We start from the raw sequence: 110,120 nt of genomic DNA on the forward strand, positions 1-110,120 counted from the left end.
TCACGATGACATTCTCGCGGCCATAGCTTTGCAGGCTGCGTTCAGTCATCATCCGGGCGAAGCGCCGCGCCTCGTCATAATATTTCGACAGCTCCGCCAGAACCGGGGTTTTCGCAGTCTCCTTCTGCGCGGGTTCCGGGATGCGGGCGCCGCCAAACAGCACGATGGTCGATTTGATGCCACGCTCATCCAGCACCATCTGCGCCTTCAGCAGCTCCAGTTGCAGGCGCACCGGCCGCAACTCCTCGCGCATCAGGAAATCGGTATCGGTGAAGGCCAGCCGATAGGCGGGGGCACGGGTCTGCGGCGTGTCGGGGATGCGATGGGTCGCCGCCACGTCCTGATGGCTGTCACGGAACGGGTGCTGGCGGGCGTCGTCGGTCATGCGGTCTTCCTTGGTTTTGGTCGCGGTACAGGCGGCACGGGTCGGGAACGGCGATTGCGCGGGCCGGGGCCTGCGTCTATAGGCTATGGCGCAATCGCCGGATAGGGAAGGGAGCGCCATGAGCACCGCCGCACTGGAAGCCGCCATCGAAACCGCATGGGAGGCGCGCGACGCCATCACCCCGGCGACCAAGGGCGAGGCCCGCGATGCCGTCGAGGCGACGCTGGAGGCTTTGGGCGCGGGCACTCTGCGCGTGGCGGAAAAGCGCGGCGCCGACTGGCATGTCAACCAGTGGGCCAAGAAGGCAGTGCTGCTGGGCTTCCGCCTGAAGGATATGGAACTGCAATCCGGCGGCCCGCAGGGCAGCAGCTGGTGGGACAAGGTGGACAGCAAGTTCCACGGCTGGGGCGAGGCGGAATTCAGGGCTGCGGGTTTCCGCGCCGTGCCGAACTGCATCGTCCGCAAATCCGCACATATCGCCAAAGGCGTGGTCCTGATGCCCAGCTTCGTAAACCTCGGCGCCTTCGTGGATGAGGGCACCATGGTCGATACATGGGCCACCGTCGGCTCCTGCGCGCAGATCGGCAAGAACGTCCACCTGTCAGGGGGCGTCGGCATTGGCGGCGTGCTGGAACCGATGCAGGCCGGCCCGACCATCATCGAGGACAATTGCTTCATCGGTGCCCGCTCCGAGGTGGTCGAGGGCTGCATCGTGCGTGAGGGTTCGGTCCTCGGCATGGGCGTGTTCATCGGCAAATCGACCAAGATCGTCGACCGGGAAACCGGCGAGGTGATGTATGGCGAGGTTCCGGCCGGTTCGGTCGTCGTCGCAGGCTCCATGCCGTCGAAGAACGGCATCAACCTTTACTGCGCAGTGATCGTGAAGAAGGTGGATGCACAGACCCGCTCCAAAACCTCGATCAACGAGCTGCTGCGCGACTGATCTCTGCCCGAGGCATTCCTGAAACGCGCGCGCCCTGGGCGCGCGTTTTGTATTCCGGCGTCAACCCTCGAAACAAGCGGCGCGCCCGTCGGCCCGGATGGTCTGCGCCCCGTCGAGGATTTGCGAGGCACGGCGCCGCAGGCTTGCCGTGGGCTTTGCCGGATTGCGCGCCTTGGGATCGGGCAGGATCGCCGCCAGACGCGCGGCCTGCACCGGGGTCAGATCCCTGGCAGACACCCCGAACCAGTGCTGTGCCGCGGCCTCGACCCCAAAGACACCTTCGCCAAATTCCGCAATGTTCAAATAGACATGCAGAATACGTCGCTTGGTCCAGATCAGTTCGACCGGCGGTGTCAGCAGCGCCTCGGCTGCCTTGCGCGCCCAGTTCCGGCCCTGCCACAGAAAGACATTCTTGACGACCTGCTGGCTGATGGTCGAAGCGCCCCGCCCGCTGCCTTCGGCCAGCGCGGCGCGGATCGCCTTCATGTCGAACCCCCAGTGCAGGCAGAAATTGGCATCCTCGGCCGCCACGACCGAGCGGGCCATGACCGGCGCAATATCATCCCAACCCACCCAGTCGCGCTCGATGCCGCCCAGCCGCCAGCTTTCCTGCATCTGATACAGATTCGGCGGCACCGGCACGACGGCGAAAACAAGGATCAGCGCGGCGAAAAGGCCGATCACCCCGGCAATACCGCGCAAAATCCAAAGCCGCAGGCGCCCCCACAGGGGTGGCCGCAACGGCGCGACGATTTCGGGCGCCGGTTCGGCGGCGGGTTTCTTCTTGCGGGTGGTCTTGGCCATGCCCCCCACAGATCACGAAGCCCGCCTGCCGGTCAAGGCAGACGGGGCCATCCCGCCGCGTCGCGGATCAAAGCGACGACGACGTTCCGTGACGGGCCAGCGCCTCGGCCAGCTTTGCTTCCTGATCTGTGCTGAGCGAGGTGCGCAGCACCCTGCCCTTGCCCGCAAAGCTGTCGAGCCCGGCCAGCACCTTGTCGGCGGTCATCTTGCGGATCAGGATACCCAGCGCGGCGCCGCCCGGCGGCAGGCTTTGCCCGGTCTGTTTCAGGAAATCGTCATTGATGCCGACATCGGTCATCCAGCCTGACAGCGCCCCTGCCCCTGCCCCAACCGCCGCACCCAGCAGCGGATTGAGGAACAGAAGGCCGATCAGGCCGCCCCAGACGCCACCACCAGCGGCGCCCATCGCGGTCATGTTGACCGCCTGATGCAGTTGCACCGTGCCGTCATCCTTGCGGGTGACAACCACGGCATCCTCCATTTCGATCAGATATTCCTGCTGCATCTTCACCAGTGCCGCGCGCGCCTCAAAGGCGGTGGCCTCGGTATCGAATGCAATGATGACAAGATCGGACATGGCAGACTCCGGTTACAGGATACGCGTTCCCCTTGAACGTGCGCCTTTCCCGCAGGTTCCACCAGCCCTGTCACGAAAAGATGACGCCCGCGGGGTGACCGCGGGCGTCCGGAACGGCAAGGGCTGTGCCCCACTTATTCCGCCGGCACCTTCGCCGCCTCGTCCGACAGCGGACAGGGCAGATGGACCAGCATCTCTTTCGGACAGACCTGAAGGAAATTGGCCCGCTCGGCTTCCCAGTCCGCAAGGATCTGCGCGGCTTTCAGGCTGCCGGTCTCGGCGGCATGACGCTCGACCAGACCTTTCACCTGCGCCTCCCAATGCGGGTGGCTGACCGCGCAGGTCACGAGGCTTTCAAGGTTCATGAAATCCTCTGCCACCCCCTCGGGGTCGTAGAGATAGGCCATGCCCCCGGTCATGCCCGCGCCGAAGTTGGCCCCGATCCTGCCAAGGATCACCGCAACACCGCCGGTCATGTATTCACAGCCGTTGGTGCCGCAGCCCTCGATCACCACAGTCGCGCCCGAGTTCCGCACGGCGAACCGCTCGCCCGCCTTGCCCGCCGCGAACAGGTAACCATCGGTCGCACCATAAAGCACGGTATTGCCGATGATGGTGTTCTGATCCGCAACCAGCGGGCTGGACATCTGTGGGCGCACCACGATCAGACCGCCGCTGAGGCCCTTGCCGACGTAATCGTTGGCATCGCCCTGCACCTCGATCTTCAGCCCGTTGACCGCGAACGCGCCCAGCGACTGCCCGGCGTTGCCGGTCAGCTTCACCGTCAGATGGTCCGGTTGCAGGTTGTTGCGCATCCCGAACTTCTTGACGATGTGGCTCGACGACCGCGTGCCGATGGTCCGCAGCGTGTTGCGCACAGCATAGGAGAGCTGCATCTTCTCGCCATCCTCGAAGAAGCGCGCGCCATCCTTGACGATTTCCGCATCCAGCGTATCCGGCACCGCATTGCGCGGTTTCGAACGGTCGTAGGTCACCTTCTGCGAGCCGTCGACCGTGATCAGCAGCGGGTTCAGGTCCAGATCGTCCAGCGCCTCGGACCCGCGGCTGACCTGGCTCAGCAGATCGGGGCGACCGATGATCTCGTCCAGCGAACGTGCGCCGATGGAGGCGAGGATTTCGCGCACTTCCTGCGCATAGAAGGTGATCAGGTTCACCACCTTGTCGGCGGAGCCCGTGAACTTCTTGCGCAGATCGACGTTCTGGGTGCAGACGCCCACCGGACAGGTGTTCGACTGGCACTGCCGCACCATGATACAGCCCATGGCGATCAGGGCGGCGGTGCCGATGCCGTATTCCTCGGCCCCCAGCATCGCGGCAATCACCACGTCGCGGCCCGTGCGCAGACCACCGTCGGTGCGCAGCGTCACCCGCTCGCGCAGGTTGTTCATGGTCAGCACCTGATGCGCCTCGGTCAGGCCCATTTCCCACGGCAGGCCCGCGTATTTGATCGAGGTGCCGGGGCTGGCGCCCGTGCCGCCGTTATGACCGGAAATCAGAATGATATCCGCCTTGGCCTTGGCCACACCCGCTGCGATGGTGCCGACGCCGCTGGCCGAAACCAGCTTCACCGTCACCTTGCAGCGCGGGTTGATCTGCTTCAGGTCGTAGATGAGCTGTGCCAGATCCTCGATCGAATAGATGTCGTGGTGCGGCGGGGGCGAGATCAGCGTCACGCCCTTGGTGCTGTGGCGCAGCCGCGCGATCAGTTCGGTCACCTTCATGCCCGGAAGCTGGCCGCCCTCGCCGGGCTTGGCGCCCTGGGCAACCTTGATTTCCAGTTCCTCGCAGGCGTTCAGGTATTCCGCCGTCACACCGAAACGACCACTCGCCACCTGCTTGATCTTGGCGCAGGGGTTATCGCCGTTCGGGAACGGATGCTGGTGCGCCGGATCTTCGCCTCCCTCGCCCGAGTCGGATTTGGCGCCGATCCGGTTCATGGCGATGTTCAGCGTCATGTGCGCCTCGGGCGACAGCGCCCCCAGCGACATGCCCGGCGTCACGAACCGCTTGCGGATCGAGGTGATCGACTCGACCTCTTCAATCGGCACCGGCTTGCCCAGCGGCTTGATGTCCAGCAGATCACGGATGTGGATCGGCGGATTGGCCCGCATCGAGGCGCTGTACTGCTTCCAGATGTCATAGGATGCCCGGTCGCAGGCCGCTTGCAGCATATGCATGGTCTGGGCTTCCCAGGCGTGTTTCTCGCCCGAGCGCCGCGCCTTGTAGAAACCGCCGATGGGCAGAACGTCGCTGCCGCCGCGCCAGCCCTTCGCATGGGCCTCTTGCAGCTTCTGCTGGATGCCGTGCAGCCCGATCCCCGAGATGCGGCTGTGCATGCCGGGGAAGTATTCGGCCACCATGGCACGCGACAGGCCCACCGCCTCGAAATTCAGACCGCCACGATAGGACGAGATGACGGAAATCCCCATCTTCGCCATGATCTTCAGAAGGCCCGCGTCGATGGCGTCGCGGTAGCGGCGCATCGCCTCGGTCAGGCTGCCTTCCAGCAGACCGCGCGCGATGCGGTCCGCAATGCTGTCCTGCGCCAGATAAGGGTTCACCGTGGTTGCGCCGCAGCCGATCAGCACCGCAAAGTAATGCGGGTCGATGCATTCCGCCGCACGCACGTTCAGCGAGGTGAAGGTCCGCAGGCCCTTCCGCGTCAGCCAGCTGTGCACCGCGCTGGTAGCGAGGATCATCGGCATCGCCACCTTGCCCTCGCCCTGATGCTCGTCCGTCAGCACCAGATGCGCGGCGCCCGACCGCACGGCATCCTCAGCCTCGGCGCGGATACGCTCCAGCCCCAGACGCAGCGCCTCCTGATCGCTGTCCGCCGGGAAGGTGCAGTCGATGACCGCAACCTGCGCGCCGAACTGCTTCAGCATCACCTGATATTCGATATTGGCAATGAACGGGCTTTCCAGAACCAGAATCTCGGTCTGGGCGCTCGATTCATCCAAGACGTTCTTCAGGTTGCCGAACCGGGTCTTGAGGCTCATCACCCGCGTTTCGCGCAATGAGTCGATCGGCGGGTTGGTGACCTGGCTGAAGTTCTGGCGGAAGAAATGGCTCAGCGGCCGATATTGCTTCGACAGCACCGCGACCGGCGTATCATCACCCATCGAGGCGATCATTTCCTTGCCGTCCTCGGCCATCGGAGCCAGAACCTGCTCCAGCTCCTCGACCGTATAGCCCGCCGCGATCTGGCGCTTGCGCAGCGCCGCGCCCGTGAAGGTCTGTTCTTCCGGGATGTCGCGCAGCATCGAGTTCAGGTCGACGACCTTCTCGATCCATTCGCTGTAGGGCTGGCTGCGGGCCAGACGGTCCTTCATCTCGGCGTCGTGGTAAAGCTTGCCCTCCTTGGTATCGACGGCAATCATCTGCCCCGGACCGAGCGCGCCTTTTTCACGGATCGTGCCTTCGTCCACCGGCACCATACCCGCTTCGGACCCCGCGATCAGCAGGCCATCGCCGGTGACGACATAGCGCATCGGGCGCAGGCCGTTGCGGTCCAGCCCGCCGCAGACCCAGCGGCCATCGGTCATCGCCAGCGCGGCCGGGCCGTCCCACGGCTCCATCACCGCGTTGCAATATGCATACATATCCGCCCAGGCCTGCGGCATGTCGGCGGTCGTCTTGCTCCAGGCTTCGGGGACCAGCATGGTCTTGGCCATCGGTGCCGACCGGCCCGAGCGCACCAGAACCTCGAACACCGCGTCCAGCGCGCCGCTGTCCGACGTGCCCGAGGGGATGATCGGCTTGATGTCCTCGGCCATTTCCCCGAAGGCCGACGAGGCCATGCGGATCTCATGGCTGCGCATCCAGTTGACGTTGCCCTTCAGCGTGTTGATCTCGCCGTTATGGGCGAGCATGCGGAAGGGCTGCGCCAGCCACCATTGCGGGAAGGTGTTGGTGGAATAGCGCTGGTGATAGATGGCGAAGGTGGATTCGAACCGCTCGTCCTGAAGATCCGGGTAGAAGACCGAAACCTGCTCGGCCAGCATCATGCCCTTGTAGATGATGCTGCGGCAGGACAGGCTGCACAGGTAGCAGCCCGCGATCCCGGCAGCCGTCACCGCCTTCTCGATCCGGCGACGGATGATGTAAAGCTCACGCTCGAACTGTTCGTGGTCGATGTCCTTTTCACAACGGATCAGGATCTGCTCGATCTCGGGCCGCGTCGCATTGGCCTTTTCGCCCAGCACCGACGTATCCACCGGAACGTGACGCCAGCCATAGATATAATGGCCCATGCGCAGCACTTCGGTTTCGACGATCGTGCGGCAGCGTTCCTGCGCGGCGAAATCGGTGCGCGGCAGGAAGACCTGCCCCACCGCGATCAGCTTCTTCGGGTCGGCCTCATGGCCCGTGCGGCGGACCTGATCGTAGAAGAATTTCACCGGGATCTGCACATGGATGCCCGCGCCGTCGCCCGTCTTGCCATCGGCATCGACCGCGCCGCGGTGCCAGATCGCGCGCAGTGCATCCAGACCCGCATCCACCACCTTGCGCGAAGGTTTGCCACTGATCGAGGCGACCAGACCCACGCCGCAGGAGGAATGTTCGTCATCCTCGCGCCACAGGCCATGTTCGCCCATGAAGCGGCGCTTTTCCTCTTCGGCCTTCACCCAGGCTTCATCATAGATCGTCATGGCTTACTCCTCGGGATTGGCTTGCAACGTGGCCAGAAACTCGGCCTCGGTCATCTGCTGGGTCGGACCGGCGAAGGCAAAGGCTCCGGGCTTCCGGTCGATATAGATTTCGCGTTCCAGCCGCTGCCCGGACAGATCGTCCAGAAGGCCCGCAGCCATGTAATAATCGGTCGGCCCCACACCCGGCTTCAGCCGATACCACAGCGCGGACCCGCAGGTGCCACAGAAGCTGCGCTCAGCCCAGTCCGAGGAGGCGTAGGAGCGGATGTGTTCACTGCCCGTCACGGTCAGATCGGCCTCGGGTACATCCAGTGTGACAAAGGCAACCCCGGTCCAACGGCGGCACATGGCGCAATGGCAGGCCCCAAGCTCGTGCGCGGGGTTGCGCACGGTCACCTGCACCGCTCCGCACAGGCAATGTCCGGTCAGATCATGGCTCATGGCGCACCTTTTGCAGCAACGGGTTCCCCGGCGCCTGAGACATCAGCGCACCGCATTCAAAAATCGGCTGGGTGGCGGCAAAGCCCGGCTCGCCCGGCTGGATGAACTGCACCGGGCTGCCATCCGAAGGAAACCACTCGCCGTTTTCATCCCATTCCGACGGACCGGCAAAGAACATCCGCCATTCGGGATGGATGTATTCGTTACCGCGCGCGTGGCGCATGACATTGCCGTCGAGATCGGTTTCAGTGAACTCGAATTCGGTCTGCTGCAGTGTCACGCCGTCAATCACAAAGCTTTTGCCGGTCAGTGCGTCATAGCCGGTGACATGGCTGCGCGAGCCATCGTCTTTGGACAGCCGGAAATCGAAATCGTCACGTCCGCCCAGCAGCGCATCGAAACTGGCGGGGTCGGCGGGGTTGGCATCCAGCGTCTGCCGCACACGCGGGTTCATCTCGAAGCTTTCAACCCATTGGGTTTCCCGGTCGATCCGGCTCAGGAAGAAGATCCCCTCCTGATCGAAGTCGGCACGCCATTTGTCGCCGGGCTGATCGGCCGTGCAGGTATAGTGGTTCGAGACGCGGCAGCCGCGCGATTGCACTGTCAGATAGGTTTCGCAGCCCGCCGGGGGCGTGAAACTTCCTGCCAGCGCCGGAGACGCCGCCAGTGCCAGAAACAAGACGATCCCGTATTTCATGCCGCGTCCTCCTCGACAGGAACTGCAAGCTGCACGCCATCCAGCGCGTCAGACAGCATTTTCCGTAACCGGCGGGTGCGCCGCCCGAAGGCCAGTTGCACCGCATCATCCAGAATACCCGCATGAAACATGCGCATGACGGTATCGTGCCGCACACCGGGCAGCGTGAAGCAATGCGTATTCGTTGCCGGGCGCAGCAGCCGCAGTTGCGCGCGCTCCGAACGGTGGGTGCCATAGATGATGTAATGCTGGGTGGCCCGTGCCATCACACTGCGCACATCGGAAATGCGATAAGTCTCGATCCGGTCGCGAAAGGATTTCCAGCGCGTTTCGTCCGGCACCACCGCCGGATCGACCGAAAGCTGTGGCGACAGCGCCAGCGCGCTGTCCACACGCGTGAAGCCGCCCAGGGCCAGAGCCGAAAAGCCGCCCAGTGAATGCCCCATGCTGACCACCTGGGTCGCGCCAACCTCGACCGCCTCGGCCTCGACCAGGGCGACGACCTCCTCGATCAACCCCGGGGCGTTCAGCCAGCTGCGGCGGACATCGGCGATGTAAAGCACATGATCGCGCCCCGAGGCGCTGGCCGTTTTGGCAAATTCAAGCCGTGGCGGGCGGCGCTGATAGCGACCCACCCCCGAAAAGCAGACGACAAGACGGCGCCCGCGCCCGCGATGACGCCAGACGCGCAGCGCACGGTCATCCCGCAGCGTCGAAATTTCCACATCCGGGCGGGCAGCACGCGACGAAGGCGCCGCTGCGCTGCCTTCCGCCGATGCTGGTGCCGTCTCGCCCATGATCGGGCCCTCTCTTTTCAGGTCAGAAAGACTGCCGCATCACACGGCAGACAAGGGATTCCCGGCGCCAGCCCTTATTCGGCGGCGACGCTGGCGGGTTGCGCCAGATAGGCCTCGATCGCATCGGCCGCCTCGCGTCCGTCGCGGATCGCCCAGACCACGAGGCTGGCGCCGCGCACGATATCTCCCGCCGCGAACACACCCGGAAGCGCGGTCTGATGGGTCTGGAAATCTGCCTTGACGGTGCCCCAGCGGGTCACGGCCAGTTCCGGCACGCCCCAGAGCACCGGCAGATCCTCCGGCTCGAACCCAAGTGCCGTGATCACCAGATCGGCGGGTTCGACGTAATCCGCGCCCTCGATCACCTCGGGGGTCTGGCGGCCGGTCGCATCAGGAGCGCCAAGGCGCATCTTCTGCACCATCACGCCTTCAACCGCCCCATTCCCGGCAAAGCCCTTGGGCGCCGCCAGCCAGACGAATTCGACGCCCTCTTCCTCGGCATTCTGCGTTTCACGGCGCGAGCCCGGCATATTGGCCTTGTCGCGGCGATAGAGGCACTTGACCGAGGTCGCGCCCTGACGGATCGCGGTGCGCACGCAGTCCATCGCCGTATCGCCGCCGCCGATCACCACCACGCGCTTACCGCTGGCATCCAGATCGCCGTTGTCAAAGGCCTCGACCTCATCGCCAAAGCTCTTGCGGTTCGAGGCGGTCAGGTAATCCAGTGCCTGTACAATGCCCTTCTGGCCGACACCCGGCCCGCCGACGTCGCGCATCTTGTAGACGCCGGTCGCAATCAGCACCGCGTCATGCTGGCCCCGGATGGCATCGAAGCTCAGATCCTCGCCGACCTTGCAGTTCATCACGAAGTTCACGCCCGAGGCTTCCAGCTGGTCAATGCGCTGCATGACCACCGGCTTTTCCAGCTTGAAGCCGGGGATGCCATAGGTCAGCAGGCCACCCGCGCGGTCATAGCGATCATAGACCGTGACCTGAAAGCCCTTGCGGCGCAGCATGTCGGCCGCAGCAAGCCCGCCCGGACCCGCGCCGATGATACCCACGCTTTCAGCGCGTTCCACGGCCGGTTTCACCGGCTTCACCCAGCCGTTTTCCCAGGCCGTATCGGTGATGTACTTCTCGACCGAGCCGATGGTCACGGTGCCATGGCCCGATTGCTCGATCACGCAATTGCCTTCGCACAGCCGGTCCTGCGGGCAGATGCGGCCGCAAATCTCGGGGAAGGTATTGGTCGCCTGGCTCAGCGCATAGGCTTCTTCCAGACGGCCCGAGGCCGTCATGCGCAGCCAGTCGGGGATATTGTTGTGCAGCGGGCAATGCGACTGGCAATAGGGCACGCCGCACTGGCTGCACCGGCTGGCCTGTTCCGCCGCCTTCTGTGCGGCAAATTCCCGATAGATTTCATGGAAATCCTGCGCACGCAGATCGGCCGGACGCTTCTCGGGCATTTCCCGTTCGACGGTCACAAACTGAAGCATCCGTTCCTTGGCCATGAGCCACGCCTCCCTCGGCAAATCGGTGGGTGCGCATTGATACTCCGGGCCGGATTCGAATAAAAGTCAGCAAAACTGACCTAAATACAGCTTTTTGCTGAAAAACGTCTGATGTGCTGACTTAAATTCCAGAATTTAGGTCAGCACAATTTACCTATCAAATCAAAACCCCAATGAAAGCGCCGTCAAAGCCACTGCGCCGACCATGATTCGCCACCAGCCGAACAGCGCATAGCCATGGCGCGAGACGTAGCCGAGCAGCCATTTCACCACCAGAATCGCCGAGATCAGCGCCAGCACGAAACCCACCGCGATTTCGGTCATGGCACTGCTGTCCAGCATGTGCCGGCTTTTCCACAGGTCATAGGCGAAGGCCGCCCCCATGGTCGGCATCGACAGGAAGAACGAAAACTCCGCCGCACCGCGCTTGCCCACGCCCATCAGCAGCCCACCGACGATGGTCGACCCGGACCGCGAGACGCCGGGGATCATCGCAAGGCACTGGAACAGGCCGATTTTCAGCGCCACGCCCAGCGGCACATCCATGGCGTCCTCATAGCGGGGCTCCAGCTTCATGCGGTCGACCCACAGCAGCACCGCCCCGCCCCAGATCAGGTTGATCGCCACCAGCATCGGGGTTTCGAACAGCACGCGTTTGATGAAATCATGCGCCAGCACGCCCACCACAACGGCGGGCAGAAAGGCAAGCGCCACCGCGATGATAAAGCGGAATGCTTTGGGGTCGGTGCGGGCGGTGGAAAAGACCTGCCACAGCTTCGCCGAATAGACCGACAGCACAGCCAGCACCGCGCCCAGCTGGATCACCACCTCGAAGGTCTTGCCCGCGCTTTCGAAGCCGATGAAATGCCCCAGAAGCAGCAGATGCCCGGTCGAGGAGACCGGAATGAACTCGGTCAGGCCCTCGACAATGCCGAGGACCGCGGCGCTCAGCAGCGACTGGTCAGCCATGGATCAGGCCTTGCGCAGGTTCTTCGCCGAAGCCTTGATCGCGTCGTACTGGCCGGACGGACGATAGGGCCACAGGTAATCGGGCAGCACCGCCCCCATGGCGGCGGGCTGGATGCCCAGATCGGCGAAGCCCCTGGCGCCCGGCGCCACCACATTGTCGCGGTAAAGGTTCTTCAGCTGGTCGCCGGTCAGAACCTTGTTCTCGATCAGGCCCAGCGTGACCGCCTGCACCACATCGAAACCGAAGGCAATCAGCCGGCCGACGAAACGCGGCAGCGGCAGCAACAGGCGACGGCGATTGATGACATGCAGCATGCCCTTCATCAGGTCATGGAAGCTTTCGGCATCCGGCCCGCCCAGTTCATAGATGCCCGGCGCGGCCTGACCCAGGGCGCCTTTCACGGCGGCCGCGGCCACATCCTCGACATGCACGGGCTGGAACCGGGTCGCGGCGCCGAACATCGGAATCACCGGGGTCATCCGCGCCATGGCGGCGAAGCGGTTGAAGAAGCCATCCTCGTTCCCGAAGATGATCGAGGGCCGCAGGATCACCGCAGATGGGAAGGCAGCCAGAACGGCGACCTCGCCCTCGGCCTTGGTGCGCGTGTAATCGCTGTCGCTGTCCTTCTCGGCACCCAGCGCCGAGATATGCACCAGACGGGTCACACCCGCCCCGGCCGCCAGCCGGGCCACCCGGCCCGCACCCTCGGCCTGCACGGCATCAAAGCTGTTCTTGCCGACGGCATTCAGGATGCCCACGCAGTTCACCACGGCATCGGCACCGGCCAGCGCCGCACGCACGCTTGCATCGTCACGGATGTTGCACAGCACAGGCTCCACCTGGCCCACAACGCCATAGGGGCGCACGAACAGCGCCTCATTCGGGCGACGGACGGCCACGCGCACGCGCCAGCCTTCTTTCGCCATGCGCCGCGCCACATAGCGCCCCACGAAGCCCGAACCCCCGAAGATCGTGACCAGCTTGCTCATGCTACGAGCCCTTCCCGGATGCTGCATTTTCGCCTGTCTCCATAACTTTAAGGGGATTTCCAAACAAGTCGCAAATCCTGTGAAGATTTTGCGATTCCCCCTGTTGACACCCCCGCGCGGCATCCGTAGATACCGGCTCACGACATCGCCCAGATGGCGGAATTGGTAGACGCGCTGGTTTCAGGTACCAGTGCCGCAAGGCGTGGAGGTTCGAGTCCTCTTCTGGGCACCAAGACCAAAAGGTCCGGCTCCTGCAAAGGCGCCGGGCCTTTTGGTTTTCCGGCGCCGCATTTCATCTGTTGATTTCGTCTGTTGACAGCCCTCCGGCGCCCGCATAGAAGCCGCGTCACGACATCGCCCAGATGGCGGAATTGGTAGACGCGCTGGTTTCAGGTACCAGTGCCGCAAGGCGTGGAGGTTCGAGTCCTCTTCTGGGCACCAAGACTTGCGAAAAGCCGTGCAACCCGATCAGGTTGCGCGGCTTTCGTCTTTTCGGGCCTCTTTGTTACCGGACTGCGGCATGGCTTCGCGCCCTGCCCTGCGACATTCCGCCACTTACCGCGCCCCCCCCCCGCCAAACGGGAATTAGGTGTCCCGGCGGGCGACCATGGTCGCATGGGGTAACGGCCGATTCGGCGTTATGCTGTCCTACCGGGATGAGGAAACTGCCATGATCAATCGCGCCGTGCTTTGCCTGGCCCTGTCCACGCTGCCCGCCTTTGCCGAGGCACCGGAGCAGGGCACGCTGAACCCCGAGGAGTTGTCGCTGAATCGCGCACTGACCGACGCGATGGAAGGCGAAACCTCGATGACCACCTGCGCCTCCGGCTATCTGATGACCAAATCGGGCCAGCACGAAATGGCGCGGCGGCTGTTCGAAGCCTGCGTTGCCGACGGCTACACCGGCGCGATGACATGGATGTCCTATCTTGAGGACAATGGCTTTGGCGCGCCGGAGGACCCCGATGCGGCAGCGGATTATGACCGCATGGCCGCCGAGGCGGGCGATCCGGTCGGCATGTTCAACTACGGGCTGGACCAGATGCGCGGCCGGGGCACGCGGCGGGACGAGGAAGCGGGGCGCGCACTGGTGGATCGGGCGGCGGATATGGGCCTTTCCGTGGCCCAGCGGCTGCGCGCGGCGGATTACGACCTTGATGAGGTCACGCCGGATGCCGACAACTGGAAATACGCGCCAATGTTCTAGACTAGGCGCGCGGGGCTGCCCTCCAGGCGCAGCAGGCGGTCGGCCAGCCGCGCCGCCTCTGCCGGGGCATGGGTCACGAGGATTGTGGCCATGGGGCGCCGTGCACGTTCCGCTTCCAGCAGGGCCATCATCTCGTCGGTCAGCGCCGGGTCCAGCGACACGAAAGGTTCATCCATCAGCAGCACATCGGGCTGCGCGGCAAAGGCACGCGCCAGCGCCAGTCGCCGTTGCTGGCCCAGCGACAGCGCGCCGGGCAGTGCCCTGGCCTTGTCAGCCAGACCCACACGCGCCAGCGCTGCCCGCGCCACCCCGACATCGCAGCCGGTGGCAAGAGTGAGATTGTCCTGCGCATTGCGCCAGGGCAACAGAACGGGTTCCTGAAACACCATCGCCAGCCGACCGGGAAGCGTCAGCCTACCCTGCCAGTCACGATGCAGCCCCGCGAGGATGCGCAAAAGCGTGGTCTTTCCCACCCCTGATGGTCCACAGATCGCCACGGTTTCCCCAGCGGCCAGCCGAAGATCCAGCGGCCCCAGCACCTGCACCATCCCGTGCCCGGCACGGGCAAGCCGCAGCGCCAGCGCTTCGGCCACCGGAGCCTCAGCCGCCGGGAGCAAGGAACACACCGCCCGGCAGGCTGTCCATCTTGCCGACCAGATCAGCGCCGCCGAGGTCCGCCATGATCGCCAGCAGCCGCCCTGCCGCCGCCTCGTCCACCGGGCCGGGCGCGGGAATGCCTGCGCGGAAGCCCGCCTTCAGCGCCTCGAACTGAGCATCGGTTTTCGCATTCATCAGCGGCCGCAGCGCCTGCCATGCCGCATCATCAGTTGCCAGAACCTCCTTGGTGGCGCGGCTGGCCGCGGCAAATCCCTGCACCAGCGCGGGCTTGTCCCGCAGAAGATCGCCGCGCACCACATAGCCCAGCAGCGGCGTATCCGGGTCCAGCCCCAGCGCCGCACCCGCCTCGGCCACGGTGATCAGCGGGCGCATTCCCGCCGCCTCCATCTTGGCGCCGAAATGCCAGAAGTTCACCGCGCCATCCAACTCGCCCGCAAGCGCGGTTTCAAAGATCAGCGGCGGCGCACCGAACACCTGTTCTGTCGCCTCCTGAAGCTCGAAACCCAGCTCCTTGCGGCTGTAAGCGCGCAGGATCAGCCAGCTTTTGTCGACCGGCCCACCCGCTATGCCGATCTTGCCGCCCTTCAGATCGGCAAGCCCCTGCGCCTTGCTGTCCTTTGGCACATGCAGCGCCCCCACCGCGCGACTGTAGGGGATGAAGACATAATCCTCGCCCTCCGCCCGCTTGCGCGCGACCCAGAGCCAGTCCGACACGATGGCATCCACCTCGCCTGCCTGAAACGCCACCTGCGCGGCGGGGCCTGCGGCGACATCCTGCACCTCCAGCCGGAAGCCGTTGGCGGTGTCGAAGCCGCGTTCATGCAGCGTGGTCAGTTCCCAGTTCACCGTACCCGAAAGTTGTGTCGCGATGCGCAACATCATGTCCCCGGCCCATGCGGTCGTGGAGGACAGCGCCAGAACGGTGGCGGCGATCATGTGGCGCGTGAAACTCATCGGCTCCTCCCAAAGCTTGCCGTACAGGATAGCAGGCAATGACCGGATGCCTATTCGACCAAAGCGTCGGGGCGGGTCCGCGCGAACTACGACCAAAGCACGAGGCGGGGCTTGACCTGCATCAACGCCCCCACCCTGACGCGGCGCGATACCGGGACCAGGAAACGCGCTTCCCGAAAGACAGGAGACGGGCATGACCCTCCGCATCTCTCTCATCACGCTGTTGCTGGCCGCGGCACCGGCACTGGCCGAAAGCCCCAATGTCGGCGCCATCAAGGCCGAGGCCGGGCAAAAGTTCTTTGACGCCGAATGCCGCCGCTGCCATGCCATTGACAGTAAAGACAAAAGCTATGGCCCGCCGCTGGAGGGTATCATTGGCCGCAAGGCCGGATCGGTGGAAGGATACCCCTATTCCGCGGCGCTGAAAGCGGCGGGCATCACCTGGACCGAAGGCGCGATCCGGGCCTGGATGGAGGATAATCAGGGCCTGATCCCCGGCACCCGGATGCGTCATGTCGGGATCACCGACCCGGTGGAGCAGGAATTCATCCTGACCTGGCTGCGCCAGAGCGCGGCGCATTAAACGCCCCCGGCGCAAGCCCGGAACGGCCCGGCGCAGGAGGGTGCGCCGGGCCGTTTTGCTGCCTGCCCTGCCCCCTTACGACCATGGTGCAATTTTCACGCCCCCGTGACCGGGACGATGATACCCCCCGAGAACCGTGTCTCCGCAGGAGGGAGCGAGGCGCTGAGGTCTCCGACGGATCATCCAAGGGAGGAAACAGATGAACCGCTTTATCGTGGCCGTGACGGCCGCAGTGCTGGCCGCCGCCCCGGCGTTTTCGGGCGTGACGGAGGAAGATCTCGCCAAGGACGCCGAATCGACGGGTGACGTGCTGACCAACGGCATGGGCCGCGACCTCCAGCGCTTCAGCCCGCTGACGACGCTGAACAAGGACAATGTGAAGAACCTTGTGCCAGCCTGGGCCTTCTCGTTCGGGGGGGAAAAACAGCGCGGGCAGGAAACGCAGCCGCTCGTCTATGACGGGATGATGTATGTGACCGCCTCCTATTCGCGGATTTATGCCGTGGATCTGGCGACCGGCAAGGAAGTCTGGCAATACGACGCCCGCCTGCCCGAGGGCATCCTGCCCTGCTGCGACGTCATCAACCGTGGCGCCGCCATCTATGGCGACAATATCTATTTCGGCACGCTGGATGCACGGATCGTCGCACTGAACGCCAAGACCGGCGACGTGGTCTGGAACAAGAAGATCGCCGACTACAAGGAAGGCTACAGCTACACCGCCGCGCCGCTGGTGGTGAACGGGCTGGTCATCACCGGCAACTCGGGTGGCGAATTCGGGATCATTGGCGAGGTGCAGGCCCGGGATGCCAATACCGGCGAGCTGGTCTGGACCCGTCCGACCATCGAAGGCAACATGGGCACCTACATGGGCAAGGAAAGCACCATGACCGGGACGCTCAACGCGACCTGGCCGGGCGACATGTGGAAAACCGGCGGCGGTGCGACCTGGCTTGGCGGCTCGTATGATATCGAAACCGACACGCTGATCTTCGGGGCAGGCAACCCCGCCCCCTGGAACAGCCACCTGCGCAACGCGGGCACCCCGGTCGAGGGTAACAAGGGCGACAATCTCTATGCCGCCTCGCGCATCGGGATGGACCCGAAGACCGGCGAGATCAAATGGCACTTCCAGACCACCCCGCGCGAAGGCTGGGATTATGACGGCGTGAACGAGGTCGTGGCCTTCACCGACAAGGACGGCGCGAAGAAATTCGCCACCGCCGACCGGAACGGCTTCTTCTACGTCCTGAACCGCGAGGACGGGAAGTTCCTGAACGCCTGGCCTTTCGTGAAGGACATCACCTGGGCCAAGGGCATCGACGAGACCGGCCGCCCGATCTTCAACGAAGAGAACCGCCCCGGCGATCCGTCCAAGGCCGCCGATGGCGCCAAAGGTGAAATGGTCTTTGCCTCGCCTTCGTTCCTTGGCGGCAAGAACTGGATGCCGATGGCCTACAGCCAGCATACCGGCCTGTTCTACGTTCCCTCGAACGAATGGGGCATGGATATCTGGAACGAGCCGGTCAGCTACAAGAAGGGCGCCGCCTATCTGGGATCGGGCTTCACCATCAAGCCGAACTACGAAGATCATATCGGCAGCCTGAAGGCCATCGACCCGGCCACCGGCGAATGGAAGTGGGAATACAAGAACGAGGCCCCGCTGTGGGGTGGCGTGATGACCACGGCCGGCGGTCTGGTGTTCTTCGGGACACCTGAAGGCGAGTTCATCGCGCTGGATGACACCACCGGCGAAAAGCTGTGGTCGTTCCAGACCGGCTCGGGCATCGTCGGCCAGCCGGTCACCTGGGAAGCCGACGGCGAGCAATATGTCTCGGTCGTGTCGGGCTGGGGTGGCGCCGTTCCGCTGTGGGGTGGTGAGGTCGCCAAGAAGGTGAACTACCTTAATCAGGGCGGCACGGTCTGGACCTTCCGCCTGCCGAAACAGCTTGCCATGGCGAACTGACCCCCTCCGGTCGATCGCTGAAAGGCAAGGCGCGCCGCCCCCGTGGGCGGCGCGTTTTGCATTACTGCGACGCTTGACCGAATCCGTAACTTAAATTACGGATTATCCGAAATACCAATTACGGTTATTTCGGAACCGCCATGCGCAACCTTCCCCTTCTCTGCCTCACCCTCCTTAGCCTTCTGGGCTGCGGCGCGATCTTCGGCTTCTTCTATGCCTGGAGCGTATCGACCCTGCGCGGGCTGGACCGGATCGAGCCGGAAACCGCCATCGCCGCAATGCAGGCCATGAATGCCTCGGTACGCAATATGGCCTTCGGCCTTGGCTATTTCGGCACGCCTGTGGCGCTGCTGATCACCCTCGCCACAGCCATGCTGACGCAGGTAAGGGGCGCGGCCATGGCACTGGCCATCGCGCTGGCCTGCTACGGTCTGGGCGTGACGCTGTTCACCGCACAGGTGAATATCCCGATGAATCAGGCTCTGGCGCAGGTCAGCCTGCCACTCACCCCGGACCAGGCCGCGCGGATCTGGGCTGATTATTCCGGCCCATGGCAACAGGCCAACCTGCTGCGCTGCATCGCCTCAGGACTTGCGCTTTTCGCCACGGCGGTATCGCTTGTGCTGGTTACCCGCCGAAGCTGAACCGGAGACACCCATGCGCGAAGAGGCCCGCCTGCGCCGCCAGACCCAGATCGAGGATGCCGCCTATGCCTTGCTGGAGGAGAAGGGCTACGCCGGGGCCACGATGCAGGCGCTGGCCCGGCGCGCGGGCGCGTCGATGGAAACGCTCTACAGCTGGTACGGCGACAAGCCCGGCCTGTTCCGGGCACTGATCGCCCGGAATGCGGAAACGGTGCAGCAGGTGCTGGACGGACAGGCAGGCACCGCCGGAGCCGCGACGCTGATTGCCGTAGGCGAAAGCCTGCTGGCGCTGCTGACCGGGCCGCGGGCGGTCGCGCTCAATCGCGCAGCGGCAGCCGATGCCACTGGCGCGCTGGGGGCCGAACTTGCCGCAGGCGGCCGCGCCACGGTCATGCCGCGCATCGCCGATCTGATCGCCCGCATGGCGGCTGCGTGCCAGATCGCCCCCGGCGACGAAACACCCGAGGCGCTCGCCGACCTCTGGCTGGCCCTGCTGGCAGGGGATCTTCAACTGCGCCGCGTTATCGGCGCCATTCCGGCGCTGAACGATACTGAGTGCAAGGTCCGCGCAGAACGGGCCACCCGGCATCTGCTGCGGCTGTTTCCCCCGGCCCCGTAAAGCTCAGGGCTTGAAGAAGTTTCCGGCACCGCCGCCCGACAGCACCCGCACCTTCCCCGGTCGCCCTTCGGCAGAGATCGCCTGCCGCAGATCCTCCAGCGGCTTGGCCAGCGATGTGCCCAGCGCAACCTTGCGCCCCTCAACTTCAGCCTTGGCCGAAACGACCGAAACAACACGCGCGATACCGCCCAGCATCGAAAACACCGGCGCGCCGGACGAGCCGAAATCGACATCGCAGCTCAGCACCAGCATTTCAGGCTTCTGGCCCAGCACCTCGCAGGCATCCTGCATCGACGGCGCTTCAGCCCGGTCCTTCGCATAGGATACGACACCGACAGTATCCCCCCGCAGCGGTTGATCCCCGATCCCAAACGGCTCGATCGAAGGCATGCGGATCGGGCGGTCCAGCTGGATCAACGCAAGATCGTGACTGACGCGGTCCAGCCGCTCGTCCCCGCCATAGACGAAATCGGGATGCGCAATCGCACGGCGCACACCACGATAGGCTTCGGCCCGGCCATTGCGCCAGCCCGCGAGAAATTCAATGGTGGTCGGGTCGATGCGGGCGCCAGTCTCCTTGTCGAACAGGCAATGCCCGGCAGTCAGCACCAGATCCGGCGCGATCAGCGCCCCGGTGCAGAAGCCCCGCCGGCCAAGGTTCAGCCGCCCCACCGCATTCCAGCCCCTGCTGTCATCGCCCGTCTGCAAGCTGCGCAAATGGCTGTCCTGCGCCCCGGCAGGCAAGGCGCACAGCAGCAATAACAGAAGGGCGCGTCGGATCATCATTCCCCCGGCCTAGCGGCCCCGCAGGGCAATCCTGTGGCCGTATCGCGGCACACCCCTCAGGATTGTGACAAAAGCCCGCCGCTGGCAAGGGCGCGCGGCACCGGACCGCCGGTCGCCCAATCCAGCAATTCGACCGTATGAACCACCGGCACCCCGGTTCCCGACCCGATCTGCATCATGCAGCCGATATTGCCCGCCGCGATGATCTGCGGCGCCTTCGCCTCCAGCGTTGCCACCTTGCGGCGCTTCAACTCAGCCGAAAGTTCGGGCTGCAACAGGTTGTAGGTGCCGGCCGAACCGCAGCACAGATGACTGTCGGCAGGTTCCACCACCTCGAACCCCACGCGTTTCAGCAGGTCTTTTGGCGCGGTCTTCACCTGTTGCCCGTGTTGCAGCGAACAGGCAGCATGATAGGCCACACGCAGCCCCTTCGGCGCACCCTCGGGCAGTCCAAGCCTTGCGAGAAGTTCGCTGATGTCCAGCGCCATGGCAGACACCGCCGCCGCATCCCCCGCCAAGGGATCGTTGCGGAACATATGGCCGTAATCCTTGACCGTGGTGCCGCAGCCCGAGGTATTGATGACCACCGCATCCAGCCCCGCACCACGCTTTTCCACCATCCAGGCCGCGATATTGGCTCCGGCCTGCGCATGGCTTTCGCCGCTGCGCCCCATGTGATGCGTCAGCGCCCCGCAGCAACCCATGCCTTTGGCCACAACCACCTCGCACCCCAGCCGGCGCAACAGCCGGATGGTGGCCTCGTTGATGTCGGTGTTCAGCGCCTTTTGCGCACAGCCCGTCAGCAGCGCCACCCGCATCCGCGCCGCGCCCTGCGCCGCAAACACCTGCGGATCGTCATTGCGACTGACCGGAGGCACCTGCTTCGGTGCCATGGCGATCATGGCCCGCAATCGCCGGTCCGGCAGCAGCCGCGCGAAGGGCCGCGCCATCTTGGCGCCCAGCAGCGCCAGCCGGAACCGCCCCGGATAGGGGATGATCCGGGACAGGAGCCAGCGCAGCGCCCGGTCGTGCCAGGGACGGCGATAGGTCTGCTCGATATACTCCCGCGCGTGATCCACCAGATGCATGTAATGCACCCCGCTCGGGCAGGTGGTCATGCAGGCCAGGCAGCTCAGGCAACGGTCGATATGCTTCACCGTCTGCGCATCGGCAGGCCGCCCGCTTTCCAGCATATCCTTGATCAGGTAGATGCGCCCGCGCGGGCTGTCCAGCTCGTCCCCCAACACCTGATAGGTCGGGCAGGTCGCGGTGCAGAAGCCGCAATGCACACAGGTCCGCAGGATCTGGTTCGCCCGTGCAATGCCGGGATCTTTCAGTTGCTCGGGGGTAAAGCTCGTCTGCATTTCAGATCAGTCCCGTCAGATAAAGCCCGGCGCCGGGGATGGCCAGCAGCCCGATCACCACCAGCGGATAAAACCGGGCAGGCAGAACCTGCCGCAGCGTCTGTGCCAGCCCGGCCAGCGCGATGGCTACACCAAGCGCCATGGCCTGAACCTGCCCCGGCAGGTTTTCCGCCCCAAGAGCCCGCAGATACAGCACGCCCATTGCCAGCAACGCCAGAAAGCAGCCACCCCAGAAGGGCCAGCCGCGCGGCAGAAGGCACAACAACAGATACACCACGACCGGCGGCCCGGCCTGCATTGCCCAGAATGGCAGCGTCATGCGAAAACCCCGCGCGGATCGAACTGCAGACGCAGGCCATTGGTCAATGTGGCAATCGTCGGCGGCTCCTCCGGGCCTGCCACTCCCCCCCGCAGACAGGTCGCATGGCCGGAAAAGGCGCCGAGCCGCCCGACAACATCGCTGCCCGGCGCCATCAGCGCCCAGACCAGCCCGCCGCCCCAGTCATAGACGACCGCCTCGGCCCCCAGACGCGCCACCACGCCCGGCGCCTCGGAGGGGCGCAGGGACAGCCGCCAAAGATCTCCGGGGCGCCCTGCAAGCGCCGTGACATCGCGGATCGCCGCCCAGGGCGAGGCCACCTCCACCCCCGCACCGTAAGATGCCAGCACCGCGCGCAGCCGCTCCAGCCTGTAGCGCACCGATCCCTCGAACCCTTCGATCCGCAGGTAAGTCCCCTGCCCCGGCAGATGCGCCGTCCCCGTGACCTCATAGGGCGATCCCAGCGCGGCAGACAGCGCCTCCACAGCCTGCGCATCCGACAGCCCGGACAGGCACAGCGTCGCCTCCGTCTCGGGGCGGGGCAGCACCTTCAGGGCCACTTCGGTCAAGACCCCCAGCCGCCCCCGGCTGCCCGCCAGCAGCTTCACCAGATCATATCCGGTTACGTTCTTCATCACCCGGCCGCCATTGCGGATCACCTCGCCGCGCCCGTCGACAAAACGCACGCCGAGGCAGAAGTCGCGACAGGCCCCCACCGAAACCCGGCGCGGACCCGAGGCATTTTCGGCCACGACACCCCCCAGGGTCGAAGTCCCCTCGCGCCCCAGCAGTCCGCGCAGATCCGGCACCTCGAAGGCCAGCCGCTGCCCCTCGGTGGCCAGCAGCGCCTCCAGTTCCGCGACCGGCGTCCCCGCCCCGGCCACCAGCGTCAGCGCGCCCGGCTCGTACAGCGTGACCCCGTTCAGCCCGCCGGTTTCCAGGACCGCTCCCGCAGGCAAAGCCCCACGCGTGCCGCCGCCACGCACGACCAGCGGCCCCGAGGCCGCCCGGATGATCTCGCAAAGTTCCGCTTCGCTTGCTGGCCGCATCTCGTTCATCTGTTCAAAAATATCCTCGGGGGGGGGGGCCGAAGGCCGTGGGGGGCAGACAGCCCCCGCCAAGCTTTCAACCCGCGCGACGACTGGCCGTCACCTGCAACGGAAAAACCTTGGCGGGATTGAGCAGCCATTTCGGGTCAAACACGTCTTTCACCCGCAACTGCGCCTCCAGATCGGTGGGGCCATACTGCACCGCCATCAGGTCGCGCTTCTCTATCCCCACGCCATGCTCGCCGGTCAGGCAGCCGCCCACCTCAACACAGAGCTTCAGAATCTCAGCGCCAAGCGCCTCGCATTTCTCCTGATCGCCCGGCAGATTGGCATTATAGAGGATCAGCGGATGCATGTTGCCGTCCCCGGCATGGAAGACATTGGCCACATCCAGCCCGAAATCACGGCTCAGCTCGCCAATGCGTTTCAGCACGAAAGGCAGGCTCGACACCGGGATCGTGCCATCAAGGCACATGTAATCATTGATCTGCCCCATGGCGCCAAAAGCCGATTTGCGGCCAAGCCAGATGCGTTTCGCCTGATCGGCGTCCGCCGCTTCGCGCAGTTCCACCGGGTTGTGCCGCCGGGCGATCTGCATGATCAGGTCAAGCTGGTGCCGGATCTCGGCCTCCGATCCCTCCACCTCGACGATCAGCAGTGCCTCGCACATCGGATAGCCCGCCCTGGCGAAAGCCTCGCAGGCCTCGATGCAGGGCCGGTCCATGAATTCGATGGCGACAGGCAGCACGCCCGCCTTGATGATGTCCGACACGCAGGCACCAGCCACTTCGGACGAATCGAATCCCATCAGCACCGGCAGCGCGCCCTCGGGCTTGGGCAGGATGCGCAGCGTGGCCTCTGTCACCACACCCAGCTGCCCTTCCGAGCCACAGACAACGCCCAGCAAATCCAGCCCCGGCGCATCCATCCACGGCCCGCCGATCTCGACCACCGTGCCATCCATCAACACCATGGTCACACCCAGCAGATTATTGGTCGTCACGCCGTATTTCAGGCAATGCGCCCCGCCCGAGTTCATGGCGATATTGCCCGCAATGGCACAGGCGAGCTGGCTGGAGGGATCGGGGGCGTAGAAGAACCCCGCTTCCTCCACCGCGCCCGAAACGCTCAGGTTGGTGCGGCCCGACTGCACGCGGATGAAACGGTCCGTGTAGCTGACCTCCAGCACCGCATTCATCCGCGCGACGCCCAGAATCACGCTGTCCGCAGTGGGCAGCGCCCCGCCCGCCAGCGAGGTGCCCGCACCACGCGGCACCACCGGCACACCTTCGTCATGGCAGATTTTCAGCGCGGCGGCGACTTCAGTGGTACTGCGCGGCAGGATGGCCGCCAGCGGCGGGCAGCGATAGGCCGACAGCGCATCGCATTCGTAGGCGCGCAGTTCATGCAGGTCATCCACCACCGCATCGGCGGGCAGAACCTCGCGCAGACGCGCGACAATCCGCGCCTTGCGCGACAGGATCGCGGCATCGGGCCTTGGCATATCCATGGCAGACCTCCCTGATTGGTAAAAAAGTATAACCAATTTTTGCTTTTGGCAAGCCAAGGCTTTGGTCTATCAACGCCTGATGGACCTGCCGACACTTCTTCTTCAGTTCTCGACCGCCGACATGCTTGCCGTGGCCTATACGCTGGCCGGGGTGATTGTGCTGCAACTGACCATAGAACGCCCGAATGGGCGGCACCCTTCGGTCTCGGTCATCATGGCATATTACCGGCGCGACTGGATGCGGGAATTCGTGACCCGGCAGCCGCGCATGTATGATGCCTCGGTGCTGGATGGCTTGCGGCAGGGCATCACCTTTTACGCCTCGACCTGCATGCTGGCGCTCGGCGGTGGCCTGGCATTGCTGGGCGATACCGCCCCGCTGGAGGGGCTGGCCGTTGCGTTTTCCCTGCATGATGATCCGGCGCTGGTGATGAAGGTGAAGATCGTCTTCATCCTGTCCTTCGTGGTGAACGGTTTCCTGAAATTCGTCTGGTCGCACCGGCTGTTCGGCTATTGCTCGCTTCTGATGGCGTCGGTTCCGAATGATCCGGAGCATCCCGCCGCCTATGACCGCGCCGCCCGCGCCGCCGAGGTGAACATCACCGCTGCCAAGAACTACAACCGGGGCCTGCGCTCGGTCTATTTCGCGATCGGCGCTCTGGGCTGGCTGGTCGGGCCCTGGGGGCTGTTCCTGACCATGACGGCAACATTCGCCACGCTGATCCGGCGCGAATTCGCCTCGCAGTCGCGTGCAGCCATGCTGCCGCGCCTGTCGGAAGACCCCTCAGACCACCACTGACAAACGGGCCGCGACCGCCTGCGCGACGGCCTCCCCCGACAGACGGGCACCGCCGGCGGTCTGCACGAGGCCAGCCCCCGCCAGCGCCTCGCCCGCGAACCAGATGCGGTCGCCCACAGACTTTCGCAGCACATCCCGTGCCCCTGCCTTGCCGGGCCGCGCCGCCGCATAGGCCCCGCGCACCCAGCGCTCGCCGCCCCAGCGTGTCATTGCGCCCCGCCCGATATGGCGCTGCACATCCGAGCCGAACATGTCGGCCAGCCGGTCGCAGACGAAGTCCACCCCGGCCTCGGCCCCTGCCGCCTCGATCTCCCATGCGAAATCGCCGCCGACGAATCCGACCATCAGGTCGAGGTCGAAAGGAAAGCACAGAAAGTACAGATCATGCCGCGCATGGCGCTCCATCAGCAGATCGTCGAAGGGCGCAAGGCCCAGCCGCGTGCCACTGACCGCGACGGGGATCTTGGTCAGCAGCCCCATCGGCAGATCGAAAATCGCCTCCTGCTGTGCTTCGGGCAGCGCAGGGGCAAAGGTGATGCCATCGAATTGCAGCACCCCGGTCGAGACGGTCACGATCACAGCCCGTGCGCGCTGCGTACCCCGATCGGTTTCCACCTCGACCCCCGGCCCGTCCCAGCGGATCTGCCGCACCGGCGTGCGCAGCCACACCGGCACATCGGCCCCCCAATGGTGGATCAGCGCACCAAATCCTTCCCGTGTGAAGTAATTGGGGTCCAGATCCGCCGCTGCCCGGAAATCGGCGATGGAGATTTCGTCATCATCGGCGCCGAAATCCATCGGCCCCGCAAAGGTCGACGAGGCGCGCAGATAATGGCAATCCGCCAGCACCGCGGACAGCCGGTCCTCCGCCCCTTGGTGCGCGGCAATGCAATCTGCCATCGCCCGCTCTGCCGCCCGCATCCGCGCCAGATCGTCATCAGAGGCCCGGCGCGATCCGAAATACAGGTGATCCAACCCCATGTCGTGATGATAAAGCGTCCAGCCCGCCGCCTGTGCTTCGGGAAAGAAGGGATTGCGATCGGCGGCATGCAGCCAGGCGCAGCCGACGTCGAAAGGCACGCCGAAATCGGCGGTCGTGGTCCAGGCCCGCCCCCCGATCCGGCCCATCGCCTCCATCACCGTGAAACTCAGCCCCGCCGTGCGCAAGGCGCGCGCCGCAGCCAGACCTGCAACTCCGGCACCGACAATAACAACATCGACGTCCCCGCCCATGAATCCCTCCGCCGAAAATTTCCGTGAAAAAATCAAAGAACGGCAAAGCCGCAGACGCAGCATGCACCCGGCAGGGGATTCGGGGAAGCGTTCAGCGGCGGGCGGGCAGACGCCCCTCGCGCAGCCAGGCGGCAAGGATCAGGACGCTGGCCAGCAACAGCCATGCCCAGCCTGGCAGCAGGGCGGCAACCCGTACATCCTGCGTGAGGTAGGCCCCCCGCGGAGTGATGCCCAGCCAGCCGCGCCCGGCAGCCACCCGGCCCGGAGCAACCTGCCGCAGGTCGAAGGCGCCGTCCTCCAGCCGCAGCACGCCGCCGCCGGATTGCGCCAGAACCGGCTCCAGCACATCGGGCGCAGCGATGGTGCGTTCAAACTCTTTCGGCGCCGGGGGGCCAAGCGCCACGACCGTCTGCAACTCGCCCTGCTTCAGGCGGTAAAGCCCGACCTGTGGCGCGGCGATATCGGCCTCGTAATGCCCCGGCTCCACCTCGGGCAGCACCAGTTCGGTTTCTTTGCCATCCGGTGCGGTCAGCGTCACCGGACCAGGCGGCACTTCGGCCAGCGTGCGCCGGGTGACGATCAGACGCCCCGCGGCGCCCGCATGGGCCGACAGGGTTTCCTCTTCCAGCTCGGGCTCTTTCAGCATCCAGTGGGCCAGGCGGCGCAGCAGCTCCAGCTGCGGCCCGCCCCCCTCGTAGCCGCGTCCCCAGAGCCAGGCCTGATCCGAGGCCAGCACCGCGATGCGCCCCTGCCCTTCGCGCGCCAGAACCAGCAGCGGCTTGCCCTCGGCGCCTTCCATCACGACCTGACCGGCGCCACGCGCCGCAATCTCGATCTGGCGGAACCAGCGGCCCCACCCGGATTCGGGCGCCCCGGTCTCCAGCCCCTGCGTCACCGGATGGCGATGCCCCAGCGCAGTGATCTTCGGGCGAAAGCCCCCCTCCAGCACGCGGCTGGTGGTCGTGACCGGCAGGATATCGGCAAGGGGCGAGCGCCACAGACTGTCGGCCGTGCCGAACTCCGGCCCCGCCGCCACCAGAACCGTACCGCCACGCGTGACGTAATCGCGCACGTTTTCAAGGTATTGCAGCGGCAGGATACCGCGCAGGCGGTAACGGTCGAAGATGATCAGATCGAATTCCTCGATCTTCTCCACGAACAGTTCGCGCGTCGGAAAGGCGATCAGCGACAGTTCGTCCACCGGAATGCCATCCTGCTTTTCCGGCGGCCGCAGGATGGTGAAATGCACCAGATCCACCGACGGGTCGGATTTCAGCAGGTTGCGCCAGACCCGTTCGCCCGCATGCGGCTCGCCCGAAACCAGCAGCACCCGCAGCCGGTCACGCACCCCGTTGATCGCGGTGACCGAGCTGTTGTTGCGGGTGGTCAGTTCACCCACCGAGGTCTGCACCTCGAATTGCAGGATGTTCTGGCCGCCATGCGGAAGGGTGACCGGCAGTTCCAGATCCTCTCCGACCGGCACGGAATACCAGCGCGGCTCGCCGCCATCTATGGCGATGGACAGCTGCGCCTCGCCCTGCAATGCCTCTGGCACGGCGCCGTCATCCTCGATCCGCAGCGTCAGCGTCAGTTCTTCGCCCAGAATGGCGAAGGCGGGCGCGTTCTTGACAATCAGGCGGCGGTCCCAGTCGGCGCGTTTGCCGGTCAGCAGCAGGTGCAGCGGTGCGGGCATCTGTGGCGCAAGTTCGGTGTCATGCACCTGCCCGTCCGAGACGATCACCGCTCCGGCGACCCGTGCGCGGGGTTCCTCGGCCAGCGCCTCGGCCAGGGCGGTCATCACGCGCGAGCCACCATCCCCCGGCGCATCGCGCACCGTGACCTCGCGCAATTCGGTGCCGGGCATCGCCGCCACTTCGGCCCGCAGGCGGGCCAGCGCCGCCTCTGTCTGCGCCTCGCGCCCGCCGATGCCCTGACTTGCGGTGCGGTCCACCACAGCGATCACGATGTCCGACAGCGGCGCGCGGTCTTCTTCTTGCAGCGAGGGATTGGCCAGCGCCACCAGCGCCACAATGGCAGCCAGCCCGCGCAGCCACCACCCAGGCAGCCTGCGCCAGAAGGCCAGCGCCACCAGCACCACGGCCACCACACCCAGCGCAGCAATCACTGCAAGCGGCAATTGCGGGTCCAGCACGATACCGCCAGCCAGAACGGGTTTCATTGGCCCAGCCTTTCCAGCAGCGCGGGCACATGCACCTGATCGGATTTGTAGTTGCCGGTCAGCACATGCATGATGAGATTGATCCCGAAGCGATAGGCGATCTCGCGTTGCCGGTCCCCGCCCGAACCGCGCCCGACCGGATGCGAGGGGATGCCGATTTCATCCACCGCCCAGGCCGCCGCCCAGTCATTCCCGCCGATCACAACCGGCGTCACCCCGTCATTGAGATTGCGAAACGGCATGCCCTCGGCCTGGGCCGCATCGGGGGGTGCCGCCTCGACCCAGACCGGCCCGGAATAACGGCCCGGAAAATCCTGCAACAGATAGAAGGTGCGGGTCAGGACGTGATCTTCGGGCACAGGCTCCAGCGGCGGGATGTCCAGGCCCGAGGCGATGAGTTGCAGCCGCTTCGATTCCGGCGTGGTGCCGCCGCTGACGCCCGCATCCCGCGTATCGAACAGGATCATGCCGCCGGTGCGCAGAAAATCGTTCAGCTTGCGATAGGCATTGACCGAAGGCAGCGGCTGGTCGGCGGTGACCGGCCAGTAAAGGAAGGGAAAGAACGCCAGTTCGTCGCGTTCGATATCGACGGCCATAGGGGCGCCCGGTTCGACGGTGGTGCGTTCGAACAATCGCATCGACAGGCCGCGCAGCCCCGCCTGCGCCAGATCATCCACCCGCTTGTCGCCAGTCAGGATATGGGCGAGACGCACCTCGCCCGTCGCCTCGATGGCAAAGGCATCCTCTGCCGCATCGGCCCGCGCGGCGGGCGCCGGGAAGGTGAGCATCAGCGCCAGCATCAGCCGCGCCGCCAGCCCGCCTGACAAACGGCCCGAAATGCCCAGCGCCGCCAGAATATCAACCAGCATCAGGGCCAGCGCAGCCCCGAGGAGCGGCCCTTTAAGGGGACGTTCCGTGTCGCGCGCGGCGCCCTCGACCGGGGTGCCCGCAGGCCAGATCGCCGCTTGCAGCGTGGTGTCCGCTGCGGTCACATTCAGCGCCACGCGGCGGTCTTCCTCCTCGTAAAGACCGGGCAGCAGGTCGGGGCCGGGGCGCCCCACCGCCAGAGCCTCTCCCGTCACACCCGGCAGATTGCCCGCATCCTGCGCCACGCCGAAGGCATCCAGCACCTGCACCGGCGCAAAGCTGTGCCCGGCCAGCGCGCGATCTTCGGTCATCCCGATGCGGGCAGCCGTAACCAGCCGGTCCAGCATCTGCACGAACAACCCCGACAGCGGCAGCGAGGACCATTCGGCATTGGCCGTGACATGGAACAGCACCACCTGCCCCGCGCCCGTCTCCTTGCGCGTCACCAGCGGCGTGCCATCGGCCAGCGCGGCAATGGTCCGCGCGGCCAGTTCCGGCCCCGGTTCAGCCAGCACCTGCCGGGTCACCGAAACCTCGTCAGGCACCGCCAGACCGAAAAACGGGCTGCCCTCGGCAAAGGGCGCCAATGTGCGGGGGTCGCCCCAACTCATCGCGCCGCCGAGATTACGGCCCCCCGCGCGCAAACGCACTGGCAGCAACGGGTCATCCTCGCCCGGCGCCCATTCGGCGGCGGCCAGACGCGGCCCGGCGAAGCGCAGGAGCGTGCCCCCCTCGGCCACCCATTTCAGCAGCGCCTCGGCCTCGGCGTTGCCCAGCCGCGCAACATCGGTCAGCACCACCACATCGGGGCTGGCCAGCAGCACATCCGACAGGCCGCCCTCGATCAGATCAGCCTCGGGCGCCATCGCCTGCCGCAGATAATGCGCAGGCGACAGCAGGATCAGCCCCTCGGCATCCGCCTCGCTGCCTACCAGCGCCACTTTGCGCCGCTTGAGGCTGTCATCGGTCAGCGAGACCGCCCCCGCCGTCGGCTGACCAGCGATTTCAAACCGCGTCAGCCGGTTGCGCAACTCGGGCGGCAGGTCGAGCGTCCCCTCAGCGACACCCTGCCCGGTGGCGAACACCAGCGTGGTGCGGGCCAGTTCGCGTTCGATCCCGGCAGGGTCCGGGCCACGGGCCGAAATCTCGATCTCCTGCTGCGCGCCGGCAGGCAGGCGCAGCGCGGCAAGCTGCACTGCCCCATCACGGAACACCGGCGGCTTCAGCGCGATCACCGGACGCGGTGTTTCAAACACGGTCAGCGGGCCATGTGTGGCCATGGCGACTGCCAGATCGGCACGCCCCGGATGGTCCAGCCCGTCGGACAGCCAATAGGTTTCAAACCGCCCCTCGCCCAGCGCAGCGGCCCAGGCCGACAGATCGGCAGGCGCGAAAGGTTGCGGTACCAGCCCGGCCAGACGGTCGCGGATGGCAGCAGCGCTGTGGAACACCGGAGCCTCGGGCCGGTCGGTCAGACGGATCAGCCCGACCGTGCGCCCGGCACGGCCGGCCGCCTCGGCCTTGGTCATCGCGCGGTCGATGCGGCGCGGCCAGTCACGGGCATCGGCCCAGGTGCCATCCACCACGATCAGCAGCGGGTCATCCGTCGCAGCCGCAGGCGGCGCGGGGTTCAGCACCGGCCCGGCAAAGGCGATGATCGCCGCCGCCAGCGCCGCCATGCGCAGCAGCAGCAGCCAGAGCGGCGTGCGCTCCGTCTCGGCATCCTCGTCGGTCAGGCCCAGCAGAAGGGCCACACCCGGAAAACGGCGACGCAGGGGCGCGGGGGGCACCGCACGCAGCAAAAGCCACAGCAGCGGCAGTGCAGGCAAAGCCAGCAGCAAAAGCGGCGCGGTGAAACCGACAGGGCCCAGCATCCACATCAGAGCGCGGCCTCCAGCGCCCGGTAAAGCCACAGCAGAGCCGGTTGCGGCGCGGTGCCGGTGTGATGCGTGGTCACATGCCAGCCCGAGGCGGCGGCAAGTTCAGCCAGCCGCGCCTTGCGTTCGGCCAGCCGCGCCAGATAGCGGTCGCGCAGGTCACCCGCACGGCGGGTTTCATGGCGCAAGGTGCCGCCCATGGATTCAAAGATCGTGCGGCCGTCGAAGGGAAAATCCTCCTCCGCCGGGTCCAGCACCTGAAGCAGCACGCCCCGCGCGGCGCGCGCTGTAGCCGCCTCCAGCGCGGCCTCGACCCCTGCCAGATCGCCAAGGAAATCAGAGATCAGCACGACGCGGCCATGGTGCGGCAAGCCGCCAACCTCGGGGCGGCCGTAATCCTCGGCGCTGTCCTCGGCAAGCGCCAGCGCCAGCCGTTCAGCCTGTGCCCGCCCCGAACGCGGTGCGATGTCACCACCCGCCAGACCGACCCGCTCGCCCCCGCGCAGCAAAAGCACTGCCAGCGCCAGCGCCAGAAGCCGCGCACGGTCCGCCTTGGTCGGGCGGTCTTTCGCGCCGGAAAACCGCATCGAAGCCGCCGGATCAACCCACAGCGCCACACTCTGCGCCGCCTGCCATTCGCGTTCGCGCACGAAATGCGCATCCGACCGGGCAGAACGGCGCCAGTCGATACCGCGCGCGCCATCCCCGGCATGGGCCGGGCGGTATTGCCAGAATTCATCCCCCAGACCGGCGCGGCGACGACCGTGGTCGCCCAGAACCACCGCCTGCGCCAGATGATCCGCCGCCGCCAGCAGCGGCGGCAGCGTGGCGCCGAGCGTTTCGGCCCTTGCACGCAGGTCGGGGGAAGCGGTCACGCGGCGGCCTCAAGCCCGAGGCTGCGGGCCGTGGCGGCGGCAATGACATCGGCAAGGCTTTCGCCCCGCGCCCGCGCGGCAAAGGTCAACGCCATGCGGTGCACCAGCACCGGCTGCGCCAGCGCCGCCACATCGGCAACCGACGGGGCCAGACGCCCCTCCAAAAGAGCGCGCGCGCGCACTGCCAGCATCAGCGCCTGCGCCGCACGCGGCCCCGGCCCCCAGGCCAGCGTACCGGCCAGCGCGGCCCCCTCGGGTTCACCCGGACGGCAGCCGCGCACCAGATCGAGGATCGCCTCGACCACGCTGTCGCCCACCGGCATGCGGCGGATGACCTCTTGCGCGGACAGCAGTTCTTCGGCGGTGAACACCGCATGCACCACCGCCTCGGTCGCGCCGGTGGTGGCCAGCAGGATGTCACGTTCCGCCTGACGCACCGGATAGGCGACGTCGATCTGCAACAGGAACCGGTCAAGCTGCGCCTCGGGCAGCGGATAGGTGCCCTCCTGTTCAATCGGGTTCTGCGTTGCAAGCACATGGAACGGGCGGCCCAGCGGGCGGTGCTGCCCGGCGATGGTCACCTCGCGTTCCTGCATCGCCTGCAACAGTGCCGATTGCGTGCGCGGGCTGGCGCGGTTGATCTCATCCGCCATCAGAAGCTGGCAGAACACCGGCCCCTCGATGAAACGGAAGGCGCGGCTGCCATCGGCGGCAGTTTCCAGCACTTCGGAGCCGAGGATATCGGCGGGCATCAGATCGGGCGTGAACTGGATGCGGTTGCCATGCAGGCCCAGCACGGTGGACAGCGTATCGACCAGCCGCGTCTTGCCCAGACCGGGCAGTCCCACCAGCAGCGCATGCCCGCCACACAGGATCGAGGCAAGCACCAGATCGACCACTTTTTCCTGCCCGATGAACCGCTTGTCGATCATGGCCTTAGCCACCGCCAGCCGGTCGCCCAGCGCCTCGATCCGCGTCACCAGTTCATCGGTCATGACATCTGCCCTTCGTAGACTATATTCGTATTAGAACGGATCACGGGCGCAGGCACAAATGACAAAAGCGAAATCAGAGCCAAAGGTCGAAACTTCGGGTCTGCTGGAGCAGGCGCAGCGCGCGGCGAAGAAAGGCCCGCCGCCGGTGCATCTGTGGAACCCCGATTATTGCGGCGAGATGGACATGCGCATCGCCCGCGACGGCACATGGTTTCACGAGGGCACCCCCATCGGCCGCGCACCGCTGGTGAAACTGTTCGCCTCGATCCTGAAGCTGGAGGAAGGGCGCTATTACCTCGTCACCCCGGTCGAGAAACTGGGCATCGTGGTCGAGGACGCGCCCTTCATCGCCGTGGATTTCACCCGCGAAGGTGCGGGCGAGGCCCAGCGCCTGACCTTCACCACCAATGTCGGCGACGAGGTGACGGCCGGCCCCGAACACCCGATCCGCGTCGAACGCCACGGGCCGGAGGGCGAACCCGCGCCTTACGTCATGGTGCGGCGCGGGCTGGAGGCGCGGATCGACCGCAAGAGTTTCTACCGCCTCGTCGAAATCGGTGTCACGCGGCCCCATGAAGGGGCGGACTGGTTCGGGCTGATGTCGGATGGTGCCTTCTTTCCGGTCATTCCCGCCGCAGAACTGGGCAGCTGACGCGCAGGAGCCTCCGCACAAGGCAGCCTGCGCGGGCGCACAGGACAATGGCAGTGCCCTTGCGCTAACAGAAGCGCATTCCTGACCGAGGTTGCCATGATCCCCGCCCGTTTCTCCCCTGTCCTGTTCGGCCTGATCCTGTCGGGGCTGATGTCCTGGATCGTCAGCGGCATCGCCACCCTGCGCGCCCTTGGCCCTGCACCGGGCTTTTTGGGCGAATGGATGGGAAGCTGGCTCACCGCATGGGCCGTGGCTTTCCCGGTCGTGCTGCTGGTGGCGCCGGTTGCCCGCCGCATCGTGGCCCGGCTGACGGTCTGACGCCGCAGCGCGGCGCTTCGCCCTTGCCGCCCTCGCCGCCTGCTTTTATCATGCGTCAAAGGCCCTCAGGGCCAAGCCATGATCCATGAGGACAGCCATGACCATCGAAGCCCCGGAAACCCAGGTCGTCACCACTTGGAAAGTGGCCTGCGACGGAGGCGAAGGCGCGCTTGGCCACCCGCGCGTCTGGCTGACCATTCCGCAGGATACCGGCTTCGTCGAATGCGGCTATTGCGACAAGCGCTATGTGATCGACCGCGATCACGCCCACGACGACCACTGATCCCCGCACGATACCGCCGCTGACTGACCGGCAATTTGCTGACTCGTCGATGCCGGGCAGGGTCGTGGCTTTTGACGACAGGGCGAATCGCCTGCCGCTGGCCGCAGGGCCGCGATGCGGGGCCAGTCCCCGGCACCACGGCGCTGCGCCCGTCCCTTTCGCCTTCAGACGATCAGGCCAGCGCCACAGCAAATCGCGGCCCGCTCACCGGAAGCTCCGCCAGTCCCATCGCCCGATAGGCGGCCTGTGCGTCGGTATTCGCCGGATGGGTCGAGATGGTCAGCCCGCTGCGCCCTTCTTCCAGCGTCAGTTCCCGCGCCGCTGCGATCAGCGCCCGGCCAACGCCCGCCCGCCGGAAGGGCTGCTGCACGAACAGGTGGTCCATCACATATCCCACCTGCCCCGTCACCAGGTTCTGCCGCGCCACAAGCAGGGCATAACCCACCGGATGCGGCGCCGGGCTGTCAGCCAGACAGGCGACCAGGAGCCGCGTTGCCGGGCTTTGGAATACCAGCCGCGACAGATCGGCGGGGGTGATGGTCGCCGCGTCGCCATGATGCGCGGCCAGCGCAATCAGCATGCGATGCACCTCGGGCAGATGCACGGGTTCGGCGGTTCGGACGTTGACGACAGACATATGGAAGGTTCCTTTGCGTTTCGCCCGCTTGGGAACCCCGATCCTCATGGCCTGCCCCTCGCGGGCGGCCTGTGGGTCATGTGGAAATGCTGACCGGCCGCCTATGTAGCGTCGGACCAATAAAACGAGACGAGGGCGATCAGGTTCAGCATGGCGCGCACCATGGCGCCGCGCCGCGCGCGCGTCAAGCCCCGCGTTTGGCGCTGATCGCCCCGAGGATGGCGCCCAGCACCGCCCCTGCGGGCATCCAGAAGAACGCCACGCTCATCGCATAGGCGCCTTCGGCCTGCGAGACCGGCATCACATAGGTCAACCCGACCGCGATCCCCAGTGCGACCAGCGCCCCCAGCACGAAACCGGCCAATGCACGTCCCAGAACCCGCATCCATGCCTCCGATGGGTGGCAGACAGCCCCCGTTCGTGCCAATACTGCCATGAAACCGCGCGGAGAACGACCATGACTTTCGGCAAGGGCTGCCATCTTCACCTCATCGACGGCTCGGCCTTCATCTTCCGCGCCTATCACGCGCTGCCGCCGCTGACGCGCAAGACCGACGGCCTGCCCATCGGCGCGGTCGCCGGGTTCTGCAACATGCTCTACCGCTATATCGAGGGCAACAAATCCGGCGACGCCCCGACCCATGTGGCGGTGATCTTCGACCATTCGTCGAAAACCTTCCGCAACGAGATCTTTCCGGCCTACAAGGCCAACCGCCCCGAACTGCCCGAAGACCTGCGCCCGCAATTCCCCCTGACGCGGGAGGCCACGCGGGCCTTCAACATCGCCTGTATCGAGACCGAGGGCTACGAGGCCGATGACATCATCGCCACCCTGTCCTGCAAGGCCCGCGATGCCGGGGGCCGGGTGACCATCATCTCTTCCGACAAGGATCTGATGCAGCTCATCGGCGATGGCGTCGTGATGTTCGACGCGATGAAGAACAAGACCATCGACCGCGACGAGGTGTTCGAGAAATTCGGCGTGGGACCGGAACGGGTGGTGGATGTGCAGTCGCTGGCCGGGGACAGCGTGGATAACGTGCCGGGTGCGCCCGGCATCGGTATCAAGACGGCGGCACTTCTGATCACCGAATATGGCGATCTGGAAAGCCTTCTGGCGCGAGCGGGTGAGATCAAGCAACCCAAGCGACGGGAAACGCTGGTGAATTTCGCCGACCAAATCCGGGTTTCCAAGGAACTGGTCACGCTGAAGTGCGACACGCCGCTGGATTTCTCACTGGAAAGCCTTGAAGTGAAGGAGCCGGAACCCGAGGCGCTGATGGCCTTCCTCAACGCGATGGAATTCCGCACCCTGACCAAGCGCGTCGCCGACAAGCTGGACATCACGCCCCCCGCGATGCCCACCGCCGCCCCCGTTGCGGGCGAAGAGGTGGCAGAGCCGGTCGCCCTGCCCTTCGATCACAGCGCCTATGAGGGCGTCACCACCCCCGAGGCGCTGGACCGCTGGATCGCCCGCATCCGCGAGGCGGGGCATGTGGCGTTCGACACCGAAACCACCAGCCTTGACGAGATGCGCGCCGATCTGGTGGGCATCTCGCTGGCAGTCGATGCAGGGGCGGCCTGCTATATCCCGCTGGGGCATCGGCAGGGCGGCGGCGATCTGTTCACCTCCGATGCGCCGGTGGAAGGGCAGATGCCGCTTGAAGCCGTCATCGCCGCGCTGAGGCCGGTGCTGGAGGATGCGGCGATCCTGAAGATCGGGCAGAACATCAAATACGATCTGAAGATCATGGCGCGTCACGGCGTCAACCTGTTCCCCATCGCTGACACCATGCTGATGAGCTATGCGATGTTCGCGGGCCTGCACAATCACGGCATGGACGAACTGTCTGACCGTTACCTTGGCCACAAGCCGATCCCGATCAAGGATCTGATCGGCAGCGGCAAGTCGCAGATCACCTTCGACCGCGTGGCCATCGCCGATGCGGTGAAATACGCGGCCGAGGATGCCGATATCACGCTGCGGCTCTGGCAACGCTTCGCGCCGATGCTGCATCGCGCGCAGGTCACCACGGTCTATGAGACGCTGGAACGTCCCCTGATCCCGGTTCTGGCCGAGATGGAGATGGCGGGCGTGAAGGTGGATCGTGATGTGCTGTCCCGCATGTCAAACGCCTTCGCGCAAAAGCTTGTGCAGCTTGAGGAGGAAATTCAGGGCATCGCGGGCAGCAAGTTCAACGTGGGTTCCCCCAAGCAACTGGGCGAGATCCTGTTCGACCAGATGCAGATCCCCGGCGGGCAGAAAGGCAAGACCGGCGCCTATGCCACTGGCGCCGATGTGCTGGAAGATGTGACCACGCTGGAAGACACCCATCCGCAGGGCGCGCAACTGGCGGCCCGGGTGCTGGACTGGCGGCAGATCGCCAAGCTGAAATCCACCTATACCGACAGCCTTCAGGACCATATCAACCCCGATACCGGACGGGTGCATACATCCTATTCCATCGCCGGGGCCAACACCGGGCGTCTGGCCTCCACCGATCCGAACCTGCAAAACATTCCCGTCCGCAGTGAGGAAGGCCGCCGTATCCGCGAGGCTTTTGTGGCGCCCGAAGGCCGGGTGCTGGTCAGCCTCGATTACAGCCAGATCGAATTGCGCATCCTTGCCCATATCGCCGACATTCCGGCGCTGAAACAGGCGTTCCGTGACGGGCTGGATATCCATGCCATGACCGCCTCGGAAATGTTCGGCGTGCCGGTGGAAGGCATGGACCCGATGATCCGGCGGCAGGCCAAGGCCATCAACTTCGGCGTGATCTACGGGATTTCCGGCTTCGGCCTTGCCCGCAACCTGCGCATCCCGCGGGCCGAGGCGCAGGGCTTCATCGACCGTTACTTCGAACGCTTCCCCGGCATCCGCGCCTATATGGATGACACGATTGCCTTCGCCAAGGCGCACGGCTTCGTGCAGACCCTGTTCGGCCGCAAGATCCACACGCCCGAGATCAACGCGAAAGGCCCCGGCGCCGGGTTTGCCAAACGCGCCGCGATCAACGCGCCGATCCAGGGCACGGCGGCCGATGTGATCCGCCGCGCGATGATCCGCATGCCTGCCGCCATTCAGGGCATCGACGCGAAGATGCTGTTGCAGGTGCATGACGAACTGCTGTTCGAAGTGGCCGAGGATCAGACTGACCGCCTGATCGCCACGGCCCGTGAGGTGATGGAAAGCGCCGCCGAACCGGCGGTGAAGCTGAGCGTTCATCTGCAAGCCGATGCCGGACGCGGCCCGAACTGGGCGGCGGCGCATTGATTTCCGACTGGCCCGCTCTGAAGGCGTTTGCGCTGGGGCTGGGCCTGCCCCGGATCACGGTGGAACACCCCTGGGGCAACGAGGCGCTGAAGGCGCATGGCAAGATGTGGTGCTGGTGGTCGCCGCTGGTTGATGCCGCGGTCTTTCGCGCCGAACCGGAAGAACGCGAGATGCTGATGCAGGCGGATCCCGCCACCTTCTTCCTGCATCCGCATTATGCCCGCAGCGCGCTGGTTCTGGTGCGGGCCGGACACATCGACCCCGGCTGGGCCCGCCCGCGCCTGATCCGTGACTGGCGCGCGGCGGCACCGAAACGCTGGTTGCGGGACTGGGATGCCGCGCAGACCCCGGATGGTCCGGGCCGCGAAACCGGGTGAAAGAAACGGCATCCGCTGCTAGAGTGTCCCGATTGGAACCAAAGCAGACAGGACAATGCCGGATCAGACGCACAAGGGTCAGCTTGCCGATCAGGCGTTTCTGTTCGGCCCCGAGGACGGGCGCGCGCCGGAAGACGGCGCCACGGCCGATCCGATCGACATGCAGATCGTGGCAAGCACCTATCGCTCTATCGTCGATCAGGATGCTTTCGAGGATATGATCGCAAGCTGGGCCGCCAAGCTGGACCAGATCGAACCGGAAACCGGGCGCAGGCGGGGCCTGTCGCAGCAATTGTTCGGCCAGTTGATGATGGCGCGGCACACGCTGGAAACGCTCGACATCCCGGCCGAGAACGACCCGCTGAAACGCGCGATTACTGATGTGCCGGGGCCTGCGGTCGTACTGACACCCGATGGCCGGGTGGCCATGGCCAATATCGCGGGCGAGCGCGCCTTTGCCACCAAGCAGGGCGCCTTTCTGGATACCGAGGTGATCGCCCCCGCCTCGCTTCAGGATTACACGGCACTGATGCGGGCGGCGCGCGGCCAGGGCAATGCGGCGCAGGCCATCCTGACCGTGATCCCGCCCCCGGAAACAGAGCTTCCGCCCTTTACCGCCGAAGGCTACATGATCGCCGTGCGCGGCCAAAGCGGTGCGCATGTGGCGCTGCGCTCGCTCGAAATCGCGTGGGAGCCTTCGGTCTCGGCCCGCCTGCGCGAGGCCTTCGGGCTGAGCGCCGCCGAAGCGGAGGTGGCGCGGCTGTTCTTCCTACTGCGTGACATTGACCGCATCGCCGAGGCACGGGCTGTGTCGCGCCTGACCGTGCGCACGCAGGTCAAGACCATCATGTCCAAGGTCGAGGCCCCGACAAACGTCGATCTGATGCGGCTTCTGGCGATGATCGCGGGGCGCGAGGCGATGGGCCAGCGCGGCGAAAGCCCAGTCTGGCAGGATCCGCTGGGCCGCGAGGACCGCATCGAGACGCCAGACGGCCGGGTGGTGACCTGGACATGGATGGGCGCGCGTGACGGCCGCCCCGCCGTGCTGCTGCGCGGCTTTCCGATGACCTATATCCTGCCGCCCGAGGCCGAGGACCGGCTGCGCCGCGCCGGGGTGAAACTTTATGCCCTGTCGCGCCCCGGCTATGGCAACAGCTCGCTCCACAAGGATCTGGATGTACGGCAGGACAATCAGGCCGCCCTGCGGATGTTTCTGGACAGGGTCATCCGCCAGCCCTGCCTTGGCATCGGTATGTCCAACGGCTTTGTCCCGCTGCTGGAGGAACAGCAAGCCAATCCCGCGCGGTTTCATGCGCTGATGGCTATTGGCTATACCGGCGTGCTGGACCGCAGCGGCATACACCGCCTGCAACCGATCCAGCGCACCATGATGCGGATGGCGGCACATACACCCTGGCTGGCGGAACTGGTGGCGAAATCGGCGCATCGCATGATGCGGCAACATGGCGTCGACTGGTATCTGGAGCGGGCCTACCGCACCCGCCCGCTGGACATGCGCACCTGTCAGAACCCAGAGGTGGCGGCGCTGATCCGCAACGCCTGTGAACACCTTCTGAAACAGGGACATGGCGCTTTCGTGCGCGACCTGCAACTGGCGGGTGCGCCCATCGACGCGGCCATCGAGGCGCTGACCATCCCGCTGCTGTTTCTCGCCCCCGTGCTGGACGGGGTGTTCGACGAGATGCGCTACCGCCAGATCGAGCGGCGCAACCCCAGGATCCGGGTCGAGCCTGTCGCCGATGCGGGCGAACTGATCTTCTACCAGCAAAGCCGCCTGATTGTGGACCGGATCATCGAACTGTCGCGTGCGCCGCAGCCCGCCTGACCGGGGCGGTTCTGTTGCAATGGCAGGCATTCTGGCGGATAACCACGGCGATGACCAAGTATTCCTATCAGATCGAAAATGCGGTCGCGCTGCGCGGCTCGATCTCTGTCGGCGAGCTGTCCGATCTGCTGGGCGTATCGGATCAGACCATCCGCAGGGTCATCAAGCCGCTGGTCGATGCGGGCAAGGTGCGCAAGGTCCATGGCGCCATCGTCGCGGTGTCGAAGCCGGTGGATGCGCCCTATCACGCCCGGATGCAGCTCATGCGGCAGGAAAAGACCGCCATTGCCACGATGGTCGCCTCGATGGTGCAGGACGGCGAAAGCCTTGCCATCGACACCGGATCGACCTCGGGCTTCATCGCGCAGGCGTTGCAGATCCGGCGCAACCTGACGGTGGTCACCAATTCCACCTTCGTCGCCTCGACACTGGCCACCGTACCGGGCAACAAGGTCTATATGGCGGGCAGCCAGTTGCGCGACCATGACGGCGCCGCCTATGACCGGCAGGCCTTCGCCACCATCGAACGGATACGGGTCGGGCGCTGCATCCTGTCAGCCTCAGCCGTCGATCCCCGGCGCGGCTTTCTGGCCTTCGAGCAATGCGAGGCCGATATCGCCGATGCCATGCAGGCGATCGCCGAAGGCACGATCATGGCGGTGGATCATTCCAAATTCACCGAAGGGCGCCGCCCGCCCAGCGCCTTTCAGGTGCAGCTTGCCCCCGACAGCCAGATCGTGACGGACCGGCCGCCTGCCGCCGATTTTACCGAAGTGCTGGCGCCGTTCCGGCTGGTGTCCTGCCAGACCGGCGCCTGAGCCTCAGGCCTTCACCCGCGCCATCTTCGGGTCGTAAAGCGGCGCCAGAGAGACTTCGGCGGGCACCCGGATCGTCGCCACCTCAAGCTCATACCGGCCTGACAGCACATAATCGGCACTGACCCCTTCGGGGTTGCGGACATAGCCCATACCGATGGACCGGCCGAGCGTATGGCCGAAGCCACCCGAGCTGAGCCAGCCGACGCGCTGCCCGTCACGATAGATCGTTTCGCGGCCACTGAGGATGATGTCGGGCGAGGTGGTGAAGGTCGCCATCATCTTGCACACCCCGCTCGCCCGCTGCGCCGCAACCGCCTCGCGGCCCCGGAAGGGGATGTCTTTCTTCAGCTTCACCGCCCAGCCAAGGCCCGCCTCGTCCGGTGTGTGGTCCGGCCCGATCTCGGCGCCCCAGGCCCGATAGCCCTTTTCAAGACGCAGCGTTTCAATGGCGCGGTAGCCCGCATTGCGCAGCCCATGCGCCGCGCCCGCCTTGTGCAGCGCGGCATAGACGGCGCTGGCGTATTCCACCGGGAAATGCAGTTCCCACCCCAACTCGCCCACATAGGTGACCCGCATCGCCAGCACCGGGCAACCGGCGATGCCAATGGTCTGGGCCGTGCCAAAGGGGAAGGCGGCGTTCGACACATCTGCCCGCGTAACCGCTTGCAGGATGGCGCGCGCGCGCGGCCCCATCAGCGACAGCACTGCATGGGCCGAGGTGATGTCGAACAGCTGCGCATTCATGCCTGCCGGGATATTGCGCGAAATCCAGTCAAAATCACGGGTGGCGAAGCCGGTGCCGGTGACGATGTAGAACTCGTCCCGCGCCCGGCGCACCACGGTCAGATCGGCCTCGATCCCGCCCCGGTCGTTCAGCATCTGGGTATAGGTCAGGCTGCCGACCGGACGCCCCACATCATTCGCGGCAATCCATTGCAGCGCAGCCTCGGCATCCGGGCCTTTCAGCGCGAATTTGGCGAAAGAGGTCTGGTCGAACAGCACCGCCGCCTCGCGGCAGGCGCGATGTTCGCGGCCCACCGCATCGTGCCAGTTCGGCCGCTGGAAGGTGTAGATATCCGCCTGCCCCTCGCCTGCCGCCAGATCGGCGAACCAGTTCGGCCGTTCCCAGCCCAGCTTTTCGCCGAACACCGCGCCATCGGCCTTCAGCGTGTCATACAATGGCGATTTGCGGCAGGGCCGGGCCGAATGGTGTTCCTCGCTGGGCCAGGCCATCGTGTAATGCTTGCCGTAAGCCTCATAGGTCCGGCTGCGAATCCAGTCGGTATCGAAATGGGGGCGGCCGAAGCGGCGGATGTCGGCGGGCCAGAGGTCAAAGGGTGCCTGCCCCTTGGCCACCCATTCCGCCAGCGCCATGCCCGCCCCGCCACCCGAGGCGATGCCGAAGGCGTTGAACCCGGCACCGACGAAGAAATTCCGCTGTTCCGGTGCCTCGCCCAGAATGAACATCCCGTCGGGGGTAAAGCTTTCCGGCCCGTTGATCATCTGTTTCACGCCTGCCCGTTCCAGGGCGGGCACACGGCCCAGCGCCAGCTCCATGATCGGGGTGAAATGGTCAAAGTCATTGTCCAGCAGCGTGTAATGGAACCCCGGCGGCAGAGATCCGTCGCGCCAGAGCTTCGGGTTCGGCTCGTAGCCGCCCATCACCAGCCCGCCAACCTCTTCCTTCCAGTAAGTCAGGCGATCAGGGTCACGCAGCGTGGGCAGGGTAGAGGTCACGCCCTCGATCCGTTCGGTGACGATATACTGGTGCTCCACCGGCACCAGCGGCACGTTCACCCCATGCGCGGCGCAGAAGGGGCGCGTCCACATACCGGCGCAGACCACGACCTTTTCACAGTCGATGCGCCCCTGTTCGGTGACGACACCCCGGATCACCCCGTTCTGGATGTCCACCGAAAGCACCTTCACATCTTCGAAGATCTGCGCCCCGGCCATGCGCGCGCCCTTGGCCAGCGACAGCGTGATGTCGGACGGGTTGGCCTGCCCGTCAGTCGGCAGGAAAGCCGCGCCGACGACATCGCCGATGTCCATCAGCGGCCACAGATCCTGCGCCTCCTGCGGCGACAGAAGCTGCATGTCCAGCCCGAAGCTGTGCGCCGTGGTCGCCTGCCGCTTCACCTCGGTCCAGCGTTCCTCGTTGCAGGCCAGCCGCAGCCCGCCGTTCATCTTCCAGCCGGTCGCCTGCCCCGTCTCGGCCTCCAGCTTCTTGTAAAGGTCGATGGAATAGCCCAGCAACTGCGTCACATTCGCATTGCTGCGCGCCTGACCAACAAGGCCCGCCGCGTGGAAGGTGGTGCCCGATGTCAGCTTCTTGCGTTCCAGCAGCACGACCTCGACGCCCATCTTGGCCAGATGGTAGGCGGTCGAGCAGCCGACGATACCGCCGCCGACGATCACGACCTTTGAGGATGAAGGAAGGCTGGTCATCACAAAGTCCTCACAGGGATTGATAAGCGTGATAGGCCGCGCGGAAGGCGGCAAGGTTTTCGGCGGTATAGGCGCCGTAGTCGAAATCCAGCGCCGAGGTCAGTTCGCTGACCATGCTCCACAGCGTTTCGCGCAGGAGAGAGGCGCATTTCATCGCGGTATATTGCCGCCACAGCGCATCGCTGACCGGCTGACCGTGGTAAGCGGCCAGCAGTGCCAGTTCCTCGGCCCCGGTAAAGCCGTTGTTCGAGGCGATCCCGCCCAGATCGAACAGCGGGCTGCCGAGACCCGCATATTCCCAGTCGATCAGCCAGAACCGGCCATCGCCCTTCAGGATGTTGCCCGGCAGCAGGTCGTTATGGCCCAGCACCGTGGGGGTGGGGCCGATGGCGGCCTCCAGCGCCGCCGCCTGATCCATCAGGCCGGGCAGGAGCGCGATATGGGCCGAGTCGTTGGCAGACAGCCGCCGGGCATAATCGCGCAGGATATGGAACACCCAGAACGACAGGACAGGGCCATCCAGCCGGGCAAAGACATCGTGATGCACCCGGCGCAGCAGATCGGCCAGCGCGGGGATCGTGGCGGGATCGGCGCGGTCCTCGGGTGTCAGCGGCCGGGCATCGACGAAATCCACCACCATCACCCCCGGCGCGGCATGGCGCACGGCGGGGCCGATGCCCGCCGCCTCGGCCGCGCGCGACACCGCCAGTTCGTTCCAGCGCAGGATGCCATGTTCGGGGATGTCGACGCCGAAGCGCACGACGAAGCGCGCGCCGCCATCCTCGACCAGCAGGTTGAGGTTGGTCTTGCCCCCCTCCAGCGGCGCCACCCGTGTCGGCGCGGTGAAACAGGGCAGCGCCGCCGCGCAGTCCTGCAACTGTTGCAGCGTCTCAGGCATGGTCCCCCCTCTTGCGGTTCACTGCGGCGGTGATGATCCGGTCGCTCATGATGGCAAGGAAGGCCACCGCCAGACCGGCCACCACACCCTTGCCGACATTGGCCTTGGTCAGCGCGATATAAACCTCCTGCCCAAGGTCGCGGGTGCCGACCAGCGCGGTGATGACCAGCATCGACAGTGCCAGCATGATGGTCTGGTTCAGGCCCAGCAGGATTGAGGGCATTGCCAGCGGCAGCTTCACCTTCCACAAAAGCTGCCGCGGCGTGCAGCCAGAAACCAGCCCGGCCTCGACAAGCTGGCTGTCGATGCTGCGAATGCCATGGGCGGCATAACGCACGGCGGGCACCACGGCATAAAGCACGACCGCAATCATGGCCGAGAAATCACCGACCCGGAACAACATGACCACCGGGATCAGATAAACGAAGGTCGGCAGGGTCTGAAGCGTATCGATGACCAGCGTGAGCACGGCATTGGCCCGCGCGTTCTGTCCGGCCCAGACGCCCAGCGGCACGCCGATCAGCATGGCGATGACGACAGAGACACCGCAAAGGTAAAGCGTGATCATCGCCTCGGGCCAAAGCCCGCTCGCCGCGATGAAACTGGCCATGGCAAGGCCCATGGCGCCCAGCCGCCAGCCCCCGATCTTCGCAGGAATCGCAAATGCCAGCGCCAGCCCCCAAGGCCACGGGATACCCAGCAAGAGTTGCTTCACCGGCACCAGAACCCAGGTCAGGGCAAAGACTTTCACCGCCTCGATCTGGTCATAGAGGTTGAGGTTGATCCATGAAATTACCCCCTGCCAGAAGCTGCCGGTGCTGAGCTGCCAGCTTTCGGGAAAGCTGTTCAGCGCGGGCAGCAGCACGCCCAGCGGGTAGCTGACCAGCAGCACCGCCAGCAAGGCAAGGCTGCGCGGGTGGCGGGCCATCCACCCCCCTTGTGCCTGCACCACCGGGCCACGGCGCGCGATGGCCTGGCTCAGCCTATCCAGCGCCACGGCAAGGATGACGATGCCGAACCCGGCCTCGACCCCCGCGCCCACGTCCAGCTTGCGCAGCGCGGTCAGCACCTGAAAGCCCAAGCCCCCCGCCCCGATCATCGAGGCGATGATGACCATGTTCAGCGTCAGCATGATCACCTGATTGACACCGACCATCAGCAGGCCCCGCGCCGCAGGCAGCCGCACCTTCCACAGGGTCTGGCGCGGAGTGCAGCCCGACATGCGCCCAGCCTCGACAATTTCTTCCGGCACACCGCGCAGGCCCAGAGTGGTGATCCGCACCATGGGTGGCATCGCGTAGATGATCGTCGCCACAAGTGCCGACATGGCGCCAAAGCCGAACAGGAACAGGATGGGCACCAGATAGGCAAAGACCGGCACGGTCTGCATCAGATCCAGCAGCGGGCGCAGGCCCGTGTCGACCCAGCGGAAGCGGAAGGCCGCGATACCCAGCAGGATGCCCAGCCCGACGCCCAGCGGCACCGCGATGGCGACCGAGGCCAGCGTGACCATGGCGCTTTCCCACAGCCCGAACAGCAGAAGATACAGGAAGCTCGCCACGACCAGCGCCGCCAGCCGGGCGCCACCGGCGCGATGCGCCAGAAGGCCGAAGCCCAGCACCACGACCAGCCAGCTGACATGGGGCAGCACCGGCACCGCCTGCTGGCCCTGCCCGATCTGGAACCCGTCGATCAGAAAATCGCGCAGCACGAAATAGGGCGCCTCGACCAGCGCCGACAACAGCCGTGTCAGATCGCGGAAGCGCAGCGGGCCAAGCGCCGCATCCTCGACCAGCCATTTCATCGTGGCCGAAATCGCGCGGTCGGCGTGCAACTCCCAGCCTTTGGGGAATTTGGTCAGCCATTTCCAGCCTGTCGCCACGCCGATCTGCTTTGACGCCAGCGACAGCACCAGAGTCACCAGTGCCAGCCCGCCCCAGAACAGAAGATCGGCCGGGCGCCAGCGCCTCATCGCGCGACCTCGCGGCCGATCAGGATGTCGATGACGGCGCGGCCGTCGATCTGGCCCATCGGCGCGCCATCCGCGGCCAGCACGCGGAACGGCAGGCCCGCCGCCTCGATCCGGTCGGCGGCCTCAGCCACGCGCAGGGACGCGGGCAGATCACCGGCAAACGGCCCCGGCCCCAGCGGTTTCGCCGCCGTGCCCAGCCGCACCACCTTGGCGCGCGGAATGTGCTGGGTGAATTCGGCGACGTAATCGTCGGCGGGATTCAGCACCAGTTCCTCGGGCGTGGCAGTCTGCACGATGGCGCCATCGCGCATCACCGCGATGCGGTCGGCCAGACGGATCGCCTCGTCAAAATCATGGGTGATGAAGACGATGGTCTTGTGCAGCCGCGCCTGAAGACGCAGCAATTCATCCTGCATCTCGCGCCGGATCAGCGGGTCCAGCGCCGAGAAGGGTTCATCCAGAAACCACAGGTCAGGTTCAACGATCAGGGAACGCGCGATACCGACACGCTGCTGCTGCCCGCCCGAAAGCTCGTGCGGATAGCGGTTTTCGCGCCCTTGCAACCCGACCAGTTCCATCACCTGCATGGCGCGGTCGAGCCGGGTCTTGCGGTCGATACCCTGCACCTCCAGCGGGAAGGCTGCGTTTTCCAGTGCGGTCAGATGCGGCAACAACGCGAAATGCTGAAACACCATCCCCATCTTGTGCCGCCGCAACGCAATCAGCTCCGGCCCTGACATGCCCAGCAGGTCGCGCCCTTCGAACCGGATCTCTCCGGCGGTCGGCTCGATCAACCGGGCGAGACAGCGCACCAGCGTCGATTTGCCCGATCCCGACAGGCCCATGATGACGAAGATCTCGCCCTTGCGGATGGTCACATCGGCACTGCGCACCGCGCTGACGATATTGGCACGGCGCAGCGCCTCGGGCGTGGCCTGCATGCCGTGGCTTTGCAGAAAGCTGTCGGCACTGGCGCCATAAAGCTTCCAGACATTGCGGCATTCAAGGATGATCGGCTGTTCCATGGCGGTCCGGTCCGGGCAGTGAGGAAGGACGGGGGGCGGATGCCCCCCGACGGGCCATTACTTCAGCCAGCCTTGCCAGACGGATTCATTGGCGCCCATCCATTCGGCCACCACTGTCGGGATCTCGGCGCCATCTACATCGACCTTGTAGATCATCTCACCCATCTCCGGGTTTTCAACGTGGAACGCCCGGATGATCTTGGCCGCGCCCGGCCACTTACCCTCCAGCCCCGCCCAGCCAGCTTTCCAGATCGGGCCGGTCGGCTTGCCGCAGTCATAGGCGGCATCCGGGTTCTCGCCCCAGGCGGGATCGGTGTAGCAGGCCGGTTCATAGGGCGGAAATTCGACGTATTTACCCTCGTATTTCTCGGGCGCCCAATGCGGAGAATAGAGCCAGAGCACGATGGGCGCCTTGCGTTCATAGGCCGATTGCAGTTCGGCAAACAGCGCGGCGTCAGTTCCCGCGTGGACCACCTCGAAATCCATGTCCAGCGCCTCGACCCGTTCCTCGTCGAAGCCGCCCCAGGTCACCGGGCCACCCAGATAGCGCCCCTTCGGGGCTGTCTCGGCGGTCGAGAATGCCTCAGCGCAATCGCGCAGCGCCTTCCAGTCGGGCAGACCGGGGCAGGTTTCCTCCATATAGGCCGGATACCACCATTCCTCTTTCGCCTTCATCCCGGTCTCGCCGAAATTCACCACCCCACCCGAGGCGACGGCCTCGTCCAGCGCCTCTTGCCCGGTGGTTGCCCAGATCTCCATCGCCAGATCCAGATCGCCGGTCTTCAGCCCCGCGAACTGCGCCAGATAGTCGGCCTGCACATATTCCACATTGTAACCCGCCTTCTTCAGCACCTCGCCCATCAGCGTTGCGCTGATGATCTGGCCAGACCAGTCATGCGTGGTGATCTTGATCGGGTCGTTGCTTTCCACCTCGGCCGAGGCCGCACCCGCAGCGAGCGCGGCCGACAATGCGAGTGCGACAGGCGTGAACGTCTTTTTCATTTCGGACTCCCTGTGTTTTTCGATTGTATTGGCACCCGCTGAATCAGGCGCTGAAGAAACGGTAACAGCAACTCAACACATGGCAACATAATTTCAACATATACGCTCATCATTCTGCCATTCATGTGGATTTATGTGCGCTCGATGGCTAATCTTTCGTCAGAGCCCCGCATCGGATGCCCGGAATGAGCGATCTTGACCCCACTTCGAACCACCGTCAGGCCGAGATCCTGCATGCCCTGCGCCGGGCAGGCGGTGCTGCTCGGGTCCAAAGCCTTGCGCATGAGCTTGACGTGTCGGACGAAACCATCCGCCGCAACCTGCGCAGGCTGGCCAAGGGCGGGCTGGTGGAAAAGCTGCATGGCGGCGCGCGGCTGGTCGAACATGCGGTGGAGGCCGATCTGCAAACCCGGCTGATGGAACAGGCCGAACCCAAGCGCCGCATCGCGGGCGTAGTGGCGGGCATGGTGCCGGACGGCAGCTCGCTGTTTCTGGATGTCGGCTCCACCACCAGTTTCATCGCCGATGCGCTGCATGCCCATCGCGGGCTGACCATCGTGACAAATTCGGTGGCTGTCGCCTACAAGCTGGCCACGCGCAACGGCAACCGGGTGTTCTTCGCCGGGGGAGAGCTGCGCGCCAATGATGGCGGCGCCTTCGGCCCCGAGGCGCTGGGGTTTCTGGAATATTTCATGCTGGATCTGGCGATCCTCTCCACCTCGGGCATCTGCCCGGAGCGAGGGTTCCTGTTCTCCGATCTGTCAGAGGCGCGGCTGACCCGCACCATGATGCGGCGCGCGACCCGTTGCATCGTCGCCGCCGACATGCGCAAGTTCCATCGTATTGCCCCCGTCTCGCTGGGCGACCCGACCGAGATCGACCTGCTGGTCTGCGATGCGGCCCCGCCCGGCGACATCGCCGCCGCCGCCGCAGACTGGGGCGTCTCGATCTGCGTCGCCGCCGACATGCCTGCTGAAGGAAAGTGACCATGACCCAGACCCTGCTGGCACAGGCCATCGCCATTGCCGAACGCGCCAGTGCCATTCCGATGGCGCATTTCCGCAAGCCCCTGGAACTGGTGGCGAAAGAAGATGACAGCCCCGTCACCATCGCCGACCGGGGGACAGAACGGTTCATCCGCGACGCGCTGGCCGAAGCCTTTCCGCAGGACGGCATCTTCGGCGAGGAATATGGCGTGACCGAAGGCCAAAGCGACGCGACATGGATCATCGACCCGATCGACGGCACGCGGTCCTTCATCACCGGCCATCCGCTGTTCGGCATGCTGCTGGGGCGGCTGGTGGCGGGCGTGCCGCAGATCGGCGTGGTGCGGATGCCCGCGCTGAACGAAACCTTCGCCGGTGCGCGGGGCCTTGGCGCCACGCTGAATGGTGCGCCCATCTCGGTGCGGCAGACCCGCGATCTGGCGCAGGCCATGGTCTATATCAACGAGGCAGAAAAGATCGAGGCCGCCGATCCCACCCGCTTCGCCCGCCTGTGCCGCGTCGGCCATACCCGCCGCATGGCCTATGATTGCTACCCACATGCGCTGGTCGCGGCAGGGCAGATCGACGTTGTGGTGGACTGCGGCTTGCAGCCCTACGACTATCTGCCGCTGATCGCGCTGGTCGAGGCGGCAGGCGGGCTGATCTGCGACTGGCAGGGCAAGGCGCTGACTCTGGAATCCGATGGCCGCGTCATCACCGCCGCGACGCCGGAACTGCGCGACGCGATGATCGCGCTGCTGGCCGCCTAAAGCGCCGCGACCAACTCGCGCACCCGGTCGGCATTGTCGCGGGCCGGGCTGCCATCGGCATTCAAAAGGTTGTTCTCAAACCCGATCCGCGCCTTGCCGCCCTGCGCGATGGCCGCCACCAAACAGGCGGTTTCCGCCGGGCCGAAAGCACAGACCGCCCAGTCGGCCTGCAAGCACGCCGCCCGCTGCCGCACCAGTGGCTCCGTCAGGTCAGAGGGGGCCGAGACCTGCCCCGCCGAATAACGACCCAGAACGTGCAACACTTGCACTTCGCCCGCCGGCACCACACCCGCGCCTTGCAGGGCGGCCAGCCGGTCCACATCGACCGCGTCATAAAGGATATGCTGCACCGCGATCCCGGCGCCCGCGCAATCGTGATAGAAGGCGCGGGTCAGCCGCTCGTCGGGTTCCGTGCTGATCTCGCGCAGTGCGACCGAAACCATGGCTGGCCGCAGCGCCATAACCAGCGCGCGCTGTTCGGCGGCGCTATAGCGCCCCACCGCCTCGGTGGTGATCTGCGCCGCCATGCCCGGCACGGCGCGGGACAGTTCTGCGAGCAATTCGGCATAAAGCCCGGCGTCCAGCACATGCGCGCCTTGGGCATCGCGGACATGGGCATGGATGGCCCCTGCCCCGGCGGCGTGACAGTCCACGGCGCAGGCCACAATTTCGGGAATGGTGAGCGGCAGCGCCGGATGATCCGCCTTGCCCAGCCGCGCGCCCGTGGGTGCCACCATGATCCGCGGCAGGCTCATGCAGCCAGCGCGCCCCGGATCGCGCCGGAAAGTTTGCTTACCAATTCGTCGATCTGTGCATCCTCGATGATGAAGGGCGGCGCGAGAAGGATATGGTCGCCGCGCTGGCCGTCGATGGTGCCCCCCATCGGATAGCAGATCAGCCCGGCCTCGAAGGCCAGCGCCTTGACGCGGGCATGCAGCTTCAGCGCCGGGTCGAAAGGGGCTTTCGTCTCCCGATCCGCGACCAGTTCAACGCCGCGGAACAGCCCCCGCCCCCGGATGTCGCCGATATGGGGGTGCTGGCCCAGCTCTGCCTCCAGCGCGGCTTGCAGCCTGGCGCCCTGTTCGCGCACCCGCGCCAGCAGCCCGCGCGCGACAATCGCCTCCAGTACCGCATTGGCCGCCGCCGCCACCATCGGATGCCCCATATAGGTGTGCCCGTGCTGGAAAAAGCCCGAGCCCGCCGCGACGGCGTCATAGATCCGGCCCGAGGTCAGCAGCGCCCCGATGGGCTGATAACCCGCCCCCAGCCCCTTGGCGATGGTGATGAGGTCGGGCGCCACGCCATCTTCCTCACAGGCGAACAGGTGGCCGGTGCGGCCCATGCCGCACATCACCTCGTCCAGGATCAGCAGGATGCCATGCTGATCGCAAATCTCGCGGATGCGGCGGAAATAGCCGGGCACAGCAGGCACCGCCCCGGCAGTTGCGCCGACCACCGGCTCGGCGATGAAGGCCATCACCGTTTCGGGGCCAAGGCGGTTGATTTCGGCCTCCAGCTCGTCCGCGACGCGCAGGCCATAGGCCTCGACCGTTTCACCCGGCGCGCGGTCGCGGTATTCGTAGCAGGGCGCGATATGGCTGGTTTCCACCAGCAGCGGCGCGAATTGCGCGCGCCGCCAGGCATTCCCCCCCGCCGCCAGCGCACCCAGGGTATTGCCATGGTAGCTTTGCCGCCGCGCAATGACGCGGTGGCGCTGCGGCTGGCCGATTTCCATGAAATACTGTCGCGCGAGTTTCAGCGCCGCCTCCACCGCCTCCGACCCGCCCGAGACCAGATAGACCCGGTCGATCCCCGGCGGCGCATGGGCGATCAGCCGGTCGGCCAGCGCCTCGGCCGGTTCGGAGGTGAAGAAGCCGGTATGGGCGAAGGCGAGCCGATCCAGCTGGTCATGCAGTGCCGCCCGCACCCCCGCATCGGAATGGCCAAGGCAGGACACAGCCGCGCCCCCCGACCCGTCGAAATAGCGTTTGCCCGCCGCGTCGATCAGATAGCACCCCTCGCCCCGCACGGCGACGGGCAAGGCCCCTTTCGTTGACCGCCCGAACAGATGATCCGGCATGATCCGCACCCTTTCCCGCTGATCCGCCGCTTGCGGATCAGCGGGAGTATCAAGCTACCGCCCTGTGAAAGCCAGTCCGAAACAGCAGGCCACCGTGCCTGTTCAGCCGCAACCATTCCCGCAAGGGTTGACAGACCCTTGGAAAGCTGCCCTTACGGAAAGGACCGAATCGGAGTTAAATTTTTTCCCAGACAAAAATTCGTGTTGCAATGTCGCAGCAATTCGGATGAACTTCCTCTGGGGCAAGATTCTGCGATCAAGGATGACAATGGCAAGGAAACCCGCAGGCGCGCCCGTCGCTCTGGGACAACGGATACGCAAGCGCAGGCAGATGATGTCGATGACCTTGCAGGAGTTGAGCAATGCCTGTGGTGTATCGGTGAGCTATCTCAGCCAGGTCGAACGCGACAATGCGACCCCGACACTGGGAACGCTGGCGGAAATCGCGGCGGCGCTGGATGTGGGAATCGAACATTTCATCGCCACCCCCCGCCAGTCCGACAGCGTCACCCGCGCCTCTGAGCGCCAGCAATTCGCGGTTTCCGGCACTTCGGTCATCTATGAACGGATCGGGGCCGAGTTTCCGGGACATGAACTGACCTCTTTCGTCCTGAACGTGCCCGCAGGCTATGCCTCCGAAACCATCCAGCACGCGGGCGAAGAGCTGATCTTCGTTCTGGACGGCGAAATTCTTCAGGTGGTGGACGGACAGCAATTCCTGCTGCGCCCAGGCGACAGCATCCATTACCTTGGCCAGCACCCGCATTCCTGGTCCAACCCCGGCGACCGCATGGCGCGTCTGCTGTGGACCGGCAAGATGCTGCACGGCGCCACGCCGTCAGCCCATATCCCGCACGAGATTTCATCATCCCCCGTGCCGGACGAAACCCGACTCGACGCGCCGGAAGGCGCGCCCGACGCAACCGCCAAATAGCTGGCGGACGACTTCAAACCTCAAGGGAGTATAAACGTGAAGCGATTTCTCGTATTTGCCTCGGCGCTGGCCATGAGCGCTGCCATGGCGGAAGCCAAGACCTTCGTCTATTGCTCGGAAGCGTCGCCCGAAGGGTTCGACCCCGCGCCCTATACCGCCGGCGGCACCTTCGACGCCTCGGCCCACCCGGTCTACAACCGCCTGACCGAGTTCAAGAAAGGCACGACCGAGGTTATCCCCGGCCTCGCCGAAAGCTGGGATGTGTCGGAAGACGGCACCGAATACACCTTCCACCTGCGCAAGGGCGTGAAGTGGCACTCGAACGAAAAGTTCACCCCGTCGCGCGACTTCAACGCCGATGACGTGGTTTTCTCGTATGCGCGTCAGGGCGATGCCAGCAATCCGTGGCACCAGTACATCTCGGGCATCACCTACGAATACTACACTTCGATGGACATGCCGAACCTGATCAAGTCGGTCGAGAAGATCGACGATTACACGGTCAAGTTCACGCTGAACCAGCCGGAAGCGCCGTTCCTCGCCAATATCGCCATGCCCTTCGCCTCGATCGTGTCGAAGGAATATGCCGATACGCTGGACGCCGCGGGCACCAAGGAAGACCTGAACAACCTGCCGATCGGCACCGGCCCGTTCAAGTTCGTCGCCTATCAGAAAGATGCCGTGATCCGCTACGTCAAGAACCCCGACTACTGGGGCGAGGCGCCGATCATCGACGATCTGGTCTTTGCGATCACCCCCGACGCCGCAGTGCGTCTGCAAAAGCTGAAGGCCGGTGAATGCCACCTGATGCCTTATCCGGCCCCGGCCGATATCGAGGCGATCAAGGCCGACCCGAACCTGAAGCTGGACGAACAGGCCGGTCTGAACGTGGGTTATCTGGCCTACAACACGACCATGGCGCCCTTCGACAATCCGAAGGTCCGCAAGGCGCTGAACATGGCCATCAACAAGCAGGCCATTGTTGACGCGGTGTTCCAGGGCGCGGCCGAACCCGCCAAGAACCCGATCCCGCCGACCATGTGGTCGTACAACGACTCGATCAAGGACGATCCCTACGATCCGGAAGCCGCCAAGGCCATGCTGGCCGAGGCCGGTGTCACCGACCTGTCCATGAAGATCTGGGCGATGCCGGTGCAGCGTCCCTACATGCCGAACGCCCGCCGCACGGCAGAGCTGATGCAGGAAGACCTGTCGAAGGTCGGCGTCAAGGCCGAGATCGTGTCCTACGAATGGGGCGAGTATCTGGCCAAGTCGATGGAACCCGGCCGCGACGGCGCCGTGATCCTGGGCTGGACCGGCGACAACGGCGACCCGGACAACTTCCTGTCGGTGCTGCTGTCCTGCGATTCCGCCGGTGAAGGCGGCGCGAACCGTGCCTTCTGGTGCAACGAGGACTTCTCGAAACTGCTGAAGGACGCCAAGGTTACCGCCGACCCGGCCGAGCGCACCAAGCTTTATGAAGAGGCTCAGGTCATCTTCAAGGAGCAGGCGCCCTGGTTCACCATCGCGCACTCGACCCAGTATGTGCCGATGTCGAACAAGGTCTCGGGCTTCGTGATGAGCCCGCTGGGCGACTTCACCTTCGAAACCGTGGACATCGCCGAATAATCGGGCCGCATCTAACGGAAACCGGACGCGCGGGGACATGGTTCCCCGCGCGTTCTACAAGGAAAACGGTGCATGGTCCGGTTCATCCTCTCAAAGCTTCTGTATCTGGTCCCGACCTTCCTCGGGATCACCGTCATTGCCTTCAGCTTCGTACGCATCCTGCCCGGCGACCCCGTGCTGCTGATGGCGGGCGAACGCGGCGTCAGCCCTGAACGGCACGCCGAACTGACGGCGCAGCTGGGTTACGACAAACCCGTGGTGATGCAGTATTTCGACTTCCTCGGCCGTCTGCTGCAAGGTGATTTCGGCAATTCGCTGGTCACCAAGAAGCCGGTGCTGACCGAATTCCTGACCCTGTTCCCGGCAACGGTCGAGCTGGGTCTGTGCGCCATCATCATCGCCACGCTGATCGGTGTGCCGGTGGGTGTGCTGGCCGCCATCAAACGGGGAAGCTGGTTCGACCAGATTTCCATGACCGCCGCACTGGTGGGCTTTTCCATGCCGATCTTCTGGTGGGGCCTGCTCCTGATCATCCTGTTTTCCGGTATTCTGGGCTGGACCCCGGTGTCGGGCCGCATCAGCCTGCTGTATTTCTTCCCCAATGTGACGGGCTTCATGCTGATTGACAGCCTGATGTCGGGGCAAAAGGGCGCCTTCACCTCGGCGCTGAGCCACCTGATCCTGCCCTCGGTCGTGCTGGCGACGATCCCGCTGGCGGTGATCGCCCGGCAGACCCGCTCCGCCATGCTGGAGGTGATGGGCGAGGATTATGTGCGCACCGCCCGCGCCAAGGGGATGCCCACCTACCGCGTGATCGGCGTGCATGCGCTGCGCAATGCCATGATCCCGGTGATCACCACCATCGGCCTGCAAATCGGCGTGCTGATGGCGGGCGCCATCCTGACCGAGACCATCTTTTCCTGGCCCGGCATCGGCAAGTGGATGATCGATTCCATCTCGCGCCGTGACTATCCGGTGGTGCAATCCGGCCTCCTGCTGATTGCCGCGCTGGTCATGGTCGTGAACCTGCTGGTCGATCTTACCTATGGCCTCATCAACCCGAGGATCCGCGTCAAATGACCGATACGTCCCAAACCAACGCCCCGGTCAAGCTTTCGGACGCCGCAATCCGCCGCCGGATGATCGCCGAGTTCTGGTTCTACTTCAGCCAGAACCGCGGCGCAGTCGTGGGCCTCGCCGTCTTCATCCTGCTGGTGCTGATCGCGGTATTCGCCTCTGTGCTGGCACCGCATGACCCGACCACGCAACACCGTGAGGCGCTGCTGGTCCCGCCGGTCTGGCAGGACGGTGGCAGCGCCAGCTACCTGCTGGGCACCGATGCCGTTGGCCGGGACATCCTGTCCCGCCTGATCTTCGGCGCGCAGTATTCGCTGTTCATCGGCATCGTCGTCGTGTCCATCGCGCTGGTGGGCGGCATCGTCATCGGCCTTCTGGCCGGGTTCTTCGGCGGCTGGGTGGACAGCGTCATCATGCGGGTGATGGATGTCATTCTTGCCTTCCCGTCGCTGCTGCTTGCCCTTGTGCTGGTGGCCGTGCTGGGGCCGGGGCTGACCAATGCGATGATCGCCATTGCCATCGTCTATCAGCCGCATTTCGCCCGCCTGACCCGCGCCGCCGTGATGTCCGAGATGAAGCGCGAATATGTCACCGCCGCCCGCGTGGCGGGGGCCGGCAATATCCGGCTGATGTTCAAGACCATCCTGCCGAACTGCCTTGCCCCCCTGATCGTGCAGGCCACGCTGTCCTTCTCGTCCGCCGTGCTCGATTCCGCCGCCCTGGGCTTCCTTGGCATGGGGGCGCAGCCGCCCGCGCCGGAATGGGGCACCATGCTGGCCGAAGCGCGCGAGTTCATCCTGCGCGCCTGGTGGGTTGTCACCTTCCCCGGCCTCGCCATCCTGATTTCGGTGCTGGCGATCAACCTGATGGGCGACGGTCTGCGCGACGCGCTCGACCCCAAGCTGAAGCGGAGCTGACATCATGGCGCTTCTGAACATCCGTAACCTGACGGTCAAATTCGCCACCGCCACCGGCAGCTTTACCGCCGTGGACGGCATCGACGTCCGCGTCGACCGGGGCGAGGTGCTGGCCATCGTGGGCGAAAGCGGCTCCGGTAAATCGGTGTCGATGCTGGCGGTGATGGGGCTGCTGCCCGACACCGCCACCATCACCGCCGATGAAATGACCTATGACGGCCGCGACATCCTGAAGATGAGCGGGGCCGAACGCCGCCGCCTGATCGGGCGCGAGATCACGATGATCTTCCAGGAACCCATCGCATCGCTGAACCCCTCGTTTACCGTGGGCTTCCAGATCGAGGAGGTGCTGCGCCTGAACCTCGGCCTGTCGAAACGCGACGCCCATGCCAAGGCGCTGGACCTGTTCCGCGCCGTGGGCATCCCCGAGCCCGAGGTGAAGATCAACGCCTATCCGCACCAGATGTCGGGCGGGCAGTGCCAGCGTGTGATGATCGCCATCGCCATCGCCTCGAACCCGCGTCTGCTGATTGCGGATGAACCGACCACCGCGCTGGATGTGACGATCCAGAAACAGATCCTCGACCTGCTGATGAAGCTGCAGGAGGATTACGGCATGGCGCTCATCCTCATCACGCATGACATGGGCGTGGTGGCCGAAACCGCTGACCGTGTGGTGGTGCAATACAAGGGCAAGAAGATGGAAGAGGCGGATGTGCTGTCGCTGTTCGAGGCGCCGCAGCACCCCTATACCCGCGCGCTTCTGGCCGCCCTGCCGGAACATGCGACCGGCGACCGCCTGCCCACCGTTTCCGATTTCTTCCAGCAGGAGGGCGTGTGATGACTGCAACCCCCGTCGTTGAAGGCCGCGCCATCGTTCAGGACTACCACATTCCGGGCAGCATGTTTTCCGGCGCCAAGGTGGTTCGGGCACTGAAGGGCATCGACTTTGCCGTACAGAAGGGCAAGACGCTGGCCATCGTGGGCGAAAGCGGATCGGGCAAATCGACGCTGGCCCGCGTGATCGCGCTGATCGACGCGCCGTCCGGCGGCGAGTTGCGGATTGACGGCCAGCCCGTCGACATCCGCCGTCAGCGCCCCGGCCCCGCCATGCGCTCCAAGGTGCAGATGGTGTTCCAGAACCCTTATGGCAGCCTGAACCCGCGTCAGAAGATCGGCGACGTGCTGATGGAACCGCTGGTCATCAACACCGATGTTCCTGCCTCGGAACGGCGCGAACGGGCTGAGGCGATGCTGAAGAAGGTCGGTCTGCAACCCGAACACTTCAACCGCTATCCGCATATGTTTTCCGGCGGACAGCGGCAGCGGATCGCCATTGCCCGGGCGCTGATGCTGAACCCCTCGCTGCTGGTGCTGGACGAGCCCGTGTCAGCACTGGATCTGTCGGTGCAGGCGCAGGTGCTGAACCTTCTGGCCGATTTGCAGGACGAGTTCGATCTGACTTACGTTTTCGTCAGCCATGACCTGTCGGTGGTCCGCTATATCGCCGACGAGGTCATGGTGATCTCGAAGGGCGAGGCCGTGGAACAGGGTTCGCGGGAAGAACTGTTTGCCGACCCGAAGCATCCTTATACCAAATCGCTGTTCGCCGCGACGCCGGTGACGGATGTCGAGGCGATCCGCGCCCGCGTCGCCCGCCGCAAGGCCGCCCGGCAGGCGCAGCCCGCATGAGATGCCGCCGCCCCCGCCTCGGGGGCGGCCCGATTGCCCGGTCCCGAAGGACAGTCCGATGACCGACTATGATACATTGCTGGCCGGGTTCCGCCCGGTCGATGTGCCCGCCATTCCTTCCGCCGAACTCTCGGGCCGTCTTGATACGCTGCGCCATGCCATGCGCGCGGGCGGGCTGGATGCGGTCTGGCTCGATGCCACATCGTCGCTGACCTATTACACCGGGCTGGCGCTTCATGCCTCGGAACGGCTGCATGGCGCGCTTGTGGGAGCAGATGGGTCGCTGACCTATGTGACGCCGAATTTTGAACGGCCCAAGCTGGAAACCATGATCCGCATTCCCGGTGCAATTGCAGTCTGGGAAGAGGACGAAGACCCGTTCGCCCTGATCTCCGCCCGCGTCTCCGGTCGCATCGGGCTGGACCCCGGAATGAGTTTCGGCTTTGCCAACCGGCTGATGGCGGCGAACCTGTCCGTCACTTCGGCCGGGCCGCTGATCGCGGCGCAACGGCGGATCAAGTCGGCCACCGAACTGGCCATCCTGCAAACCGCGATGGATGCCAGCCATGCGGTACAGAAGGCAGTTCATACGGGCCTGCGCCCCGGTATAACCACGGGCGAGGTGGCTGCTTTCGTGACCGCGGCGCATCAGGCGCTGGGTCTGCGCCATGTCTTTGTCGCCGTGCAGTTTGGCGAGGCGACGGCCTATCCCCACGGCGTGCCCTACGAGCAAAGCCTGAAGGACGGTGACATGGTGCTGGTTGACCTTGGCGGCAACCTGCACGGCTATCATTCCGATATCACGCGCAGCTATGTCTTCGGCACGCCGACCGACCGGCAGCGCCATCTCTGGGACTGCGAGTATCGCGCACAGATGGCGGGATTTGCCGCCGCCCGCCCCGGTGTGGCCTGTGCCGATGTCGATGCCGCCGCGCGGGGCTCGCTCGTCGCCGATGGTTTCGGCCCCGGCTATGCCGTTCCGGGCCTGCCGCACCGCACCGGCCACGGGCTCGGGCTGGACCTGCATGAAGAGCCATGGATCGTTGCAGGCGATACCACCCCGCTTGCCCCCGGCATGTGCTTTTCCATCGAGCCGATGCTTTGCGTCTATGGCGAATGCGGTGTCCGGCTGGAGGACATTGCCTATATGACCGAAGAGGGGCCGCGCTGGTTCTGTGCCCCCTCGGCCAGTCTGGACCGCCCGTTCGAATGATGCTGCGGCGCCCCTTCGCGGGGCGCCTTTGCCTTACTGGGCGGCAACCTGCCCGATCACATAGCCGAACACCAGCGCCGGGCCCAGCGTGATGCCCGGCCCCGGATAAGCCCCCGACATGATCGAGTTGATGTCGTTACCGCAGGCGAACAGACCGGGGATCGGCTGACCCTGCCGGTCTTTCACCCGGCCTTCCGCCGTCACATCCAGCCCCATCGAGGTGCCGATGTCACCGGGGAAGATCTCGATGGCATAGAACGGCCCTTCCAGCGGGCGCAGGCAGGGGTTCGGCTTGTTCTCGGCATCGCCCAGATAGCGCTGATAGCTCGTGGCCCCCTTGCCGAAGGCCGCATCCTCACCCCTCACGGCACCGGCGTTGAAGGCCCGCACCGTCGTTTCCAGCGCTGCCGGGTCTATACCGCATTGCCGCGCCAGCCCATCCAGCGTGGCATCGCGCTTCAGATAGCCGCTGGCGATATGCTTGCCGATCCGCGCCGGGAAGGCATGGGCCGCCCCCAGACCATAGCGCCGCACCGCCCGGTGATCCGCCACCAGCCAGGCCGACCGCTGCCCCTCGGCCAGCAGTTTCGCAATCAGCCCCTGCACGAAATCGTGGTAGCTGGAGGCCTCGTTCACGAAACGCTGCCCGTCATGGCCCACGGCAATGACACCCGGTTTCGCACGGTCAAGAAACAGATGCGGGAAGGGCCGGACCGAGCCATCAGTATTGCGCAGCAGCGACACCGGGGTCCAGAAACCGCCATTGGCATTGGTGTCAACAAAGGCCGCACCGATGGCTTCGGCCGCCGCAATCGCACCGCCGGTGCCGGTGCCAGGCGACATGGAATAATGCGGCAGACCACGTTTCACATGGTCGAAGGTTTCCGCCCGCTTCGCCGGGTTCTGCGGATACCCCCCCGCCGCCAGCACCACACCGTGCCTGGCCGCGATGCGGCGCAAGCCCTTCGGCCCCTTGACCTCGGCCCCTGTGACACGGCCTGTCTCATCACGGGCCAGACCAATCAACTCGTGCCCGGTGCACAGCGGAATGCCCAGCGCGAATACCGTTTCCGCCAGCCGCCCCGACACCGCAGCCCCCATCACCAGCCGGGTATTGCGGCCATGGGTCACCCGGTCGCGCAGATACCGCAGCACGGTTTTCGTGGCATAGGTCGCGGATTTGACCGAGCGCGCCATGCGCAGGAAGTGAAAGATGTCGGGCCGCCCCAGCGGCATACCGCCCAAGATCGTGAAATCGGCAATCGGCGGGCGCATGCGATAAAGATCGGCGCCCAGCTTGCGGCCATCATAATCATCGGCATCCAGCGACCGGCCGCCTTCCGTCGCTCCCTCGGCGTCGGAATGGTAATCCGGCGAATACGCCCGGTGCGCCAGCTTCAGCGCGGTCTTTTCATGGAAAAAGCCGATGGCCTCCGGCCCCTTGTCCAGAAAGGCATCGACCAGTTCGGCGTTGAACAGATTGCCTGTCTCGCCTTTGATATAGGTGCGCGCGGCCTCGCGGCTGTCGGTCATCCCGGCAGCGGCGGCCAGCGGGTTGCCGGGCACCCAGATCGCGCCCCCCGAAACGGCGGTGGAGCCGCCGAACACATCGGATTTCTCGATGATGACCGACGACAGGCCATGGTGACGGGCGGAAATGGCGGCGGCCATGCCCGCCGCGCCGGAGCCGACGATCAGCAGATCGCAGCTTTCCGGCAGATCAGGCACCACAGGTTTACGCATGGATCGCCTCTTCCCGCGGATAGCGGCCCATGGCCCAGCCGCCATCAACGGCAAGGATCTGCCCGGTGATGAACGACGCCTCGTCAGAGGCGAGGAAGCGCACGGCGCGGGCGACGTCTTCGGGCGTGCCGACGCGGCGCAGCGGTGCGCCGTCGATCATCTGATGCCGCCGCCAGGCCTCGGTGCGGATACGTTCGGCGGTCAGCGGCGTTTCGATCAGACCGGGGGCGACCGCGTTGACGCGGATGCCGTTCGGCCCGAAATCGTTGGCCATCTGCCGCGTCAGCCCGATCACCGCCGCTTTCGAGGCGGAATAGCCACACGAGCTTTGCGCGCCGATCTGTCCGAAGATCGAGGCGGTGTTGACGATGGCGCCGCCGCCATTGCGCATCATCCGCCCCACAGCCCAGCGCGACAGGCGGAACAGGCCCAGCACGTTGATATCGAAATACCGGGTGAAATCCGCATCGCTGGTTTCCAGCGCATGCGCGCCGCGCGCGACACCTGCATTGTTGATCAGGATGTCCGGCTGCCGCCCCTCTGCCGCCAGCGCGGCATCAAGCTGGTCGGGCAGGTCCGCGTCGGTCACATCCCCCTGCACGGCGGTCACGCCGGGACGGGTGGCGAGCGCCGTAATCCCGTCGGGTTCGCGGTCCACCGCCACGACATGCGCGCCTGCGGCCAGAAGCGCCTCGGCAATCGCAAGGCCGATGCCCTGCCCTGCGCCGGTTACGATGGCGGTACGGCCGTTCAGGGTGCTTGGTTGCAAAGTCATCTCGAATCCCTCCTCAGAACGCTGCCGTGCCGCCGACGGACCGGCCGCCGTCAACGATCAACACCTGCCCCGTCACATATTCGGCGCGCGGATCTGCGAAGAAGGCGACCGCATGAGCAATATGTTCGGGCTGTCCAAGCCGCCCCGAGGGTTGCTGCACACGCAACCCCTCCAGCCCCTCGGAACGTTCCAGCAGCATGTCGGTGACGATGACGCCCGGTGCGACCGCATTCACCGTGATCTGCTTTTCCGCCAGTTCCAGCGCCAGCGCCTTGGTGAACCCTGCCACCCCGGCCTTGGAAGCCACATAATGCGCATAGTGCCGCGCCCCGAACGCCGCACGCGAGGCGAGGTTGATGATCCGCCCGCCTTCGGGCAACACGCGCGCCGCCTGCTGGCAGAGCGTGAACATGGCGACCAGATTGACCTCGTACATCCTGCGGAAATCATCCGCCGTCAGCCTGTCGAAATCGCAGGTGTTGAAGATGCCCGCGTTGTTCACCAGCACCCTCAGGTTGGCCGCACCGTCGATCAGCGCCTGTGTGGCGGCCGGATCGGTGATGTCCAGCACCTCGGCCCGCGCGGTATGGCCCTTCGCCTGCAACTGGCGCACGGTTTCCTGCGCACCTTCGGCGGCCCGGTCGGCCACGATGACGGCATAGCCGTCGTCGGCAAGACGATGGGCGATGGCCCGGCCAATGCCGGAGCCTGCGCCGGTCACGATGGCGGTGGATTGAGGTTCTGTGGTCATGGGGGTCACCAGAAGATTCGGACTGGCCATTGCGGCCCGGAGAAAGACCCCGCGCAGGCATCTGCGCGGGGCTGTCGTGTCAGTTCAGGCCAAAGCTGTTAGCATCGAGCCTGGCGTAGATCTGTTCGTTCACCAGCTTGGCGATGGCCTCGGTATCATTGCGGTCCACGCCTTCCAGCAGGCCCGACCATTTCGCGACCAGTGCCAGATATTCGTCGATGATCGGGGTCGGGTCGGCGATGCCGCGCGCCTCCATCGTGCGCTTGGCAAGGCCCGCCAGCATGCCATCCTGGAACTCTTTCAGCTTCGCAGCCATGTCGGGATTGGCGTCCTCGATCACGATACCGCGTTCGGCCGAGCCTTTCAGCGCGGAATCGACGCCCTGATGATAGGCGACCTGCGCACGGGCCAGCGCCATGCCGGTCAGATCAAGGATGGCGCGGCGGTCTTCCGGTGACAGCCCTGCCCAGAACTCCTTGTTCATCACATAGGTCGCGCCCAGCGACGATCCCTGCGGCAGCCGGTTCACATATTTGACGATTTCCCAGAATTTGTAGCCGAATTCCAGATTCGTCGGGTCCGACAGCGTGCAGTCCAGCGAGCCGCGCTCCAGCCCGGTATAGACATCGGTCATCGGCACCGCGACCGGGGTGGCGCCAAGGAAGGCAATCCATTCGTTCTGCGCCGTGCCCGCGGTGCGGATCTTCAGCCCCTTGACCGAGGCCGGATCGCTGATCGGCTTCATGCAGAAGAAATTGTAGATCGGCGTCGAATAGCCACCCAGAAACACGGCATTGTGCTTGCCGTATTCCGCCACCATCTGCGGGTTCAGCACGCCGATTTCGGTCAGGGCGAAGGCCGCCGCATAATCGTCCTTCGCAAGGAAGGCGAGGTCATTGATCACGCCCGACAGCGGCAGTTCCGACGGGGTGTAGGAGGCGGCAACAATGCCAAGCTGCGCCACGCCATCGCCGATGGCCTGAAGCGTGGTCGGCGCCGGAACCAGCGAACCCGAGGAATAGACCTCGAAATTCACCCGGTCACTGGTGGCCTTGGCGATTTCCTGCACGAAGGGGCCATAGGCGACGCCATTCAGGATATGCGAGGGCGCCATCCAGTTGGTCGCCTGATACATGTCGGCGGCAGCAGGCAGCACAAGAAAGGGCAGCGCCGCTGCCGCAAGAAGCGTTGATTTCATCTTGGGGGGTGTCCTGTCGGTTGTTGCCCCGGCCCTGTGGCGGGCCGGGGAAGGTTCAGTCAGGCGTCATTCCAGACCGAAGCTGTTTTCGTCGATCTTGTCGTAGAGATTGGCTTTCAGGATCGCGGCCACCGCATCTGCGTCGGTGCGGTCGACATCGGCCAGAAGGCCCGTCCATTTCGCCTCAAGCGCGGTATAGTCGTTCAGCACGTCGGTCGGATCGTCGATACCGCGTTCGGCCATCGCCTTGGCGGGCAGCTTGCTTGCCACCTGCGACTGGAAGGCGGCGAGCGTATCGCGCATTTCCTGGGTCGGTTCGGTCACTTTCAGCCCACGCTCCTTCGAGCCTTCCAGCGCCGCCTGCACGCCGACGTGGTAGGCCACCTGCGACCGCGCCAGCCCGGTGGCCATGGCATCAAGGATGATGCGGCGCTGTGCCGGTTCCAGCCCGACCCAGAAATCCTTGTTCATCACATAGGTCGCGCCGACCACCACGCCCATCGGCAGGGTGTTCACGGTCTTGGCGACCTCCCAGAACTTGTTGCCCTTGTCGAGGTTGGTCGGGTCCGACATGGTGCAGTCAATAGAGCCGCGCTCCAGCCCCGAATAGACATCGCCGATCGGCACCGAGACCGGCACGCCGCCCAGCGATTGAATCCATTCCGTCTGTGCCGTGCCCGCGACGCGCACCTTCTTGCCCGCCACATCGGCCGGGGTCACGATTTCCGACATGCAGATGAAGTTGTAGAAGGGCGTCGAATAGCCGCCAGCGAAGATACCGCCATTCTTCGACCATTCAGCCTGCACCTTCTTGTTGGTCAGGCCGAGTTCGGTCCAGGCGAAGGCGGCGGCAAGGTCATCCTTGGCGACGAAGCCCATATCGTTGATCGTGTTGTTCAGCGGCAGTTCCGAAGGCGTATAGCCCGGATAGACAATCCCGATCTGCGCCACGCCATCGGCCAGGCCCTGCATCGTGGTCGGCGCGGGTACCAGAGCTCCCGAGGAATAGACCTCGATCTCCATGGCACCACCCGAGGCGGCGGCCACATCTTTGGCGAACTCCTGATACGGAAATTCGTTCAGGATATGGGCGGGCGCCATCCAGTTGGTCGCCTGATAGGTTTCGGCACTTGCCGCACCGGCCAGAAGCGGCAGAAGCGTTGCACCAAGCAGCAGTCGTTTCATTGGTATTCCTCCCTTTTTGGCGATGCCCGCCCTCCCGCGGCGCATCTGCCCCAGTTGCGCGCCAGGCGGGCGCTTAACGGCTCATCATTCCCGGCAGCCACAGTGCGATCTGCGGAAAGCCGATCAGCAGCGCCAGCACCAGCAGATCCACCGCGATGAACCAGCTCACCCCGGCGAAGATCTGGTTCAGCGACACCCGATCCCCCAGCGATGTCTTGATGACGAAAACATTCATGCCGACAGGCGGGCTGATCAGGCCAATGGTCATCAGCTTGATGACCAGAATGCCGAACCACGTCAGATCCACCCCGTGCTGGTGCAGCAGCGGCACCAGAACCGGCATGGTCAGCAGCATGATCGAGATTTCCTCCATGAAGGTGCCCATCAACACCAGCAGGACGCAGATCAGCAGAATGATCGTCAGCGTGTCATAGCCTTCGAAGAACCCCATCACCCAGTTCGGGATGGTGGCCAGCGCCACGAAACGGGCGAACAATGCGGCGCCCAGCACGATCATGAAGATGGCCGAGGTGCCCGCCGCCGTGTCGATGACCGACCGGACCAGCATCGGCCGGTTCAGCCGCCCACGCAGCGCTGCGATGACACAGGCGAGAAAAGCCCCCACAGCGCCGGATTCGGTTGCGGTGAAAGCGCCGGTGAAGATGCCGCCCATCACGATGGCCGTCACCACCGGCAGGGGCCAGGCATCGCGCAGCAGCGCCCATTTCTCGGCCCGTGTGCTTTGATCCACATAGCGAGGCGCAAGGCTCGGCTTCAGCATGCAGCGCAGCGTGATCATGGTGATGAAGGCCAGCGCCGTCAGGATACCCGGCAGCACACCTGCCATGAACAGCGTGTTGATCGAGGTATCGACCAGCAGACAATAGACAATCATCAGCACCGAGGGCGGGATCAGAGCCGCCAGCGTGCCCGAAGCCGCGACCGAGCCCGTGGCAAGGCCAGGGTCATATTTGCTGTGCAGCATCTCCGGCACCGCGATGCGCGAGAAGGCGGCAGAGGTCGCCACGCTGGACCCGCTCGCCGCGCCGAACAGCGCCGAGGCGAAAACGGTGGACGAGGCAAGCCCGCCCGGAATGCGCGCAAGGAAAATGCGCGCCGCCCCGAACAGCCCGCGCGTCAGCCCCGCCTCGACCGCGACGAAGCCCATGAACAGGAACATCGGGATAGCCGACAGGTTCCAGTCACCGATCAGGTTGAAGGGAATGGCCTTGGTGATGCCGACCGCAGGCTTGAAGCCCATCATCGCCCAGATGCCGAAGAAGGCGGTCGACCCCATGGCGACCCCGATGGGCACCCGAATGCCGATCAGCAGCATGATGGCGGCGATCCCGGCAAAACCGATTTCAAGACGTTCCATTGGCTTTCCTCAGAGATCTTGGACGGCAGGCGTGCCGGTGGTGCGGATCTGGCCGCGCGGGCCAAGGATCAGCCGCAGCAGGATGACCACCACCGCCAGCACAAAGCCGAAGGGCAGCAGGAATTTCGCGGGCCATGTGGTGATGCGCCAGATCCCGTCCACGGTTTCGCCGATGCGCCAGGCATGAGTGGCGACATCCCAGGAAAACCACGCAAGGATGCTGTAATAGACGGCCGATACCAGATCGGCGATCCAGCGCATCGCGCCCTGCACCCGGGCCGGCACCTTGTCGTAAACCACCTCGACCACGATCGAGCCGCCCGAGGCCTCGACCCAGGCGAGCGGCAGGAACACGCAGCCGATCATGTAATAGGCTGCCACCACCTCGGCCGTGCCGGGCAAGGGGGCGTTGAAGGCATATTTGCCGATCACGTCGATCATCACATGCAGCATCATCAGCACCACGGTCGCCCCGGCGGCCCAGCCCAGAAGATGCGTCAGCCTTTCGGCGATCTTAACCATCGTCCCCTCCCCTGCCGGATGCATCACTGCATCCGGTAGCCGCCGTTCACGTCGATCACCGCGCCGGTGATGTATCCGGCGTCCTCGCCCATCAGAAACGATACCGCCCCGGCCACATCGCCTGGCGAGCCGATCCGGTTCAGCGGGATATTGGCAGCCACCGTGCTGTCCTTTTCCGGCGGCAGCGACTGGCGCAGCATCGGCGCGTCAATCAGACCCGGCGCCACCGCATTGACAGTGATGCCCAGTGCCGCTGCCTCGCGGGCGCCCGCTTTCACCAGCGCCAGGACCGATCCTTTGGACGCGATATAGGCCGCGCTGGAACGATAGCCGCCCAGCTGCGCCGCGACCGAGGCGAAGCCGATGAACCGCCCGCCGGTGGCGCCGCGACGCGTCGCTCCGCGCAGGTATTCCCGCAACAGCAGGAAGGTGCCGGTCGAGTTCACGCGCTGGGTCAGCTCCCATTCTTTCACCGAAATGTCGGTGATCGGCGGGCGGTCGCCATTCGCTGCGAACAGCAGGATTCCCGCCGCTGCAACCACATGTTCCACCGGCGCACCTGCAGCCTCGGCTGCGGCGAAGGCATCCGCCACCGCCGCTTCGTCGGAAACATCCAGCGCGATGGCGCGGTGCCCCTGCCCCGGCAGACCGGCCACGACGCGCGCCGCCGCCTCGGCCGACAGATCTGCTGCCAACACCCCGAAACCGTCCGCCGCCAGCCTGCGGCACACACTTTCCCCAATGCCGCCAGCCGCGCCGGTGACAAGTACGATTCTCGACATTGCCGAAGATCCTCCCCTTCGTTGCAAACGAAATGAACACATTTAATCGGTAATTGCAAAATGAATCTTCCGTAAATACAATTTTTGGATACATTAAGCGAAACAACCCAAGGGAGGGGTGGCTTGACCGAGGCACATACAAGCACGGAACTGGCCATCGAGAAGCTGCGCGAGGCGATCCTCAGCGGCGAGCTTCTGCCCGGTGACCGTCTGCATCAGGATCGCCTGGCTGAAATGCTGGGTATCTCGCGCACACCCCTGCGCGCGGCGCTGACGACGCTGGCCCAGACCGGGCTGGTGTCCTATGAAAGCAACCGCGGCTTCTATGTGCGGGAGTTCTCGATTGCCGAAGTCTCGGGCGCGTTCGAGGTGCGGGCTGAGCTTGAGGCGATGGCCTGCCGCCTTGCCGCCGCCAATATGACCGATGCCGCCCGCAAGTATCTGGCGGATCTGGTGGCCGAAGGCGACCGACTTCTGGAACCCGGCGCGCTGCTGCCCGAAAACCTTGGCGCCTACCGCCGGATGAATGTCAATTTCCATACGGCGGTGATGGATCTGTCCGGCAATGCCTGGATACGGACCTTCGTGCAAAGCCTGCACAATGTCCCCGCCGCATCGGACCGTGTGATCATGTGGCGGGATTTTCGCGTGATCGAACGGTCGCACGACGATCACCACCGCATTGCCCGCGCGCTGGCCAAGGGCCAGGGTGAACGTGCGGCGGCGATCATGCGCGAACATATCACCTTCGCGCTGGAGCATCTGGACCTGCAACTGAAGCTTTACCCGCAGGATTTCCTTCGCATGCCCAGCCCCGACAAACCCGCGAAGGGCCGCAAGGCCAGCCGCAGCAAAAGGAGTTCAGAATGACCATCCGCGTATTCCATTCCCCCGCCTCGCCCTATGTGCGCAAGGTGATGGTGGCCGCCGCCGAACGCGGGCTTGCGGACCAGATCGAAAAGCTGCCTTCGGCTGCCGGGCCGGTGAAACGTGATCCGGGCATCGTGCAGCACAATTCCTCGGGCAAGGTGCCCTGCGCGCTGCTGGCCGATGACACACCGCTGTTCGACAGCCGCGTCATCACGCAATACGTCGATAGTCTTGGTGTTGCGGGCGATCCGCTTTACCCGCAGGATGCCCGCCGCTTTGCCGTGCTGACGGCCGAGGCACTGGCCGAATCCATCCTGGATGCCGCCCTGCTGCATCGTTATGAAAACGCGCTGCGCCCCGAGGAAAAGCGTTGGGAGGACTGGTCGCGCGGCCAGATGGACAAGATCGATTCGGGTCTGGACGATTTGGAAGGCCGCTGGTTCGCCACGATCACCGACGGGTTCAATGCCGCTTCCATCGCCGCCGCCTGCGCGTTGGGGTATCTGGATTTCCGCTTTGCCAGCAAGGACTGGCGCAGCAACCGCCCGCGTCTGGCCGAATGGTTTGCCACGGTCAGCGCCCGCCCGTCGATGAAAGACAGCTTTCCCGCAGGCTGAGCCTTTTCCTGTCAGTCGAAGAACGGCGTCATCTGCGCCACCACGACCGAATTTTCCTCAAGCGCGCGCTGCATCAGCGCGCGTTCCTCGTCGGGGATCTCGTCGCCCGCCTCAATCCGTTCGTCCAGCGTGCCGTAGCCCGACACGTCCAGCGGTGCCAGGTCGGCCTGTTTGAGGATGGCGACCGTTTCGCGCACCGCCTCGGCCTCGTCCACGCCGCTGGCATAGATCATCAGCGCGGCGCCGGTCGCCTTGTCGGGCAGGCCGTCCCCCGATTTGCGGCCGACCTCGACCACCAGCGTATAAACCTGCTGCGGTCGCTTCACCTTGCCGTCATCGCTTGCCATGCCACCCTCCGCGCCTTGCCGTTCCGCGTCCACAGCTACGCCGGATCGCCGGGCCGGGCAAGCGCGCCAATCCTGACCAGCGCCGCCTCCAGCGGCAGCCAGTCATCCAGCCGCAGCCGTACCGGCAATGTCAGCACCTTCGAGCGGAAGGCGGCGGGCAGGCGCACAGCATCCTTTTCAGTCGTGACCAGCTGGGCGCCCAGCATCGCCGCGTCCCGCTCCAGCCGCGCCAGCAGCGCGGGCGACAGCGGCTGGTGATCATCCAGCGGCACTTCGCGGGCGATGATCGCACCTTCGGCCCTGAGCGAGGCGAAGAATTTCGCAGGCTGGCCAATCCCGGCGAAGGCAAGCACCCGCTCCCCCTGCCAGCCCATGCCGGTGGGCAGAACCTCCAGCCGCCCGCGCAGATGCGGCACGGGGGCAGTGAAGTCCGCCGCGAACCGTGTCTGGGCCGCCACATCCCCGATGGACAGCAGAAAATCCGCCCGCGCCAGCCCCGCCGTTACGGGTTCACGCAGCGGCCCGGCAGGCAGGCACAGCCCGTTGCCGAAGCCCTGCGCCGCATCGACCACCACGATGGACAGATCTTTCTGCACCGAAGGATTCTGGAACCCGTCATCCAGCAGAATAACCCGCGCCCCGGCGGCCTCGGCGGCCTTCACGCCGGCAGCGCGGTCCTTTGCCACCCAGACCGGCGCGAAAGGGGCAATCAGCAGCGGCTCATCCCCCACCTCGGAGGCCAGATGCCGGGGCTGCACCTGCACCGGACCGGCAAGCGTTCCGCCATGGCCGCGCGTCACCACATGGACGCCATCGGGAAGCCGCTCCAGCAGCGCGAGGGTCGTCGGCGTCTTGCCCGTACCACCCGCGTTCAGGTTGCCGATGCAGATAACCGGAACCGCCGCGCGATAACCGGCCCGCGCCACCCGGCGTGCCGTCGCGGCGGCGTAAAGCGCACCCAGAGGGCGCAACACCTGCGCGGCAAGACTCGGGGCGGGCTGGAACCAGAAATCAGGTGCGCGCATCGGCTACCCCTCCCCCAGCAATTGCCGCATGAGGGCCAAGGCCTGCGCCGTCGCCTCAGTCCCTTCGGATGATACGATCCATGCCGCACGCGCCAGCAACGCCGCCCGGTCGGGCGCCAACAATTCTGCCACCGCCTCGGCCAGATCGGGCGCCGAAGCAACGGACCGCGCACCACGCGCCGCGCCCAGCCGCCCCAGCGCGGCCCCCCATGCCCCCGGGCGCGGCCCATGGATCAGCGAGGCACCCAGCGCCGCCGCCTCCATCGGGTTGCGGATGCAGCCGGTCCCGGCCAGAGATCCACCCAGAAAACAGATCGGCGCCAGCCGATACCACAGCCCCATCTCTGACGTATCGGCAAGGAAGACCTCGGTATCCGGCTCGGGCTCCTCATCCGCACTGCGCTGTGCGACCTGCCACCCCTCAGCCTCCTCCATGCGGTGTGCCAGCAGCGGTGCACGGGCCGGGTCTTCGGGCACAAGGATCAGCAGCAAACGATGCGCCTGCCGCAGCGCGGCGCGGTGCGCCTCGATCACGGCGGTTTCCTCGGCCTCCGGCAGACAGGCCGCCAGCCAGACCGGACGCGCCGCAAACAGATGCGCCAGCGCCTCGCGTTCGGCCTCGTTGCCGGGCAGCACATGGCTGGGTTCTTCCAGACGACCCGCGACGCTGATGCGATTGGCGGCCACCGACCGGCGCAGACTGCGGGCCGCCGCATCGTCCACCGCACAGATCTGCGTAAAATCAGCCAGCGCCGATTTCACCAGACCCGGATACCAGCCATCGCGGCCCGGCGGCAGATGTGGCGCCCGAGCAGCCAGCATGGCCATCGGTATCCTGCGCTCCGCCGCCTCGTGCAGGATCGAGGGTCGCAACTCTCCGCCCGAGAACAGCACCACATCGGGACGCCAGTGATCCAGAAACAGCCGCGCGCCCGCAGCACTTTCCCCCGGCGGCGGCTGCCAGATCGCCCCGTCAGGCAAGGCGTCAGGTAGCTCGGGCGCGGTCAGCAGGACGGGGTGGCCATCCTCTTCGCGGATATGGCGCGCCAGTTCGGCCATCTGCGGCGCCAGATCCGCAGTCGGCGCATGCAGCCACGCCAGCCGCCCCGGTGGCCGCTCCGGCCAGTCGGGCCGGACCAGCGGCTCTTTCCGTGCCGCGATCTGGTATAGCGTCAGGCCGATGGAGGGCATTCATGCGCCCGGGGGAGATCAGGCCCCCAGCTCCTCGGTCGGCGAGGCGGGCTCTGCCTCATCCCGCAGGCGGTGGATATGGGCGATGAAATAGCGCATGTGGGCGTCATCCACCGTGCGCTGCGCCTCGGCTTTCCAGGCGCTGTAGGCGGTCTGGTAATCGGGGAACATGCCGACGACATGGATCTTTGACACGTCCTTGAAGACGTTCTTTGTCGGGCTGACCAGCTCGCCGCCAAAGACGAGGTGCAGACGTTGCGCCATGTATAAGCTCCGCTTTCAGATATGTCGCCAAGCTAACGGAAGCAGCGGCGAAGTTAAAGCCGCCGCCCCGTCACAGAGCCGCATTTACAGGGAAAAATCGGGACTTGCCCGAAAATTCACTCGCCCAGGATTTCAGCCTGATGTTCGCCCAGTTTCGGGGAAGGCCGGTCCAGCGACAGTTCGGCCCCCGAGAAGGTGAAGGGCGAGCGCACGCCCGGCACACCGTCCGGCGCGATCTGCATACCGCGCGCCACGATCTGCGGATCGGCAAAGACCTCGGCCATGTCATTGATCGGTCCGGCAGGCACGCCCTGCGCCTCGCAGGCGGCCAGCAGATCGGCCTTGGTCATGGCCCGCGTCGCCGCGCTGAGCGCCTCGGTCATCACCTCGCGGTGGGCGATGCGGTCGGCGTTGGTCAGGAAGCGCGGATCATCGGCCATTCCGGGCAGGCCGAGCAGACCGCAAAGCTTGCGATACTGGCTGTCGTTTCCGGTGGCGAGGATGATCCAGCCGTCGGCGCAATCGAACACTGCATAAGGTGCAAGGTTCGGATGCGCATTGCCCATCTTGCGCGGCGCCGTGCCGGTGGCGAGGTAGTTCATCGCCTGATTGGCCATGATCGAGGTCGCCACATCCATCAGCGCCATGTCGATGTGCTGCCCTTCGCCGGTGCGACCACGCTGCACGATCGCGGCAAGGATCGCGGTGGCGGAATAGATGCCGGTAAAGACATCGGTCACCGCCACGCCCACCTTTTGCGGCTGGCCCTCGGGCTCGCCCGTCACGCTCATCAGCCCGGTCATGCCCTGGATGATGAAGTCATATCCCGCGCGGGCGGCATAGGGTCCGGTCTGGCCGAATCCGGTGATGGAGCAATAGATCAGCCGGGGATTCACCGCGCGCAGGCTTTCGTAATCCAGCCCGTATTTCTTCAGCCCGCCCAGCTTGAAATTCTCGATCACCACATCGGCATCGGCCACCAGACGGCGCACAACGTCCTGCCCTTCCGGCGTACGGAAATCGCAGGTGACCGAGCGTTTGCCCCGGTTGCAGCAATGGAAATAGGCGGCACTGCGGTCGCCCTCGCGCTCGATGAAAGGGGGGCCCCAACGGCGCGTATCGTCGCCTTCCGGCGCCTCGACCTTGATGACTTCGGCACCCAGATCGGCCAGTGTCTGCCCGGCCCAAGGCCCGGCAAGAATCCGGGCCAGTTCGATCACGCGAATACCTTCCAGAGGTGCGGGCATCTTACTTGGCAAGCTCCGCATCCAGCAGTGCCTTCAGGTCGGCATAGCTCATGTTCGAATGCTTGGTGCCATTGATGAACAGGGTCGGCGTGCCTTCCACCCCGTCGGCTTCCATGTTTTCCTGGAATTTCGTGACCATGGCCTCCGCCATCGCCTGATCCTTGAAACAGGCGTCAAGCTGATCGTCCGTCATCCCGGCGCTGCGGCCGATGGTCTTGAGATTGTTGATCACCACATTCGGATCGTCCGAAGCGGCCCAGTCGCGCTGCTTTTCGAACAGCAGGCCGTTGATGCCGAAATAACGCATCTCGCCACCGCAGCGCGCCATCATCGCCGCCCACAGCCCGTAGCGGTCGAAATATACCTCGCGATAGACGAACTTCACCTTGCCGGTGTCGATGTAGTCGGCCTTGAGCGGTTTAAAGACATCGCTGTGAAAGTTCGCGCAATGCGGGCAGGTGTAAGAGGCGTATTCGGTCAGCGTGACCTTCGCGTCCGGATTGCCCAGCACAAGCTCCGTGACCTCTGGCGCGGGCGTGGACTCCGCCGGGGCGGGCGCGGCCTCGGTCTGTGCGAATGCGGCACTGCCGCCCAGCAGGCTGCCGAAAAGGCCGATGGCCGTGGTGGACAGGGCAAGGCCAAGCAGGCCGCGGCGGGTCAGAAGGTTCATGGCAGTGCCTTTCAGCTTTTCCGGCGAGTTAAGATATTCTGCGCCAGCGTTTCAAGGGCGCTTCTCAGCCCCTCGTCCTGCACGCCCTCGGCGGTGGCGCGTGCCTTGCTGGCGATTTCGGGCGCGACGGGTTTCGGCGCCGCAGGAGGCGCCAGCGCGAACTGCGCCTGTCCCTCGGCAAAGCCCGAGGGCGCGGTCTGGGTCAGGCTGATGCGGCCGATGGCAGCATAGCCATAGCAGGCGTTCACCCGTTCCTGGATGCGCGGCAATTGCATCTGCACCATGGGCGCGTCTGTGGGTTTGACCAGCAGTGTCAGCGTCGCCCCGAAGGCTCCGCGCGCGAAGCCCACCTTCACGGGCCGGGTGATGCGGGCCAGATCGGCGCCCACCACATCGGGCCAGTGGGTCAGAAGCCGCGTCACCGCGAAGCCCCGGCTTTCCCCCGCGCTGCGGATGCGATCCTTCAGCAAGCCCGAGGCCGCCTCGAACCCGCGCATGCGCCGACCCTGCCGCTGCGTGCGGTCGGGGCGGGGCGTATCGCCGCGGTTGTCCTCGGTCATGGGCCTGTCTCCGTGGCCTGTCTCGGTCATTGGCCTGTCTCGGTCTTTCGCAGCAGCTTAGCCGCCCGCAAGCAGACGGGCCAGCAGGCAGCATCGGAAAGACGCATAAAGATTGCGTGACAAGACAGGCGGCTTAGCCGCGCGGACGCAGGTCCAGCACGCGTTTCGCCTTGCCCTCGCTGCGTGGCGCGGTGCCGGGCGGGCCGAGACGCGCCATGATGCTGATGCCCATCCCCTGTTTGACCCGCTTTTGCAGCCGGGACGCCAGTTCCGCGCGGGCGGCTTCATCCACACCCGCCACGGTTTCGGCGACCACGGTCAGCGTGTCCATCCGCCCCTTGCGCGCCAGTTCGATCTGCCAGTGCGGCGCGAGGCCCGGCAATGCGAGAATCTGCTCCTCGATCTGCGAGGGAAACAGGTTCACCCCGCGCAGGATGATCATGTCGTCACTGCGCGCGGCGATCTTCTCGATCCGCCGCATCGAACGCGCGGTGCCGGGCAGCAGCCGCGTCAGATCGCGGGTGCGGTAGCGGATGATCGGCAGCGCCTCTTTCGTCAGCGAGGTCAGCACCAGCTCGCCCACCGCGCCGTCAGGCAGCACTTCGCCCGTGTCGGGGTTGATGATCTCGGGGTAGAAGTGATCCTCCCACAGATGCGGGCCATCCTTGGTTTCCACGCATTCCATGGCGACGCCCGGCCCCATCACTTCGGACAGGCCATAGCAATCAATGGCATGCATGTCGAATGCGGTTTCGATCTCGGCGCGCATGGCGTTGCTCCACGGCTCACCGCCGAACATCGAGGTGCGGAGCGGGCTGCGCGTCGGATCAAGGCCGCGCGCCCGGTATTCATCGAGGATCGACAGCATGTAGGAGGGAGTCGCACAGATCACCGTTGCGCCGAAATCCTCGATCAGGGTCACCTGCCGGGGCGTCATCCCGCCCGAGACCGGCACCACCGTGCAGCCCAGCCGCTCGGCGCCGTAATGCGCGCCAAAACCGCCGGTGAACAGGCCATAGCCATAGGCCACATGCACCACATCGCCGGGTCGCGCCCCCGACGCGCGAAGCGAGCGCGCCATCAGGCCCGACCATGTATCCAGATCGTTGCGGGTATAGCCCACCACCGTGGGCTTGCCGGTGGTCCCGGACGAGGCATGCAGCCGGATCACCTGTTCGCGCGGCACGGCGAACATGCCGAACGGATAGGTCGCGCGCAGGTCATCCTTCACCGTGAAGGGAAACAGCCGGATATCTTCCAGCCGCTTCAGGTCAGACGGATGCACCCCATGCGCCCCGAACTTCGCACGCATCGCCGGGATATTCTCCCAGGCATGGGACAGCGACCATTTCAGTCGCTCCAGTTGCAGGGCCGCGATTTCATCGCGCGAGGCAGTCTCGATCGGGTCAAGACAGGCAGGATCGTTCATCTGGTCACGCATCATCGGCCATCCGGGCAGCTTTCCGGCCCGAGACTGGCGCCGGAATCAGGCGCGGTTATGGCTCGGGCGCGGCCTGCTCCGGTTCAGGCTACCGCTTTTTCGGCTGCGGGAACATAATTCAGCACCGGGGCCAGCCACCGTTCCGCCTCACCCAGCGACATGCCCTTGCGGGCGGCATAATCCTGCACCTGATCGCGTTCCACCTTCGCCACGCCGAAGTAATAGCTTTCGGGATGCGCAAGATAGAGCCCCGACACCGAAGACCCCGGCCACATTGCCATGCTTTCCGTCAGCTGCACGCCGGTATGCGTTTCGGCCTCCAGCAGGCGGAACAGCATAAGCTTTTCGGTGTGATCGGGCTGGGCCGGATAGCCGGGGGCCGGACGGATGCCGCGATAGGGTTCACCGATCAGCTCCTGCGGATCGAAGGCCTCGTCCCGCGCATAGCCCCAAAGCTCGCGCCGCACGCGCTGATGCAGCATCTCGGCCATTGCCTCCGCATAGCGGTCGGCCAGCGCCTTGACCATGATCGCCGAATAATTGTCATTCGCGCGGTCAAAACGGTCGGCAATCGCCGCTTCCTCCGGACCGGCCGTCACAACGAACCCCCCGACATAATCGCGCGGCCCACCTTCAGGCGCCACGAAATCGGCGAGCGCCACATTGGGGCGCCCCGCCCGCTTGGCATGTTGCTGGCGCAGGCTGTGCAGGGTGGTCAGCGGCAGTTGGCGGTCCTCGCTCTGATACAGCCTGATGTCATCGCCCACCCCCTGTGCAGGCCAGAAACCAACGACCGCGCGCGGGCTGAACCAACGTTCCGCGATGATCCGCGCCAGCATGGCCTGCGCATCGGCAAACAGCGCGCGGGCGGCCTCGCCCTGCTTTTCATCCTCCAGAATCTTCGGATAGACGCCCTTCATCTCCCATGTCTGGAAGAATGGTGTCCAGTCGATATAGCGGGCAATCCCGGCCAGATCCCAGTCATTGACCGGCCGCACACCAAGGAATTGCGGCGCGGGCACCTGATAGCCTGCCCAATCGAGTTTCAGCGCATTCGCGCGCGCCTGCGCCAGCGGCAGCCGCAGCTTGGCCCGCTCGGCCCGTTCGTGGCGTTCGGTCACTTCGGCATATTCCGCCCGGATCCGGGCGACATAGGGCGCCTTCTGTGTCGGGCTGAGCAGACTTCCCACCACCCCCACCGCACGGCTGGCGTCCAGCACATAAACCGCCGGGCCGGAATAGCGCGGCCCAATCTTCACCGCCGTATGGACCTTCGAGGTCGTGGCCCCACCGATCAGCAAGGGAATCGCCAGCCCTGCCCGCTCCATTTCCGAGGCCATATGGATCATCTCGTCCAGCGAGGGGGTGATCAGGCCGGAAAGACCGATGGCATCCACCTTCTCGGCCTTCGCGACCTCAAGGATCTTCTGCGGCGGCACCATCACGCCCAGATCAATGATCTCGTAATTGTTGCAGGCCAGAACCACGCCGACGATGTTCTTGCCGATGTCATGCACATCGCCCTTCACCGTGGCCATCAGGATCTTGCCCGCGCTTTCACGCCCCGATCCGCCGTTCAGCCGCTTTTCCTCTTCCATGAACGGCAGCAGAACCGCCACGGCCTGTTTCATCACACGGGCCGATTTCACGACCTGCGGCAGGAACATCTTGCCCGCGCCGAACAGGTCACCCACCACATTCATCCCCGCCATCAGCGGGCCTTCGATCACATCCAGCGGGCGCGCGGCGGTAAGGCGCGCAACTTCGGTATCAGCCTCGATGAATTCGGTGATGCCGTTCACCAGCGCATGTTCCAGCCGTTTCTCCACCGGCCAGTCACGCCAGGCCAGATCGCGGACCTTTTCTTCCTTTGCGCCTCCCCGGAAGCGATCCGCGATCTCCAGCAGCCGGTCGGTCGCATCCGGACGGCGGTTGAGCACGACATCCTCGCAACGCGCGCGCAGATCGGGGTCGATCTGGTCATAGACCACAAGCTGCCCGGCATTGACGATACCCATGTCCATCCCCGCCGCGATGGCATGATACAGGAAGACGGCATGCATCGCCTCGCGCACCGCCTCGTTGCCGCGAAAGCTGAACGAAAGGTTAGAGACGCCGCCCGATACATGTGCATTCGGCAGGTTCGCGCGAATCCACCGCGTCGCCTCGATGAAGTCGACACCGTAATTGTTGTGCTCCTCGATCCCGGTCGCCACGGCGAAGATATTGGGATCAAAGATGATGTCCTCGGGCGGGAAGCCGACTTCATCCACCAGAATGCGATAGGCGCGGGCACAGATTTCAGTCTTGCGCGCGAAGGTATCAGCCTGCCCCGTTTCATCAAAGGCCATGACGACCACGGCCGCGCCATAGGCCAGACACAGGCCCGCCTGATGCCGGAACGCCGCCTCCCCTTCTTTCATGCTGATGGAATTGACGACGGGCTTTCCCTGCACGCAGCGCAGGCCCGCCTCGATCACTTCCCATTTAGAACTGTCGATCATCACCGGCACACGGGCGATGTCCGGCTCGGCGGCCAGCAGGTTCAGGAACTCGACCATGGCGGCCTTTGAATCGATCAGCCCCTCATCCATGTTGATGTCGATGATCTGTGCGCCGTTTTCCACCTGATCGCGCGCCACTTCCAGCGCAGCGGAATAGTCGCGGTTGACGATCAGCTTGCGGAACCGGGCCGAGCCGGTGACATTCGTGCGCTCCCCCACGTTCACGAAAGGAATGTCGGACGTCAGGGTGAAGGGTTCGAGGCCAGAGAGGCGCAGAAGCCGGGTCATTTCACACTCCTCGGGCGCAGGCCCGTCACGGCTTCCGCAATGGCGCGAATATGATCCGGCGTGGTGCCGCAGCAGCCGCCGACCACATTCACCAGCCCTTCGCGCGCGAAATCAGCCACTTGGCGGGCGGTTTCCTCGGGGCCTTCGTCATATTGGCCAAAGGCATTGGGCAGCCCGGCATTGGGATAGGCACAGACCGCCACATCTGCCGCCTGCGCGAGTTCGGCCAGATGCGGCCGCATGGCACTCGCCCCCAGCGCACAGTTCAGCCCCACGGTGAAAGGCCGGGCATGAGCCACCGAATGCCAGAAAGCGGTCGGCGTCTGCCCCGACAACGTACGCCCCGAAGCATCGGTGATCGTGCCGGAAATCATCAGCGGGAGGCGCCGCCCTGCTTCGGCAAAAACCTCCGTACATGCAAAGATCGCCGCCTTGGCGTTCAGCGTGTCGAAGATGGTCTCGATCAGGATCAGATCGGCGCCGCCCTCGATCAGGCCCCGCACCTGCGCGCCATAGGCGCGGCGCAGATCGTCGAAGGTGACGGCGCGATAACCGGGGTCGTTGACATCCGGGCTGAGGCTCGCTGTACGGTTGGTCGGCCCCACCGCCCCGGCCACGAAGCGCGGCCGGCCGTCGATAGCCGTCGCCCGGTCCAGCGCCGCCCGCGCCAGCCGCGCGCCTGCGACATTCAGGTCATGCACCGCCGCTTCCATGCCGTAATCCGCCTGCGCGATGGTGGTGGCGGAAAAGGTATTGGTCTCGACAATATCAGCCCCCGCCATGGCATAGTGGAAATGGATCTCCTCAACCGCTGCGGGCTGGGTCAGGCTCAAAAGATCGTTGTTGCCCTTCTGCGGATGGTCCGAGTGATGGTGGCAGGCACATCCGTGAAAATCCTCCTCAGCCAGACCCAGCGCCTGGATCTGCGTGCCCATGGCCCCGTCGAGGATCAGGATACGCTTACGCACAAGATGGTTCAGAAGGTCGGTGTTCGGGCTGTCTGGAATCTGGAAAATCTGCATCGGATCATGGGCTTCTTCAGGAAGCCCGGACCCTAGGCAGATTGCCCGCAGGATTCAAATTCACATTTCTGGAAAAGGTTATGAGGAATTTCGATAATCCGGCCAGGCGCCTCTGGCTGGTTGCGGACCGGGGGTTTCACACCCCCGGACCCCCGTGGGATATTTGTGGACAGAAAATCCACTATATGCGGCGCCCTCATTTTCTGTCTGAAAATATCCTCGGGGGGTCCGGGGGGCGAAGCGCCCCCGGTCCGACAGATCAGTAGACGACCACAGCGCGGATCGACTTGCCTTCGTGCATCAGATCGAAGCCCTTGTTGATGTCCTCAAGGCTCAGCGTGTGGGTGATCATCGGGTCGATCTGGATCTTGCCGTCCATATACCAGTCAACGATTTTCGGCACATCGGTGCGGCCGCGCGCGCCGCCGAAGGCGGTGCCTTTCCACTGCCGCCCGGTGACCAGCTGGAAGGGCCGCGTGCTGATTTCGGCCCCCGCAGGTGCCACGCCGATCACCACCGAGACGCCCCAGCCGCGATGGGTGCATTCCAGCGCGTCACGCATCACCTTGACGTTGCCGGTGCAATCGAAGCTGTAATCCGCGCCGCCGATCTGATCGGCCGGGGTTTTCGTCATGTTGACGATATGCTGGACAACCGAACCCTCGATCTCTTTCGGGTTGACGAAATGGGTCATACCGAAGCGTTCGCCCCATTCCTTCTTGTCGTTGTTCAGATCGACCCCGATGATCATGTCGGCACCGGCGATCTTCAGGCCCTGAATCACATTCAGGCCGATGCCGCCCAGGCCGAAGACCACCGCCTTGGCGCCGATTTCCACTTTGGCGGTGTTGATCACCGCGCCGATGCCGGTGGTGACGCCGCAGCCGATGTAGCAGACCTTGTCAAAGGGCGCGTCGGGGCGGATCTTGGCCAGCGCGATTTCCGGCACCACGGTATGCTGCGCGAAAGTCGAGCAGCCCATGTAGTGATGGATCGGTGTGCCATCCAGCATCGAGAAGCGCGAGGTGCCGTCGGGCATCATGCCCTGGCCCTGCGTTGCGCGGATCGAGGTGCAGAGGTTGGTTTTCTGGCTAAGGCAGCTCGGGCATTCCCGGCATTCCGGGGTATACAGCGGGATGACGTGATCGCCGGGTTTCAGCGTGGTTACACCGGGGCCGCATTCGACCACGACGCCCGCGCCCTCATGGCCGAGAATCGCCGGGAACAACCCTTCCGGGTCGGCGCCGGACAGGGTGAATTCGTCAGTGTGGCAAATGCCGGTGGCCTTGATTTCCACCAGAACCTCGCCGAATTTCGGCCCTTCAAGGTTCACTTCCATGATCTCAAGCGGTTTTCCGGCGGCAACGGCCACCGCGGCACGGGTGCGCATAGGCTCCTCCCTCTGTCAATTTGGCACAAGCTGTGCGAAACACGGGGGAATTGCAACGCGGGAAACGGCACTGATGAAACGAGTTACGACCACCACCGCCCTGCTTCTGGCCCTTGCGACTGCGGCTTGCGCCCCCGCGCCCGAGCCCTATCAGCCTCCGGCTCCGGTGGTGACGCCGGGGATCGACCCGGTGACCGGGCAACCGATCGACGTGACGCCCGGCCTGAATGACCGCGAGCCCGATACCTGCCACGCGGCGGATTATCAGTATCTGAAGGGGCAGAACCAGTCTTCGGTGACGGCGGCGGGCATCACCCGGCCCACCCGGTTCGTGACACCCGGCGGGATCGTGAGCCAGGAAGAATATGATTCCTTCCGCATCAACTTCCACCTCGACCCGATGGGAACGGTGGTCCGCATCACCTGCGGCTGATCTTCTGCCCGCGGTTTACGCCCCCAGGCCCTGCGGCCGATAGCAGCGGTGGGGCTCTTTCGCCAGACTGGAGCGACAGATGAGGACTTGCTTGGTGGGCTGTCTGCTTGTGCTGGCCGGATGCGGCCAGCCCCCCGAAGCGGGGGCGGGCACCTGCGGCGCCGGGCGGCTTGGCGGATGGATCGGGCAGCCCGCCACCGCGCTTGACGAACAGTATCTGCCGGAGGAGCATCGTCTGGTCGAGCCGGGCATGGCGGTGACACAAGACTATCGCCCGAACCGGCTGAATGTCTTGCTGGATCGGCAGGGCCGCATCACGGGCTTCCGCTGCGGCTGAGCCGGAAGGAGAGCGATGATGCGCAAGAGCTTTGGATTTATGGTGCTGGCAGGGGCGCTGGCGGGGTGTGTTCCGGCGGAAACGCCCCCTGCGGCCATTGGCGGCACCTGCGGCGCGGTGAACTGGCAACATCTTCTAGGCCAGCCGCGCACAGCCATCGGGCAGATCACGCATGAAGGCCCGATGCGGGTCATCGAACCCGGCATGGCGGTGACGATGGACTACGCCTCGGGCCGGATGAATGTTCTGCTGACCGAAAATGGACGTATCGAGGCCATCACCTGCGGCTGACACGCCTGCATGAACGCCCGGCCCATGACGGGCCGGGCGGCGCCTTGATCACATCCGATAGGCGGTATGGCAGGCCTTGCATGCGCCGCCGACCCCGGCCATTCCGGCCTTCACCCCGTCGAGCGAGGTTGCATCCAGCGCCCCGGCCGCGGTTTTCAGCGCCTCGGCCTTGGTGACGAAATCATCCCAGTTCGACCAGATCTCCGGCTTGGCCTCGGTTTCCGGGTCGGTCGCATTGGTTTCAAACTTCGCTGCGATCTCGCCCGATGCGGCCAGAATCGCCGCCTTGGCGGCCTCGGCCTTGGCGGCGTCAAAATCGGCCTTCCCACCGGCCATATCGCCCAGCGCCTTCGTGTTGCCGCCGATGGTCTTCATCAGTTCCTGACGGGCTTTCACCGTGGGATCGGTGGCCTCGCCCTCGGCGAAGGCCATGCCGCCGGCAACGATCAGGCCAAGGGTCAGAATGCGCGTGGTCAATTTCATGGTCTGGCTCTCCTAGCTGGAATGCCCCCACTATAAACACGACTTTCAACGACGCGATAACCTTGCGGTGATCGGACGGGCCGGTCACGCGATTGTCAACGTGTCATTCCGGCTCGTATCCCGCGATCAGATGCCGGAGGCCGACCAGCGCACCCAGCGCAATCGCGGCCAGCGTCACGGGGCCGGACCAGGCCAGTGTGGCAAAGGCGCTGACGCCCTGCCCCACCGAACAGCCCAGCGCCACGACACCGCCGATGCCCATGAGCACAGCACCACCGACCTGACGGCCCAGCTCTCGCGGGTCTTCACAGGCCTCCCATTTGAAGAGGCCCCGCAGCGTCGATCCGGCAAGCGCCCCGACCATGACCCCCAGAACCGAGCCGACCGAGAAGGTGATTCCCCCGGCGGTCGAGGTCATCAGGAAAATCAGCGTCCGCCCCACCGGCGCGGTGAAAGAGGCGCTTTCGATCTGCACGGCGCCAAGGCTCGCATCATGCAGCCAGCTTGTGCCGACAAAGCACCAGACGATGGCCAGCCCCGCAGCCACGCCCCAGGCGATCATGCCGGGGCGTTCGCGCAGCGGGCGATGGGCCAGCGCCCAGCCGATGCAGGCCAGCCCCAGAACCGCCGCCGTCACCGCGACGGGCAGCCCGACCCAGCCCTGCAAGGCGACGCCAATGCCCTGCGGCCCGGCCGCCTCGGGTTGCGGGAACAGGGCGACGCGCAAGGGGGCCAGCGGCCCCGACAGGGCAACGAAGCCGAAGATGCCCATGACGACCACGACGACCAGCGACCGCAGGTCGCCACCGCCGAACCGCACCAGAGCCCCAAAGCCGCAGTTCCCGGCCATAGCCATGCCATAGCCGAACACCAGCCCGCCGATGACCGAGGCGAGCGGATTCCAGGCGATGCTGTGGTAATAGGTGGCGGAAAGGTCAATCAGACCGGCCAGCGCACCAAACTGTGTGCCAAGAATCGCGACGCCCAGCACGATGCCCCACAGCCGCAGACGGCGCTGGTCCTTGCCATAGGCCGCACTTTCGAGGGCACCCAGCGTGCAGAAGTCCCCCAGCCGGGCCGCCAGACCCAGCACGGCACCACCCGCCAGACCCACCAGCGCGGCCAGAACCCCATAGGGCAGTTCATCCATCCTCGGTTCCTCCCGTGGTGGTGGCGCGGGTCATGCCCGTCACCTGTCGACTTGGTTTTGCCGCGTCACTCCGGCTTGCAGAAAAGATGGCCCAGAACGCCCAGCATGCGCTCGACCCGCGGATCGAGGATCGAATAGAAGATCGCCTGCCCTTCCCGCCGCGCGCTGACCAGCCCCTCCAGTCGCAGCCGCGCCAGTTGCTGACTGACGACAGCCTGCCGCGAGGACAGCAGGTTTTCAAGTTCGGTCACGCTTTTCGCCCCGGAGGCGAGGTGGCACAGGATGGTCAGCCGCCCGTCATGCCCCAGCGCCTTGAGGAAATTGGCGGCATCCCCGGCCTGCGAAACCAGCCCCTCCAGTGACGGGAGGGGGGATACGCCGTGCTCCTGTTGTTCGCCATCGCGCAACTTCGACATCCCGATCCGCCTGCGCCCTTAATGCCGCCAGCGGGGCGCTATCGCAACAGAATCCCGCAGGAACAGGCACTTTAGCCGCAGGAACCGGGCTTTCGGCCTCAGCCGCCGGGAGGCTCTGCCTGCCGGATCAGCCCGCCCAGAAGCGGCCAGAAGAAATCCTCGCCCGGATAGCCCTCAATCCGCCCGACCTCGACGCCATCGGACAGGAGGACGAAGGTCGGGGTAAACAGCGGCGCGGTCGTGATCCGCACGCCCTCGGGCAGATCGGCGTGCAAATCAATCCGGGTCAGCGGCGCGGCCCGGCCTTCATCGGTCAGCGGATATTCGGGGCCCACCTCCTCGGTCCAGCGGGCGCAATAGATGCAGCCCGGCTGTTCAAACATCAGAAGGCGCAGCCCCGCCACGGCAGGGACGGCCCAGCCGCAGAGCAGCAGAACGGCGGCAACGAGGCCGAAACGAGTCATGTTGACAACCCTATAGTTGCATAGAAATATCCTAATCTGAAAATGCCCTTCCGGGCAAGCGACGCTTCGGGGAGGAGGCGATGCTGATGGATGTGAGTTTCGGCGGGGCCGCACTGGCCGGGTTGCTGGCGTTCTTTTCGCCCTGCATCCTGCCCATGGTGCCTTTCTACTTTAGCTACATGGGCGGCATGTCGGTGGCTGAACTGCGCGGACAGGGCCAGATCGCACCTGGCGCGCAACGGCGGCTGTTCATCTCGGCGCTGTTCTTCGCGTTGGGGGTCACCACCATTTTCGGGCTGATGGGACTCGGCGCTACAGCGGCGGGACAGGCGTTCCGCATGTGGAAGGAATGGCTGACCTATGCTGCGGCAGCGGTGATCTTTGTCTTCGGCCTGCATTTTCTGGGCGTGCTGCGCATCCCCTTCCTGCTGCGCGAAGCGCGGATGGAGAGCAAGGGCGACCCGAAAACCGTGGTCGGTGCCTATGTGATGGGACTTGCCTTCGGCTTTGGCTGGACCGCCTGCGTCGGGCCGGTTCTCGCCTCGATCCTGCTGATCGCCTCGACCAAGGATACGCTGTGGCAGGGCACCGCGCTCGTGCTGACCTTCGGCCTTGCCATGACCTCACCCTTTGTCATCGCCGCCGCCTTCGCGCAGCCCTTCCTCCGCTGGGTGGCACGGCACCGCACCCTGATGGGCTATGTCGAAAAGGTGATGGGGGTGATGCTGCTGGTCTTTGCCATCCTGATCGCCACCAATTCCGTGACCCTCTTGTCGGACTGGCTGATCCGCAATTTCGACTGGTCCGCGACCCTGAAGTAAAGGAGCCTCCCATGCGCCGTATGCTTGCCACTGTCGCCCTTGCGCTGCTGCCGCTGGCCAGCCCTGCCCTTGCGGTGGAGCTTGGTGATGACGGGCTGCACAAGCCCACATGGCTGCGCGAGACCTTCAAGGATCTGCGCGAGGATCTGGCGGAGGCCAATGCCGAAGGCAAGCGCCTGCTGGTCATCGTGGAACAGCGCGGCTGCATCTATTGCACCAAGATGCACGAAGAAGTCTTCCCCGATCCCGCCATAGACGCGCTGATCCGCGATTCCTACTTCGTCGTGCAGATGAACCTGTTCGGCGATGTCGGGGTGACGGATTTCGATGGCACCGTGCTGCCGGAAAAGGACATGGCGGTGCGCTGGGGGGTGATGTTCACGCCCACGATGATCTTCCTTCCCGAACAGGTGCCCGAGGGCCAAACGGCGGCTGAAGCCTCTGTCGCGCTGATGCCCGGCGCTTTCGGCAAGGGCACCACCGAGGCGCTGCTGACCTGGGTGCGGGACCATGGCTATGAAAATGGCGAACATTTCCAGAAATATCTGGCCAGTCGCATGGTTCCGGCCAACTGATCTCCGCTGCGGCGCGGCTTCTGCAATGCAGAGAGATATGAATATTCAAGAATACATATAAATCTATTGCATCCCCGCGCATACCGGCGCTATCGTCCGAGTCAGGGAGAGATCAGGGAGGATCGCAATGACACGCCACCTCGTGCAGGCGACGCTGCTGGCACTGGCCGCCGCGACGCCCGCCTTCAGCGATACCGCGCCGAAGGACGTGGTTTTTGAAGAGGGAGCCGTCGCGCAGTCGCTGACCGGCAAACCGGGCAACCCCGAAGAGGGGGTGAAGGTGATGACGACCAACGCACTGGGCAATTGCGTGGCCTGCCACGTCGTCGGCGCCCTGCCGGATGTGCAGTTCCCCGGAAATATCGCGCCGCCGCTGGATGGCGTCGCCGACCGCTACAGCGAGGCACAGCTCCGTGGCATCGTCGCCAATGCGAAGATGACCTTCGACGGCTCGTTCATGCCCGCCTTCTACAAGACAGATGGCTTCATCCGGCCCGGTGACGGCTACACCGGCAAGGCCGCCGGGGGTGAGTTGCCGCCGATCCTGAACGCCACACAGATCGAGGATGTGGTGGCCTATCTCGTCACTCTGAAAGAGTGACCGGACCGGCCCCGAGAAGTTTGAGGAGATCATGATGAACCTTTCCAGACGCGAAGCCCTGTGGGTCGGTCTCGGCGGGCTTGCGGCCGTGGCGACGCCCGGCGCGGTGCTTGCGGCCACCACGGAAGAGCTGACCAATGCCTTCACCGGCGGCGCGGCCCCCGGTACTGACGGCATTACCCTGACCGCCCCGGAAATCGCCGAGAACGGCAATACCGTTCCGGTTTCCGTCAGCGCCCCCGGCGCGGTGGCGATCATGCTGCTGGCCACCGGCAACCCGGAACCGGCCGTCGCCACCTTCACCTTCGGCCCGGCGGCGGGCAGCCAGATGGCGGCGACCCGTATCCGCCTTGCCAAGACGCAGGATGTTGTGGCGCTGGCAAAAATGGCCGACGGCTCGGTCAAACAGGCGCAGGCCACCGTGAAAGTCACCATCGGCGGCTGTGGCGGCTGAGGCGGGAACAGGAGGAACACGACAATGGCAAATGATGCAAAACCGCGCGTGAAGGTTCCCAAATCGGCCAAGGCGGGCGAGGTGGTCACCATCAAGGCGCTCATCTCGCACAAGATGGAATCGGGGCAGCGCAAGGATGCCGACGGCAAGGTCATTCCGCGCTCGATCATCAATCGCTTCACCTGCGATCTGAACGGCGTGAACGTGATCGACGTGGCCATCGACCCGGCCGTTTCGACGAACCCCTATTTCGAATTCGACGCGAAGGTCGATGCGGCAGGCGAGTTCAAGTTCACCTGGTATGACGACGATGGCTCCGTCTACGAGGACGCGAAGCCCATCGAAGTCGCCTGATCGCGCAGCCACAGAGATTTCGGGGAGGAGAGATCATGCAGCAGCGCAAAGTGACATGGCTGGCCGCCACGGCCCTCGGCCTTGCCCTCACGGGCATGGCGATGGCCGATCCGGCGGAAGACACGCTGTCGGTGGAAACCGATGACGGTACCATCGACTTCGTGACCCAGACCGCAGCACCGGAATTCCTGAAGGGCCATCTGGACACGATCTATTCCGGCTGGCTGTTCCGCGAGGACGAGACGCGGGCGCTTCAGAAAGACGACTTCGACAACCCCGCAATGGTCTTCTATGACCGCGGCGTGGATCGCTGGAACGCCACCATCGGCAAGAACGGCGAGTCCTGCGCCGGTTGCCATCAGGGGCCGGAAAGCATGGCCGGCCTGCGCGCCGTGATGCCGCGCGTCGACGAAAAGTCGGGCAAGTTGATGATCATGGAAGACTACATCAACAACTGCGTGACCGAGCGTATGGGCCTTGAGAAATGGGGCACCACCTCGAACGAGATGAAGGACATGCTGTCGGTCATCTCGATGCAGTCGCGCGGCGAGATCGTCAACGTCAAGATCGACGGCGCCGCAGCCCCGTTCTGGGAAAAGGGCAAGGAAATCTACTACACCCGTTACGGGCAGCTTGAGATGTCCTGCGCCAATTGCCACGAAGACCACTACGGCCAGATGATCCGCGCCGACCACCTGAGCCAGGGGCAGATCAACGGCTTCCCGACCTATCGCCTGAAGGATGCGGGCATGGTCTCCGCCCAGCAGCGTTTCGTCGGCTGCGTCCGCGACACCCGCGCCGAAACCTTCAAGGCCGGTTCGGACGAGTTCAAGGCGCTGGAGCTTTACGTCGCCTCGCGCGGCAACGGGCTTTCGGTCGAGGGCGTTTCCGTCCGTCACTGACCGCTATCCCGCGCCCCTTGCCGGGCGCGGGCATTCGTTTGGCAATTTACCGACAGGGCAACCGGCCTGACGCGCCTTCCGCGCGGCGGTTTCGTTTTGTCCGAAAGCAGGAGAGTGGCGGATGATCACCCGCAGGGAATTCCTTCAGGCGTCAGTGGCGGCCTCGGCGATCTATGGTCTGTCGGGCTTCGGCAACTGGTCGAAACTGGCGGCCCAACAGGCGCTGACCCAGGATCAGCTTTTGCAGTTCGACGATTTCGGCAATGTGACGCTGATCCATGTGACCGACATCCACGCGCAGCTGAAGCCGATCTTCTTCCGCGAGCCCGAGATCAATCTGGGCGTCGGCGACGCGCGCGGGAAGGTGCCGCATGTCACCGGCGCCGATTTCCTGAAGATGTTCAATATTCAGCCCGGCACCCCCGATGCCTATGCCCTGACCTGCGAGGATTTCACCGCGCTGGCCAAGGGCTATGGCCGCATGGGCGGCATGGATCGCGTAGCGACTGTGGTGAAGGCGATCCGCGCCGCACGGCCGGATTCGATCCTGCTGGACGGCGGCGATACCTGGCACGGCTCCATGACCTCGTTCCTGACCAAGGGTCAGGACATGGTGAATGTAATGAACGCGCTTGGCGTCGATGCGATGACGAGCCACTGGGAATGGACCTATGGCACCGACCGCGTGAAAGAGATCGTGGAAAGTCAGCTCAAATTCCCCTTCCTCGGCGCCAATATCTTTGACGCGGAATGGGACGAACCGGCTTTCGAGCCCTACAAGATCTTTGAAAAGGGCGGCCTGCGCATCGCGGTGATCGGGCAGGCCTTCCCCTACATGCCTATCGCCAACCCCGGCTGGATGTTCCCCGAATACAGCTTCGGCATCCGCGAGGAGCGTATGCAGGAAGTGGTGGACAAGGTCCGCGCCGAGGGTGTGGATCTGGTGGTCTGCCTGTCGCACAACGGCTTTGACGTGGATCGCAAGATGACTTCCCGCGTCAAGGGCATCGACGTGATCCTGACTGGCCACACCCATGACGCCGTGCCCGAGCCGGTGATCGTGGGCGACACCATCCTCATCGCCTCCGGCTCCAACGGCAAATTCGTCAGCCGCGTCGATCTGGATGTGCGCGATGGCCGGATGATGGGCTTCCGCCACAAGCTGATCCCGATCTTCTCGGATGTCATCACGCCCGACGCCGAGATGGCCGCGCTGATCGACGCCGAACGCGCGCCCTTCAAGGACCAGCTGGAAGAAAAGATCGGCACCACCGAAAGCCTGCTTTACCGGCGCGGCAATTTCAACGGCTCGTGGGATGACCTGATCTGCGACGCCGTGCGGTCGGAACGGGACGCGCAGATCGCGCTCAGCCCCGGCGTCCGCTGGGGCACCACGCTGCTGCCCGGCGACGCCATCACCCGCGAGGATATCCACAACGTCACCTCGATGACCTACGGCCAGTGCTACCGCACCGAAATGACCGGCGAGACGCTGAAAACGGTGATGGAGGATGTGGCCGACAACCTGTTCAACACCGATCCCTACTATCAGCAGGGCGGCGACATGGTGCGCGTCGGCGGGCTGGCCTATTCCATCGACGTGTCGAAACCGATCGGCAGCCGCATTTCCAACCTCGCGCTGACCGATACGGGCGAGGCCATCGACGCCGCGAAATCCTACACCGTCGCCGGCTGGGCCTCGGTCAATCAGGGCACCGAAGGCCCGCAGATCTGGGATGTGATCGAAAGCCATATCCGCAAGATCGGCACCGTCCGGCTGGAACCCAACACCTCGGTCACCGTGACCGGCATCTGAAGAATCCAAGGAGAGTTCGCACCATGTCTGACGAACAGATGTCCGACGAACCGGCCACCACCAAAGGCCCCTCGCGCCGCGCCTTCCTGCGCAATGGCGCGCTGGCTGGCGCCGGTCTGGTGGCTGGTGGCACCGCCGCCCGCGCTGCCACGCCCGACCCGCTGATTACCGAAGTGCAGGACTGGGCCAGCGCCTTCGGCGACCCGGTGGATGCCGCGCCCTATGGCACGCCCATCCGGTTCGAAAGCCATGTCGTGCGGCGCAATGTCGAATGGCTGACCGAAAGCCCGGTCTCCTCCATCAACTTTACGCCGATTCATGCGCTGGAAGGCACGATCACCCCGCAGGGCTGCGCGTTTGAACGCCACCATTCCGGCGCTATCGAACTGTCGAAAGCCGATTACCGGCTGATGATCAATGGCCTTGTCGATCAGCCGCTCGTCTTCACCTTCGAAGACCTGCTGCGTTTCCCGCGCGCCACCACCACCGCCTTCCTCGAATGCGCGGCGAATGGCGGGATGGAATGGGGCGGCGCGCAGCTTGAGGGCTGCCAGTTCACCCAGGGCATGATTCACAACATGGAATATATCGGCGTGCCGCTGAAGGTGCTGTTGGCCGAGGCGGGGGTGAAGCCCGAAGGCAAGTGGATCTACGCCGAGGGCGCCGATGCTTCGTCCAACGGTCGCTCCATCCCGATGGAAAAGGCGATGGATGACGTCATGGTCGCCTTCTTCGCCAATGGCGAGGCGCTGCGCAAGGAACATGGCTATCCCGTGCGTCTGGTCGTGCCGGGCTGGGAAGGCAACATGTGGGTAAAGTGGCTGCGCCGCATCGGGGTCTATGACGCCGCCGTGGAAAGCCGCGAGGAAACCTCGAAATACACCGATCTGATGCCTGATGGCCGCGCGCGCAAATGGACATGGGTGATGGATGCGAAATCCGTCATCACCACGCCCTCGCCGCAAGCGCCGATCCGCCATGGCAAGGGGCCGCTGGTCATTTCCGGTCTGGCCTGGTCGGGCAATGGCAAGGTCACCAAGGTTGACGTTTCGCTGGACGGCGGGCGCAACTGGCAGGAGGCCCGCATCACCGGCGAGGCCCGCAGCAAGGCGCTGACCCGCTTTCATCTGGACATCGACTGGGACGGGTCGGAACTGTTCCTGCAATCCCGCGCCACCGACGAGACCGGCTATGTCCAGCCCACCAAGAACGCGCTGCGCGACATTCGCGGGCTGAACAATGTCTATCACAACAACGGTATCCAGACCTGGTGGGTCAAGGCCGACGGGGAGGTCGAGAATGTCGAAATCGCGTAACCTGCTGATCGGCTCGGCGCTTGCGCTTTCGACGCTGGCCGGTCCGGCGATGGCTGACAAGCTGGGCCTTGGCCGCCCTGCCCTGCCCGAAGAGATTTCCGCATGGGACGTAGCGGTGCTGCCCGATGGCACCGGCCTGCGCCCCGGCTCGGGCAATGTGGAAACCGGCGAGGAGGTCTTTGCCGAGAAATGCGCTGCCTGCCATGGCGAATTTGCCGAAGGTCTGGACAGCTGGCCGGTGCTGGCCGGGGGCGAAGGCAGCCTGACTGACCGCCGCCCGGTCAAGACCATCGGCAGCTACTGGCCGCATCTGTCCACCGTTTACGACTATATCCACCGCTCCATGCCCTTCGGCGCGGCGCAGACGGTCAGCGTGGATGAAACCTATGCCATCGTCGCTTTCCTGCTGTATTCCAATGGCCTGGTGGAGGATGACTTCGCCCTGTCGAACAAAAACTTCACTGAGGTCGTGCTGCCGAATGCCGATGGCTTCTATCCCGACGACCGGCCGGAAAGCGAATATCCGAAGTTCCGCGCGGAAGCCTGCATGACCAATTGCGCCGAAGGGGCGCCCAAGGTCACCAAGCGTGCGGTGGAACTGAACGTGACACCGACCGACCCCGACGGCAAACCGGCGGGCACCCTGCCCGACATCGTGGCGGCCGCTGCCGAGGCGAGCGCCGAAGCCGCCGCGACCGAAACCCCGGCAGAAGCCACGCCCGAGGCGGAACCAGAACCGGCACCCGAGGCGGCACCCGCCGATCAGGCTGCCGCACCGGCCGCCGGTCCCCACCCGGAGCTGATCGCCGCAGGCGAAAAGGTGTTCAAGAAATGCGCCGCCTGCCACAAGGTCGGGGAAGGCGCCAAGAACGGCACTGGCCCCATGCTGAACAATGTGGTCGGCCATCCGGCGGGCAAGGTGGAGGGTTTCAAATACTCCAAACCCCTGCTGGCCATGGCGGAAGAAGGGCTGGTCTGGGATGAAGCCGCTCTGCATCACCTGCTGGAGAACCCGAAGGCCTTCATCAAGGGCACCAAGATGTCCTTCGCGGGGCTGAAGAAGGAAGAGGATCGCGCGGCGGTCATCGCCTACCTGTCCACCTTCGCTCAGTAACCTCCCTGTGGCGCGGCCTCTCCCCGCGCCATCCCTGCCGCAGCGGGCCTGACCCTGCTGCGGCTTTCTCGCACAACGGAGCGTGCCATGATCAGCCGTCGATCCCTGATGACTCTCGCCGCCGCCGCCGTGACCGCGCCACTGGCGCCGCGTCGCCTTTGGGCGGGCAATACACTGACCCTGGGCGGCATGCAGATCGACACGCTGTCCGACGGGTTCCTGACCCTGGCCGGCAGCTTTCTGCTCGACGGCGCCCCGCCGGAAGCCACCGATATTCTGACGCGCTACGGCATCGGCACCGACCAGATGACACCACCCTGCAACGTGACGCTGCTGCGCGACGCTGACAGGGTGGTGTTGTTCGATGTGGGCGCGGGCCATGATTTCATGCCCTCCGCCGGCAAGCTGGCCGAGGCCTTCGACACGCTGGGCATCACGCCCGAGGACATCACCCATGTGCTGTTCACCCACGGCCACCCCGATCACCTCTGGGGCCTGCTGGATGAATTCGACGACCCGATCTTCCCCAATGCGGAATTTGTCATGGGGCAGGCCGAATTCGATTACTGGACCGATCCCGAGACGGTGAACACCATCGGCGCCGCCCGCACCACCTTTGCCGTGGGCGCCGCGCGGCGGCTGGGGGTGATCGCCGATCAGATCCGTCTCATCGCCGACGGCGACGAGGTGCTGCCCGGCATCGCCGCCCATCTGACGCCCGGCCATACCCCCGGCCATATCGCCTATGAACTGCGTTCCGGCAGCGAGGGGGTGCTGATCGCGGGCGATGCCATCGGCAACCACCATATCGCCTTCGAACGGCCCGACTGGCATTCCGGCTCAGATCAGGATGCCGAAACCGCCGCCGCGACCCGGCTGCGGCTGCTGGACCGGCTGGCGTCCGAACAGATGCCGCTGATCGGCTTCCACCTGCCCGGCGGCGGCATCGGCCGGGCCGAGCGCACGGACGGCACCTATCGCTTCGTCGAAAGCTGAGCCATGCGCGCGCTTGCCCTGCTGCTGATCGCCAGCCCCGCCCTCGCGTCCGAGGACATCCCGGATCAATACCCACAATCGGTGCTTTACGCGAAGCCGGTCGAGGTAATCCCGCATGTCTTCACCGCCACCGGCGCCACGGCACCGCCGACCTATGAGAACGCAGGCCATAACAACAACCTGAGCTTCATCGTCACCGGCGACGGGGTGATCGTGGTGAACTCTGGCGCGTCGTGGAAACTGGCCGAGGCGCTGCATGCCGAAATCCGTGCCGTGACCGACCAGCCGGTGAAGCTGGTCATCGTCGAAAACGGTCAGGGCCACGCCATGCTGGGCAACGGCTATTGGGTGGCGCAGGGCGTGCCGATCCTCGCACATGAGGAAGCGGCGGCCGAATTTGCCGACGGTGCGGCACAGGATCTGGCAGCACTGCAACGCTATGCCCGCGAGAATGCCGAAGCCACGGTGATCGCCGCCCCGACCGAAACCTTCACCGACCGCAAGACCATCGAAATGGGCGGCGTCACGGTAGAGGTGCTTCACCTTGGCCCCGCCCACAGCCCCGGCGACACCCAGGTCTGGCTACCGCAATGGGGCATGATGATCGCGGGCGACATCGCCTTTCACGAACGGATGCCGCCGATCTTTGAGGGCACCTGCACCGCCTGCTGGATCGAGACATGGGAGACGAAGCTGGAACCGCTCGCCCCCACCTACGTCATTCCAGGCCACGGCCACCCGACCAATCTGGCGCAAGTGCGCCGCTATACGCGCGATTATCTGGTGGATTTGCGGGCGAAGATCGCCACGCATCTGGAGGAAGGCGGCGATCTGGCCGGCGCCTATTACGTCGACCAGTCGCGGTGGGCGCATCTCGACACGTTCGGGGAACTGGCGACCAAGAACGCCGGTGTGGTCTTTGCCGAGATGGAGTTCGAATAGCCTCAGGCCGCCACGCGGCCCCGTGGCTGATCGACCACGACATCGGTGATCGCCGCGCCGATCCACATGCACAGAAGGGCGAGCCAGGCGGTCGCGGCAAAGATCGAGCCGCCGGTGACGCCCGCGCCGATGGCGCAACCGCCCGCCAGCATGGCGCCAAACCCCATCAGCACCGCGCCGAACATCGACCGGCGCATCTGGCTTTCGCCATCGAAGCCCTGAAAATGCAGCTCCCCCTTCAGCGCGGCGGACAACAGCGCCCCCAGAAATACCCCCGGTATCAGCCCGATGTCGAAATCGAGTGCCGGGTTCTCGGTCAGGAAGAACATCAGCATATTGGCTGAGGGGCCGGAAAAGGTGGCCGAGGTCACGCTGAGGGGTTCGAACGCCGCCTGTGACAGGCTGAAGGTCAGCACCCAGCCCAATGCCACGGCAAATCCCACGCCCGAGGCAAAGACCAGCCGTGACCAGCCCAGCGCGTTGCGCGCCGCCAGCCACAGCGCCAGCACCGCGATGACGAGGCCCAGCGCCAGCCCGGTGCCCTCGGGCAGGGACAGCGCGGCGATCAGATCGACATTCCGCCCACCCGGCGTGACCCAAAGCCCCGCGAGCCACTGCCGCAGCGGCGCCAGCCAGCCGTGCAGGGCCATCTGCGCCACGACGGCAAAGATCAGCCCCGACACCACCGACCGCAGGTTCCCCGTCGCCGCCAGCACAAGCAGCCGCCCGGAACAACCGCGCGCCAACACCATACCCGCGCCGAACATCAGCCCGCCGATGACCGCGCCGGACCATGATCCTGTCACCGCCATCATCCGCGCATCCTCGGGCCGGAACAGGCCCAGAAGGCGCGCGCCCTGCACCCAGATCACGGCAGTGGAAAAGGTCAGCAGCCAGACCGACATGCGCGGCCCCAGCCGTCCGCGTGCAAACTCCACCGTCGCGGCGCGCAGGCAGAACGAGGACCGCTGCGCCGCGACACCGAAAACCACGCCGGTCAGCAGGCCGAACAGAAGCGCCAGGTGAGATTCCTCGATCCTGTCCAGCAGCCAGACGATATCCATGCGCGATTCTCCTTTGCGGGACGATGCCACAAAGGCGAGGCGCAGAGCATTGATCCAGGTCAGACGGGATCAGCGCCCGGTGAACTCGAAGGAAAAGTTCGTCTTGGCCCCGGCGGGAGGCGCCGGGAAGGGGGCGGCCCGGCGGATATGATCCAGCGCGATCCGGTCCAGCGCGGCGGAGCCGGAACTGCGCACCACCTTGACCATGCCCAGACCGCCATTGCCGGAAACGGAAAAGCCAACCAGCACCGTGCCGCGTTCGGGCGATTTTGCCTTTCGCGTCTGGCGCACCTTTTTCATCACCTTGCCCGGATAATCCGCAGCCGCCCGCTTGCCCGATCCGCTTGAGGCAGCGGCGGCTTTCGCCGGGGCGGCAGAGGGCGCGGCAGCCGATGCGGCCTGTACGGTTTTCTTTTTGGCCTTCTTCGGGGCCTTTTTCTGCTCGACAGGTTTCTTCTTCGGCGGCTCCGGTTTCGGCGGTGGCGTGATTTCGGCAACCGCCTCGGGCGGCGGCGGTGGCGGGACCTCCACCTGTTCCGGCGGTGCGTCGGCCTCCGACACGTCGGGCACCTCGGCCAGGTCCGCCGGATCGGGCGGCGCATCTTCCGTCATCGGCAGATCAGGGAGCGTCTCGGCCAGCGGCGCGGGGTCGGCCATATCGGGGGCTTCAACCGGCACCTCCGGCGCGGGCTCGCTATAGGCCCCAAGCTCCATCGCGGGAGGCGCCATGATCAGGGCGATGGCATCCTCCTGCTCGCCCATCGCCTCGCCCGAAGGCTGCACCGCCATGGCCAGCGCGGCCAGCGCCGAAACCATCAGCGCCACGACCGAGGCCGAAGCCAGCCAGCCCAGCGCCGCCGTGCGGCGCGGCGGCTGGCTCGCGAAGTGCAGGACGGGGCAGCGCGGCTGCGGGGCAAGCGGCATCATGGGCGTGGGCCTCCTTCCAGACCGACCAGCGCGACCTTCAGATAGCCCGCAGCCCGCAGGGCATCGAGCAGGCGCATAAGGTCGCCATATGGAATGCTGCTGTCCGCGCGCAGCAGGACCGGCGCAGCACGGTTGCCGTTACTGACGCGGTCCAGCGCGGGGCCAAGACCCGCCGCCGATACGGTGGCTTCGCCCAGCCGCAGGTCGCCTTCGCGCGTCAGGGTCAGCCACAGCGGCTCCTCCTCGCGCTCACGGGGGGGGGCGCTGCTGGCAGGCAGGTTCACCGGCACGTCAACGGTGGACAGCGGCGCCGCGACCATGAAGACGATCAGCAGAACCAGCATGACGTCAATGAAGGGCGTCACGTTGATGTCGGCGATCTCGTCCTCGTCACGGCTGCCACTGGAAAACGCCATGGCTCAGGCCCCCCTGCCCTGCGCCACCGCCCGGTCGAGCGCGCGGCTTTGCAGCGCCTCAAGCGCCGCGGCAAGGTCGGTCATCCGGTGGCGGTATCCCGCAAGCCGCCGCGACAACAGATTATGGATCAACACCGCAGGAATGGCTGCCGCCAGCCCGATGGCCGTGGCCAGCAACGCCTCGGCAATGCCCGGTGCCACGACGGCAAGGCTGGTGGTGCCGCTGTCGGCGATGGCGATGAAGGAATTCATGATGCCGAACACCGTGCCGAACAGCCCGATGAAAGGGGCTGTGGCGGCGATGGAGCCAAGAACGCCGGTGCCCGCCCGCAGGCGCAGCGCGGCGCCCGCCTCGATCCGTTCCAGCAGCAGCCGGGTCCGGTCGCGCGTGCCGGTCAGCAGGGCCGGATCATCCAGCGCCAGCGCCATTTCCTGTGCGGCGGCGCGCGCCATTTCCGCACCGGGGCCACGGGTGCCGTCCATGGCGCGGGCCGCTTCGTCCAGCGTGGTGGCATTGCCCACCAGCCTCAGCGCCTGGGCCAGCCGACGCCGGGCAAGCGCGAATTCGACGGTCTTGTGCAGCCAGACGGTCAGCGCCACCAGCGCGGCGAACGCCAGCAACGCCATGACGGCCTGCACCAGCCAGTGCGCCTGGGACACGATGGTCACCAGATCCCCGTGCCCGCCGGCCGGCGCCGGGCTGACCGGCGCAACGGCGGCGGTATCCGGCGCCGGGGCGGCCGCAGCCCCGGCACCGGGTTCGGCCTGCGGCAACCCTGCCCGGTCCAGAGGATCGGACAAGGGGGCCACGGGCTGCGCCGGTGGCTCTGCCAGCCCCGAGCCAAGGGGAGACGTCTGCCCGAAAGCAGGGCCCGCCAGAAGCGCCAGAACCAGCAGAAGCCGCGCGGTTACCATGTGAACGCCTTGCTGATCGACAGTTTCGCGTTCCGTCCCGGCGCCGCATCCAGCGACAGGTTGTTGCGATAGCTTTGGTCGAACACGTTCTCGACCGCGAAGTTCACATCCATCCCGGCAAGGACACCGCTGTCCGGCGTCCAGGTGACGAAGATGTCATGCGTGTCATAGGCCCCGGCCGAGGTGGTGGCGGAAGAGGTGGTGATCCCGTCGAAGTAGTAGCCGCGCCAGCCAAGCACCAGATTGTGCTCGGGCAGTTTGGCACCCAGCGTCAGCGCAACATTTTCGGCAGGCGTGTCGGCCAGAGTCAGACCAGTCGCCGAATCCTTCGATTTCACATGGCTCCAGGCCAGGCTCCCGAACCAGCGCTCCGCGTCATAGGCCGCCTCCAGTTCGGCGCCCCAGATCTTTGCCGCCGCGATATTGCGGTAATACGGTGTTCCGGGGGTGGAATCACGCGCGATAAGGTTGGTCAGGTCATTGTGGAAGGCGGTGGCTTTCAGTTGCAGGCTGTCGCCCTCTGACAGCAGGTTCTGGCGCTGGAAGGTGAAGCCCAGCTCCACCGTCTCGGCCTCTTCCTTGTCCAGGTTCAGACTCGGAGTTTCCCCGGCGGAATAGCTGTAAAGCTCGTCCAGCGTCGGCATCCGCTCGGTCCGGGCCCAGGTGCCGAAGACGCCCCATTGTTCATTGATCTCGTAAAGCACCGAAAGCTTGGGTGAGACGGCGGTATCGTCCGCGGCACTTGCCCCCGCCGCAACCGAGGCCGCCGACGGCGTGCGCTGGCCGAAATCGGCGCGCAGGCCCGGCATGATGGTCAGGCGGTCGTTCCAGGTGAATTCACCCTGCACATAGACGCCGGTCTTGCGGTCTGTACCTTCGGGGTGGAAGCCCAGCGCGCCGACCGACGAGGTGGCGACGCGCTTCTGTTCCGACACCTGGACGCCGAAAGTGACGAAGTTGTCCCAGTTGCCCGCCGAAAGCTCGGCGGTGTTTTCCACCCGCAGCGTCGTGGTCTGATAGGCGAAATCACTGTCACACAGCACCTGCATCGTGCCCGGCGCACACATGAACCCGAACGAGAAGTTGCGCTTCTTCGCCGTGGTATCGGTGTAGGAAAGCTGCACCGTCAGATCGAGGAACGGGTTGTCGGCAAAACCGTGATGCCAGGTCAGCGTGGCGGTATCGTCGATGGTGTGCACATCGGCGGTGCCAAAGCCCGCCATCGCCGCGCCGCCGGTCTGCGCCACCGCCGTATCGTCAAGATCGCTGTCGGTGCGCGAGAAAGACAGGGTGACGCTTTGCTCATCGCCCTCGCCGAGGTTGAACTTGCCTTTCACAAGGCCCGACATCGCCTCGTGTTCGGTGCCTTGCAGCGCATTGCCAGCACCGTCCTTCATCTGCCCGCCGCGCGAGCTGTTCAGCGCGCCAAGAAATTCGGCATTGCCGCGCCGGGTGGCCCAGATCAGCCCCAGCCGCGAGCTGTCACCGTTGGAGCCATAGCCCGCCTTGAAGCGCAGGGCATTGTTTTCCTCTGCCGTCAGGAAATCCGACGCATCCTTGGTGGTGAAGGACACCACGCCACCGATCGTGCCCGAGCCATAAAGCGTGGACGAGGCCGGGCCGCGCAGCACTTCGACCCGCTTGAAAAGTTCCGGGTCGCCGAAGAACGAGCCCATGCGATATTGTTCAAAGAACTTCGGGGCACCATCCACGACGACCTTGATCCGCTCTTCCGAAGCGGTCTGTTCGGTATTGCCGATACCGCGAATGTTGAACGACTGGCCCATGGGCCGGGCCGAAGCCCCGGTGGCCTGCACCCCCGGCACCCCCTTGAACAGGTCACCCACACTCAGGGGCTGGGCGCGGTCGATGTCCTGCTGTTCGATCACGCTGACGGCCTGCGGGGTGTCAATGGCCACCTTCGCCGTGCCGGTGCCAAGGATAATGCGGCCAAGCATCTGGAAGAAACCGCCCGCCTCGGTGGCATCCTGTGCGGCGGCGGGTTGGGCGGTCAGCGCCATTGCGGTGGCGGCGGTCATGAGAAGTGCGCGTCTTGCGCGGGTGTGAATAGGCATGGCTGTCCCTTCGGTGACATTCTTGTTTTTGAAGGGCTGGCCGTGGTCGTTTCCACTGCTGGCGGCGCAGGGTCGGAAAATCCGACTTGATCTGTCAGTTTTTGGCTTCTAGAAATGCCGAGTGTAATTGTCAAGTATCCTCTTCCGGCTGCCTGACACCAAATCGCGCCCCAGCCCGGCCCTTGGGTTTCACCCGGCCTCCGCCAGACATGCGCCCCGTCCAGATTCGCATGACGAAAGGATGCCGCCATGGCCGACGGCCAGACACTGCCCCTTGATGCCCCCGCCATCCGTGCCCTGCGCGCGGAATCTCCCAAGACCCGCGCCCGCGATTTCGCGGCGGCGCACGGTCTGACCGAAGCGGCGCTGGTCGCTGCCCATATCGGCCATGGCACGGTCGCCTTTGATGCGACGCCCGACCGGCTGTTCCCGCTGATCCGCGATCTTGGCGATGTGCTGGCGCTGACGCGGAACGAAAGCTGCGTGCATGAACGGCGCGGCACCTACAGCGACTATCGTGGCGGCCCGCATGCTGCCATGGTGCTGGACCCGGAAATCGACATGCGGATCTTCCCGTCGCACTGGCTGCATGGTTTCGCGGTCGAGGAAACCGCCGCGGATGGCACGGTCAAGCGCAGCCTTCAGGTCTTTGATGCGGCAGGCGATGCGGTTCACAAGGTGCATCTGAAGCCTGAATCGGATGCGGCGGCCTTTGCCCGTCTGGTCGATGCGCTGCGCCTGCCCGAACAGCAGGCCGAGCGGAGCTATGAGGCCCGCAAGCCGGTTGAACCGGCGAAATCCGCCCCCGACCGCGCGGCCGCCCTGCGCGCCGACTGGGACCGCATGACCGACACCCACCAGTTTCTGAAACTGGTCAAAGCACAGAAGATGAATCGTCTGGGCGCCTATCGCGTGGCCGGGGCGCCTTATGCCGTGGCGCTGGAGCCGCGTGCGGTGACGGAAACGCTGACCCGCGCCGCAGAAGAGCGCGTGCCGGTGATGATCTTCGTGGGCAACATGGGCTGCATCCAGATCCATGGCGGCCCGATCGAGCGGGTGGTGCCGATGGGGCCGTGGATCAACGTCATGGACCCGCGCTTCAACCTGCATCTGCGCAGCGACCATATCGCCGAGGTCTGGTGCGTGAACAAGCCCACCCGCACCGGCGCCGCGATCAGCATCGAGGCTTTTGACGCCGAAGGCGGGCTGATCCTGCAAATCTTTGGCTATCGCAAGGATACCCCGGCAGATGCGTGGAACGCGCTGGCCCATTCGCTGCCGCGTCTGGAAGCGGTGCCGGCATGAAGGCTCTGACGCTGTCTGCACTGCTTCTGGCCAGCCCCGCGCTGGCCGGGGGCGAGCGGGTCATCACGCTTGGCGGCTCCGTCACGGAAATCGCCGTGGCGCTGGGCGCGCAGGACCGGCTGGTGGCGCGCGACACCACCTCGAACTTCCCGCCCGAGATCGAGGCTTTGCCCGATGTCGGCTACATCCGCGCGCTGTCAGCCGAAGGGGTGCTGTCGCTCGACCCTGACCTGATCGTGGCCGAAGGTGATGCCGGGCCGCAGCAGGCGGTGGATGTGCTGAAGGCGGCGGGTGTGCCCTTCGTGCTGGTGCCCGAAGACCCCACGCCGCAGGGGATAGCCGACAAGATCACCGCCGTCGCCGCCGCGCTGGACATGCCCGAGGCCGGTGCTGCGCTCGCGGCACAGGTGCAGGACGGGCTGGCCGCCGCCGAAGCCCGCGCCGCCGCCGTGACCGACCGCAAGCGTGTGCTGTTCATCCTGTCGCTGCAAGGCGGGCGGATCATGGCGGGTGGTGAAGGCACCGAGGCGGAGGGTATCATCCGTCTCGCGGGCGGTGAAAATGCCGCGACCGGATTTCAGGGCTACAAGCAGATCGCGGACGAGGCTGTCCTGACCGCCGCGCCCGATCTGATCCTGATGATGGCGCGCGAGGGGGATCTGTCCATCGCCGATGCCGATATCCTGGCCCATCCCGCGCTGGCCGAAACCCCGGCCGCGCGCAATGGGGCGCTGGTACGGATGGACGGGATGCTGCTTCTGGGCTTCGGTCCCCGCACGCCCGAGGCAGCCCGCGCACTGTATGACGCGCTGTACGGCCAGGCAGAGGGCTGAGGATGGTGGCCCTCTCCCCCGTCGCCCATGGCCTCGCCCGTCCTGACCCGCGCCGCGTTACCTTGCTGCTGGCGCTTGGCACGCTGTTGCTGGCCCTGTTGTCGCTGGGCACCGGCGCGGCGGGGCTTGGCCCGACCGAGCTTCTGTCGGCGCTGACCGGCGAAGGGCTGGACCGGCGCGCGCAGGTGATCCTGTGGGACATCCGGCTGCCGCGTCTGGCGCTGGGATTGATGGTTGGCGCCGCGCTGGCGGTGTCAGGCGCGCTGATGCAGGGGCTGTTCCGCAATCCGCTGGCCGATCCGGGTATCGTCGGCGTCGGCGCGGGCGCGGGGCTGGGGGCGGTGCTGGCCATCGTGCTGGGCGGGCTGTTGCCCGCCGGGGTCGCCGCCTTTGTCGGCGCGCATCTGGTGCCGCTGGCGGCCTTTCTGGGCGGCTGGGTCGCCACGCTGCTGCTTTACCGGGTCGCCACGCGCGGCGGGCGCACCTCGGTTGCCACCATGCTGCTGGCCGGGATCGCGCTGGGGGCGCTGGCAGGCGCGCTGACCGGCATCCTCGTCTATCTGGCTGACGACCGGCAATTGCGCGATCTGACCTTCTGGGGCATGGGTTCGCTCGCCGGGGCAAGCTGGCCCCGCATCGGCGCCAGCCTGCCGCTGATCCTGCCGGTTCTGGTGCTGTCGCCGCTGCTCGCACGCGGGCTGAACGCGCTGGCACTGGGCGAGGCGCAGGCTGCCCATATGGGCATTGCCGTCGAGCGGGTGAAGCGCTTCGCCATCCTTGGCGTCGCCGCAGCGGCGGGCGCGGCGGTCGCGGTGGCGGGCGGCATCGGCTTTGTCGGCATCGTGGTGCCGCATCTGCTGCGCCTGCTGGGCGGGCCGGATCACCGCCATATCCTGCCACAGGCCGCGCTGCTGGGCGGCGGGCTGCTGGTCGGCGCCGATATGATCGCGCGCAGCCTCGTGGCCCCGGCCGAACTGCCCATCGGCATCGTGACGGCCTGCCTCGGCGCGCCGGTCTTCCTGTGGATTTTGCTGCGCCGCAAGGGCGGGATGGGGTTATAGGATGCTGGAAACCCAAGACCTTCATGTCACGCTGGGACGGCGCGAGATCCTGCGCGGGCTGGACTTCACCGCCAGCCCCGGCACCGTTACCGCCATCATCGGGCCGAACGGATCGGGCAAAACCACCCTTCTGCGTGCCCTGACCGGCGAGGTGCCCTATCGCGGGCGTGTAAACCTGAACGGGCATGACATCGCCCGCACACCTGGGCCAAAGCTGGCCGGGTTCCGCGCGGTTCTGGCGCAGGAAACCCATGTCGCCTTTCCCTTCACCGCAGCCGAGATCGTGCGGCTGGGGCTGGAGGCCGGGATCGGTGCGCATGACCCGACCCTGCCCGAGCGCCTGCTGACCGAAGTCGACCTGCCCGGCTATGGCCCCCGCCCCTATCACGACCTGTCAGGGGGCGAACAGGCGCGGGTGCAACTGGCCCGCGTTCTGGCGCAGGCCCGCCAGCCGGTCACGCCGTCAGGCCCCGGCTGGCTGATGCTGGACGAACCCGTCGCCAGCCTCGACATCGCGCATCAGCTTCTGGTGATGCGGCTGGCGCAGCGGTTTGCCCGCGCGGGCGGCGGGGTGATCATGGTGCTACATGACCTCAACCTGACAGCCATGGTGGCGGACCGGGTGCTGCTGATGGCGGGCGGGAGGCTGGCTGCACAGGGCGCCCCGGCAGAGGTTCTGGCCGATACGGTGCTGCAAACCGCCTTTGGCTGCGCCATCCGCGCCAATACCGCACCGGCAGAGAGGCCATGGGTCTTGCCGCAATCGGTGCTGACCGGAGCCTGACCCCGCGACGCGCAGTCAGGCCTCCGGGATCGGCAGCACGTCTCGGCGGCGCAATGTCTCCATCACAAAGCGGGAAATGATGGCGCGCAGGCGGACGGTCTGCGTCAGTTCCTGGTAGAAACGATCAAAGGCCGCCATATCAGGCACCACGACACGCAGCATGTAATCCATCGACCCGCCCAGACGATGAACCTCCATCACCTCGGGACGGGGATCGAGGGCGGCCAGAAACTCTGCCCGCCATTCATCACTGTGTTCGATGGCGGCAATTTCGACAAAGACCGTCAGCCCCAGCCCGACGCGCGCCGGATCGACCAATGCGACCCGGCCCGTGATGATGCCTGCCGCCTCCAGCTTCTGCACCCGTTTCCAGCAGGGGGTCTGTGACAGACCAACCTGATGGGCAAGCCGGGCCAGCGACTGGCTCGCGTCGCGCTGCAGTTCGGTCAGGATCTGGCGGTCGATCCGGTCCATCGCGGTCAGGCGGCGATGAAATCGCGGACGAAGGCTGTGGCGGGACGGGCACGGATATCCTGTGGTCGCCCGACCTGTTCGATCCGGCCCATCGACATGACGACGACCAGATCGGCCAGCTCCATCGCCTCTTCCTGATCATGCGTCACGAAGACCGAAGTCAGCCCCGTCGCATCGTGAATGTCGCGCAGTCCCTGTCGAAGTTCCTTGCGAACCCGCGCGTCCAGTGCCCCGAAAGGTTCGTCCAGCAACAACATGCGCGGCTCGATGGCCAGCGCACGGGCCAGCGCCACCCGCTGCCGCTGCCCGCCCGACAGTTGCGCAGGATAGCGCGCAGCGATGTCAGGCAACTGAATCAGGTCGAGCAGGCGTTGCACCCGGCGTGCGATTTCCGCCGCGGGGGGCCGCGTGGCACGGGGACGGGCCTTCAGGCCATAGGCGATATTCTCGAACACCGTCATGTGCCGGAACAGCGCGTAGGACTGGAACACGAACCCGGCCCGCCGCTCCTGCACTGTCAGCCCGGTGGCATCCTCGCCGTCAAACAGAACCCGACCGGAATTGGGGTATTCCAGCCCCCCCAGAATGCGCAGCAGGGTAGTCTTGCCCGATCCCGAAGGCCCGAGCAGCGCCACCAGCGCCCCCGAGGGGATGGACAGGCTGACCGGATGCAGCGCGGCGGTGGTGCCGAAGCTTTTGGCGATTTCGTCGATCTCGATATGCATGGCAGCCTCCTCAATGGCGGTGGGTTGCGGCGATCTGGTCGGCGTGGCGCCGCTCCAGCACGGTCTTGGCCAGCAGCGTGACCAGGGCGAGCAGTGTCAGCACGGCGGCAAGCGAGAAAGCCGCGACCGAAAGATATTCGTTGTAAAGCATCTCGATGGTGATCGGCATGGTCGCTGTCTGGCCCCGGATCTTGCCCGACACCACGGCCACCGCGCCAAACTCGCCCATGGCGCGGGCGTTGCACAGCAGCACGCCATACAGCAGCGCCCAGCGGATGTTGGGCAGCGTCACGGTGCGGAAGAGGTGCCAGCCACCCGCCCCCAGAGTCAGCGCCGCCTCCTCCTCGGCCCGGCCCTGCTCGATCATCACCGGGATCAGTTCGCGCGCGATGAAGGGGAAAGTGATGAACACGGTCGCCAGAACAATGCCCGGCAGTGCGAAGACGATGGGGAAACCCTGCGCCACCAGCCAGCCACCCAGCAGCGAATTGGCGCCGAACATCAGCACGATGCACAGCCCCGCCACCACCGGCGACACCGAGAACGGCAGGTCGATCAGTGTGATGAGGAACGCCTTTCCCCGGAAATCAAACCGGGTGATCAGCCAGGCGGCGGCGATGCCGAAGACCGCGTTCAACGGCACGGAAATCGCCGCAATCGTCAATGTCAGCCAAATCGCGGACAGCGCGTCCCGGTTGCCAAGGCTTTTCAGCGCCGCAAGCCAGCCCTGTTTCAGCGCCTCGGCAAAGACCGCGACCAGCGGGGCGCCGACCAGCAGGCCAAGGCCCAGCACAGCGACACCGATCAATGCGCGGCGGACCAGAGGCGACTCGTCGGTCGGGGCGCGAAAGGAAAAAGCGGACGCATCAGACATAGCCAATCCTCCGGCGGCTCCAGATCTGGATGAGGTTGATGGCCAGCAGCATGGCAAAGCTGATGGTCAGCATCGCGATGCCGATGGCCGCCGCCGCGTCATAGTTGAACTCTTCAAGCTGGATGACGATGAGCAGCGGCGCAATTTCGGTTTTCAGCGGGATATTTCCGGCGATGAAAATGACCGAACCGTATTCCCCCACCGCCCGCGCCAGCGCCAGTGCGAAGCCGGTCAGCGCGGCGGGGGCGAGCATGGGCAGGATGACCCGGCGCAGGGTCGTGAGACGGCTGGCCCCTAAAGTGGCGGATGCCTCTTCCACCTCGCGCTCGATCTCCTCGACCACGGGCTGAACGGTGCGTGCCACGAAGGGCAGGCCCACGAAGACCAGCGCGATCAGGATGCCGGTCTGGGTATAGGCGATCTTCCAGCCGATCTGTTGCGCCAGACCGCCCAGCACCCCGTTCGGCGCGTAAAGCGCGGTCAGGGCGATCCCCGCCACCGCTGTTGGCAGGGCAAAGGGCAGGTCCACCGCCGCATCCAGCAGCCTGCGACCCGCAAAGCGGTAGCGCACCAGAACCCAGGCCAGCAGCGTGCCGAACACCAGATTGAAGATTGCGGCAAAGAATGACAGCCGGAACGACAGGAACAGCGCCGACCAGACACGCTCACGGTTCACCACATCCCACAGGTTGCCCGGCCCGAAGCTGACGCCCTTCGCAAGAAGGGCGCCCACCGGCAGCAGCACGACGATGGACAGCATCGTCAGGGTGATCCCCGCCGACAGGCCAAGGCCCGGCATCGGGGATCGTTGATACAGGGGCCTGCCCATCACCGCCTCACTTCGCCGTATAAATCTGGTCGAAGGTGCCGCCATCCCCGAAATGTTCGGGCTGCGCCTGTTTCCAGCCCCCGAAATGGTCGATGCCAACCAGATCGAGCTTCGGGAACCGCGCCACATCCGCCGGATCGGCCGCCGAACTGTCCCAGGCGCGATAGAAGTTGCGGAAGGCGATGGCCTGCCCTTCCGGCGAATAGAGGTATTCCAGATAGGCCGTCGCCAGCGCGCGCTGTTCGTCCGAAGCGATATTGCTCTCGACAAGGGCCACAGGCGGCTCGGCAAGGATCGAGACCGAGGGCACCACGATATCGAACTGATCGTCGCCCAGTTCCTTCAGTGCCAGATAGGCCTCGTTCTCCCACGCGAGCAGCACATCCCCGATGCCCCGCTGTGCGAAGGTCGTGGTCGCGCCCCGCGCACCGCTGTCCAGGACCGGCACATGAGTGAACAGATCATGGACGAAGGTTTTCGGATCTTGCCCGTTCTTTTCGGCCCAGGCCCAGGCCGCCAGATAGTTCCAGCGCGCCCCGCCCGAGGTTTTCGGGTTCGGGGTGATCACCTCCACCCCGTCCCCGACCAGATCGCCCCAGTCCTGAATGCCCTTCGGATTGCCCTCGCGCACCAGAAACACGATGGTCGAGGTATAGGGCGACGAATTGTGCGGCAGTTTCGATTGCCAGTCGGAGGGCAGCTTGCCAGCCTCGGCGATCTTGTCGATGTCCGAGGCCAGTGCCAGCGTCACCACCTGCGCGCCAAGGCCGTCGATGACCGACCGCGCCTGACTACCCGAACCGCCATGACTGGTCTCCAGCGCGGGCGCCGGATGGCCCAGCCCGGTCCAGTGCTTTGCGAAGGCCGCGTCAAATTCGCGATAAAGCTCCCGCGTCGGATCATAGCTGACGTTCAGCAGGTTTTCGGCATGCAGAGGCGCCGGACCGACGAGCACGCCGGCGGCGAGCGTGACGGCAGCGAGGGTTGAGGCCAGCCATGCCCGCAACGAGACCAGCTGCCCGCGCACCGTTTTCAGGCCCGTGGAAATCGTGACCGTGCCATCACCATGCTCGGCCACCACAGGGCCCTGGGCAATGATATGGCGGGAAAGAGCAACAGAGCTGATCATGACGTTCTCCTGTCAATAGAGGCGGTCGATCCGCCGACACCTCAATCACGATCTATCTTATCGTTATTTGCAACAGAAAAATAACGTCTTAATTTGTCGTGATTATAGAACGATCTTCTACATGACAATTTTTGTTGTTTTAATTCAAATATATAGACGAAGTACTCATGCGAGAAACTGACCCGGATCAGGCAGGGTCAGGCAGCATCCTCGGATAGTCAGCATCAAAACAGTGACTCACAAGCGATCAAAAAACAGGCAAATGATGCAAACGGCACCAGAACCCACCCCGGCATCCCCATCGGCAAAGGTGCCGGGCACAGGTGCAACACCCGCTCTGACCCCGCCAACTGACAGCTTGCGATTCTGCGGGAAATCCCGTTTAAGCGCGCCCGACAGCGCAAGCATCCGGCAGCCTTCGCACAGCGACCCCGGCCACGCGCAGCAACCTTCAGGGCGGCGTCCGCAGGACGCTTCCCGCATGATCTGGACACGTTTCACCTATACCGTGCCGCAAGGCATGGCGCGGCATCTCTGGTGGCCTTTGCCGCCAAACGCCCGACACGACCCTTGCCAGGAGCCTGCCTATGAACACGACCCTCAAGCTCGCCATCGGCAGCGTCATCGTCGGGGCAATCGTTCTGGCCATCAAGGCACTGGCCTGGTGGATCACCGGCTCGGTCGCGCTTTATTCCGATGCGCTGGAAAGCACGGTGAATGTCGCAACGGCCATCGCCGCGCTGATTGCAATTCGCGTGGCCTCGCGCCCCGCCGATGCCTCGCACCCCTACGGGCACCACAAGGCCGAATTCTTCAGCGCCGTGCTGGAGGGGGTGATGATCATCATTGCCGCCCTGCTGATCCTGCGCGAGGCGTTTCACGGCTTCATGAATCCGATCGCGCTTGACCTGCCGATCGAGGGCCTGCTGATCAACGGGGCTGCGACCGTCATCAACGCGTTCTGGGCCTGGCTTCTGGTCACGCGCGGGCGCAGCGGCAAGTCACCGGCGCTGGTGGCCGATGGCAAGCATCTGTTCACCGATGTGATCACCTCGGCCGGGGTGGCCATCGGCGTGCTGCTGGCCATCGTGACGGATTGGTGGGTACTCGACCCGATCATGGCGGCGCTGGTGGCCGTCAATATCCTGTGGTCAGGTGCGAAAGTCGTGCGCGATTCGCTCAGCGGTCTGATGGACGAGGCCGTTCCGCAGGATGTACTGGACCGCGTGCGCAGCATCATCTCGACCGAAGCGGGCGGCGCGGTCGAGGCGCATGACCTGCGCACCCGCCACGCCGGCAAGGCGACCTTCATCGAATTTCACCTTGTCGTGCCCGGCGAGATGAGCGTTTTCGATGCCCATGAAATCTGTGACCAGGTGGAAGAAGCCCTGAAGA

At 65.2% G+C, this 110,120-nt stretch carries 109 protein-coding genes and 2 tRNA genes (2 of these 111 running past the window's edge); 46 read left to right on the forward strand and 65 right to left on the reverse strand.

Annotation, left to right across the window (positions count from 1 at the left end):
* Positions 1-385 carry the start of an LOG family protein gene (locus tag IE126_RS13770; protein ID WP_189381346.1) on the reverse strand. Its footprint begins 440 nt before the window's first position, so the window shows 385 of its 825 coding nt (coding positions 1-385); its start codon is at positions 383-385; its stop codon lies beyond the left edge, outside the window.
* A 118-nt stretch (positions 386-503) separates the two neighbouring features.
* Between IE126_RS13770 and dapD the strand changes: the two genes are divergently transcribed.
* The gene (dapD, locus tag IE126_RS13775) at positions 504-1,328 is read left to right on the forward strand and encodes a 2,3,4,5-tetrahydropyridine-2,6-dicarboxylate N-succinyltransferase (protein ID WP_189381347.1); all 825 of its coding nucleotides are present in this window, start codon (positions 504-506) and stop codon (positions 1,326-1,328) included.
* Positions 1,329-1,388: 60 nt separating this feature from the next.
* Here the strand turns inward: dapD and mtgA are convergent, their stop codons facing one another.
* The 9 genes from mtgA to IE126_RS13820 all read right to left on the reverse strand — a co-directional run bounded on the left by mtgA (position 1,389) and on the right by IE126_RS13820 (position 12,787).
* Positions 1,389-2,132 carry a monofunctional biosynthetic peptidoglycan transglycosylase gene (gene mtgA / locus IE126_RS13780; protein ID WP_189381348.1) on the reverse strand — a complete coding sequence of 248 codons (744 nt, stop codon included), beginning with the start codon at positions 2,130-2,132 and terminating at the stop codon, positions 1,389-1,391.
* 67 nt (positions 2,133-2,199) lie between these two features.
* Positions 2,200-2,709 (reverse strand): DUF1269 domain-containing protein, encoded by a 510-nt coding sequence (locus IE126_RS13785; RefSeq protein ID WP_054303885.1) that lies wholly within the window; start codon positions 2,707-2,709, stop codon positions 2,200-2,202.
* A gap of 134 nt (positions 2,710-2,843) precedes the next feature.
* Positions 2,844-7,382, reverse strand: coding sequence for a glutamate synthase large subunit (gltB, locus tag IE126_RS13790; protein ID WP_189381349.1), 4,539 nt, complete (start codon positions 7,380-7,382; stop codon positions 2,844-2,846).
* Between the two features lie 3 nt (positions 7,383-7,385).
* A complete protein-coding gene (locus tag IE126_RS13795) occupies positions 7,386-7,823 on the reverse strand; it encodes a GFA family protein (RefSeq protein ID WP_054303887.1) in 438 nt (145 codons plus the stop codon).
* The gene (locus tag IE126_RS13800) at positions 7,813-8,520 is read right to left on the reverse strand and encodes a hypothetical protein (protein ID WP_189381350.1); all 708 of its coding nucleotides are present in this window, start codon (positions 8,518-8,520) and stop codon (positions 7,813-7,815) included. The genes IE126_RS13795 and IE126_RS13800 overlap by 11 nt, the downstream gene beginning before the upstream one ends.
* Positions 8,517-9,317 (reverse strand): alpha/beta hydrolase family protein, encoded by an 801-nt coding sequence (locus IE126_RS13805; protein WP_054303889.1) that lies wholly within the window; start codon positions 9,315-9,317, stop codon positions 8,517-8,519. Before IE126_RS13805 ends, IE126_RS13800 begins: the two co-directional genes overlap by 4 nt.
* A gap of 74 nt (positions 9,318-9,391) precedes the next feature.
* A complete protein-coding gene (locus tag IE126_RS13810) occupies positions 9,392-10,828 on the reverse strand; it encodes an NAD(P)-dependent oxidoreductase (RefSeq protein WP_054303890.1) in 1,437 nt (478 codons plus the stop codon).
* A 162-nt stretch (positions 10,829-10,990) separates the two neighbouring features.
* Positions 10,991-11,797 (reverse strand): undecaprenyl-diphosphate phosphatase, encoded by an 807-nt coding sequence (locus tag IE126_RS13815; protein WP_189381351.1) that lies wholly within the window; start codon positions 11,795-11,797, stop codon positions 10,991-10,993.
* Positions 11,798-11,800: 3 nt separating this feature from the next.
* Positions 11,801-12,787, reverse strand: a complete 987-nt coding sequence (locus tag IE126_RS13820; RefSeq protein WP_189381352.1) for a complex I NDUFA9 subunit family protein — start codon at positions 12,785-12,787, stop codon at positions 11,801-11,803.
* Between the two features lie 147 nt (positions 12,788-12,934).
* Here IE126_RS13820 and IE126_RS13825 point away from each other — a divergent pair.
* The 3 genes from IE126_RS13825 to IE126_RS13835 all read left to right on the forward strand — a co-directional run bounded on the left by IE126_RS13825 (position 12,935) and on the right by IE126_RS13835 (position 13,994).
* Positions 12,935-13,019 (forward strand) — tRNA-Leu (locus IE126_RS13825).
* A gap of 124 nt (positions 13,020-13,143) precedes the next feature.
* A tRNA-Leu gene (locus IE126_RS13830) sits at positions 13,144-13,228 on the forward strand.
* Between the two features lie 229 nt (positions 13,229-13,457).
* A complete protein-coding gene (locus IE126_RS13835) occupies positions 13,458-13,994 on the forward strand; it encodes a tetratricopeptide repeat protein (RefSeq protein ID WP_308429980.1) in 537 nt (178 codons plus the stop codon).
* Here IE126_RS13835 and IE126_RS13840 read toward each other — a convergent pair.
* Both IE126_RS13840 and IE126_RS13845 read right to left on the reverse strand, forming a co-directional pair.
* Positions 13,991-14,587: an ATP-binding cassette domain-containing protein gene (locus IE126_RS13840; protein WP_308429981.1), complete on the reverse strand. Its 597-nt coding sequence runs from the start codon at positions 14,585-14,587 to the stop codon at positions 13,991-13,993. The genes IE126_RS13835 and IE126_RS13840 overlap by 4 nt on opposite strands.
* Positions 14,588-14,594: 7 nt before the next feature.
* A complete protein-coding gene (locus IE126_RS13845; protein ID WP_189381353.1) occupies positions 14,595-15,566 on the reverse strand; it encodes an ABC transporter substrate-binding protein in 972 nt (323 codons plus the stop codon).
* A gap of 193 nt (positions 15,567-15,759) precedes the next feature.
* Here IE126_RS13845 and IE126_RS13850 point away from each other — a divergent pair, with 193 nt between their 5' ends.
* The 4 genes from IE126_RS13850 to IE126_RS13865 all read left to right on the forward strand — a co-directional run bounded on the left by IE126_RS13850 (position 15,760) and on the right by IE126_RS13865 (position 19,378).
* On the forward strand, positions 15,760-16,149 hold the full coding sequence (locus IE126_RS13850) for a c-type cytochrome (RefSeq protein ID WP_108130046.1): 390 nt from the start codon (positions 15,760-15,762) through the stop codon (positions 16,147-16,149).
* Positions 16,150-16,348: 199 nt separating this feature from the next.
* A complete protein-coding gene (locus IE126_RS13855) occupies positions 16,349-18,115 on the forward strand; it encodes a PQQ-dependent methanol/ethanol family dehydrogenase (RefSeq protein WP_108130047.1) in 1,767 nt (588 codons plus the stop codon).
* A 140-nt stretch (positions 18,116-18,255) separates the two neighbouring features.
* The gene (locus IE126_RS13860) at positions 18,256-18,759 is read left to right on the forward strand and encodes an anthrone oxygenase family protein (RefSeq protein WP_054303897.1); all 504 of its coding nucleotides are present in this window, start codon (positions 18,256-18,258) and stop codon (positions 18,757-18,759) included.
* 13 nt (positions 18,760-18,772) lie between these two features.
* Positions 18,773-19,378: a TetR/AcrR family transcriptional regulator gene (locus tag IE126_RS13865; RefSeq protein WP_108130049.1), complete on the forward strand. Its 606-nt coding sequence runs from the start codon at positions 18,773-18,775 to the stop codon at positions 19,376-19,378.
* Between the two features lie 3 nt (positions 19,379-19,381).
* Here IE126_RS13865 and IE126_RS13870 read toward each other — a convergent pair whose 3' ends face one another.
* From IE126_RS13870 to IE126_RS13890, 5 genes are all read right to left on the reverse strand, one after another.
* The gene (locus IE126_RS13870; protein WP_407646037.1) at positions 19,382-20,164 is read right to left on the reverse strand and encodes a trypsin-like serine peptidase; all 783 of its coding nucleotides are present in this window, start codon (positions 20,162-20,164) and stop codon (positions 19,382-19,384) included.
* Positions 20,165-20,220: 56 nt separating this feature from the next.
* Positions 20,221-21,528 carry a glycolate oxidase subunit GlcF gene (gene glcF, locus IE126_RS13875; RefSeq protein ID WP_108130050.1) on the reverse strand — a complete coding sequence of 436 codons (1,308 nt, stop codon included), beginning with the start codon at positions 21,526-21,528 and terminating at the stop codon, positions 20,221-20,223.
* A gap of 1 nt (position 21,529) precedes the next feature.
* Positions 21,530-21,847, reverse strand: a complete 318-nt coding sequence (locus tag IE126_RS13880) for a hypothetical protein (protein WP_145693645.1) — start codon at positions 21,845-21,847, stop codon at positions 21,530-21,532.
* A complete protein-coding gene (locus IE126_RS13885) occupies positions 21,844-22,896 on the reverse strand; it encodes an FAD-binding protein (protein WP_189381421.1) in 1,053 nt (350 codons plus the stop codon). Before IE126_RS13885 ends, IE126_RS13880 begins: the two co-directional genes overlap by 4 nt.
* Positions 22,897-22,972: 76 nt before the next feature.
* Positions 22,973-24,406, reverse strand: a complete 1,434-nt coding sequence (locus tag IE126_RS13890) for an FAD-linked oxidase C-terminal domain-containing protein (protein ID WP_189381355.1) — start codon at positions 24,404-24,406, stop codon at positions 22,973-22,975.
* Positions 24,407-24,485: 79 nt separating this feature from the next.
* Between IE126_RS13890 and IE126_RS13895 the strand changes: the two genes are divergently transcribed.
* Positions 24,486-25,205, forward strand: a complete 720-nt coding sequence (locus IE126_RS13895) for a DUF599 domain-containing protein (protein WP_108130098.1) — start codon at positions 24,486-24,488, stop codon at positions 25,203-25,205.
* On the opposite strand, the gene IE126_RS13900 is transcribed toward IE126_RS13895, so the two are convergent.
* The 5 genes from IE126_RS13900 to IE126_RS13920 all read right to left on the reverse strand — a co-directional run bounded on the left by IE126_RS13900 (position 25,191) and on the right by IE126_RS13920 (position 33,231).
* A complete protein-coding gene (locus tag IE126_RS13900; RefSeq protein ID WP_189381356.1) occupies positions 25,191-26,438 on the reverse strand; it encodes a flavin monoamine oxidase family protein in 1,248 nt (415 codons plus the stop codon). The genes IE126_RS13895 and IE126_RS13900 overlap by 15 nt on opposite strands.
* A 91-nt stretch (positions 26,439-26,529) precedes the next feature.
* On the reverse strand, positions 26,530-28,617 hold the full coding sequence (locus IE126_RS13905; protein WP_189381357.1) for a glutamine amidotransferase: 2,088 nt from the start codon (positions 28,615-28,617) through the stop codon (positions 26,530-26,532).
* Positions 28,614-31,364 (reverse strand): DUF4159 domain-containing protein, encoded by a 2,751-nt coding sequence (locus IE126_RS13910; protein ID WP_189381358.1) that lies wholly within the window; start codon positions 31,362-31,364, stop codon positions 28,614-28,616. The genes IE126_RS13905 and IE126_RS13910 overlap by 4 nt, the downstream gene beginning before the upstream one ends.
* Positions 31,364-32,236 (reverse strand): DUF58 domain-containing protein, encoded by an 873-nt coding sequence (locus IE126_RS13915; protein ID WP_189381359.1) that lies wholly within the window; start codon positions 32,234-32,236, stop codon positions 31,364-31,366. The genes IE126_RS13910 and IE126_RS13915 overlap by 1 nt, the downstream gene beginning before the upstream one ends.
* Complete coding sequence (locus IE126_RS13920) at positions 32,233-33,231, reverse strand: AAA family ATPase (RefSeq protein WP_189381360.1); 999 nt, start codon at positions 33,229-33,231, stop codon at positions 32,233-32,235. Before IE126_RS13920 ends, IE126_RS13915 begins: the two co-directional genes overlap by 4 nt.
* A gap of 58 nt (positions 33,232-33,289) precedes the next feature.
* Here IE126_RS13920 and IE126_RS13925 point away from each other — a divergent pair, with 58 nt between their 5' ends.
* The 3 genes from IE126_RS13925 to IE126_RS13935 all read left to right on the forward strand — a co-directional run bounded on the left by IE126_RS13925 (position 33,290) and on the right by IE126_RS13935 (position 34,484).
* A complete protein-coding gene (locus IE126_RS13925; RefSeq protein ID WP_189381361.1) occupies positions 33,290-33,883 on the forward strand; it encodes a DUF1285 domain-containing protein in 594 nt (197 codons plus the stop codon).
* Positions 33,884-33,979: 96 nt separating this feature from the next.
* Complete coding sequence (locus tag IE126_RS13930; RefSeq protein ID WP_108130057.1) at positions 33,980-34,201, forward strand: DUF2798 domain-containing protein; 222 nt, start codon at positions 33,980-33,982, stop codon at positions 34,199-34,201.
* Between the two features lie 97 nt (positions 34,202-34,298).
* The gene (locus IE126_RS13935) at positions 34,299-34,484 is read left to right on the forward strand and encodes a zinc-finger domain-containing protein (RefSeq protein WP_054303907.1); all 186 of its coding nucleotides are present in this window, start codon (positions 34,299-34,301) and stop codon (positions 34,482-34,484) included.
* Positions 34,485-34,656: 172 nt separating this feature from the next.
* On the opposite strand, the gene IE126_RS13940 is transcribed toward IE126_RS13935, so the two are convergent.
* A complete protein-coding gene (locus tag IE126_RS13940) occupies positions 34,657-35,121 on the reverse strand; it encodes a GNAT family N-acetyltransferase (protein ID WP_189381362.1) in 465 nt (154 codons plus the stop codon).
* 184 nt (positions 35,122-35,305) lie between these two features.
* On the reverse strand, positions 35,306-35,506 hold the full coding sequence (locus IE126_RS13945; RefSeq protein WP_054303909.1) for a hypothetical protein: 201 nt from the start codon (positions 35,504-35,506) through the stop codon (positions 35,306-35,308).
* Between the two features lie 72 nt (positions 35,507-35,578).
* On the opposite strand from IE126_RS13945, the gene polA reads away from it, so the two are divergent.
* From polA to IE126_RS13965, 4 genes are read left to right on the forward strand one after another with little or no spacing between them, the layout of a single operon-like run.
* Positions 35,579-38,395 (forward strand): DNA polymerase I, encoded by a 2,817-nt coding sequence (gene polA / locus IE126_RS13950; RefSeq protein ID WP_108130060.1) that lies wholly within the window; start codon positions 35,579-35,581, stop codon positions 38,393-38,395.
* The gene (locus tag IE126_RS13955) at positions 38,392-38,772 is read left to right on the forward strand and encodes an MmcQ/YjbR family DNA-binding protein (protein WP_189381363.1); all 381 of its coding nucleotides are present in this window, start codon (positions 38,392-38,394) and stop codon (positions 38,770-38,772) included. Before polA ends, IE126_RS13955 begins: the two co-directional genes overlap by 4 nt.
* A 55-nt stretch (positions 38,773-38,827) precedes the next feature.
* On the forward strand, positions 38,828-40,618 hold the full coding sequence (locus IE126_RS13960) for a helix-turn-helix transcriptional regulator (protein WP_189381364.1): 1,791 nt from the start codon (positions 38,828-38,830) through the stop codon (positions 40,616-40,618).
* Positions 40,619-40,668: 50 nt separating this feature from the next.
* Positions 40,669-41,436, forward strand: a complete 768-nt coding sequence (locus IE126_RS13965) for a DeoR/GlpR family DNA-binding transcription regulator (protein WP_108130063.1) — start codon at positions 40,669-40,671, stop codon at positions 41,434-41,436.
* 3 nt (positions 41,437-41,439) lie between these two features.
* On the opposite strand, the gene IE126_RS13970 is transcribed toward IE126_RS13965, so the two are convergent.
* The 5 genes from IE126_RS13970 to IE126_RS13990 are packed head-to-tail and all read right to left on the reverse strand — an operon-like array spanning position 41,440 to position 48,781.
* The gene (locus IE126_RS13970) at positions 41,440-43,884 is read right to left on the reverse strand and encodes a GcvT family protein (protein WP_108130064.1); all 2,445 of its coding nucleotides are present in this window, start codon (positions 43,882-43,884) and stop codon (positions 41,440-41,442) included.
* 10 nt (positions 43,885-43,894) lie between these two features.
* On the reverse strand, positions 43,895-44,782 hold the full coding sequence (locus IE126_RS13975; protein WP_189381365.1) for a choline kinase family protein: 888 nt from the start codon (positions 44,780-44,782) through the stop codon (positions 43,895-43,897).
* Positions 44,775-46,754, reverse strand: a complete 1,980-nt coding sequence (locus tag IE126_RS13980) for an ABC transporter permease (RefSeq protein ID WP_189381366.1) — start codon at positions 46,752-46,754, stop codon at positions 44,775-44,777. Before IE126_RS13980 ends, IE126_RS13975 begins: the two co-directional genes overlap by 8 nt.
* The gene (locus tag IE126_RS13985) at positions 46,751-47,779 is read right to left on the reverse strand and encodes a quaternary amine ABC transporter ATP-binding protein (protein ID WP_189381367.1); all 1,029 of its coding nucleotides are present in this window, start codon (positions 47,777-47,779) and stop codon (positions 46,751-46,753) included. Before IE126_RS13985 ends, IE126_RS13980 begins: the two co-directional genes overlap by 4 nt.
* Positions 47,780-47,836: 57 nt before the next feature.
* On the reverse strand, positions 47,837-48,781 hold the full coding sequence (locus tag IE126_RS13990) for an ABC transporter substrate-binding protein (protein WP_189381368.1): 945 nt from the start codon (positions 48,779-48,781) through the stop codon (positions 47,837-47,839).
* Positions 48,782-48,966: 185 nt separating this feature from the next.
* Between IE126_RS13990 and IE126_RS13995 the strand changes: the two genes are divergently transcribed.
* Positions 48,967-49,767, forward strand: coding sequence for a DeoR/GlpR family DNA-binding transcription regulator (locus tag IE126_RS13995; protein WP_229825517.1), 801 nt, complete (start codon positions 48,967-48,969; stop codon positions 49,765-49,767).
* Between the two features lie 2 nt (positions 49,768-49,769).
* Positions 49,770-50,537, forward strand: coding sequence for an inositol monophosphatase family protein (locus IE126_RS14000; RefSeq protein ID WP_189381370.1), 768 nt, complete (start codon positions 49,770-49,772; stop codon positions 50,535-50,537).
* Here IE126_RS14000 and IE126_RS14005 read toward each other — a convergent pair.
* Together IE126_RS14005 and IE126_RS14010 are read right to left on the reverse strand one after the other, a co-directional pair.
* Positions 50,534-51,292 (reverse strand): 3-keto-5-aminohexanoate cleavage protein, encoded by a 759-nt coding sequence (locus tag IE126_RS14005; RefSeq protein WP_229825518.1) that lies wholly within the window; start codon positions 51,290-51,292, stop codon positions 50,534-50,536. The genes IE126_RS14000 and IE126_RS14005 overlap by 4 nt on opposite strands.
* A complete protein-coding gene (locus IE126_RS14010) occupies positions 51,289-52,617 on the reverse strand; it encodes an aspartate aminotransferase family protein (RefSeq protein WP_189381371.1) in 1,329 nt (442 codons plus the stop codon). The genes IE126_RS14005 and IE126_RS14010 overlap by 4 nt, the downstream gene beginning before the upstream one ends.
* A 268-nt stretch (positions 52,618-52,885) precedes the next feature.
* Here IE126_RS14010 and IE126_RS14015 point away from each other — a divergent pair, with 268 nt between their 5' ends.
* The 7 genes from IE126_RS14015 to IE126_RS14045 all read left to right on the forward strand — a co-directional run bounded on the left by IE126_RS14015 (position 52,886) and on the right by IE126_RS14045 (position 60,079).
* Entirely contained in the window at positions 52,886-53,551 is a 666-nt protein-coding gene (locus IE126_RS14015) for a helix-turn-helix domain-containing protein (RefSeq protein WP_054303922.1), read from the forward strand.
* A gap of 84 nt (positions 53,552-53,635) precedes the next feature.
* Entirely contained in the window at positions 53,636-55,180 is a 1,545-nt protein-coding gene (locus tag IE126_RS14020; protein ID WP_229825528.1) for an ABC transporter substrate-binding protein, read from the forward strand.
* A gap of 72 nt (positions 55,181-55,252) precedes the next feature.
* Entirely contained in the window at positions 55,253-56,260 is a 1,008-nt protein-coding gene (locus IE126_RS14025) for an ABC transporter permease subunit (RefSeq protein ID WP_054303923.1), read from the forward strand.
* The gene (locus tag IE126_RS14030; protein WP_189381372.1) at positions 56,257-57,174 is read left to right on the forward strand and encodes an ABC transporter permease subunit; all 918 of its coding nucleotides are present in this window, start codon (positions 56,257-56,259) and stop codon (positions 57,172-57,174) included. Before IE126_RS14025 ends, IE126_RS14030 begins: the two co-directional genes overlap by 4 nt.
* A gap of 4 nt (positions 57,175-57,178) precedes the next feature.
* On the forward strand, positions 57,179-58,015 hold the full coding sequence (locus tag IE126_RS14035; protein WP_189381373.1) for an ABC transporter ATP-binding protein: 837 nt from the start codon (positions 57,179-57,181) through the stop codon (positions 58,013-58,015).
* Positions 58,015-58,866: an ATP-binding cassette domain-containing protein gene (locus IE126_RS14040; RefSeq protein WP_054303926.1), complete on the forward strand. Its 852-nt coding sequence runs from the start codon at positions 58,015-58,017 to the stop codon at positions 58,864-58,866. The genes IE126_RS14035 and IE126_RS14040 overlap by 1 nt, the downstream gene beginning before the upstream one ends.
* A gap of 58 nt (positions 58,867-58,924) precedes the next feature.
* Positions 58,925-60,079, forward strand: a complete 1,155-nt coding sequence (locus IE126_RS14045; protein ID WP_189381374.1) for a M24 family metallopeptidase — start codon at positions 58,925-58,927, stop codon at positions 60,077-60,079.
* A 33-nt stretch (positions 60,080-60,112) separates the two neighbouring features.
* Here IE126_RS14045 and IE126_RS14050 read toward each other — a convergent pair whose 3' ends face one another.
* The 8 genes from IE126_RS14050 to IE126_RS14085 all read right to left on the reverse strand — a co-directional run bounded on the left by IE126_RS14050 (position 60,113) and on the right by IE126_RS14085 (position 68,413).
* A complete protein-coding gene (locus tag IE126_RS14050) occupies positions 60,113-61,822 on the reverse strand; it encodes an FAD-dependent oxidoreductase (RefSeq protein ID WP_189381375.1) in 1,710 nt (569 codons plus the stop codon).
* Entirely contained in the window at positions 61,815-62,597 is a 783-nt protein-coding gene (locus tag IE126_RS14055; RefSeq protein WP_189381376.1) for an SDR family NAD(P)-dependent oxidoreductase, read from the reverse strand. Before IE126_RS14055 ends, IE126_RS14050 begins: the two co-directional genes overlap by 8 nt.
* A 13-nt stretch (positions 62,598-62,610) precedes the next feature.
* Positions 62,611-63,348, reverse strand: a complete 738-nt coding sequence (locus IE126_RS14060; protein ID WP_189381377.1) for an SDR family NAD(P)-dependent oxidoreductase — start codon at positions 63,346-63,348, stop codon at positions 62,611-62,613.
* 79 nt (positions 63,349-63,427) lie between these two features.
* Positions 63,428-64,546 (reverse strand): C4-dicarboxylate TRAP transporter substrate-binding protein, encoded by a 1,119-nt coding sequence (locus IE126_RS14065; RefSeq protein WP_054303929.1) that lies wholly within the window; start codon positions 64,544-64,546, stop codon positions 63,428-63,430.
* Positions 64,547-64,612: 66 nt separating this feature from the next.
* Entirely contained in the window at positions 64,613-65,731 is a 1,119-nt protein-coding gene (locus IE126_RS14070; protein WP_054303930.1) for a C4-dicarboxylate TRAP transporter substrate-binding protein, read from the reverse strand.
* A gap of 73 nt (positions 65,732-65,804) precedes the next feature.
* Positions 65,805-67,109, reverse strand: coding sequence for a TRAP transporter large permease (locus tag IE126_RS14075; protein WP_054303931.1), 1,305 nt, complete (start codon positions 67,107-67,109; stop codon positions 65,805-65,807).
* Between the two features lie 9 nt (positions 67,110-67,118).
* On the reverse strand, positions 67,119-67,631 hold the full coding sequence (locus IE126_RS14080) for a TRAP transporter small permease subunit (RefSeq protein ID WP_054303956.1): 513 nt from the start codon (positions 67,629-67,631) through the stop codon (positions 67,119-67,121).
* 23 nt (positions 67,632-67,654) lie between these two features.
* Positions 67,655-68,413 carry an SDR family oxidoreductase gene (locus IE126_RS14085; protein WP_054303932.1) on the reverse strand — a complete coding sequence of 253 codons (759 nt, stop codon included), beginning with the start codon at positions 68,411-68,413 and terminating at the stop codon, positions 67,655-67,657.
* A 123-nt stretch (positions 68,414-68,536) separates the two neighbouring features.
* Here IE126_RS14085 and IE126_RS14090 point away from each other — a divergent pair, with 123 nt between their 5' ends.
* Positions 68,537-69,283, forward strand: a complete 747-nt coding sequence (locus tag IE126_RS14090) for a GntR family transcriptional regulator (protein WP_054303933.1) — start codon at positions 68,537-68,539, stop codon at positions 69,281-69,283.
* Complete coding sequence (locus tag IE126_RS14095; RefSeq protein WP_189381378.1) at positions 69,280-69,900, forward strand: glutathione S-transferase family protein; 621 nt, start codon at positions 69,280-69,282, stop codon at positions 69,898-69,900. Before IE126_RS14090 ends, IE126_RS14095 begins: the two co-directional genes overlap by 4 nt.
* Positions 69,901-69,911: 11 nt before the next feature.
* On the opposite strand, the gene IE126_RS14100 is transcribed toward IE126_RS14095, so the two are convergent.
* From IE126_RS14100 to IE126_RS14150, 11 genes are all read right to left on the reverse strand, one after another.
* Positions 69,912-70,247, reverse strand: coding sequence for a hypothetical protein (locus IE126_RS14100; RefSeq protein ID WP_054303935.1), 336 nt, complete (start codon positions 70,245-70,247; stop codon positions 69,912-69,914).
* 35 nt (positions 70,248-70,282) lie between these two features.
* Positions 70,283-71,272, reverse strand: a complete 990-nt coding sequence (gene lpxK / locus IE126_RS14105; RefSeq protein WP_189381379.1) for a tetraacyldisaccharide 4'-kinase — start codon at positions 71,270-71,272, stop codon at positions 70,283-70,285.
* Between the two features lie 3 nt (positions 71,273-71,275).
* Positions 71,276-72,463, reverse strand: coding sequence for a 3-deoxy-D-manno-octulosonic acid transferase (locus tag IE126_RS14110; protein ID WP_189381380.1), 1,188 nt, complete (start codon positions 72,461-72,463; stop codon positions 71,276-71,278).
* A gap of 18 nt (positions 72,464-72,481) precedes the next feature.
* Positions 72,482-72,727 (reverse strand): DUF4170 domain-containing protein, encoded by a 246-nt coding sequence (locus IE126_RS14115; protein WP_054301242.1) that lies wholly within the window; start codon positions 72,725-72,727, stop codon positions 72,482-72,484.
* Between the two features lie 116 nt (positions 72,728-72,843).
* Positions 72,844-73,974: a CaiB/BaiF CoA transferase family protein gene (locus IE126_RS14120; RefSeq protein ID WP_054301243.1), complete on the reverse strand. Its 1,131-nt coding sequence runs from the start codon at positions 73,972-73,974 to the stop codon at positions 72,844-72,846.
* Position 73,975: 1 nt separating this feature from the next.
* A complete protein-coding gene (locus tag IE126_RS14125; protein ID WP_189381381.1) occupies positions 73,976-74,644 on the reverse strand; it encodes a DsbA family protein in 669 nt (222 codons plus the stop codon).
* A gap of 11 nt (positions 74,645-74,655) precedes the next feature.
* Complete coding sequence (locus IE126_RS14130; protein WP_189381424.1) at positions 74,656-75,141, reverse strand: DUF721 domain-containing protein; 486 nt, start codon at positions 75,139-75,141, stop codon at positions 74,656-74,658.
* A gap of 196 nt (positions 75,142-75,337) precedes the next feature.
* Complete coding sequence (gene paaK / locus IE126_RS14135; RefSeq protein ID WP_189381425.1) at positions 75,338-76,645, reverse strand: phenylacetate--CoA ligase PaaK; 1,308 nt, start codon at positions 76,643-76,645, stop codon at positions 75,338-75,340.
* An 83-nt stretch (positions 76,646-76,728) separates the two neighbouring features.
* On the reverse strand, positions 76,729-79,437 hold the full coding sequence (metH, locus tag IE126_RS14140) for a methionine synthase (protein ID WP_189381382.1): 2,709 nt from the start codon (positions 79,435-79,437) through the stop codon (positions 76,729-76,731).
* Positions 79,434-80,459, reverse strand: a complete 1,026-nt coding sequence (locus IE126_RS14145) for a homocysteine S-methyltransferase family protein (protein ID WP_189381383.1) — start codon at positions 80,457-80,459, stop codon at positions 79,434-79,436. Before IE126_RS14145 ends, metH begins: the two co-directional genes overlap by 4 nt.
* Before the next feature lie 259 nt (positions 80,460-80,718).
* Positions 80,719-81,849 carry an S-(hydroxymethyl)glutathione dehydrogenase/class III alcohol dehydrogenase gene (locus IE126_RS14150; protein ID WP_054301248.1) on the reverse strand — a complete coding sequence of 377 codons (1,131 nt, stop codon included), beginning with the start codon at positions 81,847-81,849 and terminating at the stop codon, positions 80,719-80,721.
* A 73-nt stretch (positions 81,850-81,922) separates the two neighbouring features.
* Between IE126_RS14150 and IE126_RS14155 the strand changes: the two genes are divergently transcribed.
* The 3 genes from IE126_RS14155 to IE126_RS14165 all read left to right on the forward strand — a co-directional run bounded on the left by IE126_RS14155 (position 81,923) and on the right by IE126_RS14165 (position 82,910).
* On the forward strand, positions 81,923-82,282 hold the full coding sequence (locus IE126_RS14155) for an I78 family peptidase inhibitor (protein WP_108130084.1): 360 nt from the start codon (positions 81,923-81,925) through the stop codon (positions 82,280-82,282).
* 94 nt (positions 82,283-82,376) lie between these two features.
* Positions 82,377-82,619 carry an I78 family peptidase inhibitor gene (locus tag IE126_RS14160; RefSeq protein WP_229825520.1) on the forward strand — a complete coding sequence of 81 codons (243 nt, stop codon included), beginning with the start codon at positions 82,377-82,379 and terminating at the stop codon, positions 82,617-82,619.
* 18 nt (positions 82,620-82,637) lie between these two features.
* Positions 82,638-82,910: an I78 family peptidase inhibitor gene (locus tag IE126_RS14165; RefSeq protein ID WP_189381385.1), complete on the forward strand. Its 273-nt coding sequence runs from the start codon at positions 82,638-82,640 to the stop codon at positions 82,908-82,910.
* A 48-nt stretch (positions 82,911-82,958) separates the two neighbouring features.
* On the opposite strand, the gene IE126_RS14170 is transcribed toward IE126_RS14165, so the two are convergent.
* The 4 genes from IE126_RS14170 to IE126_RS14185 form a co-directional block, all read right to left on the reverse strand.
* Positions 82,959-83,393: a c-type cytochrome gene (locus tag IE126_RS14170; protein ID WP_189381386.1), complete on the reverse strand. Its 435-nt coding sequence runs from the start codon at positions 83,391-83,393 to the stop codon at positions 82,959-82,961.
* Positions 83,394-83,496: 103 nt separating this feature from the next.
* Positions 83,497-84,543 carry a YeeE/YedE family protein gene (locus IE126_RS14175; RefSeq protein ID WP_189381387.1) on the reverse strand — a complete coding sequence of 349 codons (1,047 nt, stop codon included), beginning with the start codon at positions 84,541-84,543 and terminating at the stop codon, positions 83,497-83,499.
* Positions 84,544-84,608: 65 nt separating this feature from the next.
* On the reverse strand, positions 84,609-84,959 hold the full coding sequence (locus IE126_RS14180; RefSeq protein ID WP_108130088.1) for an ArsR/SmtB family transcription factor: 351 nt from the start codon (positions 84,957-84,959) through the stop codon (positions 84,609-84,611).
* A 98-nt stretch (positions 84,960-85,057) separates the two neighbouring features.
* Positions 85,058-85,423 carry a thioredoxin domain-containing protein gene (locus tag IE126_RS14185; RefSeq protein ID WP_108130089.1) on the reverse strand — a complete coding sequence of 122 codons (366 nt, stop codon included), beginning with the start codon at positions 85,421-85,423 and terminating at the stop codon, positions 85,058-85,060.
* A gap of 83 nt (positions 85,424-85,506) precedes the next feature.
* Here IE126_RS14185 and IE126_RS14190 point away from each other — a divergent pair, with 83 nt between their 5' ends.
* The 11 genes from IE126_RS14190 (at position 85,507) to IE126_RS14240 (ending at position 95,314) form a co-directional block, all read left to right on the forward strand.
* A complete protein-coding gene (locus IE126_RS14190; RefSeq protein WP_054301268.1) occupies positions 85,507-86,244 on the forward strand; it encodes a cytochrome c biogenesis CcdA family protein in 738 nt (245 codons plus the stop codon).
* Positions 86,245-86,255: 11 nt separating this feature from the next.
* Positions 86,256-86,819, forward strand: a complete 564-nt coding sequence (locus IE126_RS14195; protein ID WP_054301256.1) for a thioredoxin family protein — start codon at positions 86,256-86,258, stop codon at positions 86,817-86,819.
* 127 nt (positions 86,820-86,946) lie between these two features.
* Complete coding sequence (soxX, locus tag IE126_RS14200; RefSeq protein ID WP_108130091.1) at positions 86,947-87,420, forward strand: sulfur oxidation c-type cytochrome SoxX; 474 nt, start codon at positions 86,947-86,949, stop codon at positions 87,418-87,420.
* Positions 87,421-87,454: 34 nt separating this feature from the next.
* A complete protein-coding gene (gene soxY, locus IE126_RS14205) occupies positions 87,455-87,874 on the forward strand; it encodes a thiosulfate oxidation carrier protein SoxY (protein WP_189381388.1) in 420 nt (139 codons plus the stop codon).
* 24 nt (positions 87,875-87,898) lie between these two features.
* Entirely contained in the window at positions 87,899-88,228 is a 330-nt protein-coding gene (soxZ, locus tag IE126_RS14210) for a thiosulfate oxidation carrier complex protein SoxZ (protein ID WP_054301258.1), read from the forward strand.
* A gap of 35 nt (positions 88,229-88,263) precedes the next feature.
* Positions 88,264-89,130 carry a sulfur oxidation c-type cytochrome SoxA gene (soxA, locus tag IE126_RS14215; protein WP_108130092.1) on the forward strand — a complete coding sequence of 289 codons (867 nt, stop codon included), beginning with the start codon at positions 88,264-88,266 and terminating at the stop codon, positions 89,128-89,130.
* Between the two features lie 121 nt (positions 89,131-89,251).
* A complete protein-coding gene (soxB, locus tag IE126_RS14220; protein WP_189381389.1) occupies positions 89,252-90,946 on the forward strand; it encodes a thiosulfohydrolase SoxB in 1,695 nt (564 codons plus the stop codon).
* Positions 90,947-90,984: 38 nt separating this feature from the next.
* A complete protein-coding gene (gene soxC, locus IE126_RS14225; RefSeq protein ID WP_054301270.1) occupies positions 90,985-92,262 on the forward strand; it encodes a sulfite dehydrogenase in 1,278 nt (425 codons plus the stop codon).
* Positions 92,246-93,376, forward strand: a complete 1,131-nt coding sequence (locus IE126_RS14230; protein WP_189381390.1) for a c-type cytochrome — start codon at positions 92,246-92,248, stop codon at positions 93,374-93,376. Before soxC ends, IE126_RS14230 begins: the two co-directional genes overlap by 17 nt.
* 87 nt (positions 93,377-93,463) lie before the next feature.
* Positions 93,464-94,372 (forward strand): MBL fold metallo-hydrolase, encoded by a 909-nt coding sequence (locus IE126_RS14235; protein ID WP_229825523.1) that lies wholly within the window; start codon positions 93,464-93,466, stop codon positions 94,370-94,372.
* Between the two features lie 3 nt (positions 94,373-94,375).
* On the forward strand, positions 94,376-95,314 hold the full coding sequence (locus tag IE126_RS14240) for an MBL fold metallo-hydrolase (RefSeq protein WP_189381391.1): 939 nt from the start codon (positions 94,376-94,378) through the stop codon (positions 95,312-95,314).
* 2 nt (positions 95,315-95,316) lie between these two features.
* On the opposite strand, the gene IE126_RS14245 is transcribed toward IE126_RS14240, so the two are convergent.
* From IE126_RS14245 to IE126_RS14265, 5 genes are all read right to left on the reverse strand, one after another.
* On the reverse strand, positions 95,317-96,378 hold the full coding sequence (locus IE126_RS14245; protein WP_054301264.1) for a YeeE/YedE family protein: 1,062 nt from the start codon (positions 96,376-96,378) through the stop codon (positions 95,317-95,319).
* A 69-nt stretch (positions 96,379-96,447) separates the two neighbouring features.
* Positions 96,448-97,305 carry an energy transducer TonB family protein gene (locus tag IE126_RS14250; RefSeq protein WP_189381392.1) on the reverse strand — a complete coding sequence of 286 codons (858 nt, stop codon included), beginning with the start codon at positions 97,303-97,305 and terminating at the stop codon, positions 96,448-96,450.
* Complete coding sequence (exbD, locus tag IE126_RS14255; protein ID WP_189381393.1) at positions 97,302-97,721, reverse strand: TonB system transport protein ExbD; 420 nt, start codon at positions 97,719-97,721, stop codon at positions 97,302-97,304. Before exbD ends, IE126_RS14250 begins: the two co-directional genes overlap by 4 nt.
* A 3-nt stretch (positions 97,722-97,724) precedes the next feature.
* The gene (gene exbB / locus IE126_RS14260) at positions 97,725-98,636 is read right to left on the reverse strand and encodes a tonB-system energizer ExbB (protein WP_108130585.1); all 912 of its coding nucleotides are present in this window, start codon (positions 98,634-98,636) and stop codon (positions 97,725-97,727) included.
* Positions 98,630-100,711, reverse strand: coding sequence for a TonB-dependent receptor domain-containing protein (locus IE126_RS14265; protein WP_189381394.1), 2,082 nt, complete (start codon positions 100,709-100,711; stop codon positions 98,630-98,632). Before IE126_RS14265 ends, exbB begins: the two co-directional genes overlap by 7 nt.
* A 249-nt stretch (positions 100,712-100,960) precedes the next feature.
* Here IE126_RS14265 and IE126_RS14270 point away from each other — a divergent pair, with 249 nt between their 5' ends.
* From IE126_RS14270 to IE126_RS14285, 4 genes are read left to right on the forward strand one after another with little or no spacing between them, the layout of a single operon-like run.
* A complete protein-coding gene (locus IE126_RS14270; protein WP_189381395.1) occupies positions 100,961-102,016 on the forward strand; it encodes a hemin-degrading factor in 1,056 nt (351 codons plus the stop codon).
* On the forward strand, positions 102,013-102,849 hold the full coding sequence (locus tag IE126_RS14275) for a heme/hemin ABC transporter substrate-binding protein (protein WP_189381396.1): 837 nt from the start codon (positions 102,013-102,015) through the stop codon (positions 102,847-102,849). Before IE126_RS14270 ends, IE126_RS14275 begins: the two co-directional genes overlap by 4 nt.
* Before the next feature lie 2 nt (positions 102,850-102,851).
* Positions 102,852-103,910 carry a FecCD family ABC transporter permease gene (locus tag IE126_RS14280; RefSeq protein ID WP_108130581.1) on the forward strand — a complete coding sequence of 353 codons (1,059 nt, stop codon included), beginning with the start codon at positions 102,852-102,854 and terminating at the stop codon, positions 103,908-103,910.
* Between the two features lies 1 nt (position 103,911).
* Positions 103,912-104,694 (forward strand): heme ABC transporter ATP-binding protein, encoded by a 783-nt coding sequence (locus IE126_RS14285; RefSeq protein ID WP_189381397.1) that lies wholly within the window; start codon positions 103,912-103,914, stop codon positions 104,692-104,694.
* Between the two features lie 15 nt (positions 104,695-104,709).
* Here the strand turns inward: IE126_RS14285 and IE126_RS14290 are convergent, their stop codons facing one another.
* The 6 genes from IE126_RS14290 to IE126_RS14315 form a co-directional block, all read right to left on the reverse strand.
* Complete coding sequence (locus tag IE126_RS14290; RefSeq protein ID WP_054304223.1) at positions 104,710-105,168, reverse strand: Lrp/AsnC family transcriptional regulator; 459 nt, start codon at positions 105,166-105,168, stop codon at positions 104,710-104,712.
* A gap of 5 nt (positions 105,169-105,173) precedes the next feature.
* Positions 105,174-105,893, reverse strand: coding sequence for a sulfate/molybdate ABC transporter ATP-binding protein (locus IE126_RS14295; RefSeq protein WP_054304224.1), 720 nt, complete (start codon positions 105,891-105,893; stop codon positions 105,174-105,176).
* 10 nt (positions 105,894-105,903) lie between these two features.
* Positions 105,904-106,767 (reverse strand): sulfate ABC transporter permease subunit CysW, encoded by an 864-nt coding sequence (gene cysW, locus IE126_RS14300; RefSeq protein ID WP_108130579.1) that lies wholly within the window; start codon positions 106,765-106,767, stop codon positions 105,904-105,906.
* The gene (gene cysT / locus IE126_RS14305) at positions 106,760-107,596 is read right to left on the reverse strand and encodes a sulfate ABC transporter permease subunit CysT (protein WP_054304226.1); all 837 of its coding nucleotides are present in this window, start codon (positions 107,594-107,596) and stop codon (positions 106,760-106,762) included. Before cysT ends, cysW begins: the two co-directional genes overlap by 8 nt.
* Before the next feature lie 7 nt (positions 107,597-107,603).
* Positions 107,604-108,725, reverse strand: a complete 1,122-nt coding sequence (locus tag IE126_RS14310; RefSeq protein ID WP_229825525.1) for a sulfate ABC transporter substrate-binding protein — start codon at positions 108,723-108,725, stop codon at positions 107,604-107,606.
* Positions 108,726-108,962: 237 nt separating this feature from the next.
* Entirely contained in the window at positions 108,963-109,133 is a 171-nt protein-coding gene (locus tag IE126_RS14315) for a hypothetical protein (protein ID WP_158640786.1), read from the reverse strand.
* A 179-nt stretch (positions 109,134-109,312) separates the two neighbouring features.
* On the opposite strand from IE126_RS14315, the gene IE126_RS14320 reads away from it, so the two are divergent.
* Positions 109,313-110,120, forward strand: partial view of a cation diffusion facilitator family transporter gene (locus IE126_RS14320; protein ID WP_189381398.1) — the 5' portion only. It continues 83 nt past the right edge of the window; the window shows 808 of its 891 coding nt (coding positions 1-808); it begins with the start codon at positions 109,313-109,315; its stop codon lies off the right edge, out of view.

The sequence above is a fragment of the Gemmobacter nanjingensis genome (assembly GCF_014652195.1).
GTDB lineage: Bacteria > Pseudomonadota > Alphaproteobacteria > Rhodobacterales > Rhodobacteraceae > Gemmobacter > Gemmobacter caeni.

What these genes read in the sequence shown, in the direction of transcription:
- dapD (WP_189381347.1), top strand. Translation starts at nt 504, where the DNA reads ATGAGCACCGCCGCACTGGAAGCCGCCATCGAAACCGCATGGGAGGCG.
- mtgA (WP_189381348.1), bottom strand. Translation starts at nt 2,132, where the DNA reads ATGGCCAAGACCACCCGCAAGAAGAAACCCGCCGCCGAACCGGCGCCC.
- IE126_RS13785 (WP_054303885.1), bottom strand. Translation starts at nt 2,709, where the DNA reads ATGTCCGATCTTGTCATCATTGCATTCGATACCGAGGCCACCGCCTTT.
- gltB (WP_189381349.1), bottom strand. Translation starts at nt 7,382, where the DNA reads ATGACGATCTATGATGAAGCCTGGGTGAAGGCCGAAGAGGAAAAGCGC.
- IE126_RS13795 (WP_054303887.1), bottom strand. Translation starts at nt 7,823, where the DNA reads ATGAGCCATGATCTGACCGGACATTGCCTGTGCGGAGCGGTGCAGGTG.
- IE126_RS13800 (WP_189381350.1), bottom strand. Translation starts at nt 8,520, where the DNA reads ATGAAATACGGGATCGTCTTGTTTCTGGCACTGGCGGCGTCTCCGGCG.
- IE126_RS13805 (WP_054303889.1), bottom strand. Translation starts at nt 9,317, where the DNA reads ATGGGCGAGACGGCACCAGCATCGGCGGAAGGCAGCGCAGCGGCGCCT.
- IE126_RS13810 (WP_054303890.1), bottom strand. Translation starts at nt 10,828, where the DNA reads ATGGCCAAGGAACGGATGCTTCAGTTTGTGACCGTCGAACGGGAAATG.
- IE126_RS13815 (WP_189381351.1), bottom strand. Translation starts at nt 11,797, where the DNA reads ATGGCTGACCAGTCGCTGCTGAGCGCCGCGGTCCTCGGCATTGTCGAG.
- IE126_RS13820 (WP_189381352.1), bottom strand. Translation starts at nt 12,787, where the DNA reads ATGAGCAAGCTGGTCACGATCTTCGGGGGTTCGGGCTTCGTGGGGCGC.
- IE126_RS13835 (WP_308429980.1), top strand. Translation starts at nt 13,458, where the DNA reads ATGATCAATCGCGCCGTGCTTTGCCTGGCCCTGTCCACGCTGCCCGCC.
- IE126_RS13845 (WP_189381353.1), bottom strand. Translation starts at nt 15,566, where the DNA reads ATGAGTTTCACGCGCCACATGATCGCCGCCACCGTTCTGGCGCTGTCC.
- IE126_RS13850 (WP_108130046.1), top strand. Translation starts at nt 15,760, where the DNA reads ATGACCCTCCGCATCTCTCTCATCACGCTGTTGCTGGCCGCGGCACCG.
- IE126_RS13855 (WP_108130047.1), top strand. Translation starts at nt 16,349, where the DNA reads ATGAACCGCTTTATCGTGGCCGTGACGGCCGCAGTGCTGGCCGCCGCC.
- IE126_RS13860 (WP_054303897.1), top strand. Translation starts at nt 18,256, where the DNA reads ATGCGCAACCTTCCCCTTCTCTGCCTCACCCTCCTTAGCCTTCTGGGC.
- IE126_RS13865 (WP_108130049.1), top strand. Translation starts at nt 18,773, where the DNA reads ATGCGCGAAGAGGCCCGCCTGCGCCGCCAGACCCAGATCGAGGATGCC.
- IE126_RS13870 (WP_407646037.1), bottom strand. Translation starts at nt 20,164, where the DNA reads ATGATGATCCGACGCGCCCTTCTGTTATTGCTGCTGTGCGCCTTGCCT.
- glcF (WP_108130050.1), bottom strand. Translation starts at nt 21,528, where the DNA reads ATGCAGACGAGCTTTACCCCCGAGCAACTGAAAGATCCCGGCATTGCA.
- IE126_RS13880 (WP_145693645.1), bottom strand. Translation starts at nt 21,847, where the DNA reads ATGACGCTGCCATTCTGGGCAATGCAGGCCGGGCCGCCGGTCGTGGTG.
- IE126_RS13885 (WP_189381421.1), bottom strand. Translation starts at nt 22,896, where the DNA reads ATGCGGCCAGCAAGCGAAGCGGAACTTTGCGAGATCATCCGGGCGGCC.
- IE126_RS13890 (WP_189381355.1), bottom strand. Translation starts at nt 24,406, where the DNA reads ATGGATATGCCAAGGCCCGATGCCGCGATCCTGTCGCGCAAGGCGCGG.
- IE126_RS13895 (WP_108130098.1), top strand. Translation starts at nt 24,486, where the DNA reads ATGGACCTGCCGACACTTCTTCTTCAGTTCTCGACCGCCGACATGCTT.
- IE126_RS13900 (WP_189381356.1), bottom strand. Translation starts at nt 26,438, where the DNA reads ATGGGCGGGGACGTCGATGTTGTTATTGTCGGTGCCGGAGTTGCAGGT.
- IE126_RS13905 (WP_189381357.1), bottom strand. Translation starts at nt 28,617, where the DNA reads ATGAAACCCGTTCTGGCTGGCGGTATCGTGCTGGACCCGCAATTGCCG.
- IE126_RS13910 (WP_189381358.1), bottom strand. Translation starts at nt 31,364, where the DNA reads ATGTGGATGCTGGGCCCTGTCGGTTTCACCGCGCCGCTTTTGCTGCTG.
- IE126_RS13920 (WP_189381360.1), bottom strand. Translation starts at nt 33,231, where the DNA reads ATGACCGATGAACTGGTGACGCGGATCGAGGCGCTGGGCGACCGGCTG.
- IE126_RS13925 (WP_189381361.1), top strand. Translation starts at nt 33,290, where the DNA reads ATGACAAAAGCGAAATCAGAGCCAAAGGTCGAAACTTCGGGTCTGCTG.
- IE126_RS13930 (WP_108130057.1), top strand. Translation starts at nt 33,980, where the DNA reads ATGATCCCCGCCCGTTTCTCCCCTGTCCTGTTCGGCCTGATCCTGTCG.
- IE126_RS13935 (WP_054303907.1), top strand. Translation starts at nt 34,299, where the DNA reads ATGACCATCGAAGCCCCGGAAACCCAGGTCGTCACCACTTGGAAAGTG.
- IE126_RS13940 (WP_189381362.1), bottom strand. Translation starts at nt 35,121, where the DNA reads ATGTCTGTCGTCAACGTCCGAACCGCCGAACCCGTGCATCTGCCCGAG.
- IE126_RS13945 (WP_054303909.1), bottom strand. Translation starts at nt 35,506, where the DNA reads ATGCGGGTTCTGGGACGTGCATTGGCCGGTTTCGTGCTGGGGGCGCTG.
- polA (WP_108130060.1), top strand. Translation starts at nt 35,579, where the DNA reads ATGACTTTCGGCAAGGGCTGCCATCTTCACCTCATCGACGGCTCGGCC.
- IE126_RS13960 (WP_189381364.1), top strand. Translation starts at nt 38,828, where the DNA reads ATGCCGGATCAGACGCACAAGGGTCAGCTTGCCGATCAGGCGTTTCTG.
- IE126_RS13965 (WP_108130063.1), top strand. Translation starts at nt 40,669, where the DNA reads ATGACCAAGTATTCCTATCAGATCGAAAATGCGGTCGCGCTGCGCGGC.
- IE126_RS13970 (WP_108130064.1), bottom strand. Translation starts at nt 43,884, where the DNA reads ATGACCAGCCTTCCTTCATCCTCAAAGGTCGTGATCGTCGGCGGCGGT.
- IE126_RS13975 (WP_189381365.1), bottom strand. Translation starts at nt 44,782, where the DNA reads ATGCCTGAGACGCTGCAACAGTTGCAGGACTGCGCGGCGGCGCTGCCC.
- IE126_RS13980 (WP_189381366.1), bottom strand. Translation starts at nt 46,754, where the DNA reads ATGAGGCGCTGGCGCCCGGCCGATCTTCTGTTCTGGGGCGGGCTGGCA.
- IE126_RS13985 (WP_189381367.1), bottom strand. Translation starts at nt 47,779, where the DNA reads ATGGAACAGCCGATCATCCTTGAATGCCGCAATGTCTGGAAGCTTTAT.
- IE126_RS13990 (WP_189381368.1), bottom strand. Translation starts at nt 48,781, where the DNA reads ATGAAAAAGACGTTCACGCCTGTCGCACTCGCATTGTCGGCCGCGCTC.
- IE126_RS13995 (WP_229825517.1), top strand. Translation starts at nt 48,967, where the DNA reads ATGAGCGATCTTGACCCCACTTCGAACCACCGTCAGGCCGAGATCCTG.
- IE126_RS14000 (WP_189381370.1), top strand. Translation starts at nt 49,770, where the DNA reads ATGACCCAGACCCTGCTGGCACAGGCCATCGCCATTGCCGAACGCGCC.
- IE126_RS14005 (WP_229825518.1), bottom strand. Translation starts at nt 51,292, where the DNA reads ATGAGCCTGCCGCGGATCATGGTGGCACCCACGGGCGCGCGGCTGGGC.
- IE126_RS14010 (WP_189381371.1), bottom strand. Translation starts at nt 52,617, where the DNA reads ATGCCGGATCATCTGTTCGGGCGGTCAACGAAAGGGGCCTTGCCCGTC.
- IE126_RS14015 (WP_054303922.1), top strand. Translation starts at nt 52,886, where the DNA reads ATGGCAAGGAAACCCGCAGGCGCGCCCGTCGCTCTGGGACAACGGATA.
- IE126_RS14020 (WP_229825528.1), top strand. Translation starts at nt 53,636, where the DNA reads ATGGCGGAAGCCAAGACCTTCGTCTATTGCTCGGAAGCGTCGCCCGAA.
- IE126_RS14025 (WP_054303923.1), top strand. Translation starts at nt 55,253, where the DNA reads ATGGTCCGGTTCATCCTCTCAAAGCTTCTGTATCTGGTCCCGACCTTC.
- IE126_RS14030 (WP_189381372.1), top strand. Translation starts at nt 56,257, where the DNA reads ATGACCGATACGTCCCAAACCAACGCCCCGGTCAAGCTTTCGGACGCC.
- IE126_RS14035 (WP_189381373.1), top strand. Translation starts at nt 57,179, where the DNA reads ATGGCGCTTCTGAACATCCGTAACCTGACGGTCAAATTCGCCACCGCC.
- IE126_RS14040 (WP_054303926.1), top strand. Translation starts at nt 58,015, where the DNA reads ATGACTGCAACCCCCGTCGTTGAAGGCCGCGCCATCGTTCAGGACTAC.
- IE126_RS14045 (WP_189381374.1), top strand. Translation starts at nt 58,925, where the DNA reads ATGACCGACTATGATACATTGCTGGCCGGGTTCCGCCCGGTCGATGTG.
- IE126_RS14050 (WP_189381375.1), bottom strand. Translation starts at nt 61,822, where the DNA reads ATGCGTAAACCTGTGGTGCCTGATCTGCCGGAAAGCTGCGATCTGCTG.
- IE126_RS14055 (WP_189381376.1), bottom strand. Translation starts at nt 62,597, where the DNA reads ATGACTTTGCAACCAAGCACCCTGAACGGCCGTACCGCCATCGTAACC.
- IE126_RS14060 (WP_189381377.1), bottom strand. Translation starts at nt 63,348, where the DNA reads ATGACCACAGAACCTCAATCCACCGCCATCGTGACCGGCGCAGGCTCC.
- IE126_RS14065 (WP_054303929.1), bottom strand. Translation starts at nt 64,546, where the DNA reads ATGAAATCAACGCTTCTTGCGGCAGCGGCGCTGCCCTTTCTTGTGCTG.
- IE126_RS14070 (WP_054303930.1), bottom strand. Translation starts at nt 65,731, where the DNA reads ATGAAACGACTGCTGCTTGGTGCAACGCTTCTGCCGCTTCTGGCCGGT.
- IE126_RS14075 (WP_054303931.1), bottom strand. Translation starts at nt 67,109, where the DNA reads ATGGAACGTCTTGAAATCGGTTTTGCCGGGATCGCCGCCATCATGCTG.
- IE126_RS14080 (WP_054303956.1), bottom strand. Translation starts at nt 67,631, where the DNA reads ATGGTTAAGATCGCCGAAAGGCTGACGCATCTTCTGGGCTGGGCCGCC.
- IE126_RS14085 (WP_054303932.1), bottom strand. Translation starts at nt 68,413, where the DNA reads ATGTCGAGAATCGTACTTGTCACCGGCGCGGCTGGCGGCATTGGGGAA.
- IE126_RS14095 (WP_189381378.1), top strand. Translation starts at nt 69,280, where the DNA reads ATGACCATCCGCGTATTCCATTCCCCCGCCTCGCCCTATGTGCGCAAG.
- IE126_RS14100 (WP_054303935.1), bottom strand. Translation starts at nt 70,247, where the DNA reads ATGGCAAGCGATGACGGCAAGGTGAAGCGACCGCAGCAGGTTTATACG.
- lpxK (WP_189381379.1), bottom strand. Translation starts at nt 71,272, where the DNA reads ATGCGCGCACCTGATTTCTGGTTCCAGCCCGCCCCGAGTCTTGCCGCG.
- IE126_RS14110 (WP_189381380.1), bottom strand. Translation starts at nt 72,463, where the DNA reads ATGCCCTCCATCGGCCTGACGCTATACCAGATCGCGGCACGGAAAGAG.
- IE126_RS14115 (WP_054301242.1), bottom strand. Translation starts at nt 72,727, where the DNA reads ATGGCGCAACGTCTGCACCTCGTCTTTGGCGGCGAGCTGGTCAGCCCG.
- IE126_RS14120 (WP_054301243.1), bottom strand. Translation starts at nt 73,974, where the DNA reads ATGCCCGCACCTCTGGAAGGTATTCGCGTGATCGAACTGGCCCGGATT.
- IE126_RS14125 (WP_189381381.1), bottom strand. Translation starts at nt 74,644, where the DNA reads ATGAACCTTCTGACCCGCCGCGGCCTGCTTGGCCTTGCCCTGTCCACC.
- IE126_RS14130 (WP_189381424.1), bottom strand. Translation starts at nt 75,141, where the DNA reads ATGCGCGGGTTCGAGGCGGCCTCGGGCTTGCTGAAGGATCGCATCCGC.
- paaK (WP_189381425.1), bottom strand. Translation starts at nt 76,645, where the DNA reads ATGCGTGACCAGATGAACGATCCTGCCTGTCTTGACCCGATCGAGACT.
- metH (WP_189381382.1), bottom strand. Translation starts at nt 79,437, where the DNA reads ATGACCCGGCTTCTGCGCCTCTCTGGCCTCGAACCCTTCACCCTGACG.
- IE126_RS14145 (WP_189381383.1), bottom strand. Translation starts at nt 80,459, where the DNA reads ATGCAGATTTTCCAGATTCCAGACAGCCCGAACACCGACCTTCTGAAC.
- IE126_RS14150 (WP_054301248.1), bottom strand. Translation starts at nt 81,849, where the DNA reads ATGCGCACCCGTGCCGCGGTGGCCGTTGCCGCCGGAAAACCGCTTGAG.
- IE126_RS14155 (WP_108130084.1), top strand. Translation starts at nt 81,923, where the DNA reads ATGAAACGAGTTACGACCACCACCGCCCTGCTTCTGGCCCTTGCGACT.
- IE126_RS14165 (WP_189381385.1), top strand. Translation starts at nt 82,638, where the DNA reads ATGCGCAAGAGCTTTGGATTTATGGTGCTGGCAGGGGCGCTGGCGGGG.
- IE126_RS14170 (WP_189381386.1), bottom strand. Translation starts at nt 83,393, where the DNA reads ATGAAATTGACCACGCGCATTCTGACCCTTGGCCTGATCGTTGCCGGC.
- IE126_RS14175 (WP_189381387.1), bottom strand. Translation starts at nt 84,543, where the DNA reads ATGGATGAACTGCCCTATGGGGTTCTGGCCGCGCTGGTGGGTCTGGCG.
- IE126_RS14180 (WP_108130088.1), bottom strand. Translation starts at nt 84,959, where the DNA reads ATGTCGAAGTTGCGCGATGGCGAACAACAGGAGCACGGCGTATCCCCC.
- IE126_RS14185 (WP_108130089.1), bottom strand. Translation starts at nt 85,423, where the DNA reads ATGACTCGTTTCGGCCTCGTTGCCGCCGTTCTGCTGCTCTGCGGCTGG.
- IE126_RS14195 (WP_054301256.1), top strand. Translation starts at nt 86,256, where the DNA reads ATGCGCCGTATGCTTGCCACTGTCGCCCTTGCGCTGCTGCCGCTGGCC.
- soxX (WP_108130091.1), top strand. Translation starts at nt 86,947, where the DNA reads ATGACACGCCACCTCGTGCAGGCGACGCTGCTGGCACTGGCCGCCGCG.
- soxY (WP_189381388.1), top strand. Translation starts at nt 87,455, where the DNA reads ATGAACCTTTCCAGACGCGAAGCCCTGTGGGTCGGTCTCGGCGGGCTT.
- soxZ (WP_054301258.1), top strand. Translation starts at nt 87,899, where the DNA reads ATGGCAAATGATGCAAAACCGCGCGTGAAGGTTCCCAAATCGGCCAAG.
- soxA (WP_108130092.1), top strand. Translation starts at nt 88,264, where the DNA reads ATGCAGCAGCGCAAAGTGACATGGCTGGCCGCCACGGCCCTCGGCCTT.
- soxB (WP_189381389.1), top strand. Translation starts at nt 89,252, where the DNA reads ATGATCACCCGCAGGGAATTCCTTCAGGCGTCAGTGGCGGCCTCGGCG.
- soxC (WP_054301270.1), top strand. Translation starts at nt 90,985, where the DNA reads ATGTCCGACGAACCGGCCACCACCAAAGGCCCCTCGCGCCGCGCCTTC.
- IE126_RS14230 (WP_189381390.1), top strand. Translation starts at nt 92,246, where the DNA reads ATGTCGAAATCGCGTAACCTGCTGATCGGCTCGGCGCTTGCGCTTTCG.
- IE126_RS14235 (WP_229825523.1), top strand. Translation starts at nt 93,464, where the DNA reads ATGATCAGCCGTCGATCCCTGATGACTCTCGCCGCCGCCGCCGTGACC.
- IE126_RS14240 (WP_189381391.1), top strand. Translation starts at nt 94,376, where the DNA reads ATGCGCGCGCTTGCCCTGCTGCTGATCGCCAGCCCCGCCCTCGCGTCC.
- IE126_RS14245 (WP_054301264.1), bottom strand. Translation starts at nt 96,378, where the DNA reads ATGGATATCGTCTGGCTGCTGGACAGGATCGAGGAATCTCACCTGGCG.
- IE126_RS14250 (WP_189381392.1), bottom strand. Translation starts at nt 97,305, where the DNA reads ATGATGCCGCTTGCCCCGCAGCCGCGCTGCCCCGTCCTGCACTTCGCG.
- exbD (WP_189381393.1), bottom strand. Translation starts at nt 97,721, where the DNA reads ATGGCGTTTTCCAGTGGCAGCCGTGACGAGGACGAGATCGCCGACATC.
- exbB (WP_108130585.1), bottom strand. Translation starts at nt 98,636, where the DNA reads ATGGTAACCGCGCGGCTTCTGCTGGTTCTGGCGCTTCTGGCGGGCCCT.
- IE126_RS14265 (WP_189381394.1), bottom strand. Translation starts at nt 100,711, where the DNA reads ATGCCTATTCACACCCGCGCAAGACGCGCACTTCTCATGACCGCCGCC.
- IE126_RS14270 (WP_189381395.1), top strand. Translation starts at nt 100,961, where the DNA reads ATGGCCGACGGCCAGACACTGCCCCTTGATGCCCCCGCCATCCGTGCC.
- IE126_RS14275 (WP_189381396.1), top strand. Translation starts at nt 102,013, where the DNA reads ATGAAGGCTCTGACGCTGTCTGCACTGCTTCTGGCCAGCCCCGCGCTG.
- IE126_RS14280 (WP_108130581.1), top strand. Translation starts at nt 102,852, where the DNA reads ATGGTGGCCCTCTCCCCCGTCGCCCATGGCCTCGCCCGTCCTGACCCG.
- IE126_RS14285 (WP_189381397.1), top strand. Translation starts at nt 103,912, where the DNA reads ATGCTGGAAACCCAAGACCTTCATGTCACGCTGGGACGGCGCGAGATC.
- IE126_RS14290 (WP_054304223.1), bottom strand. Translation starts at nt 105,168, where the DNA reads ATGGACCGGATCGACCGCCAGATCCTGACCGAACTGCAGCGCGACGCG.
- IE126_RS14295 (WP_054304224.1), bottom strand. Translation starts at nt 105,893, where the DNA reads ATGCATATCGAGATCGACGAAATCGCCAAAAGCTTCGGCACCACCGCC.
- cysW (WP_108130579.1), bottom strand. Translation starts at nt 106,767, where the DNA reads ATGTCTGATGCGTCCGCTTTTTCCTTTCGCGCCCCGACCGACGAGTCG.
- cysT (WP_054304226.1), bottom strand. Translation starts at nt 107,596, where the DNA reads ATGGGCAGGCCCCTGTATCAACGATCCCCGATGCCGGGCCTTGGCCTG.
- IE126_RS14310 (WP_229825525.1), bottom strand. Translation starts at nt 108,725, where the DNA reads ATGATCAGCTCTGTTGCTCTTTCCCGCCATATCATTGCCCAGGGCCCT.
- IE126_RS14315 (WP_158640786.1), bottom strand. Translation starts at nt 109,133, where the DNA reads ATGCTTGCGCTGTCGGGCGCGCTTAAACGGGATTTCCCGCAGAATCGC.